Source organism: Photorhabdus temperata, assembly GCF_025384845.1.
Lineage (GTDB): Bacteria > Pseudomonadota > Gammaproteobacteria > Enterobacterales > Enterobacteriaceae > Photorhabdus > Photorhabdus temperata.
In genome coordinates this window covers 1-105,573 of sequence record NZ_JAJAFX010000011.1, presented here as the reverse complement: position 1 = coordinate 105,573, position 105,573 = coordinate 1, and the positions used below count along the sequence as shown (strand labels likewise).

The following is a 105,573-nucleotide window of genomic DNA, read 5'->3' as shown; positions in this document are numbered from 1 at the left end:
GATTAAGCTCGCTAAACTCCCTGAGGAAAAATAATCGAAAGCAACAATTTTATCCATAATTAATGGCGGATTACTATCTACTTGGATTGAAATTCGCTTAACCTTATTATTATCCTCTGTTTACCGAAATTTTACGTTATGCTTTCGTCTGCCAGTCAATACCCTCCACTATCTGATTTGTCAAAAATTGATTTATTTTTTTCACGAAGCGCTAAAAAGCATGGGAATATTATCTGATCAGAAAAACAAACCCATTCTTATTTAAAGGAAAAGTTAATATGGGAAACTCCAGATTTGAATGTTTCACCAAAGAGGAAATAAAACTGGCATATGAATTTGATATGCTAAATAAATCAATGGTCATGGCGGGACAGAATGTACATGCACTGCAAAAGCAATTGTATCGTCTTAGCTCACCGCAAAAGCTGTTGAATAAAATGGGGCGAAATGCACTAGTGGAAATTAAAGACACGATGATACGTTCAGTTCCCGCCTCAATATGTGCAGGGTTAGCTGGCGCTGCTGCGGCTCCTGGCGGCCCTGCTATCTCTTTTCTCGCCAGTGCGGCAGCGGGAAGTATTGGTGGTGAGTTGGCAAAGCCCATTACGTCAAGAACAGGTGTTCATACCCAGTTATATCCGACTTGTGCCACCAATACGACTAAAGATATTGAACGTGAGGTAATGGAGAAGTTACAGGATAAATTGAGCGGCTACCCCAGGCTACATGAGCTATATCGTACCTATGTGAACAAAGAATATGCGCAGGATTTTGTGCTGGATACTGCACTGGCAAACACGCCTGATGTGATGACCAGTTCTATAACCGAAGGCGTTAGTAACTGGACAGCCGGTACTTTCAGCTCCATGCTGCAATATGGCTCAATATCCGTTAGCTCAAAATTAGCTTTGAGTTTGACTGCGGCGGCGGGACTGGATCCCCGTGGTATTTATAACAAAGGAAAAGATACATTTCGAGCAATGGCTAACATGAAACCAGGCCCACATGCGGGTGGTCGTCTGAAAACAAAAAAATTAGAAAAACTGCTGCATACTTATCAAGAATATTTACCCTATCTGGAGCAAAATTTACTACGGGCGAGAGATTGCTTGTCCCAGTTGATAGCCTCGTTAAACAACAATCCGAATAGAAAGTTAAATGTCAGCGCATTCATGAATAAGTTCCCTAATCTTGCCTTATCACATCGCAAAGCCCGCGAAACATCTAAAGATATTATCAGTATGCTTGAATTGCTGATTATGCTGGAAAAAGAGAGGGAGAATGAGGTAGTTAAGGAAACCAGTTTATAAAGCGAATCCTCTTTTGGGGGTGTTGACTCAGGTCAGCCACCCGAGAGAGGGTTTCAATATAGTATGAAACTAATTAATAATAATTTTAAAATCCGTAGGAATTAAATTTGCCAAAAAATTTGAAGTGACTTTATTTTTCACCCGAAGAACAAGGTTTGGGAAAGCGGAATTCTTATCACTATAACTCAATTCACCATTCTTTATAAGGTAAAAACAGGGATCAATGAAATTTACACTGTATTCTCCACTGCCTGTATCACAGGAATATATGCCGAAATTATCAAAACCATTCTCAATATATGCCCCATTATTGAAAAACCAATCTTGAATTGGCTGCGCCCTTGACATTTCTGCTGTAGAGCTTAGTGGAGTGAGAAACTGTGCTTTAAACGTGAATGCAAGATAAAGATTTGTAATACCTGGATAACGAAATAAGTTGTGAAATTCTGAAATTTTTTGACAATCCAACCATATAAATCCCGGGGTCCAAATGCGAAAATCCAAACTCTCTGCATTCCATTTCTCTATTTTTTTATCAGATGCCAATGGGAGTTTCGCAACGATACTATTTGGAGCATATTTGTTTATATAAATATTAGTCATAATTGCGCCTCATCTCTTAATTAATTTACTTGGCTAAATAGCCCCACCTTGTTTATTATCTCTTTTTTACAGTATACAACCATAATTGGATTGCCGCTAATTATTTGCCCAAATTGCTTCATGTTTGCCACATTTCTAAAAAATAACTGGAAAATTCTGGAATCCAATTAAGACAAGCGCAAAATATTCACCTGCCGAAAAATTATTGTAAGCATCGATATCAATATTAAAATAATATACGGTAAGATTATCCCCATGTGCGAATAAAAAAGTGTTGCATGTAACGTTTTTTTGGTTATATTGTGAACATGGTTACATGTCACGAGGATGAAAGATGAATAAGGTTGCAGATCGTGTAAAAAAACACAGACAACAGCTTAGAAAGTCAGGATTAAGGCCCGTTCAAATATGGGTACCTGATACACGCCTTCCTCATTTTAAAGAAGAGTGCCGGCGTCAAAGCCATCTGGCTACAGCAATGCGAGACAAGGAAACGGATGCACTATTAGAAGGTGCGATGAATGAATTGGCTGATTCAGGAGACTGGGAGTGAAGCGAGGAGACTTAATAACTGTTGCTCTACAAGGGGCTTATGGTAAGCCCCGTCCGGCACTGGTTATCCAATCTGACAACTTTGATGAACATCCCAGTATTACTGTTTTGCCCGTGACCTCAACATTGATTGATGCACCACTCTTTCGGGTGACAATTAAACCTTTCCCTGAAACAAATCTTGAAAAACTGTCACAGGTCATGATTGATAAGGCAATGACTCTCCCGAAAGAAAAAGCCGGAGCAGTATTTGGTAAACTGGATTACGCGACGATGCAGCAGGTAGATCGCTGTCTGGCCTTGTTTTTAGGCATCGCAAAATAAGAAAAATATGCTCACTTCTAATCGCCTCACACAATGAGTAGCACAATCTAACTTTATCCGTATCAAAACATATACCCCGCTCCCTTATTTGTAATATACTGCCACAACTGGATGAATATCCAGCATTGTGCGTCTTTGCAGTAAAGTTAATGTAATAAGACCGGAGACAACATATGGCAGAAACAGGTAAGAATAAAGGAGTGTTCAATGGTAACAAAATCAGAGGAGAACCCCGATTCGGTGACAAAGAAGCAGATCGACACACTTACTATCGATAAAATCATGCAGAGTATCATCCTCATTTCAGTCGGCACGGTTTTTTACCGACTACAAGAGGGTGAATATGGCGGCAATGGTGTATTCTTTAACCTCTACGGAGCTCACACCCGGTACGGGCTAACGAACGGCACAGATGGCAACCTGTATCTGGCCAACTCGCCGAGAACATCAATGAAAGAGGTGTTCCAACGTCTGCCAGCCATTACAGACCGGGAATTGGACGGGTACCATATGGCTACATTGGTGACAGAGAAAGATCTGCATATTGTGGACATTACCCGGCTTGCACCGAAAATGCATATAACCGCCCACCAGCTGACCGGCTCAGATTACCGGCTCACGCAGCAACTCGCGGCAAAGCTGTCACCACATGCAAATGGGCTGGCTTACGTGTCTAACGTCACACTTGAGCCCTGCATAGTGCTTTGGCATAACGACCCATCAGGCAAAGGCGTGATACGTACCGTGGAACTCAAAGTGCTCAGAGAGTTTGAGTACGAAGGAGAAAGTGCTGAAGACATACTGGTGAACGATCTGGATATTCCAGTAATATGACAGATGGGGGAACCGGCAGAATACGTGTTCCCCCACTTTTTACTATGCAGCATCCTGGGTACCAAACACCCTCGCCAAACGAATTATTTCCTGAAGCTTATTATCCGAAACGCCATTTCTCAGTATATCAATAACAGTGAACTCCTGGCCTTCTGGCAAACGGTGTTCCAGTACATTACGTTTCTGCGCGAAAAATCCGTACTGCATCACACCACTGAAATGGCTGAGATGAGGTAAAATCTCAGCCACACCCTTCAGTACACCTTTTTCACCTTTACTTTCATCATCGGTGAACTGAAAAACCGGGTAGATAAACTCACCATCGTGTTCAAGAGCCAGTAATTTACCTGTATCTTTTTTCTTTTTAACCGTTACCTTACTGACACCCAATAACTTCGCCACCTCAGCAGAACTTAGCACACCACCATTTTCGCGCACGTTGTCAAAAAAACGCGCGCGGCTACGCACACGATTAAGCAACCTTTTCTTTTCCGGCGTCAATTCGGCAAGTGCTCGTGCCGGCATAGCCAGAAATAACATATTCATCAGAAACTGATTGTCCGGCAATGCCAGTTGACGCTTGATGCCTGCCTTACCCTTGCTGCGAATACGATCTGCCAGCTCCTTAATAATATTCTCAAGGCGATCAGCCGCTGCATCAGCATCGTCGTACTCATGATGAGGTGCCGCCATGTTGTTATCGAGTCTGGTTTTCCTATGTAAAGTTTGCATAATACACCTCAAGTTAACGATTGATAGCATAAAGAATATACATACAATCATTAACCAATGCAAATATAACCGACATTGGATCCCGAAACCCCATGCCCTGATGCTCAGAACGAAACCATCTCTGCCGGATTAAGCGTGCTCATCACTCCCAGAACGCCCTTAGCCAACGGAATGGCTACCGGAGAGAGATAGGAGCCCAGTGGGATACTCGCGTGGTCAATGCGGGTAAGCATGGTAAAGTCGTCGTTGCGTCCGGTAAAATCATCGCTGATCGCTTTGCCAATGCGCACCGTCTGCGCCACTCCATGACCGCTCCAGCCATGTACCATATACACGGGTACGCTGTCGCCGCTCTTGCGGGCATCGATGGCACCGTTCAGGGTCAGATCACTGATCCCGCCCCAGGAATATTCCAGTTCGTTTTTTTCCAGCTGCGGGAACACGGTTCTGATACGCTCAAGCAGATAGTTGTTCACATCACGCGGTAACCAGGAGTTGCCAGTACCCTGACCACCGAACAGAAGGCGATTGTTGCGCACCGCACGATAGTAGTCGACCTGTAACTGTGTATCGTAGACCGGCAGCTCTGACGGGATCAGCTCTTTGACATCTACTGGCAACGGTGGTGTTACCGCCACGTAGGTGAAAAAAGGCATCGTAGTGGAAGGGCCAGAGATAAACTCACCCGTTGAGACATGTACACCCAGCACCACGGCTTTGCTCGCCCTGATAGCCCCCCGCTCAGTTTCTACGACTGTGCCACCAGCATCCTGCCTTATGCCCTTCACTTTGGTACTGTCATAGATTCGCCCACCCAGTCTGGCGAAACCATAAACCAGGCCACGCAATAGTGCCAGAGGCTGGACTTGCCCGCCGATACTGTCGATATTTGCTCCATGGTAGATGCCCGAACGCACATACTCTTCCTGCAATTCGTGCGGTCCGATAACCTTCATCGCCGTATCTCCCATATGGCGCCGGGCATCGGCATTAGCCACCAGCGGCCCCATGTGGCCTGCGTGCACCGCAACAGTGATATGACCATATTTGCGGTCACATTCGAAACTGTAACGCTCACGGAGTTCATCCACGAGATTCATTGCTTCAACCGATGCAAAATGCCACAAGCGTTTAGCCTCATCGGATGAAAGTTTTTCCAGCATAGTTTCAGCTTCCCAGCGTGCGAGCCCGGGGGTCATCTGTCCCCCGTTGCGGCCAGAAGCGCCTGAACCAATGTTATCCTTTTCAACCAGAATCACGTCCACGCCCGCTTCAGCAAGATGCAATGCCGTGGAAGCACCCAGCAACCCACCGCCGATGACCACAACCTCGCAGTTCTGGTCTCCAGGCAGGCTTCCAAAAGCTGACCAGTCAGCCAGAGAAGCTTCATAATAGTTGGCTGGCATGGCGTCAACAGCAGCCTCTTTATGCCAGTTCCAGATACGCGGATCCAGCCCCAACCGGCTGGCTCTGTGCTGCGCATCCTCCAACAGTATCGGCCGGAGCTTATCAACGTTGGCGGCAGGCGCATCGGCCGCGGTTAAAGTCCGGGCGAGCAGGGATAAGTTGGGAAGTACGGATGAAAGCACTCCCACCCCCGCGAGCGTCGCGGCGGTAGAGATAAAGTCTCTTCTATTCATTGTCATTTCAGCACTCCTGTCATGATCTTGAAATCACCCGCTGGCCTGATCTGGAGCGTTTCCCTGTGAGTGAATCCGGCTCTCTGAGCTGTATTTATTGCTGCCAGAGCTCCCTTTCAGACCGGCGAGAATCAGCAGGATAACAGTGCCGATAAACGGTATGAGATGCAGCAGTAACCACCAAGCGCTGCAATTGATGTCATGCAGGCGACGGGCATTCACTGCTAGCGCGGGCAGAAATGTGAGCAGCAGATAGACAGCGCTGAACCAGCCCATATAAATTTCAGGATTGGCAACGGCAAAGTAGCTTTCAAGGAAAGAGATAATAAATACAGCCAGGATCTGGAACAGAGCAAAGTACCAGAACTCCTTACGTTTGGCTCGTCCCCTGAAGCAGGCATAGTTTTTTAATACATTTAAATACCAGTGCATTGTTGTCCCCTCTTGTGAGGCAGCAGGTTCTACCTACTGTTCAGTCAGCTCGAGCAGCACAGACTCCAGAATATTGAGCGCTTCGTCAAAAACGTGATTCTGTATGGTCAGCGGCGGAAGGAAACGGATCACGTTGCTGTGTACACCGCACATCAGCAGGATCAGACCACGCTCCAGCGCTTTCTGACGCACCGCATTAGTAAAGCTGGCATCGGGTTCCTGACTGTCCGCACGGGTAAACTCCACCGCAATCATCAGTCCAAGTCCACGCACATCGGCGATCTGCGGGACACGCGGTCGCAGTTCATGCAGACGCTGTTTTAGCTGGTCTCCCAACTGCGTCGCCCGCGCATTCAGCTTCTCTTCTTCGATCACATCCAGCACCGCATGGGCGGCTGCAATCGCCACCGGGTTACCACCATAGGTTCCCCCCAGACCACCAACCACGACAGCGTCCATCAACTCTGCACGTCCCGTTACAGCCGCCAGCCAGACCTTTCGCCATAGTGGTCAGATCGGCAACAACCTCATAATGCTCCATGGCAAACAGTTTGCCCGTACGCGCGAAACCGGTCTGGATCTCATCAGCGATAAGTACAATGCCATGACAATCGGCGATCTCACGCAGGGCTTTGAGCAGCTCAGGAGGCGCAGGATAGAAACCACCTTCGCCCTGTACCGGTTCGATGATGATGGCAGCGACTCGCGTGGGTTCAATGTCGGTTTTAAAGAGATTTTCCAGCGCATTCAGCGTCTGTTCCACGCTAATGCCATGCAGCCCGATCGGAAACGGAACACGGTAAACGTCGCTAACCAGCGGGCCGAACCCTATTTTGTACGGTGCAACTTTGCCGGTTAATGACATACCGAGGAAGGTACGGCCATGGAAAGCGCCGCTGAAAGCTACCACGCCACTGCGCCGGGTAGCGGCCCGCGCGATCTTCACGGCATTTTCCACCGCCTCAGCCCCAGTAGTGACAAAGACGGTCTTCTTAGCAAAATTACCAGGCACCAGATGGTTCAGACGTTCGGCCAGCGCCACATAATTTTCGTAGGGTACTACCTGATGACAGGTATGGGTAAACTGTTCCAGTTGTTCTCTGGCTGCCGCGATGACGCGCGGATGGCGGTGGCCGGTATTCACTACGGCGATACCGGCAGCAAAATCGATATAGCGTTGCCCTTGAATGCCCCAAATTTCAGCGTTTTCCGCACGCTCCACATAAACTTGTGTGGTCACGCCCACGCCTTTTGCAATAGCCGCGCTGCGTCTTTTAGCTAACATAGATTCAGTCATAAATGAAAACTCCTCAGCAATCTGAAATAAGCGGGCTTCAGCAGGCAGATGCCCGATGTGATTCGGTGTGTTGTCGCACCGAAGGTGCGACAAGAGAAGCGTTTAAAGCCGATGTCCAACGTTAAACGACGCTAGGTTGCTTTCCCTGTCCGCATTCGACGAGGGTTTACAGCGGTTTTTGCTAAAAAATACCGTGGCGATGCAGCGCTTTCGCATCCTCCGGTATCGGGGTGATAGCATCCCAAAGTTCAGCCACTTTGCCGTTATCAATGCGCCATAGCTCGAAGTAGCTGTGACGCGCTCCGGCGATACTCCCCTCCGAATGGGTCAGAACAAACTGCCCATCGGCTACCGTACGGTGAATTTTAGCGTAATGCAGACCCTGCCCTTCATCCCTGAGTTGCTTAAGAAACGAGATAACCGCCGCCGTACCATCGGGAATATCGGGGCTGTGCTGGCGAAACAATTCACCATTGGTGTAGTTCCCAAACTCTTCGTAGTAACCCTCGATCAGGGTACGTGTAAAAAAGTTAACCACCAGCTCGCGATTCTTCTCCCGGTCATGACCATGACCTGTTTCAGTCGGGCCGTCTAACTGAGTCCGGCCACTGGCGTTGGGTGCGGCCTGTGGCACCAGGCCGTCCCAGTGCTCTACGATTAAGCCGTCGGCAACCCGGTACAGATCGAAACCGACCAGCGGGTGGTCGTCTAACCCCGTAAAACGACCGTGAATGGCGACCAGATCACCATCTTGCAATACACGATACGTTTCGTGGTGCAGTTCAGGATGTGTCCGGACCCGCTCACTCAATCCGGCAAGACCATCTTTGACCAACGGGGAATGTTCGATGAAATGCGGCGCAAAACAACGCTCAAGCACTCCTACATCACGATCAGTAAACAACTCGTAGTGCGCACGCGACACCAAGTCGCGCGGAGATCTATTCTGAATCATTACGGATGTCCTGTGTCAGTCGTTGGAACTCATCACATGTTTGATACGCGTATATTCATCAAAGCCATAAACCGACAGATCTTTACCATATCCGGAGCTCTTGAAACCGCCATGCGGGGCCTCTGCCGTAAGAGGAATATGGGTGTTAATCCAGACGGTACCGAAATCGAGTTCACGTGACAGGCGCAACGCGCGGCCATGGTCACGGGTCCAGACACTGGAGGCCAATCCGTATTTCACGTCGTTAGCTTTCTCTATAGCATCCTGTTCATCGCAGAACTTCTGCACCGTGATGACCGGGCCGAAAATCTCGGTCTGGACTGCTTCGTCGTGCTGTTCCAGACCGGTAATTACCGTAGGTTCAAAGTAATAACCCGAACGTTCGGCCTGACAGCCTCCTGTTTCGATACAGGCATAAGCGGGCAGACGCGCAATGAACCCTTTGACCTGCTCCAGCTGACGAGCATTATTGAGCGGCCCATACAGCGCCTCTTCATCTTCCGGATAGCCAAAGCGGGTGGCTTTAGCTGCCGCCACCAGTTTAGCGACGAAGGTATCGTAAACAGATTCATGCACCAGCACCCGCGAGGCTGCCGTACAATCCTGACCCGCGTTGAAGTACCCCGCGGTCGCAATGGTCTCCACCGCTTTGTCCATATCTGCATCGGCGAAAACAACCACCGGCGCTTTGCCGCCTAGCTCCAAATGCGCTCTGGTGAGATTAGCCGCCGCCGAAGAGGCAACCTGCAAACCTGCACGCACGGAACCAGTGATGGAAACCATAGCGGGTGTTTTGTGTGAAACGACCAGGGCGCCCGCGCTGGCATTACCCAACACCACGTTGAATGTACCTGCCGGGAAGAACGGAGCAGCCAGTTCAGCCAGCAACAGAGTACTTTCCGGCGTAGTATCGCTCGGTTTGAGTACCACAGTATTGCCCGCTGCCAGCGCAGGCGCTATCTTCCATACTGCCATCATCAGCGGGTAGTTCCACGGCGTAACTTGCCCTACCACACCCAATGGTTCGCGCCGGATGCTGGTCGTCATATCAGGAAGATATTCAGCAGTAGCTTTGCCTTCCAGAAAACGGGCGGCGCCGGCGAAGAAACGGATATGATCCACTGACGTCGCAATTTCCTCGGAAGCAATCAGATGTTTGAGCTGCCCCGTATTGCGGCTTTGCGCTTCGATCAGACATTCAGCGTTTTTTTCCACTGCATCGGCTAATGCCAGCAACGCCTGCTGACGTGCTGACGGTGTGCTGCGCCCCCAGATCTTGAACGCCTCTTTAGCCGCGGCATAAGCTTCATCAACATCCTCCGCAGTCGCGTTAGGAGAACGCGTATAGACTTCACCAGTGACCGGGCTTACCAAATCAAAATATTCAGAACCTTTAGATTCAACATACTGACCATTAATGAAATTCCTGAGCATGGAAAATCCCATGGTTACCTCCTGATGGATTGGACAACATAAAATATAACTTATGATTTAATATATTCAATGGTTACATCACTGATAATTTTGTAATAAAAAAATAAAAATAAAAGAGTAATTAGATACATAGATATAACTTTCTATACTCCTGTTCAGGGAAATATGCCGATCTGTGAGCAAGATCGAGGATTTCAGATTTTACCGACTGGGTAATATAAGCAAACCAACGGATTTAATCTGGTCTGCCTTTTCCGACTCTGGAAGAAAAGATTCAGCTGGCTATTCCCCGGCAGGGTTATTTACAATGGAGCTAATATCAGATATTGCTCAATTTGCAACATCAATATTAAAAAACGAAGTCTTATTGGAGAAACCACGATGAAAAAGACAATAAAGAATATATCTTTATTCACAGGAATTATATTTGGAAGCTTAACATTATCTCATGCGGCAATTATTCCACCTGGTACACAATTGGCGATTAATCAGGATATTGTTCTTCATAATGGTTCAGAGCCTGCGTCTCTTGATGTCCATAAAGTTGAAAGTGATGTTGAATTTGATATTATTCACGATTTCTTTAGTGGATTAATTGACACAGGCATTGATGGTAAGTTAAATCCCGACTTAGCCGTCAGTTGGGAGACCAAAGATAATAAAGTCTGGTTATTTCATTTAAGAGAAGGAATAAAGTGGTCTGATGGTTCTCCTATTACTGCCCATGATGTGGTTTTTAGTTGGCGACGTTTAATTGATCCTCAAATGGCATCTCCATATGGCAGCTATATTGAAAACATGTATATAACCAATGCCAAAGATATTCTTGCCGGAAAGAAAAAAGCCGATGCATTAGGCGTCAAAGCACTGGATGATATGACGGTAGAAGTGACATTAGAGCAGCCGCTATCCTATTTCTTACAGATGGTAGCACATCCGGTTATGGTGCCTATCAGTCAAAAAGCGGTTGAAAAATATGGTGAAAAATGGACTCAACCGAATGTGTTTGTCGGTAGTGGCCCGTTTAAACTGGCTGAATGGATCGTCAATGAGAAAGTCATTGGTATCAGAAATCCACAATATTGGGATAATGCACATACCGTTATTAATAAAGTCACCTATCTTGCCATCACATCAGATACAGCGGTGGTGAACCGTTATTTAGCAGGGGAAATAGATATAACAAAAAGTATCCCATCAGTTTCATTTAACTCCTTAAAAACTAAGTTAGGTAGCCAGGTTCACATTTCACCTAAATTAGGTGTTTATTATTACGAATTTAATACCCAAAAAGCACCTTTTAATGATATCAGAGTCAGACAGGCATTAAATTTGGCTTTAGATAAAACCATCATCTCAGATAAGGTGTTAGGTCAAGGTCAAAAAGCCGCTTATAATAATACCCCACCGAATACCGGAGGAATGAATTTAAAACAACCAGATTATGCATCATTGCCGCTGGCAAAAAGGATTGAAAAAGCCAGACAGTTATTGAAGGAAGCCGGTTATAACAGAAATAATCCATTGAAATTCAATCTCCTTTACAATACATCCGAAGATCATAAAAGAATTGCTATCGCAGTTTCCTCAATGTGGAAGAAAAATCTGGGCGTGGATGCTGTCTTACAAAATCAAGAATGGAAAACAATGTTAGATACAATGCATCAAAGTAATTTTGATTTGGTGAGACATGCGTGGATAGCTGATTACGATCATCCAGCCTCGTTTTTAAATAATTTTGTGACCAACAGTTCTAATAATACATCATTATATAGTAATGATATTTATGATGATCTGATGCAAAAAGCCAAAACAACAAACGATATGAAATATTTCCAGCAAGCACAAGACATTATTACAAGAGATGTGCCGTCAATTCCTATTTATTACTATGTCAGTGCCAGACTGGTAAAACCTTATATTGGTGGATATTATATCAGCCCGCTCGGTTTTGTATCATCGAAAGATCTTTATATTATCAATCACTAATGTAATATTATTTTTACATTTAAACAAACATTACGGTTTAAAACAATATGATTCGTTTTAAACCGTAATGATTTACTCTATAGCTTTAATTAACAAACCAATTTAATAGCCTGATCACAATACGAAGTTAAAATCCGGCAAAAATTAACATATGAATTGTTAACTTTATATTAGTACTATGGCCGTATAAACCCAAAATCCGTGTTTTTTCTGATATTCATGACGCAAAGAAATCGCATGATTTGATTCCTATGAACGCTTCTTCTGTTGAAAAAAGGAAGTACGGCTGTAGTACTAATCTACCACTGAATTATAATAGTAAAAATCTCATAAAAACTATCAAAAATACCAGATGTGATAATGTTTTTTTTATATATAATACAATATTGAAAATGCACATTATCTACGCATCAAATATAATTAAATTTCATAAATATATAATTTTGGAGGTTATTATGAAAGTTAAAAATAATTCGAAAAATCAGATTAAGGTTTCAGTTAGTGCTTGGAATTCTGATGGTAACGACAAATATTGGCCATTAGACCCTGGAAAAGATGATCAGTGGACCCGCAGTGATCAACGCGGTTATATAGCGGTATTAGAAAAAGACTTAATAATAGAATCATATTTTGTTTTGTATAACAGCGATATTGTTGTTAATGAAATATCTATTACAGATCATGGTCGCCTCATCTTACCCCTTCACTCCAACCCCGTTAATTTGACATAGATTATTGGTGATCCTCTAGAGGATCACCAATAGCAAGAATAAAACTGCTTATTATCAATAAAATACCGTCATTGCTTATTCCTATAAAACTAACTATTCAAATATTACACCGAATCAGTCATTGAATTAGCAAGTAATTTCCGTAAATTCCGCATTTCCCTTCCCTGATTAATCGCGACTGCACCCACTAAGATTTCATTTTCTGTACCCAGCAAAATGGCTTTATCTGATTGCAAATCACCTTGGATATGCCACTCCTCAGCCTGCATTTTGCCAACCATCTGGATATTAATGCCCCATTGATCTGTCCAGAACCACGGAGCTCCCGGCTGTGGGGGCTGTAGTCCCATCATTGCATGTGCAGCGATAGTTGCCTGGCGGTTAGCATTTTCCCAGGTTTCACGACGCTGGAGATCCCCCGTTAAAGGCTCTCTCTGAAGGCAAACATCCCCAGCAGCAAAAATATCCGGTTCAGACGTCTGGCAACGGCTGTCAATGACGATACCACCATTAGTAACCAAACCGGCATCAGCAGCGAGCCTGTCCCTGAATTCCGCACCGATACCATAAATAATAATATCTCCGATCACCTTTTCTCCGGTGTTCAGCATAAGAACTAATTCATGCTCTCGCCTTTGTGCGGAAACAATATTGGTATCAAGGAAAAATTGCACCCCTTTTTCCTGATGGCGATTTAAAAGATAATCCTGCAACAACGGAGGTGCGCAACGCCCCATGATGTTATCCGCCTGTTCGATAACCGTCACATTCGCGCCCATTTCACAGGAGGTTGCAGCCAGTTCCAGACCAATAACACCCCCGCCGACAATCAAAACCCGTTTACCTTTTTTCACCGCCTGGCGTAAACGTTGCGCATCATCCAATGTTCTCAGGGTATAAACATTTTCACCCAGTTGATCGAGCAGCGGAAAACGTCTGGCTCTTGCGCCCATGGTGAGCAGGAGTTTGTCATACCTGAACTTATCGCCATTTTCCAAAACGACACAATGTTCTGCGGGAATAATACGACTGACCGGCTGACCCATGCGTAAATCTATCCGGTTTTTCAGATAGAAATCTTCGGAGAACAAATACTTCGGTTCTTCTTCCGGGTTCATTAAATACTCTTTTGATAAAATAGGCCGCTCATAAGGTGCATGATATTCTTTACCAATTAAAATAATATCGCCATTAAACTGTTGCTGCCTTAAGGTTGCGGCGGCCATCGCCCCCGCTTGTCCTGCTCCGACAATAATAAAAGTCTGATTCCGCATATTACGCTCCTGTCTGATTCACAGGTTGAGCACTGACCATTGCCATTCCAGCCAGCCATTCCTTAATAGGTTGGTAATAGTGTCGTTGAGCTTTATATTCGCCATAAACAGAAAGCGCCGCAAAAGCGGCAATCCAACAGCGAATTTCCTGTCCCCCCTTACCACCCTGGATAGCAATCCCGCCATTCGTTAATGAAGCAAGGCGCTGTATATCGCCACTGCAAAAAATATTCAACAGTTCTTCATCCCACTGAGGGTTCAACGGAGCAACGACATTTTCACCACGTGCCAACGATTCTCCAACCGCAATCACCCGGCTTTGCCGTCTTTGACGTGCTTCTTTCGTCGGGTTTCTCCCGGCAATCAGGCCCTCTTCAACTTCCGGCGGAACCTGTCCAATCTGCGATATCGGTGGATCATGTGATAAACCACCAGAACCCAACAATAATACTCGCTGATCTGTTTTAAATAAGAATTGTCCAATCGCACGACCAAGCGCAACGGTACGGCGGCATGTCGGTAATGGACTGGCTGCACAGTTAATAAATACTGGGATAGTTGGATAGCGCTGTAAATCCTGGCAAAGCAACATCAATGGTTGAACAAAACCATGATCAGCCTGCATACGCCAGGATTGGGCTACATCAATACCGGTGTCGTATAAAGCAGAAATGAGATCCTTTGCAGCGTTTTCAGGAACATTGAGTGGACCGTTGCCAATATCCCAATCCCCCACTGCATTCGCTCTGACCCCAACACAAAATGCCGGCATCAAGTCATAAAAAAAACCATTAAAATGGTCAGGGGCAAAAATCACTATCAATTCTGGATCATATTCTTTCACTTGTTCAGCCAGTTGTTGAAAAACCTGCCGAACGTGCTTTTCTGTCGTTCCAGGTGGAGAACAAAAATCCATCAAAGGTGTGTGTGAAGTACAGATCAATTTAATGGTCATCTGAATTCCCCTTTTTATTCGGTGACATGATTCCCGCAGTGATCCGGCGAACTCCACGAATACTTAATCCGGCGTCAGCCGTTATCATGACACCGGTTAAGGTACGGTTGTTTGCACGGGAAGCGAGCATGACATATGGGCCGGTGAAATCTTCCGGCTGAGGCGTAAATTGCAAAGGTAAAGCTGCGCCAATACTTTCCAGAGGCAGACTGTCTGTGATGCATTTATCCTGCTGGGATAATGTGGCCGGGCCACGGAGATCACTCGGCATACCACACGGCGCGACACCATTCACTCTGATAACCGGCGCCAGTTCATACGCCAACTGGCGTATCATCCCAACGACGCCATGCTTGCTGGCGGTATACAACACACCACCGCCACCAGAAAACCATGATGAACTCGACAACGTAAAAATCATGCTGCCTTCTGATGCTGTTAGCGCAGGTAATGCCGCTTTGGCCCCCAGAATGTACCCTTTCAGGTTAACACCCATCAGTTCATCAAATCCTTTGTCAATCTGTTCTGCTGACGCGTCAAGCAGGCTGGTTTTATGATCCCAAAGCCCAGCATTACCGACAAAGCAATCCAATCTACCAAAATACCGGACAGTTTCAGCAACTGCCCGCTCATTATCTGCAAAAGAGGTGACATCCCCCTGAATAACACAGAGATCTTTGCCAAAACAATGCGCCAGAGCTGTCGCTTTTTCCGCAGATAACTCCAATACGCCAACTTTGGCGCCTTCCGCAATAAAACGTTCTACTAAAGCCAAACCTAAACCGGAGCCACCACCTGTTAATAAAATGACTTGATCTTTAATCCAACTCATTATTGCTCCTCCGAAACAGTGATATAAATTTTTCCATCTTCAACAACAACAGGATAGGTCTTCAATGGATCTGTCGCAGGAAGACAAAGCGCCTTCCCGGTTCTAAGACAAAAACTGGCCGTATGCAGTGGACACTCAACTGTTGCATTGTCTTCCAGATACCCTTCGGATATAGAAGCATTACCGTGACTGCACCGGTCATCAACAGCAAAGAATTCGCCGTTATAGTGAAACAGCGCAATATCCGGTGTGTATTCCACCTTACGCGCTTCTCCATCAGGCAATTCTTCAACAGTACATGCAAATAACTGGCTCATCAGAATAAGACACTCAAGTTATGGAAAGTTAAGATGGCCTGATCCAAAGTAATTTCACGTCTGCAAACCAGCCAGCTACCTGTATTCAGATTGCGGCGAACACAATCCAGCCGCTTACCGACATAAAAAGCTTCATCTTTCTCTTTTTGTGAGCGGTACAGCAGATAATTGGACTGAACATGAAACTGGTCTGGCAAATCTGTTTCAGTAATCACCAAGTTTGTCAGTAGATGACGAGTGCGGGATGGCGGTTCTTCTGCCCAGGCCATACCGGTTTCTAACCGGGCAATCCGGCGTTCAAGCTGAAATTTATTATCATTGAATAACCAAGTGGTTGGAGGCTGGATACTTTTGCGGCGGTCGCGGGTTTGGGCGTTAACAATGGTGCGCATGGTATAACTAAGATCTTCTGATAACAGCTCAAGCCAGTCACGAAATTTCCAGTCATCCAGTAACGCTACTTCATAATATAAAAACTGACTTATTTCGTAATACAGCTCTAGCGATACTCGCTTTTCTTGATTGACGATTAGTTCTTTCATTTGACCAACTCCTGCTGATAAGCCCGGCTTTTTTCCTCTATCTCATCCCAGGTTTCACTGGTCAGTAAGTCAGCCCAGCGTTGATACATGCCACGGGCAACGGTTTCGGAAAAAACATAGTTGGTCACGCCTGGAATACCATCGTCCCTCACTCTTTCTTGTCCCAGCCTCATTTCCATACACAACGGGCTGTTACGGGCTTTGTAGCCTCTGAGTACCTTCTGGATTTCCACCCAATTTTCTGAATCATCCTGTTCGAGAAAACCTGCCGGACCAAATGCACGGGTTGCACTATTTTCAAAAGCCTCTTTTACCTCTGGAGAAGCCGCTTTGTCTGCAATGCAAAATGCCCATACCTCCACCTGGTCTGGTCCACGCGGATGCCATACCCGCATTGTCGCGGTACCGTTAAGCCAGGAGAGTGTTGGGAAAATATTGTTGTGGCCCGCAAGACGCAGTGCCCTGACTTTCCCCAGGCGTTGCTCTGCTTCAGCGTAGGTTTCACGGTAGTAACGGGCGACGGCACCATCAACCCAGACATTAGCATCAGGTTTTTCAGTCAGGAAAAATCCACTACCGTGACCATTTTGAGCAAATTGCACTGCATCTTTTGCCGTTTCCCAGACCGGCCGGGAAGTCTGACCGGCGCCTAACGCTTTTTTATCGTCGCCCTCCTTTACAGCTAAAACCTGTACAGCAGAAGCATGACTAAATAAAGCGTGGTATTGATCACCGGCAAACTGTTCAGCAGGTAATTTCCAGTTACAGTTAATGACCCACTTTTGCACACCGCCGATAACTTCTGTTCCTCCCTCGCGACGGTCAAGCACGCCATCAAGATACCAGGCCATATCACCAAGATAATCAATCAAGGAGGGTGCTGTCGTATCCCAGTTACCGAAAATCAAACCCTTATAACTCTCCACACACGGAACTTCCTGAAGTCCCCATTTCTCTTTGCAAAGCCCGTGTGGATAGGCGCACGATTCCAGTGGAACGTCAACTAATCGCCCATCAACACCGTATGACCAACCGTGATAAGGACAAGTAAACGCACGGGTATTACCACTATCCGCGTAACAAACCCGCATTGAGCGGTGACGACATTGATTTAGAAAGGCTTTAACGGAACCATCTTTCTGCCGGACAACAACAACACTGTCCTCTCCCATATAAGTATTAAAAAAATCTCCCGGACGCGGGATTTGACTGTGATGAGCCAAAAAGAGCCAACAACGGCCAAATATTCTTTCGAGCTCTAATTGATAAAGCCCAGGGTCAATATAAATCTGAGGAGTTACACGACCGGCTCGGGCATCAATCAGGCGGTAAATCTCTGAGTTTTTGCTCAATGTCATATTATTGATCCTCATGTAAATGAAAAGTTGACTTTTTGCCAACATGCAAAATGAATGCTATTAATAGATTAATAATTTGTGAAATACATTGTTTGTTTAAATTGAGACTTTTTTTCGATATGTAGAGGAAACGGCAATGGAATTAAGACACTTACGATACTTTATTGCAGTAGCAGAAGAATTAAACTTTACTAGAGCCGCAAAAAAATTGCATACCGCACAACCTTCATTAAGCCAGCAAATAAAAGATTTAGAAGACTATATTGGATCTACATTATTAGAAAGAAATAAACGCAGAGTCTCTTTAACCAAAGCCGGGGAAGTTTTTCTCCAACAGGCCAGGATTATTCTTGACAATGCAGAGAAAGCAAAAAAAATGGCACGCAGAGCAGCACAAGAACAAATTGTGCTTACCATTGGATTTGTCCCATCAGCAGAAGTTAAGGTATTACCTGAAGTTATTCCAGTGTTTCGTCTTTCTCATCCTGAAGCAAAAATAGAACTTATTAGTTTATTTAATCCAAGACAAGAAGAGAAATTACTGCAAGGTGACATTGATGTCGCTTTTATGCGTCCGCCAATAAAGAGTGATTCTATTGATTTTAAAGTTATTCTTAATGAACCACTGGTAGTACTGATGCCGGCTAATCATAGGCTAAGATACTGTGAGAAAATTTCAGTCGATGACTTACATGGTGAGAACTTTATTATTCCTGATCCAACACAATCCGGTATATTACAACAGATTATAGAAAATTATTTTGCTGAACATAATGTCTCACCGAATATTATTCAAACAGCTAACAATATGTTATTAATTTTAAACATGGTCAGCCTGAATTTAGGATGTGCAATAGTACCATTCTATATTACCAGTATCATGACCGACGCTGTTGTTTGCCGGCCATTATCTGGATATTCACCAACAATAGAGTTAATAATGGCATGGCGAAAAGACAACACATCAGAATTATTATCACATTTAATAGATATTGTTGAAAATAAATATCTATAGAAATTAAGTATAATCGTTTTTACATTTCAGATTAGACATATTAAGTATTAGTTAATATTGCTTGATGTCGTTATATTAACATTAAATTAACCTGAAAAAAATAAGGGAAATATTGTTATGTCAACGACAAACCGTCAACATAAACCTGTACAACCTGAGTTACGATCGCTTTGGTCAGCCATTGCTGGTGGTGAAGTTCATTTGCACCATATTAATGTAAAAGGGATAAAAACCCGCGTACTTGAAGCTGGCAGCGGCCCTGAAACCCTGATTTTCTTGCACGGTATTGGTGGTCATCTGGAAGCCTATATGCGTAATGTTCTGCCTCATGCTGCACATTTTCGCGTACTGGCAATTGATATGTTAGGACATGGTTTCACTGATAAACCTATCCGCTCTTATGAAATTATCGATTATGTAGAACACTTGCGGGATTTTGTCGAAACATTAAATCTGAAAAAAATTCACCTTTCCGGTGAATCTTTAGGTGGATGGGTCGCCGCCCGCTTTGCGGCAAAATATCCACGATATATTCGCCGTCTGGTGCTGAATACCGCAGGAGGTATGATTGCCGATCCAAATGTGATGGAACGCTTGCGCACTCTGAGCCTGAATGCAGTGAAAAACCCAGATCGGGAAACCACCCGCAAGCGTCTTGAATTCCTGATGGAAGATCCTGCTATGGTGACAGAAGACCTGGTTGAATCCCGTTTTGCGATTTATCGTCAGCCGGATATGTTATCTGCAATGGAAAACATTATGTGCCTGCAAGACATGGATACCCGCCTGCGTAATCTTCTGACCGAAGATGAGCTGGCAAAAATTCAGGCCGAAACGCTGGTGCTATGGACAACTCACGATCCAACTGCCGCGGTTTCCGTGGGCCAGAAACTTGCCGGACTTATCAAAAACAGCCGTTTTGTCGTGATGGAAAAATGTGGTCACTGGCCTCAATATGAGGATCCAGACACGTTCAATCGAATTCATATCGATTTTCTGCTAAACGGCAACAAATAATGTCGCTTACAGACGAGTGATATTCCTCCTGGAATATCACTTTTGTCGCCTGATCAGGAGCAACAACCAATGAATAACGTGATAAACTATCTTGGCGAAAAATTGTTTCAATCATGGCGGAATAATCAGGCCATCACCCCGATTTCTGATGAATATCCAAAACTGACATTACACGATGCTTATCTCATCCAACAAAGAGTCATTTCCCACCGTCTAGAAACAACTAATGAACGAATTGTCGGTAAGAAAATTGGTATCACTAGCCAGGCAGTGATGGATATATTGGACGTAGATCAGCCAGACTTTGGCATTCTCACCTCAGATATGTATTACGAAAATAATGCCACTGTGCCCATTGAACAGTTAATTGCGCCGAAGGCTGAAGGTGAAATTGGCTTTATCCTGAAACGCAATTTGCGTGGTCCAGGTATTACCGCGGAAGATGTACTGCAAGCAACAGCTTATGTTGTACCCTGTATCGAAATCGTCGATTCCCGTATCCGTGATTGGAAAATAAAAATCACGGATACGGTTGCTGATAATGCCTCATCAGGTTTATTTGTTATTGGTAACGGCACCCGTCTGCCATCAGAAATTGATTTGGCTGCCATTACTATGACACTGAAAAAGAACGGCAAACTGATTGATACCGGCATAGGTGCAGCCGCATTTGGGCACCCTGCCAACGCCGTTGCTTGGTTGGCGAATATGCTGGGAACGCTGGATACGACGCTACGCCAGGGAGAAATTATTCTTTCCGGTTCCCTTGCCACAATGGTACCAGTTAATGCCGGTGATCAATTGAAAATCAACTTATTGGGCCTAGGATCTGCCAGAATAAATTTCGCCTGAAAATTTATGAATGGCGTGGGCCACCGCCAACTTTCCAGCAACATTTGCTGTATTAACTAATACAGCCATATTAGCTTTCGCCGAGATCCCATTGGTTTCTCGGTCAATCATTCTCATCAGATACTTTGTCAACGAATTACCAACAATATTATTCCTCTTAGCCTCTAATACCGCACCTTGTATAATCATATCAATCTTTTGACTATCTATCGCATCCTCTGGCTTGGTTGGTGTCGTAATTAATATCCCTTTCCCTCCCGGCAACATCCAATTTATTTCAATCGCTTTGGCAATTACGGCGGGATCATCAAGACGTTGTGGACTTTTGAATCCGCTGGAACGACAGTAGAATGCAGGAAAATCATCCGACTGATAGGATATGATTGGCACATTCCATGTCTCCAGAAATTCCAATGTTAATCCAATATCGAGGATATTTTTTGCGCCAGCACAGACCACAGCAACACGGGAACGCGTTAACTGAGTCAAGTCTGCTGATATATCCATACTCGTCTCTGCACCTCGATGTACTCCACCAATCCCCGCAGAACAGAAGAATTTAATACCCGCTATTTCTGCTGCAAGTATTGACGATGCCACTGTTGTCGCCCCCATCCCACCACTCGCTAACACGACCGGAATATCCCGACTTGTGACCTTTGGAACATGAGATGCGGTAGCAAATTTCTCAATTTGTTTATCTAACATCCCAATCAGAAATTCACCATTATCTATTCCTATCGTTGCGGGAACTGCCCCACTTTCACGAACAGCCTGCTCAACATTCTTAGCTGTTGTGACATTATCAGGGTAATCCAAACCATGTGTAATCACATTGGATTCCAGAGCAACAACAGGTTTTCCTGATTCAAGTGCTTCTTTTACTTCACCGCTGAATTTAAGTGGAACGCTATGACTGATATTCATGTTATATACCTTTTCATTCTCTTGATATTATCTACTAAATATAACATTAGAGATAATATATCTATTAATATATACTTAATTGAATCTTACGGGTTGTATTTATTACTGGTAATTTAAAAGCTAGATTATTTTCTCAATCTCAGTCACACCTTCATTTTCCAACAGTTGATAGTGATCCGATATCAATTCAATTATTTTAGGTAGTGTTGATGAAAACACACCAGATTTTTCAATAAATGAATCATTATCTTTATTCGCCTTGAGAATAGTTATAGGTGCCTTTAGATATCTGTGATCAAGCTCATCAAAACTGTACTTGAAATCATAAGTCAAAGTCACAATCCTAACGATACGTTTTACTAATGATGGCTCCAAGTTTTTAAAGCGGCTACATATAAAGTTAATAAATGTCGCTTCACTATTCACCTGCTCTAAGCAAGTTTTAACCATTGGACTACTGATTGAACGAGCAAATACAGAAAAAAGTATTTGAACAAAAGCCGGATTAGTAAATTCAGCTCCTTCATCATGATATTTTTCTTGTTCCATGTGAAGATGAGGCGATCCCGGCGCCAGCAAGTTCAACGCCTTAATTTCTTCTCCAGCTTGTTCAAGCTGGTACGCAGCCTCAAATGCTACCCGGGCACCAAATGAATACCCCCATAATGTATAGGGCCCTTCTGGCTGTATTTTCTTTATCTCTTTAATATCTTCCTCTGCCATTTTCTGGATAGAAGAAAACGGTATTTCACTCTCGTTTATCCCATATGCCTGTATTCCATAAAATGCCCTGTCGGGAACCACTTTATTAGCCAGCAATCTCAAACTCATAGGATATCCGCCTAAACCCGGCCAACAGTAAATTGGGTCCTTGCTTGCCTGATTCAATAAAAGTAATCTTGATATTGTTTTAGCATCGGCTTGCTCAATCCATTTAGCCAATTCTTCTATATTGGGAGATTGAAAAAGTATTTGTAGCGGAAAACGAATATTAAAGGCCTCATTGATCTTATTAACCATAGCAACGGCCATCAAAGAATTACCTCCACTCTCGAAAAAATCATCGTGTGCAGATACTGAATCCCATTTCATCACTTCCATCCAAATTTTTCCAAGCCTCAATTCAGTATCTGTCCGTAATGGCACTAATGGTCTCTGTGTTGAAATATCCTCCACTGATTTAGATTTTGACAAAGACTGGTAATCCACTTTTCCATTAGCTGCCAAAGGTAATTTATCGAAAACTAATACCTTATTTGGAATCATATATTGAGGGAGTTGCTGATGAAGATCATCTTTAATGATCTCAACTGGCCCTTTCATATGAACAACATCTTCTTTCATACCTTCACAAGTATATTGCTCTTGGCTAATACTCCCACCTATACAGAAATAAAATGCCGCCATAGGTCTATCAAGCGCATTAAGAATAGATCGCATCCTTTTCGCCGAAGGTAAATCGTTATTGCTCTCTGAGCTGTAACCAGATGACATTAATCCAATACACAATTGATTACTTTGCAACGCATGTAATCGACGACCCAGTGTAATATAATAATGCCATTCAGGGACACCACGTGGAATAATTGACACCCCAAAACTGGAACGATCATAAACTTGCTGATTAATCGCGATAACATCCTTTTTCCGAACAATATCATCACTTACTCGCACAAATTCCCCGTTAGAAAAGTGATATAAACCACATGGCATCTCAGGTATTTTATTGACATGTGTTTGCAAATAAAGATCGGTATCAAATGGTGGTAATCTATTTTCATAGTTACAGATTTCAAATGCACCAAGGTAATAATCCTGAATATTACCATCATACCAATCAGGACATTCAGCTTGATATTCACTTTCACCAAGACCCAAACCGATTTCCGGTAATATGTCGTCAAAGAGCCCCATCATATGACCCACTTCCATTTTCAGAACTTCTTGTATGTTGTTCTTATAAACGGGCTCAATGGCTTCATGCTTTCCAATAAAATGTACTTTTATCGTTGGTTTTTCCCGACGACTCAATGTTGAAATTTTTATTAACTTATGAGTCACGGGATGATAATAGTAAATCCCCGCATCCAAACCGAGAACATGATGCAATTCAAAATACATTTGAGTCGCATAGAGAGCACCCGGTGAAGCATAGGCATATTTTGGCAATAAACGTTGATGACTGGTAAATTGACCAAAATAACGCAATACATAGCCAAAATCCTTAAGTGTTAAATTACTCAGTGGCAAAGAGAAAATTTCACTCGGCTGAGGAGTTGTCAGCAATGCTTTTAGTTGCTCTACCGTTATTTCTGTCCCTTCAAAATAGCGATATGTCTTGCGCCCAAATGCATATTCTCTTTGTTTTATCTCTCCTTCTTTATAAGGCAGTAAGATTACAGGACGATTCTCACATAATTCTTCATTTCGACAACCAGAATTAGAAAGTTGAGCTTTCACCTGTAGTTTATTGGCTTTTGATTTGTGATGTGAGCTACTATTACCTTGATCCATCAGCGCGGCTTCTTTATCATCCAATTCCACACATGCTATGAGATTTTGGAAACCCGTTCTGGCATCTTTCTTAATTAACATTGCCGCCGTCTTTATCCAGCTATGTTCTTCAATCGCATGACGTATTTCATCAAGCTCAATACGATAACCTCGTAACTTGACCTGGCTATCAACCCGACCAACAAAATAAGTATTACCATCGGCCCCTCTGGTCACGAGATCTCCCGTTCGATATAACCACGGGTATTTAGTTTCAAATGCAAGGTGATTATAAATAAATTTATCTTTTGTCATTTCTGGCTTATGCAAATAGCCACGTGCTAACTGAATACCCGAAATATAAAGCTCGCCAATTTCTCCCACCGCCACAGGTAATCTATTCTTATCAAGAACGTAGTATTCTGTATTATCTACAGGTATACCAATTGAAATAGATGTTTGATAATTTGGCAAAGTTTCATTTGTCACCCGGAAATAGGATGAATTAATCGTACATTCTGTTGGACCATATAAATTGATTAATTCACAGTGAGTAAAGCTATTCAAAAATTGAGCGGCTAATTTGGTTGTCAGCGCCTCTCCTCCACTGAATACTTGAGTCAGTGATAAGCAATCCAAAAAATTAGGATTATCTAGTAACGCTTGCAGTAAAGTAGGAACACATTGCAAAGTCGTCACTTGATGTTGAAGAATTGTTTTAATAATCGCATCCGGATCGCGATAGCATCCTACAGGGCCAATAATCACTTGGACACCTATTGCAGGCGCTAAAATTTCCCATTGAGCAGCATCAAAACTCATCGGCGTTTTCTGCAAAATTCGAGAGTGCTTCCCTAAGCTGAACGCTTTTGCAAGAAATCTCATTTGATTCACAATACTGTGATGCTCAATCATAACTCCCTTTGGTTTACCCGTACTACCCGAAGTATAAATAATATAAGCCAGGCTGGTTGGGTTGGGAACTCGATCCGTATTTAGAATATCTTCTATTGTTCGTGTTTTTATCGTCAGAGCGACATCTTCCGGTGTTATAATTAATACTGATTTTGGTGCAATGTCCTGTAACTGTTCTTTTAAATGCGATTGGGTAAAAATCACATCAATGCCAGAATCCTCTATCATATATTTGAGGCGCTCAGCTGGATAGTCAGGCGATAAAGGCAAATAGGCTTTATTCGCTGATAAAATACCCCACGCACCACAAATTAAATCTATAGAAGGGTCACAAAAAAGCCCAATACCCACTGAATTTTTTGAGCTCATTTCTGATAGACAATATCCAATCTCTTTCACTTTAAAATAGAAATCAGCGTAATTAAGCGATTGTTCTTTATCAATAACAACATATCCATCTGCCTGGTGCTTTAGTTGACTTTCAAGCATATCCATCAATGTTATTGCGTCTTCTTTAAGGCAAACATCAGTGATTAAATCACATTGTTTAATATTATTTTCTAACATTTTCAGTTACTTTATATAATAATGAAGTAAATATCGCCGTAGTTAAAAATGACATTTTATCTACGAAATTATAAGTGTCTTTTTGATCATGATTGATGACTTATATTTTATTAAAATCATTCAATTAATTAAATTCAACAAAGACACACTCTTCGAGGCAAATTAATATCCTTGCCAATTACTATAAGTAATCTGGCATTCGTATAAGACAATACCTTAAAGATTATCTAAAAAATTAATTTATTAGATGAAGAAATCAAAAAATTTAAATTATGATTATTCAATACTCTCCGTAAATAAAACGATTATTATTCTCCCCGGTAATTCTGAATCATTTATTTGTAATTTCGTGATAAGATTCATCTATCAAAATGCACCTCATCACGATATAGCATTATCAATCAATTAATTCATTGTTCTTTAAATATTCCAATATTAATTGAGAGACAAGAGAACACCTTTCCTTATCGTCATAGTTCATCCATGCTATTTTCTCAATCTCCGATGACGCTCGTATCTCTCCTTTAAATTCAAATACAAATCCAAGCTAATTTATCTATTATATAACTCATCATTATCTCCATTAAATAATATTTTAATAAAACAATAGAGCCAGTTTATTATTCAATCGGTGCTTCTTCGAAAGAAGGAGGAAGCAAAGGGGTACTTGTAAACTGATTTGCGGCTGCCCTATAAATGGTTAAACCATATTCTTTCCACAATTGATTCATGACATAAACCAGTTTTGGATTATGTTCTTCTTCTTCCTCTAATGCCCTGGCAATAATATGCGTCCATTCCTGCTCCCAAAGAGGATAGGTTATTTCATCCTGCCTGAAAGAATAAGTCTGATTAAGCGCAGAAAATTTAGCAGGTTTCGATAAATCAGTCGTTGAAAACAAAATGCATAACATGCCAACCCAATAACATTTAATAATATTTTTACTTTCTTCCGCCGGTAAACGTGCAGAGATCTTTCTCATTGCAAACAACGAGGTAATCAAATGAAGAAGCAAAAAATCACCCGGCTTAGCGAGATAAATCAATGTTATGACATAGAACAACTGAGCCCAACTTTCTTCTGCATTTTGGGTCTCAATCCAAACCGGCAAACGATATATTTCTGGGTGGCCTTGCATCAAGAGACGAGCAATACGATATTGCAGGCCTGATCTTCTTAATTCAGGATGTATTAAATCGGTATCGGCCAAATTTTCATTATCAACCAATGAATTTACCCAATCGGTTAATTCTACTTTCCTTTCCTCCCACAGCATTGAAATTCTCAATATAGAATCAAAAGCATTCTTGTCGTTTAAAGAACTATCAATAAATGCTCTCTCTGAATGACAAGGAACATAGGAGAATGCCATATAAGCAAGCCCTTCAATAATCATCCAAGGATGATCGATATCCAATGCCCAACCTAAATGAATTGTACCGTGAGTTAATGCACCAGCCCACCCAGACAAAAGAGTCGGCATATATTCTTGCAATACCTGTTCAATCCCTTTATTTTTAATTTCCTCTTCAAAATAATCACAGTAAGAAGAATAACTTGTTCTCTTGCCTAAGAAATATTTCCAATTCGTACTGTCTATCACATGCTTTAATGTTTTAGGTGGTTCAAGCCCCATACCATAGGGCGTCAATTTTGCATAATTATCATAATAGTCTTTAATTCTGCCAGCACTGATGCCCAAGCCATGCAGCGCTATAACAGCATGCTTAACGTGATTAGTAAGATGACCGTTAAATTCAATATGATATGAACGATCATTAAGTAGTTTGTTAATCATTTTTTTACCTTATCGTTGATTCTATTCTTATTTTGACTCAGTTGTTTTTCTAGTTAGATAAATTCCTACTAACACAAACAATACTCCAACAATCTTTACTAACCCAGGAGTAATCCCCTGATATAACCAATCAAGCAGTACCGCTGATAACATTTGCCCGGCAATAACAAGGATGGCGGCATTCATCGCACCTAGTTTAGGGAAAATATAGCTACTGACAGCCACAAACAGAGCACCAAAAACCCCACCCATATAAGCCGCTGCTGGAATAGAGTCAAAATCCCATTCATTCCATTGCCAACTCGATAAAAGCGTTAATATCACTGTTAAGAGAAAAAAACCACCAATATGATTCCAAAGTGAAGCACCAAAAGAACCCACCGAGACACTTAATTGCCCATTAATCGTCCTTGTCGCCGCTATAAATATGCCATTTAAAAAAGCAATAAAAATCAAACTCAACATTAGTTGCTTCCCCCAAACAGAATTAACATACTGCCAAATAGAACAAAGAAAATAACATATAAATCTTGTATCACTATCTTTCTTTTTCTTGTTCTTAAAAGTCCGAAATGATCAGCAACCAAACCAAAAATTATTTGCCCAACTAACCCTAATGAAATTGTACTAGATAATGGCAGCCCACCATTAATAGCAACAGCAGCTAGCACAACGGTAAGCGCACCAGGAATACCACCAAGATAAAACCATATAGGAATATTCGATTTCCTATGTTTATTTTCGTCCATTTCTTTTTTAGAAAAGAACTTGGCTACAATAATGAATAATATTAAAGCAACAATCGCGCCAATACCATGGGCTACCCATGATGCAAAAAAGGGTGTTGTACTTTTCGACAATATGCTATTAGTGTAAATCATCAATGTCAGTAAACTGCCACCAATAATTGCCAGTAAGATATTTCTTATCTTATTAATCACTTAAGTATATTCTCCTCAATAATATGGAGTACGTTATAAAAACAATTAGCAATCCAAGTTGGTTGGGCTTCTTCCAACATACAGACACTATGTATACCATATGTCACTGCTATTGATCGCATGCCAACTGCATTTGCCATATAAATATCGTGAGTTGTATCACCAACCATAACAGCCATCTCTGGCATAGCATTGTAATATTCTAAAATTTTCCTTCCTGATTCCGGATCTGGTTTAGGTTTTGAAACTTGATCTGCACCAATTACCCTATCAAACACAGCGTCTATACCCGCAGCCTGAAGTAATGCTGTCGCACTTGCTGTAAATTTACTGGTCGCTACCGATAGTTTTACATCTTTTTTGTTTAAAGCGATTAATCCATCTTCAACACCAGGAAATAACAATTCCTTTGCTTTTGGCAGAATACATCGACGATACTGCAATTGATATTGTTCAACAGCTTTAGAGATTAACGGCTCTTCAACAAATATATTTAAGAGCGTTGCAAATGCTTTCTCTAAAGGCAGGCCAATTGTAGCGCGAATGTTTTCATCTCCTGCTAATGGAATCTTTAGTACCTTAAAAACAGCATTGAACGTTTCTACTATTGCTCGAGAAGTATCAAACAATGTACCGTCTAAATCAAAAATGAGTATTTTATTCATTAAAAATATCTTTAAAAGATCCTCAGTTATAAAAATAACTTAATAATTTGGCAATTTAATCAACAAGGTTTCTTTGAGTTTAATTTCAGGAAAATAAACCTCTTCATTCCATTTTTCTTTTTCGATCGGCTCTAATGAAATGGAAATAACCTCTTCTCTACAACCAAACATCTTTGTTACCACCTTTGTCAATTCTAAAGATAAGATATCTTTATCTTCTTGTGAGAGATGGGCAGGAAAATGTTTTATACTAATATGTGGCATATGTAACCCTTTTAATTCTAAAAGATAATTATTCTACTCTTGTTATATAGTATTCATGATGGTCTATAAGTTCCAAAATATCGATCACCAAAATCACCAATGCCTGGATTCATAAAAGCATCTTCATTAAGCCCACTTTCAATTGAAGAAGTAACAAGTTGAATTTTAGGATATGATGTCATGATTCTGTGAAGACCAACAGGAGAAGAAAGAAAATTAACAACGATAATATTATCTTCAGGTACGCTTTTTTCTTTTAATAAATCGATAGCCTTAGCTAATGATCCGCCCGTCGCCAACATAGGCTCAAAAAGTAAAATAGTTCTCGTCGCAATATCATCAGGTAAATTCGAATAATAGTAATGAGGCAATTTTGTCAATTTATCTCTTTGAATAAGAATTTTTCCCGTTGGGAAATCAGGATACATTTTTCTATATTCGCCTTCTATGCTTTCTCCGGCGCGTATTATCGAAACACCACAAAGCTTAGTATTTAAAACAGTCCCATTATAAATATCCCCAATTGGGGTTTGAATATGATGAGAGGTATAGGGTAGCAATTCAGATGCTGCCTCTAATAATAATCGAATAATACGATCAGAGTAAAACACAAACTCCGATTGTTCGGCGTTACGATTACGCGCTTTTGTATGCAAAGAAGTCAAATACTGACTTTTCGGTAAAACATGTATGTTCTTATGATTATCCATTATAATTCCAACTAATTTTTATAGATAAATGTTATTCAACTATATCCGATATCAAATAAATTCGTGACAATTAGAGCGTCTTTTGTGGTTGAAAGCGAATTTCTTAAAGAATACTCGTTGTGCTCTCCATATCCTCTGATAAATAAATTATCGAAAGTTGCGAGATTGCGCTAACGAGATAGGGACAAAAATAGCGTATTACGCACTTTTACCTCTTATTATACTACTATACATTTAAGCATCACACATCGCCTGAAATATAAACTCTCATATCTATTTTCTTAACGCAATAGCCTAAATCTACAGCACCATGCTGTAGATTATTTTTTTATCGTTTAAATAGTTGTATTTACCAATAAAATCAAAAATTGGCTATTAAATTCAAACCCTATTTTCAGATTTGTCTTATCTATCTATAAACCTTTATATAGAATAATAATCTGACTTGTCAGAAAAATAAAAAAACAGATAGATTTAAATGGAGAATGGAAAAACAGCGGTTGGGGTTAGCATAGGCTGCTTTTTCCGCACTGGGTGAAGGAGTGTAGCGTGTGATTGTTTTTTGGTTGATTTTCCAAATCACGCCTATTCTCGCTGGTTCCAGCCTATATCGTGGGAGGCGTAAAGATGCAACATTATTAATCGCATATTGTCGATAATATCACAAATATTAATGAACGAATTGCAACGCCTTGCCCAATATCGCAATGCCTTGCTTTTCCTCAGCACCAAGAATATTTTTCACTCTACTTTCCCAAACAAGAAATCCTCGGTTAAATACAAGTCGCTGATATTGAATATAGTCTTGCTATGAAAATCACTAAACATCAGCTTTATGCAATGTAATAATTTCTTAATAATCGGGATACAGGTAATACTCTTTCCCGAATAAATTGCAGAAAGCTATTATAGTTCTTACCAGAATCATCAAGAAATGCTAAAGTTGCGTTATATCAATATTTCAATGAGCATACCATATGATCCAGGAAAAACGTGTTATTCGTCGAATCCAGTCTGGTGGTTGTGCGATCCACTGCCAGGATTGCAGCATTAGCCAGCTGTGCATCCCTTTCACCCTGAATGAGCACGAGCTTGACCAGCTCGATAATATCATTGAGCGTAAGAAACCTATCCAGAAAGGGCAAACTTTATTTAAAGCAGGAGATGAGTTGAAATCTCTTTATGCTATCCGTTCTGGAACTATTAAAAGCTACACCATCACTGAAGAAGGTGATGAACAGATCACAGGTTTCCATCTTGCAGGGGATTTAGTGGGTTTTGACGCCATCCTTAATACTCAGCATCCAAGTTTTGCTCAAGCCCTGGAAACATCAATGGTTTGTGAAATTCCGTTTGAAACACTGGATGACCTGTCCGGTAAAATGCCTAATCTTCGCCAGCAAATGATGCGTCTGATGAGCGGGGAAATTAAAGGCGACCAAGAAATGATATTGTTGTTATCTAAGAAAAACGCGGAAGAACGATTAGCCGCATTTATTTATAATCTCTCCCGTCGTTTCGCTCAACGTGGCTTCTCACCAAGAGAATTCCGTTTAACCATGACCCGCAGTGATATTGGTAATTACCTTGGTCTGACGGTTGAAACCATTAGCCGTCTGCTTGGACGCTTCCAGAAAAACAATACTCTCGGTGTAAAAGGTAAATACATCACTATTGAAGATATGGATAAACTGGCCGACTTAGTCGGGAAAAAATCTGTTTCAGTTACCTGATGTTAAAACCAGATCACTTTAATTTTCTGATCTGGTTCTCCTCTGACCTGTCCGGTTTGCCTATATTGGTTTATCTTTAGTATTGAAGCGTATTTTGTCTAGCCTCTGTAAGGGTACTATTATGGCAAACTATCAAAACCTTTTAGTTGCAATTGATCCAAGTCAGGACGATCAGCCGGCATTAAGACGTGCAGTTTATATAGTGCAACGTAGCAGTGGCCGGATTAAAGCTTTTTTACCTATTTATGATCTCTCCTATGAGATGACAACCTTACTCTCCCCTGAAGAAGCCAGTGCTATGCGTAAAGGTGTTACCAGCCAGCGCACTGCCTGGCTTAAACAACAAGCGCACTACTATCTGAAAGCCGGTATTGATATTGAAATAAAAGTGGTATGGCACAATCGGCCTTATGAAGCCATTATTCAGGAGGTCATTACGGGTGAACACGATCTGCTCCTGAAGATGACACATAGGCATGACAAGCTGGGGTCCTTAATTTTCACCCCGCTTGACTGGCAGTTACTACGCAAATGCCCATGTCCCGTGTGGATGGTAAAAGATCAGATATGGCCGGATCAGGGCTCTGTTCTGGTTGCGGTTAATTTATCTAATGAAGAATCGTACCATCATGAACTGAACCTAAAACTGGTGAGGGAAACCCAGGAACTGGCACGCCAGATAATGCCGGACCCCGAAATTCATTTGGTCAGCGCTTATCCTGTCGCACCGCTGAATATTGCTATTGAACTACCGGATTTCGACCCAAGCGTTTATAACCATGCGCTGCGAGGTCAACATCTTATCTCAATGAAAGAGCTTCGCCAGAAATTCTGCATTGATGAGAAATACACTCATATCCATGAAGGGTTACCAGAGAATGTTATTCCTGAAATGTGTGATGAGATGAATGCGGGCATTGTCGTTTTTGGTATCCTGGGCAGAACAGGGCTGTCTGCTGCTTTTCTGGGAAACACCGCAGAACATGTGATCGACCATCTAAAATGTGACCTTCTGGCTATCAAACCTGATGGTTTTGCATGTCCAGTCAAAGCTGACAAAGAGTAACAGTAACAAAATGATAAGTATTCATTTGGTACTAAAACCCGGAGCAGATTTTATGTCCCGGGTTTTATTGATAAGCGTTTTAACGCCAGATAAACGGTTCAGGCAGTGTAACACCAAGGATCTCCTCGCGTGCTATGCGCCAGAAAAGACGAATACCCGCTTTAACTTGATGAGTTTCTTTTCCCAACACTTTGAAGATTAGGCCGCATTGATTAGGTAAACGACTGGCACCACTGGCTATGCCGGTTTCAGCATCGTATTGAGGTGTGATGCGCGCCAGAATACGATCATGGTGAACCAGAGGTGTGAGTAAGATCACGTTACCAAACGCATGAAATGGCCCCATCACCCCGACACTGTTCAACGGTTGTTTTTTAGGCTCCAATACATAACGTTCAGCAAATAATATTTTGTCTTCGAAATCCGTTGCCGTAATCCGTGATGAGTAAACGTCAAATTTAAACCCCTGATCAGCTGGATGGTGTTTGCGACCAGACATGATTATCTCGGAATAAATTAACGTGGCAGTTGGATGAATGGTTATCTGGGTATCAGTAATAAACCGCGAGCCACTATGAGGTATAACCGGATCGGGCATCATTTCCAAATAGCCGCCCTGCTCTATCTGAATAGTTTGCGCCTGCGCCGCATAGTTATTCACCATTGAATGAATCTTCGTAGCCGATTGGGTGGTGACATGACCAAATGCATCTTGTGCAACATGAATATCGAGCGCCAACCTGTCCCCCTGCAATATACATCCTGACGTGGAGATCATAAATACACACGGCATCTGCGGCAGTGCCTCATCCCAATACAGCGCCCGTTGCACCAAATAAGGAACCCGGCGTTCCATGCGAGCCAGAATACTGCGGTCGCCACGCCGGGCAAACCCTAATCTCAGATAGCCGCTTTTACCTATATCACCGCTTGCCATCTGGGGCGGTTCATCCTGAAACAGGGCAAGTTCCGGCGCGTTGAAACCAAGCTCGCTAACCCGTTTATGTGCTTCATCAATGATTCTCTGCGAGCAGGTCGAGGTCATTGTGTCGCCTGTAACGAATGAGTAAATAAGAAATCACGCATGATCATATCTACCAGCGTTTCAACGCCTTCTCCCGTCTTGCAGTTAGTGAGGATATAAGGGCGCTGACCACGCACGACTTGGGTGTCACTCTCCATCACCGCCAGACTGGCGCCGACATAAGGTGCCAAATCGATTTTATTGATCACCAGAATATCCGCCTGTACCAGTCCAGGCCCGTTCTTACGCGGAATTTTTTCCCCGTCAGCCACATCAATCACATAAATATAAAAGTCCGCCAATGCCGGGCTAAACGTGAGTGTCAGGTTATCCCCACCACTTTCAATTAACACGACATCCGTGTCAGGAAAACGAGCTTCCATTTCCTCGACCGCGGAAATATTCATACTGGGATCTTCACGCACTGCGGTGTGTGGACAAGCGCCGGTTTCCACCCCGAGTATTTTCTCCTCATCCAAAATGCCTTTCAGTGTCCGTTTGACCTGCTTAGCATCTTCAGTGGTAACAATGTCATTGGTGATAATCAGGGGTTTTATTCCGCGCTGAATCAAAATAGGCGTGATCACTTCAATAACAGCTGTTTTGCCTGAACCCACCGGACCGCCAATACCAATTCGGGTAATTTTTTTCACAGAAATTTCCTCACTCGATTAAGACGTGGTTGTTAATTACTGAACAACCGGGTAAATGCACCGACGTGCAGTGCAGCCAATACATCGGTCACGGGTGCATAAGATGCCATCTGCTCAATTCCGCCCTTTTCCGCCTCATCACAAAACAGTTCAATATCCTGATTCAGTGAGAACAAGATACGCTGAATGTCAATATGGGTAACGCGCATCAGACGTATGGCTGCACTGAGTATCGTCATTGCAACACCATATTGATGCATAACAATGACTTCACGCGGAGCAGCCCCTAATGCACTCATGACGACTGCCAGGGTAATCGGATAAGTACCTGCGGCAATATCACTCTTTATTTGAGCCAGCCACCATGCAATCAACGGCTCACCGGTTACCTCAACCGCCATTTCCGCTAACTTTTTCCCCATCCGCGTCACCATAGTGCGACTTTCTTCATTTAATTTGCGGTTAAATACTGCCCAATCATGGGAGATGGCGGCGTCACGCTGTCCACTATTCAATGCCTGACAAGCCGCAACCACTGCCCGGCCATCACCGCTAACCGCCTGTAACAACGCCGTCTGGGTAAAATCGCTTAACGTTGCCACGTCATGCACAATTTTACTCTGAATAGCTGATTCCAGACCGTTTGAAAAAGAAAACGCACCAACAGGCAACACGGAATCAGCAAACTGCATGATTCTGATTAAGCGGAGCGCATTCATTTTAATTTGATCACATGCTGGTTCAGAAATGTGTTATCAACATGAACATGTGTCGCGGAATCCTCCGCACCACCAAATAATAAGCGTGCCTCGGAGTTGTTAAGGTAAGGTAAGATCTCTTCGCCTTTGACAAAGGAATAAGGCAACGCATGAAAACCATGTGTTTTCATTACCGAATCCATCACCTTAGTTGATACTGTCAGCGGAATATAAATCTGATTATTTTTAATCACTGACTTCCAATGCTGGTTACCTAAAGCATGACCAAGTTCAAAACTGGTTTTCATTACTGTCTCTGAATCTAACGACAATAATGATTTCAAATGAATAACCATCACATCACGCAGGCTCATCTGGACAATAACGGCCAGCCCTTTAGCTTCATCCCACAACAAAATATCGCCGTCCGACAATACCTGATTGCGATCAAGAGAAATCCCCAAATCCAACCCGTTAAGCGTGGATTTGCGGCAACGGCTTTTTTGCGCTTCCCATTGCGAAAGTACTAAGATATCCGGCGAGATGCCTTGCAAGCGATCTCGCCAGGAAGCCTCTTTTTTGGCATTACCAAGAATCTGTTCAATAACAATCATAAAATAAATCCTCTGAACGCATGGATCGGTTAATCCGGCCAGAAAAATATTCTCTGACCGGACAGCAAAAAATATATCAACTAAAGAAATAGCGCTGATTGAGCGCTACTGTCCTGACAGGTTTTACCGTGGCATATTCACCATTCACCTTAACGGCAAAGGTTTCGGCATCCACTTCAATGGCTGGTGTTTCAGCATTACGAACCATATCTTTCTTGGAGATAGCCCGGCAATTGCGCACCGCCATAACCTGGCGCTCCAAACCCAGTTTCTCTTTTACCCCTTGTTCCATCGCCGCCTGGGAGACAAAAGTCACACAGGTTTCCTGAAGGGTTTTGCCCAATGCGCCAAACATCGGACGATAAAATGTCGGCTGTGGTGTCGGCAATGAGGCATTCGGATCACCCATCACCGCCCAGTTAATCATACCGCCTTTGATGACCAGCTTAGGTTTTGCGCCAAAGAAACGTGGTTCCCACAACACAAGATCGGCCATTTTTCCCACTTCAACCGAGCCCAGAACGTGGCTTATCCCCTGCGCAATCGCCGGGTTAATCGTAATTTTGGCGACATAACGTAAGACACGGAAATTATCGTTATGCGCCGCATCTTCCGGCAACTTGCCCCGCGCCGCTTTCATAGCATGAGCCGTCTGCATCACCCGCAGCCAATTTTCGCCTACCCGCCCCATGGCCTGGGAGTCACTGGAAAACATCGACAACACCCCCATATCGTGTAAAACATTTTCCGCGGCAATGGTCTCCGGGCGTACACGGCTTTCCGAAAATGCAACATCAGCCGGTACCTTGGGATTAAGGTTATGGCAAACCATAATCATATCAAACAATTCCGCCTGGCTATTGATACCGTAAGGCAACGTGGGATTGGTTGAGCTGGGTAACACGTTCATCTGGCTGGCAACTTTGATGATATCCGGCGCATGTCCGCCACCCGCGCCTTCGGTATGGAAAGTATGAATGGTACGGCCTTCGAAAGCGTCGATGGTATCTTCGACATAACCACCTTCATTTAAACTGTCGGTATGGACCGCTACCTGGATATCCATTTCATCCGCTACACGTAAGGCATGACGCAATGCAGAATTGGTTGCCCCCCAGTCTTCATGCACTTTCAGCCCGGCAACACCCGCTTTGATCTGTTCTACCAGCGGCATAGCCACCGCAGCATGGCCTTTTCCCAAAATACCGACGTTAACCGGTAAACCTTCAAAAGCATGCAACATACGATGGATATGCCAAGGACCGGCGGTAACAGTCGTGCCGTTAGTTCCGTCAGTGGGACCAACACCACCACCAAAGAAAGTTGTCACACCATTGGATAAAGCATGTTCAGCCTGTTGGGGAGAGATAAAATGAATATGGGTATCAATGCCGGCAGCCGTGAGGATAAGGTGTTCACCGGATATCGCATCAGTACTGACACCAACCACCATGCCAGGTGTAACGCCATTCATCATACTGGGGTTACCGCTTTTACCTATCCCGACGATGCGCCCCTCTTTTATGCCGACATCGGCTTTAATGACGCCTTGACGTGCATCCAAAATAGTGACGTTGGTGATCACCAAATCCAATACATTTTCACTGGTCATGCGGTTATCGGCACCCATGCCATCACGCAGCGATTTACCTCCGCCATAAACCGATTCATCACCATAACCGCGCAGATCTTTCTCAATTTCAATAAACAGATTGGTATCAGCCAGGCGAATCTTATCACCGATAGTCGGACCAAAAAGACCGACATATTCCTGCCGGGAAATGGTTGGCATAGTTTATTCCTTTGTTCGAAAAGTTTTCCGACGTTCGTCAACTCTACCTTGAATTTATTTGATGGTTTTATAACCCCAGTTTTATTACCCGGCGTGCAACCAGGTCTTTTCTACATACTCTTCAGCGGCAACCGGAATTTTACCCGCCCAACCATCAACTAAATTATTAAATCCATAAACGTTTTGTTTCCCACCAACAGGGATTAATGACACCTCAATTTCATCACCGGGTTCAAAACGGATTGCGGTTGTTGAAGTGATATTGAGTCGTTTGCCAAACGCAGCCGCCCGATCAAATTGCAGGGCTTTGTTCACCTCAAAAAAATGGAAATGAGATCCCACCTGGATTGGGCGATCACCTGAATTACGAACCCTTAATTGAATAGCCGGACAATCTTCATTAAAAGATACCGGGCCTTCAGCAAGAATATATCCCCCCAACGGAGTAATATCCTCTTTATTATTTTCTTTCATCGGAAAATCTCCACGTCAATACGTGAGCCAAGACTATAAATTAATATTTTGTCCAGATAACTTTTCCTGCTATTTATAATTTGTTTCAGCAATTATTGGATGGGATCATGCACCGTCACCAAACGACTGCCATCCGTAAATATTGCTTCAACCTGCACATGTGGAATGAGATCAGCGACACCATCCATCACATCTTCTTTAGTCAGAACGTGCCTTGAATCATCCATGACTTCTTCCAGCGTTTTCCCCTCTCTGGCCCCTTCCAGAGCAGCCGCGGTAATAATAGCGACGGCTTCAGGGTAATTGAGTTTTAAGCCGCGGGACTTACGCTTTAATGCAACATCAGCCAGTGTATATACCATGAGTTTCTCAATTTCCCTTGGCGTTAATTGCATAAAACCTCCTAATAATTGGTTATTAAATATTAGAAAATATATCCTTTGATAAAAAAGTTTTGACACCAGAATTATAATATGTCAATTAAGTTACTCCCCTTACAACAGGTTAGTCCTCTTACCTTTTATTTAAGTTTATCTAAGTTAATATTACAAGTTAATTAGTATTATGATTTAGCAAAATACCGTACATTATTGCGTACAGGGGATGCTTACCGTTTTTGTTTTTTCAGAAATCATCCGTAAACAAGTTTAACATTGACAGGTTTCTCATATGAATAAAAAACACGCACTTTCGCTTCTTGTTGTTCTGATTGCTGCCAACGTACTTGCCTGGATTTGGGCATTTATCGCTTTCCGCCATCATGCAGTCATGATGGGGGCAGCTCTGTTGGCTTACGGTTATGGGCTACGCCATGCGGTCGATGCCGATCATATCGCGGCAATTGATAACGTCACCCGTAAACTGATGCAACAGGGTAAATCACCTATTGCCGTCGGCGCTTTCTTTTCTCTGGGACACTCTACCATTGTCATTCTGGCCTGCCTCGCTATTGTCCTGACTTCAATGGCTTTTAAAGATCAGATGGGCTGGGTTCATGACTATGGCGGCATTATTGGCACACTCGTTTCTGCCTGCTTTCTATTGGCGATAGCGCTGATTAATTTGCTGATATTGAAAAGCGTTTATCAGAAGTTTCAGGAGATCAAACGTGGAAGAGAGCTGGCGAACAGTGATTTAACTGTGCTGGAAACAACACCGGGAGGAGTAATGACCCGCTTGTTTCACTCGGTCTTCCGACTGGTAAGCAAAAGCTGGCATATGTATCTGGTTGGTTTCCTGTTTGGACTAGGTTTCGACACCGCGACCGAAGTTGGGCTGTTGAGTATATCTGCCGCCGGCTCTCTCAGTGGACTGCCTTTATGGTCGCTGATGGTATTCCCGGCGCTATTTGCCAGCGGCATGGCGCTAATCGATTCACTGGATAATTTTGTTATGGTAGGTGCCTATGGCTGGGCCTTTTCCCAACCAACACGCAAACTCTACTACAACATGACCATTACCGCGGCTTCCGTCGCCGTGGCGCTGTTCATCGGTGGGCTGGAAGCGCTCGGCCTTATTGCTGATCAGTGGGATCTGCATGGCGCTTTCTGGAGCACCATCGGGGCTTTAAACGACAATATGGGCAATGTCGGTTTTTGGGTTGTCGGGATTTTTATTCTGTTCTGGACATTATCAGTAATGAATTATCGCTGGCAGGGGTACCACACATTAGAAATTAAGTAGTAAAAACAGCCTGCTTAGATAAGAGAGAAAATCTAATTACTCAGGTTTATGATTACTAACGAACCATCTTTGCACTTTTCATAAATACGCTATATCATCTATATAATGAATATACGCAAAATACGAGTTCAAGCAGATACAATACGGAGGCTGCATGATTACTAAATCACAAGACAAATCGAAGAATGTCAGCTTTAGCTTTCTTTCAATGGATACCACTGAGCTATCAAACAACAATAATGATATCGACAAACATATCAATTTGTCTGAGATTCCTTCTGATGAGGCAGATCAATATGTTGTCGTGAAATTGCCAAGAGCAATTGATTACTATGATATTAAGCTGGCAATAGCTAGTGCAGTAACTGCTGTCACTACATTCAATAAGCACAAACAGCTGTCTTTTGTGACTAAACCGTCAGAAATTGAATTTACTTCCCATAATGAAGCACGTCTTGAAAAATTAAAAAATCAGATTCTTACTGACTCAAAGTGGCTGACTGCAAGTGAACTCAGCAAATTAGCCGGGTCTAAATCGGTGAATTCCAGCGCTGCGGCAAATCGGCTGAAAAAGTCAAAAAAAATATTTGCATTGCCAATTAATGGCAAAGACCTATTCCCGCTGTATGCTCTAGACGAAGGCGGCCAGCCATTGCCAGTGATAAAAAAAATCATTGAGCTGTTTGGGAACAAAAAGACGCCTTGGTCAATAGCCATTTGGTTCGGTACACCAAATGGCTGGCTTAGTAATAAAAAGCCAAAAGACCTTTTATTAACCCAACTTAATGATGTTTATATGGCAGCTAGAGAAGAAATTGAAGGACCGCGTCATGGCTGATGATAAAAAAGGACTTCAAGAAAATATACCGCTTCCTCCAGAAAATACCGTAGCTAAAACCAAAAAATGGAAAGCGGGTACACCTATTGAACGTATTCATAGAACTAAGTTCAAAGGAGCTGAATTTAATCCTGGTGTTGGCAATGCTCGCTTTAGTCCGTTCAAAAATAATGGAATTTTTGTTCCAACAATCTATGGAGGTGAAAACATAGGAGTAGCTATTATGGAGACGATTTTACACGATACTCCATTAAACTGCTCCGGTATACCTGTTGATCTGGGTAAACTAGATGATTTAGCGCACAGCCAAATTACTCCACAAAAAGATATCAAGTATGTGGATATCAACCCACGAATACTGAAGAAGTGGGGAATTATTCAGGGCCAACTAGTAGAATCAGAAGCATCGGATTATCATATTACTCAAAGATGGGCAGCTAAAATTTATCATGACAATCCTGATGCTCAAGCAATTCAATGGCCCTCTAAGCAGCACGGCGGCAAGGCAATAGTAATTTTTGGAGATCGAGTAGAAGAAAGAGATTTGCGCGTGTCTATTGAATCTGAACCAGCCGCTACCTCTAAAAAGGTTAACGACAAACTTAAAGAGCTTGCAGATGAAATGGAATTAATTCTGGTGCCAAAAAATATTACATAAACACCCCCGATGATGGAATATGAGTTAATTATCCCTTTTGGTGGCACAGGCTGTGTATTCAGTGGAAATCCGACACTAGGCGAACGTGTTTACAAGATTAAAAACTACCCGTTTGTTCTGTCTCTTAATCAGGATATAACTAAGAGACAGTCACCCAATCAGGATTTGTAAGTTATAGCGATAAGGAATTACAGTGCACGAAGGATTGCCTCGACACTCGCTTTCGCATCACCAAACAACATCTGACTATTGTCTTTAAAGAACAGCGGGTTTTGTACACCAGCGTAACCTGTGTTCATGGAGCGTTTAAACACAATAACACTTTGTGATTTCCACACTTCCAGCACTGGCATCCCCGCAATCGGGCTGTTTGGATCTTCCTGTGCCGCAGGGTTAACGGTGTCGTTGGCTCCAATAACCAGTACGGTATCTGTATCAGAGAAATCATCATTGATTTCATCCATTTCCAGAACAACGTCATAAGGGACTTTGGCTTCCGCCAACAGCACGTTCATATGCCCAGGCAGACGACCCGCAACCGGATGGATGCCAAAGCGAACCTTAATCCCCTTTTCACGCAGTTTGGCTGTAATGTCATGTACCGGATACTGCGCCTGGGCAACAGCCATACCGTATCCCGGCGTAATGATGACAGACGTTGAGTTTTTCAGCAGTTCAGCAACCTCTTCCGCTGTTGTTTCGCGATATTCGCCCATATCCTGATCATCACCGGTCGAGGAACCATCAGTCCCAAACCCGCCAGCAATCACACTGATAAAAGAACGGTTCATTGCCTTACACATGATATAAGACAGAATGGCCCCCGAAGAACCGACCAGCGCTCCTGTGACAATCAGCAAGTCATTACTCAGCATAAATCCAGCGGCCGCAGCAGCCCAACCCGAATAGGAGTTCAGCATCGAAACCACCACCGGCATATCCGCGCCACCGATAGAAGCAACCAAATGCCAGCCAAATACCAATGCGATTGCCGTCATGATCAACAGTGTGGAAACTTGCAGGCCAGTACTTTCCGTTTTCACAAAGGTAATTAACAGGACAAAGGAGATAACCAGCGCTGCAAGGTTTAATTTATGCCGATTCGGCAACATCAGCGGTTTGGAAGAAATCTTTCCGCATAATTTACCAAATGCCACAACAGAACCGGTGAAGGTGACTGCGCCGATGAAAACACCCAAGAATACTTCTGTCAGATGGATATTCTCCATCACAGGTTCCGCGAAACTATCGTGAGCAATAAAGCTGTTAAAACCGACCAGCACCGCAGCCAAACCGACGAAACTGTGCAATATGGCGACTAATTCCGGCATTTCAGTCATTTCAACTTTGTTTGCCAGACGAATACCAATAACCGCACCGATCACCATCGCCAGAATAACCCAAACAACATTTCCAGTATCAGGCCCGAAGATAGTCGCAATCAATGCGATTGCCATCCCGGTGACACCCAAAATATTCCCGCGTTTGGCGCTTTCGTGACGAGACAAACCCGCAAGGCTGAAAATAAATAAGATGGCAGCAACAATATATGCCGCTATAACGACTCCACTCGACATTCAATTACCCCTTAGTCCTTACGAAACATTTTCAGCATACGTTGAGTGACAGTAAAGCCACCGAAGATATTAATGCTGGCAATTAAGATAGCGATAAATGAGAAGAAGCTTACCCATCCACCATCACCAATTTGCAATAACGCCCCAACAACGATAATGCCCGAAATAGCGTTAGTTACTGACATTAGCGGTGTATGTAAAGCATGGCTGACATTCCAGACCACGTAGTAACCCACCACACAAGCCAATGCAAAAACAGTAAAGTGAGATAAAAACTCTTTTGGCGCGACATTGGCTAACCCGCCGAACAAAATAACAGCCAGTGCCAGCAAGCCATATTTCAACCAAGGTGAAGCAGGTTTAGTCTCTGGCTTTTCTGCTTTGATTGGTGCCGGTTTTGCTGTCTGTTGAGCAGAAACTTGAATTGGCGGCGCCGGCCAGGTCACTTCCCCCTCTTTTACGACGGTCACGCCACGAATAACAACATCATCAAAATCAACATCGATCTCGCCATTTTTCTCTTTGCACAATAGTTTGAGCAGATTAACCAAATTAGTCCCGTACAGTTGTGAAGATTGCGTTGGTAAACGGCTTGGTAAATCGGTGTAACCGATAATCTTCACGCCATTTTCTGTCACAACTAATTTGTCTGCCTGCGTTAATTCACAGTTCCCCCCCGTCTGAGCTGCCAAGTCAACAATCACACTGCCCGGCTTCATTGATTCAACCATCTCTTTGGTGATAAGACGCGGTGCTGGTTTCCCCGGAATAAGCGCTGTTGTCACAATAATGTCAACTTCTTTCGCCTGTGCCGCAAAAAGCGCCATCTCAGCCTTAATAAAGGCTTCAGACATGACTTTTGCATATCCGTCACCACTACCGGCTTCTTCTTCAAAATCCAGTTCGAGAAACTCCGCCCCCATGCTCTGAACCTGCTCTTTAACTTCAGGCCGGGTATCAAACGCACGGACAATAGCGCCTAAACTGCCCGCTGCACCCACAGCAGCCAGGCCAGCAACACCGGCGCCAATAATCATCACTTTGGCTGGTGGAACCTTACCTGCGGCTGTAATTTGACCAGTAAAGAAACGACCAAATTCATGAGCAGCCTCTACTATCGCTCGGTAACCTGCGATATTCGCCATAGAGCTCAGTGCATCCAGCGACTGTGCACGGGAAATACGTGGTACTGAATCCATAGCCAACACAGTGACTTTACGATCCGATAATTTCTGCATTAACTCAGGGTTTTGTGCCGGCCAGACAAAACTAACCAACGTACTCCCTTTCTTCATTAACGCAATCTCATCATCCTCAGGAGCATTAACCTTCAGAATGATATCTGAACCCCAAATATCATTACGATCGGTAATTTCAGCTCCAACCTGTTGGTAAGCACTATCCCCAAAGCTGGCTAAATGCCCTGCTCCACTTTCAACAACGACATCGAATCCCAATTTCAACAGTTGTTCCACAGTACTCGGCGTGGCTGCAACACGTGCTTCATTGGCAAGTCGCTCTCTCGGTACACCAATACGCATAATGTTCCCTTCCTAAAGCTTAAGATTAATGATGATTATTACTTGCTGAGGCCAGTTTAGCGATTAAATTAACTTTATTACTGCTATCAGCAAAATCTATCAACGAATATTTTGATAACCAGACGAAAATATTATTGGTGATCCATCACTAATGAGTAAGAAAAATAGCTAAGTAGTATTACCGGCCCGCACTTTTCAGTGCCAGTTACTATGATGTTGATGAAAACACGATGTTGATGAAAACTTATGACGCCATTTCTATGAACTTATATTCATTCATACTGATAGCATAAATTCGTGGGACATTAGCTATTATTACATGTAATAATTGTCGGCTATGTGATACACAACTATGTTCAGCAAGTTATAAGTAATTAATGCGCAAGGCGAAAGGATTTTTTATGAAGCTGAAAACAACGATCATCGCAGCCGCGGTGCTCTCATTAACTGGTATTACCGCTGCTCAGGCAGCTCAGGAATTATCCCCGGAAAAAGCAGCGGAACTGAAACCATTTAAACGTATTACGGTTACAGGTCCTTTTAATGCTATTTATGAAGCTGCCGACGCTGTTTCCCGTCGGGCAGATAAAATGGGCGCAGATGGATTTTATATCCAAAGCCTTGATGATCTGAATAATAGTGGCAACCTGCGCGTCGTAGCTGATCTGTATCACAAAGATGCAGAGAAAATTGACAGTTCAATTAAATATCGTATGTTCCGCGGTATCAAAGAATTACCCAAAACAGAAGCTGTAACACTGGAACCATTCGATACGGTAACTGTCAGTGGTTTTTACACCAATGAGCCAGATTTAAATGAGACCATAGCAAAAGAAGCCAAGAAAAAAGGTGCAGCTGCTTTTTTTATTGTCCGTCAGGTTTCAACCAACGATGGCGGTAATCAAACTGTTACTGCTTATGTTTACAAAGATGATGCGCCAAAACGCCAAATTCAGGCTAACGAAGCAGTAATCCCAGCTGATTCGGACGCAGGACGCGCTGCATTAGCTGCTGGTGGCGCAGCAGCTAAGAAAGTAGAAATTCCTGGTTTAGCCTCTTCAACTTCAACCAATAGTTCTATTGGCCGCTTCTTTGAAACACAATATTCTAAAGGTGAGCGTTACACTGTCACACTTCCTGATGGTACGAAAATACAAGAATTAAATAAAATCAGTGCTGCCCAGATGGTACCTTTTGATTCCATCACCTTTTCAGGTTACTACAACAGCATGCCTGATGTTGCCTATGAAGTCGCTAAACGCGCAGCGGCTAAAGGCGCTAAGTATTACCATATCACCCGTGAATGGCAATCCAGTGGCGGCTCCTCTACGATCAGTGCAGACCTGTTCAAATAACCTGTTTAATTTAAGAAAAAGGCACATATGATACCCGTATGTGCCTTTTTTACTGCAAGGATAATAAAATTCTTCAAATCAGTCGGCTGATTCTAACTTCAAACGGATACAATCAATGGCGTTTTGTACCGTCACCATTTTTTCCGCCTCTGTATCGTCAATAGTTATCTCGAAACGTTCTTCCAGAGCCATAATCAACTCGACACTATCTAACGAATCGGCCCCCAATTCCTCGAATGTTTGTGTAGTAAGAATCTGGGCTTCGGGTATTCCAAGTTGTTCTGCAACAACATTTTTAACATGATTCTCTAAATTTTCCACGCTATTATCTTCCTAATGTACTTATATTTGGGGAAACCAGCCGTTTCCCCTTTTTTCATTAATTAAGGTTAAATATTTACACAACCGTCAAATGCATGAATGCCCCTGTGAATCTGGCACTTTCAGGGATAAAACATAACAGACGCTGATCTTTCTTCAATTTATCCGACTTCATCAGCTCATCCAACATGATATAAATAGAAGCCGATCCGGTATTTCCTTTCACTGTTAAGTTAGTAAACCAACGCTCTTGTTCAATACCAAAATTAATATCTTCGAGACCCTCGGAAAATTTCATGCGGAAATATTCAGATGAATAATGAGGCAAGAACCAATCAATAGATTCTGCCGATAAGTTACGATCAGCAACGATTCGTCTCAATGGTTCGGTAAGTGTGAATTTAACGACCCTCTCATTTAAATATCTGACATCTTGCTTGATACAGAAAACAGAATATGCCAGCCAATCCGCCTGACTCATTTGTGTCCAGCTTTTCAAACTGCCATCTGCTAACTTCTCTCCACCCGAGTACATGCATGTCTCTTGCTCATTAGCAAAAGAGTAAATATCTATCCAATCAATTCGTAATGAAACGCCATCAGGTCGAGGTTTATTTTCAAGTAAAGCAGCACCGGCACCATCAGAAAGCATCCAACGCAAAAAATCTTTTTCAAAAGCGATTTCAGGACGTCTTTCCAATTCTGCAACCCGGGCTTCATTTTCACTCTGGAAGTTGCGGGCATGCAGTACTGTTGAAGGTGTTTCCGAGGTAGTTGAAACCGCATTACTTGTCGTTCCTGAGAGAACAGACAAATAAGCATATTTCATCGCTGTCATACCCGCAGCACAAGCACCGGAAGTTGAGATAACTTCACAAGGTTTATTCTTGAGCTCGCCATGAACCATGACACCATGACCCGGTATAATTTGGTCAGGAATACCACTGCTTGCTGCTAAGCTTTGCATATCATCTAAAGAAAAGTGTTCATCAACCAAGCCTTTTACTGCTTCAGCCGCCAATTGAGCACATGAATAAGTTGTCTCTCCCGTTTCCGGATCCAACGCGTAATGGCGATATTTAATACCATTATTACGGAGCACGATATGACGAGATCTTGATGGACGATCACCAACAAAACCAAGAACAGATTCCATTGTCTCATTATCTATTGGGTTTCCCGGCATAAAGGCGGAAACTTTAGTGATATAAACGTTGTTACTCATTTACTTATTTATCTCCTTTATCATCATAACGGGCAGAACCAGATGGTTGTTCATAGTATTTTTGTAACTCATTAAGACGTTCTTTCAGTAATACGGTCAGCAAACGGCGAATAACCACTGAAATAGGTACGACAACCAGTGCCATTAATATCAAATAGATCACAAACATGGTTAATAGAGAACGCCTTACCCATTTCCCCCGTTTACCTACACGATAAATAAATCCAGACCACAATCTAAATCCCCGATGTATAGCTTGTTCACCGAAAATAAAAGATTGATCGACAAATACGGCTCCTAGCCCTTTCAACATCGGGGCATCAACTTTCTCTTTATCCGCTTTAAGCGCTGTCACTAACGCATCCCCGAAACGTTTAGCTCCCTCAACATCTTCCTGCGATACCCCAGCAGGCGGTAAACTGGCAATTGGCTGTTTTTTTCCTGTCATTAACCACAACGGGGTTGTAAACAATGTTGCAAAAAAGTTTGCTTTATCAATAAAAACCACGTTATCGCGCAGGTACGCCCCACTTTCATGTAAAAGCTTTTTGACGGTTTCCTGGGCCATCAACCACATATTTCGACAAGCAATAACCGTTACCACGGGTAGACCATTGAGTAATCGTTTTCCTTCTTTACTCTTGAGAAATGCAGTTATCGGAGGAGATGGTGACAAATACCAAACTTGATAGCCTAATATGACCAGGTCAAAAGGTGCTTCATCCTCCAGATGCAAAGGAGCTAATTCAGGTGGATGTAACTGCACCGTTTCAGGAAAAACATCAACAAATTTAGAAAATGACCAGGGAAATGGATACTCTGTAATCGGTTTCAGAACCACTTCACGAATGTATATCTCGTCAGATTCATGCAAAGGTGAAATTAAACTTTTTACCACCTCGATCAATTGGCCGCTTTGGGAATACGATATCACCAGAACACGCTTCATATGTTCTAACCTTTATGAATATTTAATACTAAGCCATTCGTCGGCGCCTAAAAAATAATAATTCGAATAACAATTATCTCCTAACTATCCAAAATTTTTTGGCATATGTACATATAATCATTCCTGAAAACTAAAAGCATATACAAGAAAATGAGTTAATAGATAACAGGTTAATATTTTCACAAACAATATAAATCAAAGTGGTCGTTGTCAACATGATTTTTTTGTTTTTATATAAGAACAGTATTGTGTCACATTAACGAAAATTAATTTGTCACTGGTGAAAACAGTTGATGAAAAATATATTAACTCCGATCTAAAATTAACAAAAACAATTAAAAAATACAGAATAATATAATTAAATCAATTAATTATAAAATAACAATGGAGATTTTAATTTAACAAAACATTCATGAGACTATAAGTCTGCATACTAAAAATATTAACTTGACGACCTGATATGGAAACAAATGATTATTGTCACTTGGTAATAATATTACATAGGGAAATAAAGATTAAAGAAAAATATTTACTTTTCACAATTATTTTCACTAAATTTCGAGATTGATTGAATAAATTAAAATGAAAATTACTTAATTAGGTAATAGCATCACGGTGCTTTATATTCATCATTTATTTCTCTTAGCATAATAAGCCGCATTATAAAAATATCCTATATAAATTTATAAAAATAAATTGCATGGCATGATGTCTTAACCATCACTCTAACAATGCATAAATTTTATAGTTATCTGCATAGAAAACCATTGCATCCAGCCCATACCCTCCGTAGAATTCCCCTCTATTTCTAGGTTTAACCAGTCTGTTTTTCCGTTCTATACAGCTTGGAAGCGACAAAAACCCAATGCCCAATTCATTTTTGTGATCGGGGTAATGAACTGGCTAACAATGCAGTTTGTGTCATATTAGGAACATATCTTTGGAAAAAAAACTAGGTCTTACAGCTCTTACTGCTCTGGTACTCAGCTCTATGGTCGGCGCAGGTGTTTTCAGCTTACCGCAAAATATGGCTGAGATTGCCAGCCCGGCAGCATTAATGATCGGTTGGGGGATAACAGGTGTCGGTATCTTGTTTCTGGCTACCGCCCTGTTATTTCTCTCTCGTCTTCGCCCGGATCTTGATGGAGGCATTTTCACTTATGCCAAAGAAGGCTTTGGTGAACTAATAGGCTTCTGTTCTGCCTGGGGATATTGGTTATGTGCGGTAGTTGCCAATGTTTCTTATCTGGTTATCGTTTTTGCCGCCCTGAGTTTCTTTACTGATAAAGAAGGTATCACCATCTTTGGTGACGGCAATACCTGGCAGTCCCTATTGGGAGAATCTGTTTTACTCTGGTTAGTACACTGGTTGGTACTCCGTGGCGTTCAAACCGCAGCGGGAATCAACAAACTGGCAACAATGGCAAAATTGCTGCCTTTAGGCGCTTTCATTATTCTTGCTGCAATCGCGTTTAAAATGGATATCTTTGATCTTGACTTTACAGGTATCGAATTGGGTGTTCCTGTCTGGCAACAAGTAAAAGACACAATGCTGATCACCCTTTGGGTGTTCATTGGTATCGAAGGCGCTGTTGTAGTTTCAGCCAGGGCAAAAAAACGTAAAGACGTTGGTATTGCGACTATGCTGGCCGTCGTCGCCGCATTAGGAATATACATATTAGTTACTCTGCTCTCCCTTGGGTTAGTACCACGGCCTGAGTTAGCTGAAATACGCAATCCATCAATGGCAAACCTGATGGTAGGACTTATTGGTTCGGCAGGTGAAATCATTATTGCTACCGGATTAATTATCTCCGTTTGCGGTGCTTATCTAAGCTGGACGATCATGGCGGCGGAAGTTCCATTTATCGCTTCCCAACATGGCTCTTTCCCGAAAATTTTTGGCCTGCAAAACGGCAATAACGCGCCATCATCCTCATTGTGGTTGACTAATGGCGCAGTACAACTTTCTCTCGTTCTGATTTGGTTGAGCGGGAGCAACTACAATTCATTACTGGCAATTGCATCAGAGATGATTTTACTGCCCTATTTCCTTGTTGGCGCATTTCTGTTGAAGGTCGCTTTTGATCGTAGCAACAAGGGATTATTACTGATTGCTGTTGGGGCTTGTATTTATGGCCTATGGCTGCTTTATGCATCCGGTTTAATGAATTTGTTATTATCCGTCGTTCTCTATGCACCAGGTGTTATTGTTTTCCTGTATGCCCGCCGTCAGAATCCACAGAAACACAATCTTTATCCGGCTGAAAAATTAGCTATTGCCGCGTTACTAATAACCACAATCCCTGCAACCTGGCTATTAATCAAGTAATCTCATCGGATTCAGGCTATTACTCTCTGTAGTAGCCATTCGTGTTTTCATATAGCAATTTGTTTTATTTTTGTACTGGTTCTGGCATATTTTTTGAGTGTTGTTTTACAAAGTATGTTGTAACTAATTATATTAATAGCAATATGAAACAATAACCTCAAGATAATAAAATAGAAAATAAAGAATAAATTTTTCAGTGCGATATATTAATTGTGATTTATATCACAATTAATTTTATAACTAATTATTAATTAATAAATATTCTTATCCACTAGCATAATATCTTATTCCATATGATAAATTACAATAGACTTTAAAAAAAATCCTGTCTAGTCATTAATTATAGATAAAAATCTCAAATGCAGCATATTACCGAGTCATTCTTTGGATTCTTCCGAATTAATCGCTATTATCACCCACACTTTATCTTAAATAAGAAACGCCAAACAAAACACCATTTGACCTATGGTTCTGATTATCGGATAAGAGCTTTAGATACTTACATGCTGTATTGACATTTATACAGTCTCGGTTCAATCAATGTTTCTGTTTCCCTGCCGTAATACTCGCCAGGATTAGGATCTATTTACAATGAACACTAAACTGATTATTTCATCCTTACTTGCATCTTCTGTATTTATCTCTGTAGCAAATGCAGCAGATGGAAAGATCAATTTTACAGGTAACATCATCGCTAATGCTTGTAAAATCGATACCGATTCTGCAAATCAAAACGTTAACATGGGGACAATTAGCTCAAATGCATTTAGTGGTGTAGATAGTACTGCTGCTGCAACACCTTTTAGCATTAAGATGAGCGATTGCCCACCAGAATATAATCATGCACAAGTTAAATTTGATGGGCAAATAGATAGTAAAAACAGCAACCTTCTGGCTTTATCCAATGATAAAGACCAAGCAGTCGCCGATGGTATTGCTATTGGTATCTATGAAGAAGATAATTCAACTCTGATTCCTTTGGCAAAAGCATCCAAACTTCAGGCTTTTACTGATCAAAAAACCGCAGAATTGAAATTTATTGCAAAATATATTGCTACAGCTCAAGCAATCAGCCCAGGATCTGGGGATGCAGTCGCTAACTTTACTATTGTTTATAACTAAAACAGGACAAACTTTAGAACAAAACTTCCTGCACGTTTTGTTTCTAATAAAGCAGTATGAGGCATGGATGCCCATAAATCCCACAGGATAGCGTATAAAAATACGATAAAATGGAGAGAGCACCGTGCAATTCCAACGCCTATTAACTATGATATTTGTATATATTATCAGCATAAATTTTGCTATCGCAGGTGTCGTCATTGGCGGAACCCGTGTTATTTACATGAGTGATAAAAAGGAAGCGTCCATTTCTATAAATAACCCGGAAAAAGATGCACCTTATCTGATTCAGTCTTGGATCCAAGATGAAAACGAGAATATGAAAACCCCGTTTATCGTTACTCCCCCAATATTTAAACTCGCAGCAGGCCAAGAAAATATTCTGCGGATTGTAAAAGCAGAGAGTCATCTACCGGAAGATCGGGAATCACTTTTTTGGTTGAATGTAAAGTCTATTCCGACCTCGGTGAAGTCAGATCAAAATCAATTACAAATTACAGTTAAGTCAATATTTAAATTGTTTTACCGCCCTGCACATTTGGCAGAAAAATCAAGTACTGCATACAAAGAACTCAAATTCAGAACGGAAAATAATTTGTTGATTGCAGAAAATCCTACCCCTTACTTTATCTCATTCTCTCGCCTTAAAATAGATCAACATGAAATAAAACCTGCGGGAATGATTAAACCATTTAGTCAATTAAGCTGGACTCTACCTGTAAAGAATATAAAGCAAGTAACTTGGAAAGTTATTAATGATTTTGGGGGCGTAACTGCCGAAGAAAAAGTAACCATTTAACAAAATAGTCACATAAATTTATTCTATGCTAGAAAGTTAATTATGGAAAAGTACTCACAGCATAAAACTAATAAGAAATCATATGATATTGAACATTCATGGCTCTTATTACCATTATTTGTGACAGTTGGAGTACTTTTTTACTCTACTAAAACCTATTCTGAAGATTATTTCAACATCCATGCGTTAGAAACTGGGACTGATTTTGGTTCGCCTGAAGATATTGATCTCTCTATTTTCACACAAGATGACCAACCTCCTGGTATTTATTGGGTAGATATTTATCTCAATAAAGATAAGATAGATACCAGAAACGTAAACTTTATTATGGTAAATAATAAATTGCTTCCTAAACTAACTATTCAGCAATTACAGGATATGGGGGTAAAAATTAATACATTCTCAGAATTAATCAGTTTACTACCAGAAACAGAGCTGTCTGATTTAGGTCAATATATTCCATCAGCAAGTACTGCCTTTAATTTTGGTCAACAAAGGTTAGATATCAGTATTCCACAAGCAGCATTAAACAATCAGGCAAGAGGTTATGTTTCACCTGAATTATGGCAACAAGGATTAACTTCATTATTGATTAATTATAATTATAGTGGTTCAAACACCTGGCAAGATAATCCGTCTGGCTCTACACAAACCAACTATCTGAATCTTCGAACAGGCGCTAATTGGCAAGCATGGCGTCTGCGCAATTATTCCACTTATACCAGCCGCGATAAGAGTTGGAAAAGTATTAATACCTATTTACAACGAGACATTCACCCACTAAAAGGACAATTAACGCTGGGTGACAGCTTTACATCTTCCTATATTTTTGATGGAGTCCAATTTCGTGGCTTACAATTAGCTTCTGACGATAATATGTTACCAGACAGCTTAAAAGGTTTTGCCCCGACTATCCGAGGAATTGCTCAAAGTAATGCACAGGTCACAATTAAACAAAGCGGCTATATCATTTATCAAACTTATGTTTCACCAGGTCCATTTATCATTAATGACCTTTTCCCAACGACAACAAGTGGAAACCTGGAAGTTATTATTAAAGAAGCCGATGGTCAGGAACACCGCTCTATCCAATCTTTTTCCACAATACCTATTATGTTACGGGAAGGAGGTATTCAATATTCAATCACTTTGGGCCAATACCAGTCATCAAATAATCGTGGGCGAGAGCCTAACTTTTCCCAAGGGGCACTAATCTACGGCCTTTCCAATAATATCACTACCTATGGAGGAGCTATTTTTTCAAAAAATTATCAATCGGTTGCTTTAGGATCAGGTTATAATTTTGGTATATTGGGTTCTCTCTCTTTTGACATAACACATGCGAATACCGATTTGCCATCAAATATAAGTACCAAAGGGCAATCTTACCGCTTTCAATATGCAAAAGATCTTTTATTAACAGGAACTAATTTTACTCTGGGCGGTTATCGCTATTCGACACGCGGCTTTTATGATTTTAAAGAAGCCAATGATATAGATAATCTCAATAAAAATGACTGGCATTATCGCACCAATAAAAGAAGCAAATTGCAATTACATATTAATCAATCTCTTGGAGATTTTGGTAGTTTATATCTATCCGCTTTTCAGCAAAATTACTGGCAGCAACACGGCTATGAACGTAATATCAACGCAGGCTATAGCATAAATTATAAAAATATCAATTACAGTTTAAATTATACCTACAACCAGCTCCCCGATACGAATAAAAATGAACAGCTTTTCTCATTCAGCATACAGGTTCCATTAGATCGCTGGCTAAAAAATAGCTGGGCCAGTTATAATTTGAATACCAATAAAAACAAGGATATTTCTCACCAAGTGGGTTTAAGTGGTACGACACTGGAAGATAATAATTTAATTTATAGTTTACAACAGAGTTATACTAATCACGGTACTGGAGCTGGCGGCCATATACACACAGAATATAAAGGATCTTATGGTCAATTTAGTGCCGGCTATAGCTATGATAATCATTCCCGCCAGCTGAATTATGGCCTTCAAGGGGGAATTGTTGCTCATCCATATGGCATTACTCTTTCACAACATTTAGGAGATACACTGGCATTAGTCCGAGCTGATGGCGCTCAAGGAATAAAGATCCAGAATAATGTAGGTATTACCACTGACCGCAATGGTTATGCCGTTATTCCTTATGTCAGCAGCTATCGGAAAAACCGAATTGCGCTGGATACCCACTCATTAGCCGATAATATCGATATTGACACGAATGCCCAAACAGTCATTCCCACTCAAGGGGCATTGGTCCTGGCTAATTTCAAAACCCGAATAGGCCACAGGGCGCTGATAAATCTTTATTATCAAGAAAATCCGATTCCTTTTGGTGCTATTATCAGGTTAGAAAAACAAGATGAGATTGATGAAGCAAACAGTGCCATGGTCAGCCATGAAGGGCAAGTTTATCTCACTGGTTTACCCAATAGCGGACAGTTACTGGTTAAATGGGGTTATAAGGATATTCAGGAATGTGTAGCTCATTACACACTGCCAGAAAAAAAACCTTTATCTGGCATTTATACAATAGAAGCACACTGCAAATAACGATTTTCAGGAAAACACTATGCTCAGTACTTACAATAGGTTTAAATATTTGTTAATTATCGTCATCTTATTTTCTGGTCTGGCAATTATCCCTTATAGTTTTGCCGCTAATTGCCAATTTGATAAAGGATTTAAACCAGAAATCACTAATTTATCTTTTGGAACCTTGTATGTTCCAAGGGATAAGCCTATTGGCACAACCATTTACGAATATCGTGCAGATGAGTTAGCCAATAAAGGCAATGTTTTCTATTGCGATACTAGAATAAATACATCATGGGGATATACAGCCTATAAAAATGCAGATTACAACAAAGATGCTATTTACGAATCTGGTGTTCCCGGTGTGGGTATCAGAATAAATACCTGGGGTCCTGGCTATGGTCTGGACTGGTTACCCCGTATTACCAATGACCCTGTTAGTTGTGACCATGCAGGCCATTGGTATTGCGGTAATACATGGGGTTATTTGACTATTCAGTTGATAAAAATAGCGCCGACAACAGGTTCCGGTTTTGTCAAAAGTGATCAATTAATTCAGGCACGGGTAAATGATCGCATCGTTCATACCTACCGTTTAGGTAATACCCGGATTATTACCAAAAGCTGTTCACTAAAAGATACCAATATTACTGTTTCTATGGGCGATATCAAAAAAAGCGATTTTTCCGGTATTAATAGTACAGCAGGAGGAAAAGATTTCGAGATTATTTTAGATTGTGATGATAATGTTCAAATTCAATTAATGCTCGATGGCAAGAAAGCAAAGAATAGATTAAATCATGTATGGGCACTTGATCAGAATTATAATCGCACAACGGCCTCCGGTGTTGGTATGCAAATCCTTTATAACAACCAACCGGTAATTATTCACTCACAAATAAATATCGGTAACAGCTATTCAGGCGGGAAGTACTCTATTCCTTTACGCGCCCGCTATTTCCAGACAGACCGCAATATTACTCCCGGTCAAGCAAATGCAACCGCAACAATGACATTAACTTATCAGTGATAAATTAATCTGCATCACCCAATAGATTTCAAGTTGCAGCGCGGCGGCAAGTGAACGCATCCCCAGGAACATAGATAACGATATGACTGGGGTAAGTGAACGCAGCCAACAAAGCAGCAACTTGAAAGATGAAGGGTATAGAAATTTTATTTCTTAGCTGATGTGTTGTTGTTTAATTATTTTATTTCTACCTTGAGAATTCTTAAGACCATTGAGAGTAAGTATTGATTAACGTAAATTTCAACAAATTACGCTCACTAACTAACACACTATGCGTTAGTAATAATTATACCTCCTATGCTCAAAGTTATGCACATAATCGTAATCCAATGAATCAAAAATAAGCAAGAAGCTTTTAGTGTAGGATTTTATTTTTTCTCAAAACTAATCTTAAGTTTTACGAGTTTTATTAGCATGATTTTTTCTTCAACCATACCAAACATCTTTGACAATTATTTATCTTCAAACTTTATAAGATCATTTTAAAACACTATCTATTCTTAATTTATTGACTCCATAAATTAATTTACAAAAAATTTCTTTTTTTTACAATATTATGCTTTTAAAAATTTTTATTAAGTTTAAAGTTAAATTCCTTAATATTTACTGAATGAAAAATGGAAATAAGTATGACGTGGAAATATTCACAAAGCACTGGTGTACTAACACATAATGGCTCTTTTATTGCCAAAGGTTATAGCGGTCATGGAACCGGAATAAACAATCCGTCTATGGAGCAGGTTGAAGGTAAAGGACCAATTCCCCGTGGTTATTACAGAATCCACGGTTACTCTAATTCAATAACCAAGGTTACCGTGATATTAGATCCTATAATGGGAACTAATACGTTTGGGCGCTCTCTTTTCAGAATACACGGTGATAAACGGGATGGCACATACCGACAAGCATCACATGGCTGCATCATTATAAATGGCCCCAATCTCAGAAAAGAGATAGCCAATTCTAGCGATACAATTCTGGTGGTCGAATGAAAAAACTGCTTTTGCTTTTAATATTGGTATCATTCAGCTCACTGGCCGTAGATCGCCATATTATAGCTAAGAACCCATATCCGAATCTAACACCAGAGCAATTGACCCAACAAATAAAAAGACAGGGAGCAAAAATGGTAATTGCAAATATGCCCGAAGGAGATAACGGAGAGTGGGATTATATAACAAACCATATTGCAAGTGGAGATATGGCATGGCTAAAAATAGCACCTTTACTTGCAAAAGGCAGCGATGCATATTCAGCAGAAACTCTCTCGACAGCATTAGCTACCGCATTACCGAAAAACGCAAGTGGAGTATTATCTGTCCTTAATGACTCCAACGTTTCAATTAGTACTGAATCTGTGTGTTCACTACCCTTTTATCAGGGAACAGAAGCGGAGCTGAATCAATATGTCATTGATAGCATTCGTGCTTTGTATAAAAACAAAGGTGGTGAAAAATGCCTGCAAAAGCTTATTGAGACAACCGGAAATTCAAAATCATTTTCTGAAGGAGATTAACAATGGCTATTCCTCTGTATATGTACATAAAAGATGACGGCGGATCTGATATTAAAGGATCAGTTGATGTTTATGGTAGAGAAGGCAGTATTGAGATCTTGGGTCTTCATCATAGTGTAAGTATCGCTAATGATGATAATACAGGAAAGTTGACTGGAACGAGGAGACATCTTCCATTTATGATTGAAAAAGAAGTAGATTCATCCTCACCCTATCTTTATAAGGCATTAACCACAGGGCAAACATTAAAGTCAACAGAGCTTAAATGGTATAAAATAGATGCTCATGGTCAAGAAAAGGAATATTTCAATACCTTAATGGAAAATGTAAAAGTGGTTAGCATTATTCCTGTCATGCTCGATATCAAGGATGTATCGAAAGAGAAATTCAATCATATGGAAATTGTTGAACTTCGCTACGAAAAAATCATTTGGAAGCACAATGATGGGAATATAATTCACTCCGATAGCTGGAATGAAAGAACTTAAATCCCGTAGAAGAAGGCCAAAAAACATGGCCTTTCCTTTCATTTTCTTAATTAGGAAGCAATCTGTTCCATATTCTGCAAAATACGTTTATCAGAGACCGGATATGGCGTACCCAGTTGTTGGGCAAACAAGCTGATCCTTAATTCTTCTATCATCCAACGAATCTCTTGTACCTCAGGTAACCGCTTCTGTTGCAGTGATAATTTCGCCAACCATTGCTGCCACTGCTGCTGAACATTCTCGACACGCCCCATTTGCGTCCGATCCCTGTGTGGATCAATCGCCAATTTTTCAAGGCGGCGGTCAATACCGTGCAAATAACGTAGAACATCCGGCAAACGTTTCCAGCCATTAGCGGTGACAAATCCTTTGAAAACCAAACCAGAAAGCTGCGCTTTGATATCAGATAACGCCAGAGCCAGCGAAATATCAACCCGACCCTTAAGACGTTTATTAATCGCAAAAACAGTAGTGAGTATCTGTTCCACCTGCCTGGCTATTTCCACAACGGTATCATTCAACTCAGCCCGAACCTTATTCTGTAGTTGAATAAAAGTCTGTTCATTCCAAGCCAGCCCACCATTCCCCGCGATCAATTTATCAACACCACAAGAAATACAATCGTCAATTAAATCCAATACCTTGCCATAAGGATTAAAATAAAGTCCCAATTTGGATTTGTTCGGCAATTTCTCATGTAAATATTTAATGGGTGAAGGAATATTTAGCAATAACAGACGACGAGTGCCTTCCCACATGGCCGTCTGTTGTTCCAATTCAGTTTCAAACAATCTGATACCGATGCTCTCTTTTTCATCCACCAGCGCTGGATAGGCTTTAACGGAGTAACCTCCACATTTTTGCTCATATCGTTCCGGTAATTCACCGAAGCTCCAAATATGCAGCCCACTCTGTTCAATACCGTCATCAGCAACAGCTGAAAGCGTCTCCTGCACTTTCTCTTTCAATCGTACTTTCAACGCAGCTAAATCTTTGCCTTCAGCGATAGTCCGGTTCTTCTCTCCTGCCACCCGGAATGTCATTTTGAGGTGATCAGGCACCTGTTCTAACTGCCAATCATCACGTGACACTGTCACACCAGTCATACGCCGTAATTCTCTCTCAAGACTATCCAACAAGGTAGATTGGGGTTGAGGTACCCGCTCCATAAATGCCTGAGCATAGTTTGGCGCCGGCACAAAATTACGACGCACCGGTTTCGGCAATGATTTAATCAGAGCGACGATAAGATCATAGCGAATACCTGGGATCTGCCAATCAAATCCTTCATTTTTAACCTGATTCAGTACCGGCAACGGAATATGAACCGTCACACCATCGGCTTCTGTGCCCGGCTCAAACTGATAACTAAGCCGTAATTTCAGTGCATCTTGATGCCAATAATTAGGATAATCCAACGCGCTGATTTTATCCGCATCACCTTTGATCAACATATTTTTTTCAAAGTTGAGCAGGTCCGGTTGCGCTCTATTCGTCTTCAACCACCAGCGATCGAAATGACCCGTAGAAACCACACTCTGAGGTATACGTTGATCATAAAAACTGAACAGAATTTCATCATCCACCAGAATGTCACGACGGCGGGATTTATGCTCCAGCGCCTCAATTTCCTCACGTAATTTCAGATTTGCCCGAAAAAACGCATGCCGGGTTTGCCAGTCACCTTCCACCAGCGCATGACGGATAAACAATTCACGGCAAAGCATTGGGTCAATTTTACTGTAATTAATCAAACGACTCGCCACAATTGGCAATCCATATAAAGTGACTTTCTCCTTAGCCATTGTCGCACCCTGCGATTTTTGCCAATGCGGTTCGCTATAATGGTGCTTCACCAGATGTGTGGCTAACGGTTCAATCCACTCAGGTTCTATCCGCGCAGCAATACGCCCCCACAAACGATTGGTTTCAACCAGTTCCGCCACCATTGCCCATTTAGGTGGCTTCTTGAATAAGCCGGAGCCAGGAAAAATAGAAAAACGAGCATTGCGCGCACCAGTATATTCCTGTTTATCTGTATCTTTTTGGCCGATATGCGATAACAGCCCAGAGAGTAACGAAACATGAATACTGCGATAATCTGCATCCTGACTATTTACCGGCAGACCCACTTCTTTTACAACTTGTCGTAACTGGGTATATACGTCCTGCCATTCTCTGACTCTCAGATAGTTAAGATAATCCTGACGGCAAAGCTTGCGGAATTGCGAAGAAGAAAGTTCCTTTTGCTGCTCTTTCAGGAAATCCCATAATTTCAGGAATGCGATAAAATCAGAATCTTTGTCGGCAAACCGACGATGTTTCTCATCAGAAGCCTGTTGTTTCTCCAGTGGCCTCTCTCTTGGATCCTGAATAGACAGCGCAGAAGTAATTACCATCACTTCACGCACACAACCGTGATGACGGGCTTCCAGCACCATACGCGCCAATCGGGGATCAACCGGAAGTTGAGCAAGTTGCCGCCCTATTAATGTCAGGCGGTAATTACTCTTCACCGTTGCGTTCTGGTCAATCGCCCCAAGCTCTTCCAAAAGCCGGACACCATCCTGAATATTACGTTTATCAGGTGGTTGCACAAATGGAAATGCACCAATATCCCCAAGACCAATTGATGTCATTTGCAGAATGACCGATGCCAGGTTAGTCCGCAGAATTTCCGGATCAGTAAACTCTGGCCGTGAAAGGAAATCATCTTCCGAATACAGGCGAATACAAATCCCGTCAGATACACGTCCGCAGCGTCCTTTCCGCTGATTAGCCGATGCCTGGGATATTGGTTCAATCGGCAATCGCTGGACTTTCGTCCGATAACTGTAACGACTGATACGTGCATATCCGGTATCAATCACATATTTAATTCCCGGTACAGTCAAAGACGTTTCTGCCACGTTAGTTGCCAGCACAATTCTGCGGCCGGCATGTGACTGGAAAATCCGGTTCTGATCACTGTTAGAAAGACGCGCAAACAGCGGCAATACTTCGGTATGACGCAAATTCAATTTATTCAAAGCATCGGCTGTATCACGAATTTCCCGCTCACCACTCATAAAGACCAGAATATCCCCAGGCCCTTCATGGCCCAGTTCATCAACAGCATCAATAATTGCTTCAAGCTGATCCCGCTCTCCATCACTGTCTTCGGCTATTACAGGCCGATAACGCACCTCTACCGGATAAGTTCGGCCTGAAACTTCAATAATGGGTGCATGATGAAAATGACGGGAAAAACGTTCAGGATCGATAGTCGCTGAAGTGATGATGACTTTCAGATCAGGGCGTTTTGGCAATAGCTGACGCAAATAGCCCAGAATAAAATCAATATTCAGACTACGTTCATGCGCCTCATCAATAATGAGCGTGTCATACTGTTTAAGCAGTCTGTCATTTTGCAGTTCCGCCAGCAAAATACCATCTGTCATCAACTTAACCAGCGTGTTATCACTTATATGATCACTGAAACGGACTTTATAACCTACAGCTGAACCCACTGAGGTTTCCAATTCTTCCGCCAGGCGATTAGCAACCGCGCGAGCAGCCAGCCGCCGGGGTTGAGTATGACCAATCAATCCTTTTATTCCCCTGCCCAATTCGAGGCAAATTTTGGGGATCTGCGTTGTTTTACCCGAGCCGGTTTCGCCAGCAATAATGACAACCTGATGATCACGAATAGCTTTGTAGATCTCATCTTTCTTCTGGCTGACAGGCAAGTTTTCTGGATATTTGATTGTTGGACAAACGGCCTGACGATTAATGATTTTCTGAGACTCTTTCACCTTATCTTAGTCCTTAGTGACTTATTACTTTGCTGATTAGCCCGTTTTTGCTGATGACATAGTAGCATATCCTCTTTATTGGCAATAATTTCAGCGAGTATTCCTGCTGCTGTAATCAGCACGGATAAATGTTATTCAATAAATTTGAACGCTAATCTCTAAATATTGATCTATTACCAGAAGATAATAACTCATAGAATAACTGTATTGCGATTAACAAGTGAACGAACAAAAGTTAATTTAAGGAATAAAAATGAGTAAAGTTCTGGTTCTGAAATCCAGCATTATGGCGCAGCATTCACACACTAACCAAATGGCAGATTTCTTTATTGAAAAATGGCAAGCCAACCATGCTGACGATAGCATCACAATACGTGATCTGGCTGCACAACCTATTCCTGTTCTGGACAACGAACTGGTTCATGCATTACGTCCAAAAGATAATGAAATGACGGCCCGTCAGAAAGAGGTATTAGCGTTATCTGATGAACTTATTGCGGAATTGCAGGATCATGACATCATTGTTATGACTGCACCTATGTACAATTTTCATATTCCAACCCAACTGAAAAACTATTTTGACTTAATAGCCCGTGCCGGCGTCACTTTCCGTTATACCGAGAACGGTCCTGAAGGTCTGATAAAAAGCAAACGTGCAATTATTCTGACTAGCCGTGGGGGAATTCATAAAGATGGACCCAGTGATCTATTAGTACCTTATTTGCGCCTGTTCCTCGGCTTTATTGGTCTTACTGATGTGGAATTTGTGTTTGTTGAAGGTGTAGGATTAAGCCCTGATGCTGCAAATCAAGCGCAACAAACTGCCCGTGAAGTTCTGGAAAAAATGACTGCCTGATAATTACACTCTATTCATACATTACCTATATATTATATTGCTGCATTTTGCGCACCTCCCGGTGCGCTTTTTTGCCTCTCCTTATTAAACCTTAGATCGGTTACTTCTATTGTTATTCCATAATTTAGTAGATACATCTCAAACTAAGACATTGATTATTAAGATAATTTTATTGAAGATATAGGAAAGCAACAAGCAATACCCTTATAGCGTTACTTAATTTATCGGTTTATTTAAACCTTTACGTCAGCAATAATTTAAGTCCTAAACAATTTATTAGCTACTTAAATTATGACGGAGATAATTCCATGAAATTAGTCGTTTACAGTACCAAACAGTATGACCATAAACATCTGGAACTGGTTAATCAAAAGCTCGGGTTTGATTATGATTTTGAGTTTTTCGATTTTCCTCTTAGCTCAAAAACCGCTAAAAATGCTATCGGTGCAGATGCTGTTTGTATTTTCGTTAACGATAATGCTGATCGTGAAGTGCTTGAAGAATTGGCTGGAATGAATATAAAAATCCTCGCACTACGTTGTGCAGGTTTTAATAATGTCGATTTGGACGCAGCTAAAGAATTAGGCATTCAGGTTGTGCGGGTTCCAGCTTACTCTCCAGAAGCTGTTGCTGAACATACTATTGGGTTAATCCTGTGCTTAAACCGCCGTATTCACCGTGCTTATCAACGCACCCGTGACGCCAATTTCTCTCTTGATGGCTTAATTGGTTTCAATATGCACAACCGTACAGCGGGAATTATTGGAACAGGTAAGATTGGTATCGCAACGCTACGTATTCTTAAAGGGTTTGGCATGCGCCTATTAGCCTGTGATCCATACCCTAATCAAGCTGTTTTGGATCTCGGGGCTGAATATGTCGATCTGGATACACTGTATGCGCAATCTGATGTGATATCCCTTCATTGCCCGCTGACATCAGAAAACTATCATCTGCTGAATGAACGTGCTTTCAGCAAAATGAAAAACGGCGTCATGATCGTCAATACCAGTCGTGGCGCTCTGATTGATTCCGCAGCCGCTATTAACGCATTAAAGCAGCAAAAAATTGGCGCTCTGGGTATGGACGTTTATGAAAATGAACGCGACCTCTTCTTTGAAGACAAATCTAATGACGTGATTCAGGATGATATTTTTCGTCGCTTGTCTTCATGTCATAACGTGCTGTTTACCGGTCATCAGGCATTTCTGACAGAAGAAGCCTTGACCAGTATCAGTGAAACTACGCTGAGAAATATCCAGCAATTAATCAACGGGAAAAATTGCCCGAATATTGTTAGTAAGTACCCTTAAAATAATATATTAGGAGATAAATATGAAAAAAATACTACCTTTGGCAACAGCAACTTTATTGCTAGCCACATTTCAAGCCTCAGCGACAGAAAACGTGTCAGTCGATGATTTACTACATCACCGATTCGTTCTGGTGAGTGTTAATGGCGAAAGCGCGAAAAATCAAGAGGGTCGCGTACCCTCCATTGAATTCGGTGAAAAACTGCATATCTCCGGTTCCATGTGTAATAACTTTATGGGTCAAGGTAAGCTGAAACATGGTGTACTGACAGTTAAAAACCTGGCCAGCACTCAGATGCTTTGCTCTGATGATAAGTTGAACAAATGGGATTACCTGATTGGTAAAGTATTAGCGGATGGAGTCAAAGTCACACTGAAAGATCAAAAGCTGATCCTGTCCAATCATGACAATAAACTGGTTTATAAACTGAAGGATTATGCCCAGTAATCAGAAAGTAAGTTAGTTTCAGGTGCCGGAAAGCGCTTTCCGGCACCTCCAGAACAAGAAAAAGCCGCAACTAAGCGGCGTGTGTGGCAAAACCCATAAGAAGTTAGAATTGTTTTCTATTAATTCACTATTTATTAGGAAGCCTAATCTTGGAAATAATGGCTAACCTATCCATATAATATTCTGCATCACCCCACAACCAACTCTGCTCTTTACCAACATCATCCTCAGTTAAGATATTTCTCAGTTCACAAGTCATAACATCATAACCGTAAACATAAAGCCCAAACTGTAATGCTTCATACATTCGAGCTTGCCAAAAAGAGATATCGTCTATTATTTGATTGACGTTCGAGGCAGCAACATCATGGGTTCTAATCAGATAGTGAAAAAAGATTTTAGCTGCTAAATCACTTAAACCCGCTTTATGTTTTGGTTTCTTCGTTCTCCACACAAGAGTTTGCGACGCAGGACGACAGTTAAGCACCAAATCATTCATCACAATAACTTTGTTGTAATAAACAACTTCCTTAGCGTCGTCGCTGAGTAGCGCCAATTCAAAATGAGGCTCATCTATATCCAAATCTAACCGGCTATCAACTCTAACCAATCGGTAGCCTGGCGGAAGAATGAGTTCATCCACGTCATTCACAATATCAGTACCAGAAGAATCAAAAACATCATACAGGGTACGGTTGAGCTCTGGCTCATTCAGGTGACTGAAATCATTGGTAATTTTTTCTATGTTTTCCGAATGTCTTGGCATATTTTATGCTCCCTCTAATAAACCACAGGTTTAATTACCTTTAGGTAATAGTATAGATGCAATTATATACAATCAACCTTTAGTTTATTCTCGGTGGATACATGTACTGGATAACTTAGTTTTAGGGCCAAATCCCATTTGGATGAAGACACTCCTCGCAATATAAGAATAATAGAAAAATAATTTATTAAATTACAGTCAGTTAAATCATTATTCAGGTTTATTGATGATATGGTCTTCCCATTCCACAACATCAATTTCCCGTACAGCGATATGCCTGACAGAGATTCTTTCTCTATGCATTGCTGATTTAGACCCTCTAATTAGTGGATGCCAAGGTAACAATGTCTTCCCCTCTGCAAGCAAACGATATGCACAAGTCATTGGCAACCATTCAAATGTTGGCAAATTGTAGCGAGTCAGTTTGATACAGTCCGGCTCATATCTAAAACGGTCTTCGTAATTTTTGCATTGACAGGTTTTTATATTGAGTTGATTACAGGCAACGTTAGTAAAATAAATTTCATCGGTATCATCATCCATTAATTTATGCAGACAGCATTGTCCACAGCCATCACATAACGATTCCCATTCTTTGTCCGTCATCTGATCCAGGGTTTTTACCTGCCAGAAAGGTTGAGACATAACTTCTGCTATTCCTTATATTCAAATCACCCTTGTAGTGAGTACATTATCATTCAAAGTAATCTTTAATACATCACCGGATTCCAGTGCTCCGACGCCTTCAGGTGTCCCGGTAAGAATCACATCTCCCGGCCGCAAAGTGAAAAAGTGAGACATATGACTGATCAGAGGAATGATGGGGGTCAACATGTCATTGGTATTACCGTTCTGCCGTAATTCATCATTGACCGTCAATGAGAGCCGGGCATTTTGTGGATCGCCAAAACTGCTCATCCGAATGAACCCGGATATCGGACAAGAACCATCAAACGCCTTACTTTTTTCCCACGGCTGACCAGCTTTCTTGAATTTGGACTGCAAATCACGCAAGGTAAGATCCAATGCGACAGCAAAACCGGCGATCGCGATGCCAACACGCTCTTGATTGGCTTGTTTCAGCTGTGTACCAATCAATACAGCCAGTTCAACTTCATGATGAACAGCACCAAAATCTTTTGGAATCGCAATCGGTTGATGTATATCACACAGTGCAGTTTCCGGTTTAATAAAAATGAGCGGCTCTTCCGCTGGCTGAAAACCCATTTCTTTAACATGTTTAGCGTAATTACTGCCAACGCAAACAACTTTATTAACTGGAAGATCCAGTAATGCGCCCTGCCAGTCTCTGTGCTGATACATACTCATTCCTCACTCTGGTTTATCAGGCATACCTCTGATTATAGCATTTATGCGCCACCCTATCAGCCATAACTCAACATAAATGGGAAAAAACACCACACCCGTTAATATTGCAGTGGTTAATAAAACTGCAATAACGGTTAATTTCACTCACCAAATCTTCGGATTTTTCTTATTTTTTCATCTGTTCCAGATGTGCATTCATTAAATTTTCGGCCGGGGGTGGGATTTGCAGGTAAAAACCCTGTTCAATTAACGATATTTTTACTTTTTCTATATCAGCACCCGCCAGTTTCTTTCTGTCTGCCAGGGAAATCATCATTGCGTATTGAGGCTGACCAAAACTTCTTAGTAACTCTTCAGGAACACGAGAAAAATTATCTCTTTTTTCAACATAAAGATATGTTTGCTCCCGTTTAGGACTTCTGTAGATCACACAAATCATTATAATAAACTCTTTTAAATTAAGACCACGACTTGCTTGAATAATTTAGTAATTATAACATGCTTATTGTATTTCGAAATATCGTATCCCAGATGTTGTTCTGGGGGATCTCAAATTTGCTGAATCTGAGTCAGGATAGATGTCACAGTCGCCAATTGAGCTAAAAGGCAGTAATTTTACGCTTTCAGTTGTTCATTTACACAATGACCAACCGAAAATTATTCTACAGGCCCTACAGGAAAAAGTGGAACAAGCACCGGATTTCCTGAAAAATGCGCCTGTTGTCATTAATATCTCCGCTCTGCCGGCAGGCGCTGATCTGAAAGCGCTGCATCACGCTATTGATTCAGCAGGATTCCGAGTTGTCGGAATTAGCGGTTGCCGTGATGAGCAGCAACGCAGAGCGGTAATAAAAGCCGCCTTACCATTGCTGAATGAAGGAAAAAAACAAAAAGCTTCGGCACAGGAAAATAAACCAACAGAATCTACTGTTAAAAAAACCCGCATAATTAATTTACCTGTTCGCTCAGGACAAAGAATTTATGCGCAAGGCAGTGATCTTATTGTCACCAGTAATGTCAGTGCCGGTGCCGAATTGATTGCAGACGGCAATATTCATATCTATGGCATGATGCGTGGCCGGGCATTAGCCGGCGCATCTGGTGATCAGGAATGTTTGGTTTTTTGCACCCATTTAAACGCTGAACTCATCTCTATAGCCGGGCAATATTGGCTCGGCGATAAAATCCCGACGGAATTAGCAGGAAAAGCCGCAAAACTTAGCCTGGTAAATAATGAATTAACTATTGAACCTTTAATCTAGCCCTTTTCATAAGGAATCGCTTCATGGCACGCATTATTGTTGTTACATCAGGTAAAGGTGGCGTTGGCAAAACCACTTCAAGCGCGGCCATTGCTACCGGCCTTGCCCAAAGAGGTAAAAAAACCGTTGTTATCGATTTTGATATCGGTCTGCGTAACCTCGATCTGATTATGGGATGTGAACGCCGCGTAGTTTATGACTTCGTGAACGTTATTCAAGGTGACGTCTCGCTTAATCAGGCACTAATCAAAGATAAACGTACCGAGAATCTTTACATCTTGCCGGCATCACAAACCCGCGATAAAGACGCGCTCACTTCTGAAGGTGTTGAGAAAGTTTTGATCGATCTGGATAAACAAGGTTTTGATTTTATTATCTGTGATTCCCCGGCAGGGATTGAAAGTGGTGCGTTGATAGCACTCTACTTTGCTGATGAAGCGATTATCACAACGAACCCTGAAGTCTCTTCTGTACGTGATTCAGATCGTATTCTGGGTATTCTGGCTTCTAAATCGCGACGTGCTGAACGCGGTGAAGATCCCATTAAAGAGCATCTGCTACTCACTCGCTATAACCCAGGCCGGGTAAGCCGTGGTGATATGCTCAGTATGGAAGATGTTCTGGAAATATTATGCATTCCTTTACTTGGTGTTATTCCTGAAGATCAATCTGTATTGCGTTCATCCAACCAAGGGGAACCCGTCATTCTGGATACGGAATCCGATGCAGGAAAAGCGTATACAGATACTGTTGAGCGTTTATTGGGGGAAGAACGTCCTTTCCGTTTTATTGAAGAAGAGAAGAAGGGCTTCTTAAAACGCCTATTTGGGGGATAAAACATGGCTTTGCTAGATTTCTTTCTGTCGAGAAAAAAAACGACAGCAAATATCGCTAAAGAACGTCTGCAAATCATCGTGGCAGAGCGTCGCCGTGGTGATTCTGAACCGGCTTACCTGCCTGACATGAAACGGGATATCTTGGCGGTAATCTGTAAGTATATACAGGTAGATCCTGAGATGCTCTCGGTACAATTTGAGCAGAAAGGTGATGATATTTCTGTGCTGGAGCTTAATATAACGCTACCTGAGACAGAAGAAGCTCAAAAGTAACGTGGGTAAACCGTGCTGTTTTATCATTAATCACCATCAAAGTAACCAAGCTCATTATGTGACTGTCTGAGATGGGGTAACCCTAAACGGGGCCCCCGCTCTTTCACGCTTTAGTCTGACATCAGAGTGACTGTTCTTCGCCCTGTCAAGGGTTTACAGCGGTTTTTGCTAAAGCAGTCGCTCTCATCTAATATTTAGTTAATCAGGATAGTTCGCCAGAATCTCTGCAACTGGCCCAGCCAGCAACTCTCCCCGCCATCCACTAAGCAGTTCAGGTTTGCCATTTAATTGCTTCAATTTCCAGTGAACACTGAGTAATTGATTAATCTGACGACGAGATGCCAGTAATTCAGAATTAAACCGATGCTGTTCACTTACCTGATTAATCAGCGCCTTAATATCCTTAAACGCTTTACGATAACCAGGTTGATCAATCAGATTTGTCACCAGTGGAGGGCATTCGCTTTCTGGGATATTTCCGCTTTCGGCAACCATTGCCAACAGGCGGCGTCCATGACAGCGAATCTCCTGCCCACTTAACCCCAGCACATCCAATTCTGCCAAAGAGGTTGGCATATAACGCGCCACCTGCCATAAGTTTTCTTCACGAATAACAAAGTTCACCGCTAAATCACGCTCTCTGGCCTGATTCAAACGCCATGCAGCCATTTTTTTTAAACACGCAAGCTGTTGAGGACGTAATTGACAGATATTGCCTATCTGTTTATAAGCGCATTCCGGTGTCAATATCTCTTTGCGACGTCGGCTGATAAGCTCACACTCACCCATTGCAGCCTTCATATACCCAGCCTGCTCCGTCGCAGTCATCAGAATATCAGCCAAAGGCAGCAGATAATAAACATCCGCCGCTGCATATTCACACTGCTTTTCACTTAACGGGCGGGCAAGCCAGTCGGTGCGAGATTCGCTTTTGTCCAACTCGACCTGGAGATATTCAGCCACCAGCGCGGCAAAACCACATGACAGAGGGTGTCCGATAAACGCAGCCAAAACCTGAGTATCAATCATGGGTTCCGGCAAACATTGAAAAGCATTCAGAAAAACTTCCAAATCCTCACTGCCAGCATGTAACAGCTTCAATATCTGAGGATGAGTAATTAATTCACGAAAAGGTTGCCAGTTGGTGATATTAAGTGGATCTATCAGAGAAAGCTGTTCGCCATCATACAGTTGTATCAAACCTAATTGTGGGTAATACGTCCGCGTGCGTACAAATTCAGTATCTAATGCTACTTTTGAGTATTCTTTTGCTCTTTCGCAGACTTGTTGCAACTGAGCATCTGTGGTGATCAACTGATAATTCAAAACATAGTTCTCTTAGCCATTTCATGGAATAAGCACGACAACGCCGGCTGAAACCGGCGTTGTCGTGCTTATAAGTATTATGAAAAGGATCAGGCTATAGCTGCATTCCTAACCTTTTCTTCTTCATCGCGCAGTTCTCTGCGAAGAATTTTACCTACATTAGATTTAGGTAATTCATCCCGGAACTCAATGATCTTAGGTACTTTATACCCTGTCAGATAACGCCGGCAATGCGTTTTAAGTTCATCCTCGGTCAAACTAGGATCTCTTCGAACCACAAACACTTTGACAGTTTCACCGGAACTTTCACTTGATACGCCAATTGCTGCTGACTCTAGCACTTTCGGGTGAGCTGATACAACATCTTCAACTTCATTAGGATACACATTAAAACCAGAAACCAAAATCATATCTTTTTTGCGGTCTACGATATGAATAAAACCTTGTTCATTAACATTAGCAATATCACCTGTCGCTACCCAGCCATCTTTCAACACTTCTTCTGTCGCATCATGGCGATTCCAGTAACCAACCATAACCTGTGGGCCACGGACCCACAATTCCCCTTGCTGACCTATCGGCACTTCATTACCGTCATCATCTACGAGTTTAATTTCAGTTGAAGATACTGGAAAACCAATACTGCCAGTGTAATGTTTCACGTTATAAGGATTACAGGAAACCAATGGTGAACATTCTGTCAGGCCATAGCCTTCAAGCAGGGGCCTTCCTGTTACTTCTACCCATCTTTCAGCAACCGCCTTCTGTACTGGCATACCACCACCAACAACGAGACGTAACGAAGAAAAATCAAGCTTCCTAAATTCTTCATTATTCAACCAGGCGTTAAACAACGTATTCACCCCAGTTACAGAAGTGAACGGGTAGCGGCTCAACTCTTTGGCTGTACCGACAATATCACGCGGGTTAGTGATCAGAAGATTGCATCCCCCCAAGTAAATAAGCAGCAAACAGTTTACCAATAATGCAAATATGTGATAGAGAGGCAACGCAGTGACTATCAGTTCCTGACCAGAATGCAGTAACGGTGAATAAACCGCTTTTGACTGTTCAAGATTTGCCAGAATATTACGGTGCGTCAACATAGCACCCTTAGCTACGCCAGTCGTGCCGCCAGTATATTGCAGAAAGGCCAAATCAGCGCCGTTAATATCCGGTTTTACATATTGCATGCGATAGCCTTTGTGTATCGCACTACGGAATGAGATGGCATCAGGCAGATTATACTTCGGTACCAGTCGTTTGATATATTTCACAGCAAAATCAACCAACGTACCTTTAGGACGGGATAGCTGATCGCCCAAACGCGTCAAAATAACATGCTTAACTTCGGTATTAAAAACGATCTTTTCTAGTGTATGAGCAAAGTTGGACACAATCACAATAGCTGAAGTGCCGCTGTCATTAAGCTGATGTTCAAGTTCGCGTGGCGTATACATCGGGTTTACATTTACGACAACCATACCTGCACGCAGAACGCCAAACAGTGCAACAGGATATTGCAACAAGTTTGGCATCATCAGTGCAACACGATCCCCTTTGCTTAATCCCAAACCATTTTGCAAATAAGCAGCAAATGCCCGACTACGCTCTTCCAGCTTACGGAAGGTCATAACCTCACCCATGTTGATGTACGCAGGTTGATCTGCATAGTGCGCTACAGCATTTTCAAACATCTCAACCAATGATGCATAACGATCCGGGTCAATTTCCGCAGGAACATCCGCCGGATAATGTTTTAGCCAGACTTTCTCCAAGGTAATACTCCTGAAATTTCAATTGCTATGTTATCACTCGCCTAATAAATAACGCACGCTTTGTTTTAACAAATTATTAACTCAACGTACCAGTGTAAAAAAAGAAACATTGTTCAGGTTGGGATACACATCACTAATTTCATGTTAATCCTTACATACAAAAAACAAAGAGAACTGTGTCGTCTGTAAATTATTTTTTATAATCAGTATATTATTGCCATAGTTAACATTTAACTTCGTTGCTACTGATTATACATTGACCTATCTATTTTTCGTTTAAGATAGCATTTTTGGAATAGCATTTATTGCTTTCATCTATTCCAATACATTATTAAAAAACTCAGGATAATAAAATATGACTATAAACAACATAACGGTTAGAATGGGAAACCATGAAGATAGTACTGTTATTAACAATATAGAACTGCAAACTGCTTCTCTTTTTCCAGATGAATTACTGAAAATTCTGGCCGAGGAAGTTACTGCGGGTTTAGGTGCAAGGGTTGCGATGAAACTCACGATAAAACCAAAGAAATAGTTACATGGATCACCGCCACATAAGAGCGGCGGCTCCGACTAAGAAATAAAGTTACAACGTCACAAGTCACACATTAATAAAACAACAGCTCTCGGTATTGAAATGACCTTACTCAATCAAAATAGTCTCAACAGGCACTGGGCCGGAATAATACCCATCCCATCCCCAACCTGAATAATAGGGATAACCGTAATAGTTCCACGGCCCTGGACCGGAAGGCATCAATACCCGTTGAGCAATCCTCCAACGCTGATAACCCGTGACATTAATCACAACATAAGCGTAATCCGCCTTGCCAATTTTCCCCTTCTCTACGCCGATGACCGGGCCAACGACAGTGACATAATTTCCTTTAAAGTCATTGGGATCAAGGAAATTATTAACATAAGCATAAATACGGCCGACGGAAGGCTCATGCAATCTCGGACTGGCATCGGATGCTAAGGGTAATGACGATATTTCCAGGCGGGTACGGTTATTTTCATTGACCACATCAAGCACCTTACCACCAAATCTCCCTTCCTGGCCGATGAACAGATCAGGTGTATTCTTAACAGAAAGTAGATCCTGAACTGGCGTTGGTGATGTTCCCTTGACCGAATCAGGAATAGTGACACAACCAGTAAGCATGACAGCACCTAACAAAATTGCCGCTTTAAAACCAGTCCGGCAGTTTATTACTCTTAACATAACTACCTTCTCCTGAAAATTGGCCCAACAACGATGTTTGAAATAACCATATGTTTAAAATAATTATGTCTATTTGATACTTTCTTTTACTACAAGTTTCATCAACCGATACTTAACGACCCGGTAATTTTTTCCAAGTCACTTCATTACGCAAATAGATCGGTTCAGCATGTTCTACGGCTGTCATCTCACCGTTCTGCCACATCTGTACAGCCAGAGGTAACATATCTTCAGCGTGAGGTAATGTGATACCGCTGTCAGTCAGCGTTAAGTGACTTGCCATCAACTGAGGATAAGCCTGCCAACCGGTTCCGGCAATGGCCCATTCGCCATGTAATGAAGCCATGATTGTTTGTGCCTGTTCTGGTTTCAGCACAGCTTCCGTTTCACTCCCTTGCCATTCATCTTTCTGATCTCGGGTATATTGGCCCCAGTAAACTTCCCCCATTCGAGCATCAATAGCAGCTAATACCTGAGTTGCCCCTGTCAGACGAAAAACACCTTGAGCCATTGTATTAAGCGTTGAAACCCCAATAACCGGCAATTCAGCCCCCAGGGCTAAACCCTGAGCAATACCAACACCAATACGTACACCGGTAAAACTACCTGGCCCACGGCCAAAAGCCAAAGCATCAAGTTGCTGTAAACTAATACCCGATTCAGCCAGAACAGACTGAACCATAGGTAAAATACGTTGTGTGTGTTCACGTGGAGAAATTTCAAACTGCGCCAGAACGATGCCATCATTCCAAAGAGCAACAGAACAGGCTTCCGTCGCAGTATCAATAGCCAGAATTCGTGTGGACATGCCTTAACCTCGGCAAGAAATATGATTCGAAATAAGGCGCTATATTATCATAGCCTGGCCTGTTTTACCCAGTTGGCAACCAATAAGAAGGCTATTACTCCTTACCACATGTACACACAGGGTAGCTGTGTCTTTATGAATTATCAGATAGAAGAGAAGTAAATTTGCCTGTGCTCCATCGCTTCCTAACGTGATTCTACTGTCTCAATATGGAACATACTTAATTATGTCACGCAATGGCCTGAATACCATTCTTCTTAACTATCGTAAGCAACCTTAGAGCTGGACCTCCAGGTTTTTTTGCTCCACGCTCCCAGTCTGATATAAGATTTTTACTCACATTTAAATATCGAGCAAAAACAGGCTGTGACAAATGCTCACGCTCGCGAAGAGAGCGTATTTCCTCTGGAGATAGTGATTCTATGGGGGTCAAACAAGCGGAATCAAACTCACGCATGGTTTGCTTATTGACAACCCCTATTTCGCTCAGTGCCTCCATCGTTTCGTGAATTGCAGCAAACGCATCACTACGATACTTTTTAACCATATTCAATCACCTCCGAAAAATGACCTTTTTCAATTAGCCTGGCTAATTGTTCATCAGATAACCCTAGAACGTGGGATGCCATCTTCTTAAACTGCATCTCTTCATCATATTCAATGTTAGATCTATCACTTTTAGCAAACCCATAAACAAAAAAAGCATGCTCTGCGGTCTGATACAAAATCATTGTGCGAAACCCACCAGACTTTCCTTGCCCCTTACGCGCCACCCGCTGCTTATATAGTTTCATAATTATTCTCTCAATCAGCAGATATAATTAATCTTTCCTACCAGAGCGCTTCAAAGATTGCCGGGCTTGCAGAAAGGTAACGGCTTTTGTCAAATCACGGGTTCGTGGTGAAGGCGGCAAACTGTTAAGAAACACTTCACCATAAGGACGTATCACCAAGCGGTTATCACAAATCACGACCACACCATAATCATCGACATCACGAATAAGCCGCCCGACACCCTGTTTCAGGCTGATAACCGCATCTGGCAACTGAACTTCATTAAATGCATCACCACCTTTAAGCTGGCAATCTTCAATACGGGCCTTTAACAGCGGATCATCCGGCGCTGTAAAAGGCAGCTTATCGATAATGACACAGGAAAGCGCATCCCCCCGCACATCCACACCTTCCCAAAAACTGCTGGTTGCCACCAATAACGCATTCCCGGCAGAAATAAACTGAGAAAGTAACCGACCTTTACTGGTTTCGCCCTGAACCAAAACCGGTAACGTCATGCTGGCCCGGAACTCTTCTGCCAAACTGCGCATCATCTGGTGTGACGTACATAAAAAGAAACAGCGGCCCTTATTAGTTTCAATCAGCGGTTTAAGCATTCTCGCCAGCCATTTTGCGCCACCAGGCTGATTCGGTGACGGTAGATGACGAGGAACACAAAGCAGCGTCTGACTTTGATAATCAAATGGGCTTGGCAACAGTAAAGTTTTCGCTTCTTTTAGCCCAAGCCGTTCGGTGAAGTGTGAAAGCTGTTCGTTGACAGATAATGTAGCTGACGTGAAAACCCAACAACCTGATTGCTCATTAATCATTTCGCTGAATTTGTCAGAGACAGACAGAGGTGTTAACGCCAGAAGAAAATGGCGACCATAACTTTCAAACCAATAACTGTAACCGGGGATAGTCACATCTTTCAAGCGCTTAAGACGGTTACGGTAAATTGTCGCCCGTTCAAAAGCCGCATCCAGCATAACTGAACGCCCCAGCGACAATTTCATCACGTCATAACAAAGCTCGAGTGCGTCATCAAGCAATACCAACGCCCGTTGCACCTGCGGATTTTGCAACAGCTCCCGCAAATTCCCCCGATAACCATTCTCCCCCAATGCCAGCCGGAAATCCTGCGTACTTTGACTCAGACGATCCGCACTCTTCTGTAACTGAGCTTGATCCCGCACTTCCGTGCGGTACGCCATAATAATGTCTCGGGAGAGATCCATCAGCTGGCGGCTACTTAACTGCTGACCAAAATACTGACTGGCAATATCGGGAATCTGGTGCGCTTCATCAAATATCTTCACTTCCACTTGTGGGATCAACTCACCAAATCCGGTCTCTTTCACGACCATATCCGCCATAAACAGATGATGGTTGACGACAATAACATCCGCATCCATTGCCCGGCGACGCGCTTTCAAAACAAAGCACTCCTGATAGCGCGGACAATCACTGCCAAGGCAATTATCATTAGTACTGGTGACCAACGGCCAAACCTGGCTGTCTTCCGCTATCTGATGACAGGTGCTGATATCACCCTCTTCAGTTTGTGAAGACCAGCTTCTCAACCGGACGATATCTGACAGAATGTCTGCTTCCAGCTGCCCACCGCCAAACGACTGCTGTTCCAGCCGTTCCAGGCAAAGATAATTCGAACGACCCTTTAGCAGCGCCAGTTTACCGGTGAAATTAATTGCTTCAGCGACAGTCGGCAAATCACGATTATAAAGCTGATCCTGCAATGCCTTAGAACCTGTAGAAATAATCACTTTTTGCCCAGAACGCAATGCAGGCGCCAGATAAGCAAATGTCTTACCTGTTCCTGTGCCTGCTTCTACAACCAATTGTTGATGGTTTTTAATCGCACATTCAATAGCAGTTGCCATTTCTCTTTGAGCATCGCGGGGTTTGAAACCTTTTATTGCTTTGGCAAGGGAACCATTTTTCGCAAAATCGTCTGACACAAACTGTCTCTTTCAATAGAATGGATGGAGATTATGCCAATACTGTGTTCTGATCACCACCCAAAATCAGGCACATGGCAGTTAACTTAGGAGTATCCATGACAATTGAGCGTATTGATCCACAGGATCGCTGGTCCGAAGCTGTGGTTTACAATAAGACAATTTATTACACCAGCGTACCGGAGAATCTGGATGGTGATATTACTGAGCAGACGGCAGATACACTGGCCGCGATTGACATCATGCTACAACGCCTCGGTTCTGATAAAAGCAAAATTATCGATGCCACTATTTTTCTGGCTGATGGAGACGAATTTGCCGGCATGAACGCCGCCTGGGATGCATGGGTTGCAGCAGGAAGTGCGCCTGTACGCTGCACAGTTGCAGCTAAATTAATGAATCCAAAATACAAAGTCGAGATAAAAATTATCGCGGGTATTTAACATTCATTCCGGGATATTCTTCTGCTTTTTATAAGTTGATCACATAGAGACCATTAAGAATATCCATTGAATTCTCCTCCCATAATCTTGCACTTTGAATGACCATGATAATGGTCATTCAATATTGACATCCTCATTTTGACAAAGCATCTTAATGACCACTATACTATTCATTAAAATCATTAAAGACCAGAATAAAAGTCAAAAGGAGGGAGTATGTCAAAACATAGAGCTTATTCTAAATTCTCCCAAGAAGCAGCCATACTACTCGGAGAGCAAATCAAGCTAGGCAGAAAACAACGTCGGTGGTCAGAAAAAAATTTGGCGGAGCGTGCAGGTATATCCAGAACTACACTGCAAAAAATTGAAAAAGGAGATATGGGCTGTTCTATAGGACTAGCATTTGAGCTAGCTAACCTTGTAGGCATCAACTTGTTTGAAAGGGATAAATTTCCTATCTCAGCACGTATAGAACAAACAAGAGATAAGCTGGCTTTGCTACCACAACGCATTCAAGAAGAAAAGAGAGTGGTATACGATGACTTCTAACAACAAAGAAGTTTATGTTTGGATATGGTTACCAGAGCAAACTGAGCCAGTAGTGGCTGGCCGCCTAGAAGAATTTAATGGCCGCATTTTATTTAACTATGGTAAAAGTTACCTTGAAAGATTAAATAGCCAACCGCTACCTATCTCAATTTATGAACCGGAATTACCATTAAAATCAGGTATCATAGCCCCATTGAGTGATCTAACAATGCCTGGCTGTATCCGCGACGCATCTCCTGATGCATGGGGTCGTAGAGTTATCATAAACAAAATATTAGGGTTAAAAAGAGCGGATACAGAAACTGCTACATTAAATGAAATAACGTACCTTCTTGAATCTGGATCTGACCGTATAGGCGCTTTAGATTTTCAATTGTCCCCATCCGAATATATTCCCCGATCTATAAAGAATGCCAGTCTGGAAGAACTTATTCAATCAGCAGAACGAGTTGAAAATGGTCTACTACTAACACCAGAATTAGACCAAGCACTTTTTCATGGCAGTTCAATTGGTGGAGCACGTCCCAAAGCACTCATTGAGGATAAAGACAGCAAATATGTTGCTAAATTTTCCTCAAGCAATGATCTTTACAGTGTGGTTAAAACAGAGTTTATTGCTATGAGACTCGCTGAACTATCCGGCATTAATGTTGCCTCAGTAAAATTAACAACATCTGCAAATAAAGATGTACTACTCATTAAACGATTTGACCGAGAACATACTCAAAACGGTTGGTTACGAAAATCAATGGTCTCTGCTCTAACTCTATTTGGCTTAGATGATATGATGGCTAGATATGCTAGTTATGAAAAATTAGCCGAAATTATACGATATAACTTCACTAATCCCCAAAAGACATTAGAGGAGCTATTTTCACGATTAGTTTTTAATATATTATGTGGTAATACGGATGATCACGCTCGGAATCATTCCGCATTTTGGGATGGCAAAAGTTTAAGTTTAACCCCTGCTTATGACATATGTCCTCAGGGTAGAGCTGGTAATGAAGCATCTCAAGCGATGCTAATAATTGATAATAAAAATCTAAGTCAATTACGAACTTGTTTAGAAACTGCACATAATTTTAATATATCAGAGGAAAAGGCAAAAGAAATCTTCAATAGACAAATATCAATAATCCAAGATAATTGGGATAATATCTGTGAAGAAGCCGAATTAAGTGAAATAGATAAAAAATTGCTCTGGCATAGACAGTTTTTAAATCCATTTTCTATAGAGTTTTGAGAGCATTCAAAGAGTTACTAAGATACTAAAAAGCTTCAGTTAACCCGAAAGAATCAAATGTTACCTGAAGCTATCATTTTATTATAATTAACCACTTAAAATCTAAGCCATCTTAATCATCACCATCCCGAGCAACAGCAAAACAATACCGCCCCAACCTTTATAATTCAGACGTTGATTAAACATAACCCAGCCGGCAGCAATCGTTGCGATAATACCGAAAGCGCCCCACAAAGCATAAGCGATGGAAAGTTCAATTCCTTCCACTGCCTGGGCAAGCGCACTAAACGCCCCAAGGACAGCAACCAGTGAGAAAACCCCCATCCAACGGCGCCTGAAACCATCGGACAGTTTCAATAAAATATTCGCTAAAATTTCCAACACGACAGCAAGAAACAGGAACGCAGCATGCCACCATTCAAATTGTTGCAACATGTTATGCCTCCTTAATTTTACTGTTTTTAGTTACAGCGGCATCGACAGCTTTGTCTGCCATCTTTTTCACTGCCTCAGCCGATTTTTTGACTACCGCTTTTTTAGTCCCGGATTTAATCAGCATAATCCCTGTCACCAGCAGAGCCAGACCGCCCACTTTCATCAACGACAGTGATTCATCAAACCACATCACACTAAAAACAGTAATAAACAGGATACCAATCCCTTCCCACAACGCATACGCAACACCCAACGCAACTTTTTTCACAGCCATTGCCAGCAAAATATAGGATGTAGCGATCATGATGTACATCACTGCCATGCCCCCCATCCCACCTGAAACGCTGGCATGTTTCATCGATAAGGTACCGATAACTTCAGTGACGATTGCCATTGCAAGGAATAACCAGTAAATCATTTTCTTTCTCCTGAACACGCAAATACGCACGTCAAGACGCAAGCCAGTAAAAACACCGAACTCATCAGCAAATGAGATGAGAAATAAATAACCTGACGTTTTGACTAAATAGAAATGCCGGTTGAAAACCGGTTAACAGGAGTAAGACGCTATAACGCACCGCACCAGTAGTGCTCACTGGATAAAATGGCAGAAAGGAAAAGCATGTGGGTAGATCTTTGAAACCGGACGCTTTTGGCGCTGTTCATGATATCTCATCCTTTCATCGCGCTGATATTCCGCGCAATATACTAAGAATCCTCATAGTTATAGTGTTAGTTGGCCTATTACTTCTACCATATGGAATAATAGAAAGCAACTGCTCAATTTTATTCTTTTCTTGACTGAAAGCACAAATAAGCGAAAAAATTGGGGTATCCTGTATCTTGATGACACCAACCCAAGCCGCTCACAACGCAGCTTGGGCCTCAATATAAGGATTTACAATCCCTCGCTCATTACCCGTTATTCAAACTCATTCCACGAGCGGCCATCACGGGTGATCATGGCAACAGAAGCAACCGGCCCCCATGTTCCCGCTTGATAAGGCTTAGGCGCGTCATTATCCGCAGCCCATGCATTCATAATAGAATCAACCCACTTCCAGGCTTCTTCTACCTCATCACGACGGACAAACAGCGCCTGAATACCGCGCATGGCTTCCAGCAACAATCTCTCATAAGCATCCGCCAGCGGAATATGGTTGAACGTTTCAGAGAAACTCAGATCCAGCTTGGTTGTTTGCAAACGATGTTTATGCTCAAGCCCCGGCGCTTTGTTCAGCACTTCAATATCAATACCTTCATCCGGTTGCAGGCGAATCGTCAGTTTGTTCTGCGGCAGTTGCTGATAGGATTCAGAGAACAGGTTCAACGCTGGTTTTTTGAAATAAACCACCACTTCAGAACATTTGGTTGGCAAACGTTTGCCGGTTCTCAGATAGAAAGGAACCCCAGCCCAACGCCAATCATCAATATCGACCCGGATAGAGACAAAAGTTTCTGTCTTGCTGGATTGGTTAGCCCCCTCTTCCTCCAGATAACCCGGCACCTTATTCCCCTGAACAAAACCGGCAGTATATTGACCACGTACCGTTTTCTCCCGCACATTGGTGTGATCAATACGGCGCAAAGAACGCAATACTTTCACTTTTTCATCACGGATATGGTCCGTTGTCAGATCTGCTGGAGGAGACATGGCAATCATCGTCAGGATTTGCAACAGATGATTCTGAATCATATCGCGCATCTGCCCGGCTTGGTCAAAATAACCCCAACGGCCTTCAATACCAACTTCTTCCGCTACCGTAATTTGCACATGATCAATAGTCCGGTTATCCCAGTTATTGACAAACAATGAATTGGCAAAACGCAGCGCCAGCAAATTCAATACGGTTTCTTTACCCAGATAATGGTCAATACGATAGACCTGACACTCATTAAAATACTTGGCAACTTCATCATTGATGGCCCTGGATGATTCAAGATCGGTACCTAAAGGCTTTTCCATGACAACCCGGTTTGGCTCTTTATTCAGCCCCGCCAGTCCCAATCCGTGGCAGACAGAACCAAAAGTACTCGGCGGCATGGCAAAATAATGGATTGCAGGCCGGTTATCTTGCTTAAGAATTTTTTTCAGTCTGGTGAAATCTTCCTTTTGGTTAACATCCAGATTGCAGAAATTCAGACGCGCGCTCAATGCCTTCCATAATTCTGGATCCAGTTTTTCCGGCAAGAATGTATTCAGAGCTTCTTCAACAACCTGGGTATAAGCTTTTTTATCCCAATCCGCCCGGCCAACACCGATAATCCGGGTTTCTGGGTGGATATAACCCGCTTTTTCAAGCTGATAAAGGGAAGGTAATAATTTCCGGCGAGCCAAATCCCCTTTAGCGCCAAAAATAACTAAATCACAAGCCTGAGCCGTAGAAGTAACCGCCATATGTATCTCCTCATTGCGGGATATTGTAATTTTGTTACAGCCTTAACCGATAATGTACCCTTTTGGCTATATCGCGTAAACAGCTATAACAAATAACCCTCGCCTTCATGTCAGCGACATGTACTACCGCTGCTAAGATAGTGATAGTTTTATGTAATTCTCCAACTTCCATGAAATATAATTACCAATATGAAAGTTAGACACTTGTCATACTTTTATGAAAAATATTGGATTATTGTGACTTCCCGCTGCCAGCTTCAATTTATTACTAGTAGTATATTTTCATAAAACTTACATAGATTTCTCCTCTGAATGAAATCGCTAAAACCACAGGTCACTGCGTTTTATGAATACACTGGAACGAGTTCAAAACAGTATTGAATACTTGAGTAAGTCAGAAAAAAAAGTGGCGCGGATAATCCTGGCTTCACCACAAACTGCCATTCATTCCAGTATCGCAACACTAGCAAAAATGGCGGAAGTCAGTGAACCCACCGTTAACCGTTTTTGCCGTCGTCTGGATACCAAAGGTTTTCCTGACTTCAAACTCCATCTGGCCCAAAGCCTTGCCAATGGCACGCCTTATGTAAACCGTAATGTTGAAGAGAGCGATACCGTCAGTGCCTATACCAATAAGATCTTTGAATCGGTCATGGCGACGCTGGATACGGTAAAAAACAATTTGGATATCGCAGCCGTTAACCGGGCTGTCGATTTATTGACTCAGGCGCGGAAAATTTCATTTTTTGGTTTAGGGGCTTCTGCCGCCGTTGCTCATGACGCGATGAATAAATTCTTCCGGTTCAACATTCCGGTTATCTATTTTGACGATATCGTGATGCAGCGAATGAGCTGTATTAACAGTGCTGAAGGGGATGTGGTCGTGCTGATATCCCACACCGGCAGAACCAAAAGTCTGGTTGAGGCGGCACAGCTTGCACGTGAAAATGATGCGACAGTCATCGCCATTACCTCTCACGATTCCCCTCTCGCCCGCGAAGCAACCCTGGCGATACTTCTGGATGTACCGGAAGATACGGATATTTACATGCCAATGGTATCAAGAATTGCTCAATTAACCGTCATAGATGTTCTGGCTACCGGATTTACCCTGCGCCGTGGCGCAAAGTTCAGAGATAACTTGAAAAGAGTGAAAGAGGCCCTGCGAAATTCACGTTTTGATAAAATTGACTTTCCCCCAATCTGAAAGCCCTATCGCTGTTGGGTTGACTCTCAACACATTCAGTTTTCGATTGCGTAGCCAGTAGCCACTTATTGCTCATTGAGTGCTGTAAATAAGTCGTTGCCCTGCTGGCTTATCCAACTTTGTCGTTCATTTCGGAGCATAATTCAGCCTTTTTGGTGATTTGCTTTGATTTGACGATTAAACCAATCGCAAAAATTAAGCTAAATTCACTTTAAGTGATCCGCTATTTTAAAATATTATTTAATACAATCACCTAAAAGATAAATTATGGAAGAAGAATTTATATTACTGAGTTAATTTAATAAAATAATAGCAATTCAACAAATAAGAATCAACCCCATGTAATTAACCATGAAAATGAGAACCAATTGGTATTTTTACATCATTTACTTTAATTAATAAAATAATAATCACCCTAAAAAAATCACCAAAATGAATAGTAAGAGAAATAATCTTCATATATTTAACACAAATAGTTTAGATATTTATTCAATCATACACATTCAGGGCTTTCATTTACCAAAATTGTATAAAAAAAGTTAATCTTCTAAGTGATAAGGATATTTTATAATATTTTTCCCGAACTAAACTACCATTGACATAAGTCGCAAAAAATTATCTTAAAAATAATTTAACCAATTGATTATAAAATAATATTATTTAATTTCAGGAGAGCATTTGAGTCCGAAAAATGATTTTAAAGCTTTTTCCATTAGTGATAATGCTAATGTAATTAACCAAGAAAAATATGAAGAAAATCAAAATCTAAAGACTGGATTTCCAACAGAAAACATTACTACCCAATTGCTAAACAAGGTATTACGTCAATCATCAACAATATCATCTGTTATAGCTGATTTTATCGCGACACAATCTGGTAATGATGTACTGGATGATGGTGATATCGCTAAACTCACGACCCAATTAGATGGCGCATTAAAACAAAAAATCACAGCAGAAGTTCCGAACGCCTCATTAACACAAAAAGGTGTTATTCAACTCACAGAAAAAACAGGCGATAGTAATACACTGGCAGCCACTCAGAAGCTTGTTTCTGATGTAAATGATAATGCTAATAACCGGCTAGAGAAAAACCAAAATGGCGCAGACATTCCTGATAAAAATGCATTTTTGAAAAATCTCGGCTTAATAGAAACCATTATTAATACACAATATCCTATAGGAATTGTGATTTGGTTTGCCCAAAATAAAAACCCAAATGTGCTGTTTCCGGGCACTGCATGGGAATATATCGGTGAAAATAAAACAGTTCGATTAGCGAGAGCCGATGGCGCCGATATTTTATCAACCGGTGGTAGTGATTCGGTAAATCTAACGGCGGCACAAATGCCAGCGCATAATCATACTTTTTCTGGGACAACGAGCACATTTGATTATGGCACCAAAACCACCAGTATCGCCGGAGAGCACTATCATGATAGCGGTTGGGGTGAAGCTTACGGTGGGCGTTATGGCTATTATGACAACTCCAGAAACAATCAAGGGTCAAGCTCTACAGATTCGGATAATTACAAATTCAACACCAGCACTAATGGCGCCCATTCTCATACGGTATCAATAGGAGCACATAACCATACAATTTCAGGTAATACCGGAGACACAGGCGCCAATGCAGCGATTTCAATTACGAACTCATATGTCAAATTGATGGCATGGTATCGAAAAGAATAAGGCCCCGGCATCCCCCTGACCGTTGACAAGCCTCGCGTAAACAGCTGTCTCTTGATCGCAGATCTAACTTAAGAGACAGCTTACGCTCACATAGTGGAATTTATCCTTCATCATTGAAAATACCGCCTGCCGCTTTTCAATACCAAAACCCGCCAAGACCATTAGATTATTGATAAACCGGGAACAAATCATGATAGGATAGAAACGCGGCAATAAATATCCGTCATAAAAGAGTTAGCTAATTCGCCAGGGCATAGTGATTGTGCCAAACGTTCTCCCTGTGGTTCCCCTACAGAGACAACTGTCAGCACAGGCACTACAGCGAAAAGTATCGGTATAAGCTGATACAGGTCACAACAAGCCCTACGATAGTCGCTTGCGACTTTGCGGTGGGCATACTAACAGGTCAACGGAGTAATGCATGTCTAGACGGCTCAGAAGAACTAAGATTGTTACTACACTTGGTCCGGCTACCGATCGCGATAATAACCTTGAAAAGATTATTACTGCGGGTGCAAACGTAGTCCGCCTCAACTTTTCCCACGGCACCGCAGAAGATCACATCCAGCGTGCCAATAAAGTCCGTGAGATCGCCGCCCGCCTGGGGTGCCATGTCGCTATCCTTGGCGATCTTCAGGGACCTAAAATTCGCGTATCAACATTTAAAGAAGGCAAAATTTTCCTGAATATCGGAGATAAATTTCTGCTTGATGCCAACCTTAGCAAAGGCGAAGGCGATAAGGAGAAAGTCGGTATTGATTACAAAGGCTTACCCGCTGATGTTGTCCCGGGCGATATTCTGCTGCTGGATGATGGCCGTGTTCAACTGAAAGTATTAGAAGTTCAGGGAATGAAAGTATTCACCGAAGTGACAGTGGGCGGCCCGCTATCCAACAATAAGGGTATCAACAAACTGGGCGGGGGCTTATCTGCTGAAGCCCTAACCGAAAAAGATAAAGAAGACATTATCACTGCCGCCAGAATCGGTGTTGATTACCTGGCTGTCTCTTTTCCCCGCACCGGTGAAGATCTCAATTATGCCCGCCGTCTGGCGCGGGATGCCGGTTGCGAAACCCAAATCGTGGCAAAAGTTGAACGTGCAGAAGCCGTTAGCAGTGATGAAATCATTGATGAAATCATTCTAGCTTCCGATGTCGTGATGGTTGCCCGCGGTGACCTCGGCGTAGAAATCGGTGATCCGGAACTGGTTGGTGTGCAGAAAAAACTGATCCGCCGCGCCCGCCAGCTGAATCGTGTAGTGATTACCGCGACACAAATGATGGAATCCATGATCACCAACCCAATGCCTACCCGTGCAGAAGTTATGGATGTGGCAAATGCGGTTCTTGACGGTACTGACGCGGTGATGCTCTCCGCTGAAACCGCAGCGGGCCAATACCCTGCCGAAACCGTTGCCGCGATGGCGCGGGTCTGTCTGGGAGCGGAAAAAATGCCAGGGCTCAGTGTATCCAAACATCGGCTAGACACGACTTTCGACAGTACCGAAGAGGCGATTGCCATGTCCACCATGTACGCGGCAAACCATCTGAACGGTGTTAAAGCGATTATCGCAATGACCGAATCAGGCCGCACTACACGAATAATGTCCCGCATCAGTTCTGGTCTGCCCATTTTCTCTATGTCCCGCCATGAGAAAACCCTGAACCAGACAGCCCTTTACCGTGGCGTTACACCGGTTTATTGCAGCAGTCATACTGACGGCATCACAGCAGCCAATGAAGCCGTTAACCGCCTGCGAGACAAAGGTTATCTGGTTTCCGGCGACCTTGTTCTGGTGACTCAGGGCGACCAGATGGGAACCATTGGCAGTACCAACACCTGCCGTATTCTTGAAGTGGAATAAAAACTCACTACATTTTAGCGTCGGGCTTTCGGGGAGGAGACAGGTTAAATCGGGAAGACTGGCGCGCTTCACTTATCCAACACAACCGACGGTAAAAAAGTTTTTACCGTCTCAGATTGTTGACAAGGTGCTGTTTTTATCCGTATCAAATGTACCCTCTGATAGATATCAATATTCCCCAGGAACTGAATTAACGATTTCTATATTAATGAGGCTGATAAATATTTCATATGACTCTGATTATTTATATTGACGAGTCCTTTACTTCAAAAAGAGAATTTCAATCTTTTATAATGTCTTATTATGTAAATATTTCAGTCATATATCATAAATAATACAATATTAAACTTAGGGGAAATATCTTGATCTTAAACAATATATACCCAATAGATTTCAAGATGCATCAAGACGGCAAGGGAGTGAATCCCCGGGAGCATAGCGAACTATGTAACCGGGGTGAGCGAGTGCAGCCAACAAAGAGGCAACTTGAAAGATAACGGGTATATATTAGAATCAAAGATCTTCTCTATTATACGGCTCAATATCCCCTTCTTTGCGGGTCTTAAGCAATTTAAGGATCCAAGTGTATTGCTCAGGATTTGGCCGCACTAATTGTTCCAACTCTTCATTCATCCGGCGGGCAATAAAAGCATCATCTTTGCCTTCAATATCATCCATTGGAGGGCGAATATAAATATCAAGCTGATGAGTACGGTAATTATAAACCGGAAACAACGGCACAATCGCCGCACGGCAAATCTTCATCAACCTCCCAATGGCCGGTAATGTCGCTTTATACGTCGCGAAGAAATCGACAAACTCACTGTGTTCCTCGCCATGATCTTGATCAGGAAGGTAATATCCCCAGTAACCCTGGCGAACGGTAGCAATAAAAGGTTTAATGCCAGCATCACGGGAATGCAAGCGACCACCAAAACGGCCCCGGACTTTATTCCACAGATAATCTGCTACAGGGTTTTTCTGATGATGAAACATCGCCGCTGCTTTCTGTCCATTAGCTGTCAATAATATCGCCGGAATATCCACAGCCCAGCCATGAGGAACCATGAAAATAATGTTTTTCCCCTGCGCTTTCAGTTGGCGGGTAATCTCTTCACCATGCCAATGCGTCCGGCTTAATGCTGATTTTGTACCACGCAAACAAATCTCAGCCAGCATAACAAAAGGTTGAGGCGCAGTAGAAAACATCTCATCAATCAACGCCTCACGCTGCTGCTCTGTCAGTTCCGGCATACAGTAGCACAGATTGATCCTCGCTCTGCGACGCGCCCCTTTCGCAAGCCTGCCGGCCAGCCACCCTATTTTAGCCAACAAAGGATCACGCATTTTAACCGGGAAGTAAGTCAGCCCAGCCAATACACCCACCCCCAGCCATAATCCCCAGTAGCGAGGATGCAGGTAAGATTTATGAAATGTCGGCACATAACCCACTTTACTGTCTGTATCTGTCTCTTTATGCATGAGCTAACTCTTTAGAACAAAACGATGATCTGCCATTTTAGGATATCAACCCATCTTTTTCTGGCATAGACAAAATGACAGCGGATGATATCAATCATCCACTTTAAAGTCTGTCATTAATGTTCAATTAAGCTAATCCAGCAAAAGCTGAGGTGTTACCTCTTTTACCGTTGCCAGGAATTCTGTGCGATCTTTACCACTCAGACCACCAGAACGCGGTAATTTCGCCGTTAATGGGTTTACCACCTGCTGATTGATCCAGAATTCATAGTGCAAATGAGGCCCCGTAGAACGGCCGGTACTGCCGGACAACCCGATACGATCACCACGTTTTACCTTCTGCCCTGGTTTCACCAACAGTTTTCTCAGGTGCATATAACGGGTGGTATATTGGCGGCCATGACGAACAGCGATAAAGTTCCCCGCCGCCCCATTATATTTGGAGACAATAACCTCACCGTCACCTACCGCCAAAACCGGGGTTCCCACCGGCATGGCAAAATCCACCCCTTTGTGCGGTGCGACACGCCCTGTCACCGGGTTCACTCGCCGGGGATTAAAATGAGAAGATACACGGAATTGTTTCGTTGTTGGAAAACGCAAAAAGCCGCGTTCAAGACCAGAACCTTCACGATCATAAAAACGCCCATCTTCCGCACGGATGGCATAATAATCTTTACCGCCACTGTTCAGGCGAACACCCAGTAATTGGCTCTGTTCACTTTGACCCTCCAGCATTTCACGGGAAAGTAATACAGAGAAACGATCACCTTTATGTAATTTGCGCAAATCAATTTGCCATTGCAGTGCCTTGGTGACTTCACGCGCCTCACTGCTGGTTAAACCCGCATTTAAAGCACTGCTGGTAAAGTTACTATCAACCACACCTGTAATCGCGCTATTTTTCCACTCACCTTTCTGAAATGATTTCGTTTCTTTAAAGACATTACCTTCACGGGTATAAATACGGCTTTCACGGCGGGAAACACCCCAGGTCAGACTTTGCAGATCACCCGCTTCATTTACCGTCCATGATAATGGCTGGCCAATGTTCAGCCCCCGTAACACTTTGTACTGACTCGCCAGTAATGCCACGTCGGAAGCATCAATACCAAATTGCGTCAAAATGCTACTGAGGGTATCACCGTCAGAGACAATATATTCATGCGGAGTTTGAGCCGTCGTTTCCGAATTCGTCTCTTCATCGGGAATGCCCTCATCCGGTAATTGTTCACTGCTATCCGCAATAATCTCATCAGTATTTGCCGGGGCATTGATAGCAATACTGCCGGTGCTTATTTCTTCCTGTTCATGATGATAAGCAATTGGCTGCCACATCGTGACAACCAATGTCGCCAAAGTCAGCGAACCCAGCATAATCTTATGCGGCCGCGGTAACTCCCTATACACCAGAACGATAGTTTTAACTATCTGCTGCACTAATCGAATTCCTTATTACTTTAATTCAGGCAACTCGCGTATTGTTCCGACAACTGAGTTATAAATTTCATATAGCTGTCCTTCTCCAATACGATGCGGCTTCCTAACGGGTCTAAAGTGCCCATACGCACCCCCGTATTCTTCGCTACCGCATTAATAACGGTCGGCCTGAATTGCGGCTCAGCAAAAATGCAGGTTGCCTTCTGCTCAACCAACTGTGTTCGTATATGATGTAACTTTTGCGCGCCGGGCTGTATTTCAGGGTTAATCGTAAAATGCCCTAACGGAGTCAAGCCATAATGCTGTTCAAAATAGCCATAGGCGTCGTGAAAAACAAAATACCCTTTACCGCGCGCCAGCTTAAGAATATTAGCAATATTTTTGTCAGTTTGCGCAAGATGAACGTTGAATTTACGTAGGTTTACGTCCAGTGCCGCTTTTTTCTGCGGATAACGCGCTAATAATTGGTCATGGATCCCCTGAGCAGCCTGTTTCGCTATTTCTGGCGACAGCCAAATGTGCATATTATATTCACCATGAGAATGATGTTCCTGCTCCTCTTCATGGTTATGATGATTTGATTCCTGTAAATCTTCATCATTCTTTAGCAATAGTGATTTAATCGCCGGCAATTGCGCTAATACCAGCTGTTTATCTTGTGGCACTTTGGTTAACGGTTTAGACAAAAAGATTTCCATATCAGGACCAACCCACACAAATAAATCTGCCTGATTAATCTTCTTAAGATCAGACGGTTTCAATGCATAATCATGTGGTGAAGCACCATCAGGCAACAATACCTGCGTATCCATAACACCCTCAGTTATTGCCGCCGCAATAAAACCCAACGGACGAATTGATGTCACAACATCAGCATTAGCCGATTGTATTGTTCCTGACATGAAAACAGTGGCAATTGCGGCTTTGCAGAAAAATTTCTGCGCCAGTTTATATGATTTGTGCAACATAATGTAAATATCTCGTGAATAGAAGCAATAATTGTTATATTATAACATCTCAATGTTCACGCAAGATATATTTAGCATGTCAACACTCATCACTTTAAAAAATGTTGCAGTTACCTTCGGCAACCGTCAGGTATTAAACAATATTTCTCTTAGCTTGCAACAAGGGAATATCCTAACGTTGCTCGGTCCCAATGGTGCGGGTAAGTCAACATTAGTCCGTGTTGTTTTGGGGCTTATTGAACCGTCATCTGGCACGATTGAGCATACCGATGGACTGAGAATCGGCTATGTTCCACAGAAGTTGCATCTTGATCCTACCCTGCCATTGACAGTCAAACGCTTTATGATGCTGAAACCCGGTGTAAAATCCGCCGATATATTACCGACGCTTGAACGAGTTAATGCGGCTCACCTCTTGCAGCAACCGATGCAAAAATTATCCGGCGGAGAAAACCAACGGGTTTTATTAGCCAGAGCGCTATTAAATCAACCCCAATTGTTGGTGCTTGATGAACCGACACAAGGCGTTGATGTTAATGGTCAGTTAGCGCTCTATGATTTAATTAATCAAATCAGAACCGAATTGCATTGTGCTGTACTGATGGTCTCCCACGATTTGCATCTGGTGATGGCGAAAACAGACGAAGTTTTATGTCTTAATCAACATATTTGCTGTTCCGGTACACCGGAAGTTGTTTCAACTCACCCTGAATTTATCGCGATGTTTGGTCATCATGGTGCAGAACAATTGGCAGTATATCGGCATCAGCATAATCACCATCATGATCTGAAAGGGAAAATTATCTTGAAAAATAACAGGGAATGCCATTGATGATTGAATTATTACTCCCCGGTTGGTTGGCCGGCATATTATTGGCGATTGCTGCCGGGCCATTAGGATCATTTGTTGTCTGGCGCAGAATGTCCTATTTTGGCGATACTCTGGCTCATGCGTCATTATTGGGCGTTGCTTTCGGATTATTACTCAATATCAGCCCTTTTTACGCGGTTATCGCGGTCACTTTAATATTGGCAATCATGCTGGTCTGGCTGGAGAAACGTCCGCAACTAGCCATTGATACTTTATTGGGGATTATGGCTCACAGCGCATTATCATTAGGCTTGGTGGTTGTTAGTTTAATGTCCAATGTGCGGGTTGATTTAATGGCTTATCTGTTTGGTGACTTACTGTCAGTTACTTATGAAGATATCTGGTTGATTGCAACCGGTGTCGCTATTGTCACCACACTGCTGTTCTGGCAATGGAATGCCCTGCTTTCTATGACAGTCAGCCAGGAAATGGCTTTTGTGGATGGCATTAAAACACAGCGGTTGAGAGTGCTGTTAATGCTGGTCACAGCCTTGACAATTGGCCTGGCAATGAAGTTTGTCGGCGCTCTGATTATCACTTCCCTGCTGATTATTCCCGCCGCCACCGCTCGCCATTTCGCCCGCACACCAGAGCAAATGGCCGCTATTGCTATTGTGGTTGGTATGCTCGCTGTCACCGGCGGATTGGCCTTTTCCGCCTTTTACGACACGCCAGCCGGGCCTTCTGTTGTTCTGTGCGCTGCGGTGCTATTTATTATCAGCCTGCTCAGTAAGGCAAGAAACTGATCCTCTCAGTTGCTCCGCTCAATTACCAAGAGAAAAGCACGGGATAGGGTTCCCTTGAAGGAGTCCCATCCCGATTAGCTCAGACTGTAAACTGATTACGCCTAATCCCTGACCATACCAAAATGGCGATAAGCATGATCGGTGGCGATTCGTCCACGGGAAGTTCGTTGAATAAAACCTTGCTGGATCAGGAATGGCTCCAGCACATCCTCAATCGTTTCCCTCTCCTCACCAATGGCAGCGGCAAGGTTATCTACCCCCACAGGCCCGCCCATAAATTTATCAATGATGGCAATCAATAATTTACGATCCAGATAATCAAAACCGGCAGAATCCACACTCAGCATATCCAGCGCCCTGGTAGCAATATCACTATCAATCGCGCCATTCCCTTTCACCTGAGCAAAATCACGCACCCGGCGCAGTAAACGGTTGGTAATACGCGGCGTTCCACGGGAACGCATGGCAATCTGCCGTGCGCCATCATCAGTAATATCCACGCCCATATAACGGGCACTGCGGGATACGATACTTTGCAAATCATCCACGTTATAAAATTCAAGGCGCTGTACAATACCGAAACGATCACGCAACGGAGAAGTCAGGGAACCTGCACGCGTGGTAGCGCCAATCAGGGTAAAAGGCGGCAAATCAATCTTGATCGAACGGGCTGCCGGCCCCTCGCCAATCATAATATCCAGCTGATAATCTTCCATTGCCGGATAGAGAATCTCTTCCACCACCGGAGATAAACGGTGAATTTCGTCGATAAACAAGACATCGTGCGGTTCAAGATTTGTCAGCATTGCCGCTAAATCCCCCGCCTTTTCCAAGACCGGGCCAGACGTTGTGCGAAGATTTACCCCCATTTCATTGGCAACAATATTCGCCAGGGTTGTTTTCCCCAACCCGGGCGGGCCAAAAATCAACAGATGGTCAAGGGCATCACCACGCTGTCTGGCAGCCAGAATAAAAATCTCCATCTGCTCACAAACTTGCGGCTGTCCGACATATTCAGACAGCAATTTTGGTCTGATTGCACGGTCAATAGCTTCATCATCTTGCAAAACTTCCGCGGAAACCAGACGGTCAGCTTCAATCATGGTATACCCCTGTGATTAAAGAGCGGCGCGAAGGGCTTCGCGGATAAGTGTTTCACAATCAGCCCCCGGTTTAGCGACTTTACTGACCATTCGACTGGCCTCCTGCGGCTTATAACCCAGAGAGACTAACGCAGCAGCGGCTTCCGCTTCGATATCCGCATCAGAAGTTGTCTGTTTGGCGGTTGCCGGCAGATTAATATCACTGCTCTGATTGAACAGATCGCCATTAAGCCCTTTAAAGCGATCTTTCATTTCAACCACCAGCCGTTCGGCGGTTTTTTTACCCACACCGGGTAATTTAACCAGAGAAGCAATCGCCTCTTTCTCAATCGCAGAAACAAATTGTTGCGCAGACATACCCGAAAGAATAGCCAGCGCCAGTTTAGGGCCGACGCCATTCACTTTAATCAGTTCACGAAACAGCGCCCGCTCCTGCTTATCATTAAAACCATAAAGTAATTGCGCATCTTCACGCACCACAAAGTGAGTAAACAGAACAGTTTCCTGTCCGGTATCAGGCAATTCATAAAAACAGGTCATTGGCATATGAACTTCATAACCCACGCCATTCGTTTCCAGCAAAACCAATGGTGGTTGTTTTTCCAGCACAATTCCTCTGAGACGCCCTATCACTTGTTTACCCCCTGCAAATAAAACTGATGTTCTAGATAAAACTGATTATTCTGCTAATGCTTATAACATAAAAAAAGCTGGATGCATATCCAGCCGTTATTTTAAACGTCCACGCGCCAGAATTAATCTGGGATCACCAACACGCAAAAGATTCTGATTAAAGTGGCAATGAGTTATCGCAATTGCCAACGCATCTGCTGCATCGGCTTGCGGATTAGCAGACAATTTCAGCATAGAACGCACCATATGCTGAACCTGACTTTTTTCAGCCGCCCCAGTGCCGACAACTGTCTGTTTAACCTGCCGGGCGGCATATTCAAAAACCGGCACAGATTGATTTACCGCAGCCAGAATAGCAACACCACGCGCTTGCCCTAATTTCAGCGCTGAATCCGGGTTTTTCGCCATAAATACCTGCTCAATAGCAAAGGCATCCGGTTGGAATTGCGTAATAATTTCAAGGATACCGGCATAAATGCGCTGTAACCGGTTAGGCAGATCATCAACTTTTGTCCGGATGCAACCACTGCCAAGATAGATCAAATGGCGCCCTTGCTGGCGGATCACACCATAACCGGTGACACGGGAACCTGGGTCGATACCTAAGATAATCGCCATATCTGTTTATTCGCCTTTACGATCATCTTTAATAAGGGGGATAAAAACGTTAGAGAAAGTGCCCTGAACCCCCAGTGCACTTTCTCTACGCTGTACAACCCAATTGAAATTACAGCAAAGCGGCAACTTCATCAGAGATTTCACCGTTATGGTAAACCTCTTGTACGTCGTCTGAATCTTCCAGCATATCGATCAGACGGAGTAACTTAGGTGCGGTTTCCGCATCCAATTCAGCTTTAGTGGAAGGGAGCATCGAAACTTCTGCTGATTCGGCAACAAAACCGGCGGCATCCAACGCGTCTTTCACGTCACCAAACGTTTCTGGTGAGGTGTAAACATCGATAGCGCCATCATCATAGGTTTCCACATCATCAGCCCCTGCTTCCAACGCCGCTTCCATAACCGCATCTTCATCCAATCCCGGTGCATAAGAGATCACGCCTTTCTTAGTGAACAAATAAGCAACAGAGCCATCCGTCCCCAGATTGCCGCCGGTTTTCGTGAAAGCATGGCGAACATCAGAAACCGTACGGTTACGGTTATCACTCAGACACTCAACCATCACCGCGGTCCCCCCCGGACCATAACCTTCATAAATGATGGTTTCCATGTTGTCAGCGTCATCGTTGCCGACACCACGGGCGATAGCCCGGTTCAAAGTATCGCGGGTCATGTTGTTGGACAGCGCTTTATCAACCGCCGCCCGCAGACGTGGGTTAGCTGCCGGATCACCACCACCCAGACGGGCTGACGTTACCAGTTCCCGAATAATTTTGGTGAAAATTTTACCGCGTTTCGCATCCTGTGCGGCTTTGCGGTGCTTGGTATTGGCCCATTTGCTATGACCTGCCATAAGGTTCTCCGATAAAACATCTAATAAACTTAATTAATCACAAATTCTTCAATCGCCTGCTGATTGCTCCATGACTTGGTGAGCTTTGCCGCTTCATCCGCATCCAGCCACCGGTAAGCCTGGTGTTCAGTCAACAGGAATTCTCGCTCTTCAGGCAATGCCAGACAGAACCAGTACTCTTTATTACGGGTTACTCCCGGAGCATAACGATGACGCAAGTGGGTAAAAATCTCATAATAAAGCGAGCGCCGGCAATCTATCAGTTCAAGATTTTCACCGATGATATCAATACCGACTTCTTCTTGCACTTCACGCAATGCTGTCTCACGCGGCGTTTCGTCCCCGTCAAGGCTACCCGTCACAGATTGCCAGAAATCAGGATCGTCCCGCCGCTGTAGCATCAGCACCCGTCTGCTGGAAAACGCATAAATAACAACCAGAACAGATTCAGGGCGCTTATAAGCCATTATTCACTCTCTTTCCGGGCCACAACCGAGATTGACAGATCTTCAAGCGCGGCCAGATTCGCATAACTTGGCGCTTCGGTCATCAAACAAGCGGCAGCGGTGGTTTTAGGGAACGCGATAACATCACGGATGTTGTCAGTCCCTGTCAGCAACATCACCAGACGGTCAAGACCGAATGCCAGGCCTGCATGGGGCGGAGTCCCAAACTTCAGCGCATCCAGCAGGAAACCAAATTTTTCCTGCTGTTCCTGCTCATTAATTCCCAAAATGCGGAACACCGTTTGTTGCATGTCGTTACGGTGAATACGCACTGAACCACCGCCTACTTCATAACCATTAATCACCATATCGTAAGCATTGGCAATGGCCGAAAGCGGATTTTGCGCCAACGCTTCCGCTGACATATCACGCGGTGAAGTAAACGGATGGTGCATTGCACTCAGGCCGCCTTCACCGTCATCTTCGAACATTGGGAAATCGATAACCCACAACGGTTGCCAGCTATCCAGTTGCGTCAAGTTCAAATCGCGGCCTAACTTCAGACGAAGTGCTCCCAAGGCATCAGTGACCACTTTTGTACTGCCGGCGCCGAAGAATAGAATATCGCCATCCTGTGCACCGGTACGGGAAAGCAGACCATCAATCACTTCTGCATTCAGGAACTTAGCCACCGGGCTTTGTACCCCTTCCAGACCAGCGCCACAATTATTGACTTTTATCCACGCTAACCCTTTGGCACCATAAATCCCAACAAATTTGCCATATTCATCAATTTGTTTACGGCTCAGTTCAGCCCCACCTGGAACACGGATAACGGCCACACGGCCTTTACTGTCATTCGCCGGTTCAGCAAAAACGCTGAACTCCACATTTTTGACCAGATCAGCGACATCGACCAATTCCAGTGGGTTACGCAAATCAGGTTTATCAGAACCGAAACGACGCATAGCCTCAGCAAAAGTCATGACCGGGAAATGCCCGAGATCAACACCTTTAATTTCAAGCCACAATTCGCGGATCATTTGTTCCATCATTTCCCTGACCTGCTCGGCAGTCATAAAGGAAGTTTCCACGTCGATCTGAGTAAATTCCGGCTGGCGATCTGCCCGCAAATCTTCATCACGGAAGCATTTAACAATCTGATAATAACGATCAAAACCGGACATCATCAGCAATTGCTTAAATAACTGCGGGGACTGAGGCAACGCATAAAATTTGCCTTTATGAACACGGCTCGGCACTAAATAATCACGAGCGCCTTCTGGTGTCGCTTTAGTCAGCATCGGTGTTTCAATATCCAGGAAATCCTGACTATCCATGAAACGGCGGACAAAACTGGTAATTTTTGCGCGTGTTTTCAGGCGATTTGCCATTTCAGGACGGCGCAGATCAATATAGCGATATTTCAGACGCTGCTCTTCACTGTTCGTCTGGTTGCTATCCAAAGGCAGAGGCTCGGAACGATTGATAATATTCAGGCTTTCCGCAAAAACCTCGATTTCACCGGTAGCCATATCTTTATTGATTTGACTGTCAGGACGCGCGCGTACAGTACCGGTGATTTGAATACAGAATTCATTACGCAGCTCAGAAGCCAGAGAAAACGCTGCTTGCTGATCCGGGTCGAAAAATACCTGAACGATACCTTCACGATCACGCATATCAATAAAAATCAGGCCACCCAGATCACGGCGGCGGTTTACCCAACCACAAAGAGTCACTTTCTGGCCTTCATGGGTCAGATTCAACTGCCCACAATAATCAGTACGCATACAATATCCTTTTACTCGGCTGTTGTGCTTTTGCTGCGGAAATTTTGGCATCGTTTTTGAACTTTATTGAACATGAAAAAGTTCAAAAAAGTTCAGAACTGTCAAAAAAGGCCGCCATTATAATAGAAATTCTGCTCAGAGATAAGGGCGAGCAAATATCCTTGATTATACAATTGCCTTGATGTCTGATAATCAGACAATTTATTTTCAATTCCTGTTTTTTATAGCGACAGTTTTATTTTTGAGGTTTATCATAACCTAATTGGCCAATTTCGGTTAGGCAATGGAGTTAAAAATGGTTAGCTCGCTTTATGTTGTGTTGGGCGCACTATTATTGATTAAGCTGTCTTTTGATGTGGTTAGATTAAGAACACAATATCGTGTTTCATATGGAGATGACGGTTTTTACGAATTACAAACCGCTATCCGTATTCACGGCAATGCTGTGGAATATATTCCCATCTCAATGTTATTACTAGTGATGATGGAGATGAACGGCTCAAATGTCTGGATGATACATGTCTGTGGTTTGATCCTGCTCACCGGCAGGTTGTTACATTATTATGGCCTGCACCACCGAGAGTTCCGCTGGCGGCGCTCCGGCATGGCAGCAACCTATCTCTCCATGATATTGATGGTGATTGCCAATATTTACTATCTGCCTTGGGAACAGATATTTTCTCTTTATGTCTGATATTGCCGCCACTGAAATAAACAGGCAGCAAGTTCTGCTGCCTGAAATGATTTATGCTGATTACCATTGCGGTCTTTCTCCGAATTTCTGTTAGAATACCGCCTTCTATTTTTTCTATTAATCAATGCTGTTATGTCAAATCAAGATCCTCACAATCAAAGGGATAGCCTGTTTGCCGCCCCCATTGCCAATTTGGGTGACTGGCGTTTCGATGAACGGGTTGCAGAAGTTTTCCCTGATATGATCCAACGCTCTGTGCCAGGTTATTCAAATATCGTTTCCATGATTGGTATGCTGGCCAGTCGTTTCGTGACATCAAACAGTCAGATTTATGACCTGGGTTGTTCCCTTGGCGCATCAACCCTGGCAATGCGCCGCAATATTACGGCGGAAAATTGCAAGATCATCGCGGTTGATAATTCTCCGGCGATGGTAGAACGCTGTCGTCGCCATATTGATGCTTTCCGGGCGCACACCCCCGTTGACGTAATTGAAGCGGATATTCTCGATATTGATATCCAGAATGCCTCAATGGTTGTGCTGAATTTCACCTTACAATTTCTCGACCCGCAAGATCGGCAAGGTTTGCTTAACCGGATTTATCAGGGATTACGTCCGGGCGGTGTGTTAGTTTTATCAGAGAAATTCAGCTTTGAAGATCAACAGATTGGTGAGTTGCTGTTTAATATGCACCACGATTTTAAGCGTGCTAACGGCTACAGCGAATTGGAGATCAGCCAGAAACGCAGTATGCTTGAAAATGTGATGCTGACTGATTCCGTCGAAACACATAAATCCCGCCTTCATCAGTCTGGTTTTGAACATGTTGAAGTCTGGTTTCAGTGTTTCAATTTCGGCTCATTACTGGCGATAAAAGGAGTCGATAAATGATCGATTTCGGTAATTTTTATCAACTTATCGCCAAGAACAACCTCCAACACTGGCTTCATTGTCTTCCGGCCCAACTGGATGAATGGCAAAAAGCGGCCCTGCATAGCAGTCTTAAATCGTGGGTCAAAACCCTGGAAAACCTGCCCGAAATTTCGCCGACTAAATTAGATCTAAAAAATGGCGTGATCGCAGAACGTGATCCCCCTCTATCCGCCGGTGAAAAAGTCTGTATTACCAATATATTGAGAGTATTTATGCCGTGGCGCAAAGGGCCATTTTCTCTTTATGGTGTGAATATCGACACTGAATGGCGTTCAGATTGGAAATGGGATCGAGTACTGCCCCATATTTCGCCCTTAGCGGGCCGGACCATTCTTGATGTTGGCTGTGGCAGCGGCTATCACCTGTGGCGGATGGTCGGTGAAGGGGCTGAACTTGCGATTGGTATCGATCCAACTCAACTTTTTCTCTGCCAGTTTGAAGCCGTTAGAAAGTTGCTTGGCAGCGATCAACGTGCTCATCTTTTACCTCTGGGAATCGAACAATTACCGGCACTGGCCGCTTTTGATACCGTTTTTTCAATGGGCGTCCTCTATCACCGCCGTTCCCCACTCGACCATCTTTGGCAGTTAAAAAACCAACTGGTGTCCGATGGCGAATTGGTGCTGGAAAGTTTGGTTGTTGAAGGTGATGAATACACCTGTCTAATCCCTGGCGAACGCTATGCCCAGATGCGTAATGTTTATTTCATCCCATCAGCGAAAATGCTGAAAGTCTGGCTGGAAAAATGCGGTTTTGTTGATGTGAGGATTGTCGATCACGCGGTAACTACCACGGAAGAACAACGTCGTACCGACTGGATGAAAACAGAATCGTTATCTGACTTTCTCGATCCTGGAGATAACGGTAAAACCATTGAGGGCTATCCAGCCCCGCTGCGTGCGGTACTGATTGCCAGTAAACCCTGAGTTTGTGCTGGCCCAACAGGGCCAGTTCGAAATTTACTTAACAGCAGGATTTATTCAAACAAGGTCAGATTCAGCATCCCTTTCATGACCTCTACCGCACCACCATCAACGCAGTAATGTGAAAACTCATCCACTTCATTGTCAGAACTCATTGTCACCCCCGCTTTGCGGTAGGTCATGGTGGAAAGCATCACGCGGCTGGCAGAGCTGTGAACTTCCGTTAGCCCTATATCGATAAATTTATGAATATTACTCAGGCGAACACCCGCGCCCGCCATAATAATGGGTCCCTGACTGGCCTGATGAAGCTCTTTTAATAAGGGTAATCCCAATTCAGCATTCTGTTGCTGGCCGGAAGTCAATATTCGCTTAACACCAAGCTGAGTCAGTTGATCCAATGCCACGTTAGGATTAAAACACATATCAAACGCACGGTGAAAAGTGACAGCCATATCGCCGGACAACGCCATCAATTGTTGCATCCGTGGCAAATCAATATGACCTTCTTCATCCAACACACCAAAAACGACGCCCATAAATCCCATATCACGGATCTGGGCGACATCATTTTTCATCACCTCAAAATCTGAATGGCTGTAGCAAAAATCACCGCCTCTTGGACGTACAATTGGATGTACAGGAATAGTTAATTGCTCAATAGCCTGCTTCAATGTACCAAAACTCGGTGTTAATCCCCCTTCCGTCGGACTGGCACACAACTCTATCCGGTCAGCCCCAGCCTGTTGTGCGATTAATCCGCAACCTACGCTAAAACAACAAATTTCTAACTTTGTCATCAGAAATTCCTTGAACACCCAGTCAATAACGAGCAACTAATGAACCTAAACGATTCAGTAACTCAACTCACTAACTATGACATTTAATTATTCCCAATGATTTGTAGGAAATCACAAGGTCAGAATTTTTATCTGGATCACAGGGATGGAAAAGTTAATTTTGCTGACTAGTGCTCACTTTTAACGATGTCACGCAATGTAAATGGATGAAATTTGACTGTGAGCTCACCATCAGTGATTGCTAAGGTAGGATTAGGCAACCGCTCCCGCTCTCCTTTGGGTTGACTTTCTTTAACAGAAAAACCGTTCGGCAAAGGCTGCGGTAATAATGCCCTTGCTTCTACCGACAACATTTCCGGCGCCACGGGCAGCACCAGCTCCACATGCTCCCATCCCTGATGTGCATAGGCTTTCTTGCCGGGGTATGGCAATTCAACACAATCAATCTGCCAGTTAAGCACCGTTATTGGCTGTGCCAAATCAAACAAACAGATTGGACGCCCATTAATAATACTTTCCGACATCAGACTTCCACACTGCAAAAAACCTTTACGCCAGCGTTCCGCTACGGCGATATCATTACAGCGTAAAGAGATATGATCGGCCTGATATTTATCAAAATCCAGGTTAAGCCGCTGCCTGAATTGGGATAGTTTTTGTGTAAACATTACCAGATCAACAACTAAATCCTGTAATTCAGCGATATTCTGTAATTCAACAACAGAAGAAAAATGTGTCATATCATCCCGGTTAACATGCAATAAATTAGTATCTCCTCCAGACCTGAATGCCGAGGAGCCTCCGCCGTTTCAAGCCTCAGATAATACTCCCGGTTTGTAATAATTGAAATCAGGTGCTGTGCTTTGAGGATATTGTACACACATATGTACAAACAGAAATAGCACCCGATATGGAGTGTAGCAATTGATTTTACACTATTAGGTGGGAAGAATAGGGATCAGCTCAGAAATGAGAAACAGGTTGCAAGACCACAAAAAACCAGCGCTTTGTCAATAAACTGAACCCACTTAGACAGATTTTGCTTATCAAATATATAACTTGTCTCTGCTTATGATGCTAACAATATGGTGGCAGCAATCATGGGATATCGAATTCGGTTCCCATCGAGAAAGCTCACTCATAGAAAGATGTGTGGCGCTCCAAGGTTTAACACCCTTAATCCCAATTCCGCCTTCTTTTAGCATATCAAGATCTATTAGGTACTGGATGATTTCACCTTCGCTGTAGCCGGAATTAAGCATCTCAAAAGACTGAAACTTATAATAATCTTCAGTGAAACATCCTAATCGGATGATCCCTATGTAGTAATGATATTCGCTACCGCTTAAGAGATATTCAGTTACCTCTAAGAAATCACCATCTTTTGATAAGTGATAAAACTTTTCTACAATCTCTTCTTTTATACAGTCAGGTTTTCTACTCAAATCTTTAGTGTATGAATCGTTCAGGTCAGGGGCCATCTTTATCTCAACTACACATTAGCAACAGGACTATACTTCTGAATAAAATCACAGACAGTTTTTTCAATACTGGTATTTATTGAAGGCAAGCTATCTTCCAAGTCAGGATATTGATGTGTCGGATTTACAAGATATCTTACCTTATCTTTACACACGGTAAGTTCAGCATATGGGATCACCTGGAACTTGCTTGGATTGTCTGCATTTTCAATAGTAACGATGAACAATTGACGCTTAACATCAACTCTACAGCTTAAGCGTCTAACAGAGAACATCTTCTGTGATGGTTCATCAAAAAAAGAATTGATAATTTCTGTTGAGTGGCTAATAGTCTGTATAGATCTGGTGTGTTCAGTTCTCATATAGCCCCCTAACATTATGAAACTCAAGTAAATAGATGATTAGCAGTTATCAAATTGATAAGTATTACTTGAGGTAATAGTAGTCAGATTGACCCTCTAGTTCAACAAATTTAACAACCAGAGCTGTGTTTTTATTATTCCAGAACGTTTTAGATTTCAGTCATCCTTGCATCAAGAATTCGCAAGATGCTAGCCATCATGCGATTCAGTGGTCGGATATTGCTCATTGAGCATCTGCAAATAATCCGCACTGGTCAGGTTGCTGATGTTATCGCCGTTTTCTAAACGCGCTTTCAACCAATTGATAATCCGTTCCACTAACCGCCCCTCTGACTCATTCAGTTTTTCAGCTAATTCACCGTGGTTTTCCCATAAATGACTACTGATCACAAATGCCTTCCCTTTCAGGGCATAATAGGAATGATGCCAGGCATACGATAAATGGCTATCCAGGACGAAAGGCCGTTCATTCCCACCTTGACCGCAATTCTCAGGGCGGGAATAAATCTGGGGCTCAGGGGTATCGATCATTAACTCACTCACCGGTGTCAAAAATGCTGACCAATCGCTGATTATCATTGCCGGTAATAACTGGCTGAGAATTCGGGGATCCATACTGCGCAAAATCACCGACCTTTCACGCAATATCACCTGCTGGCGTGAACGCCAGTGATTAAGCTGTTGGGTCCATAAATCCTCACTGCGGTAAGCCCAGCCCCAACTGTTGTCGCTCAGGGTTTTGCTATCAAGCAAATGACCGATTACTGACAGATAGCCTGACCTGGGCTGAACCAGCCAGGGGCTTTGTGCCAGCAGGTGATCCATCGGTGTACCACTGTATAGCGGAAAAGCCTGTTCTACCCAGTCGTTTTTGTAAAAGCGACCTATTGGGTTAGGTTCTGCCAATGAATTGAGCATAAAGAAAACAGGCGGCTTATCAGGCGTGGTCAACCACTGTTGCCAATTGATAGAAATGTTCATGCATCCTCCTGGTTATCGATAATCCAGTTAGCTTCTTGTTGAGCCTGCACAGCACAAATTGGTTTGACTGGAGATTTTGGAGATTTTACACCAGGCAGCGGTTCTACCCCCTCTGGCAGTTGCAGAGACAAACCACGCCCGGCACCGGCAGAACCTTGCCCGACAGATAAATTCGGGGAAGTCAGAATACCGCCGGGAGTTAACCGGATAAAATGGCCGCCGATTTTTAAGGTAATTTCTGACGCCGCTTCCAGCACGATTTTACCGCCACTTTTCAGATGCGTTTCCTGACCACTTTCAGTGACTAACGCTTCCCCGGCCTGTAAATGCTGACTGCCGGTGATACGGTGCGACACATCCCCATCGGTACTGTATTTACCGGAGCCGGCGATTTTCCGGTGGTCATCAGCGCGGATTTCACTGTAACGGTTATTGTCGATCCGCTGTTTATGGTCGTGTTTAATATGCCAGTAGGTATCATGCTGAATATGGGCAGTCAGATCTCTCTGCCCGTGCAGGTAAATCTCTTCCTGGTCTTTGGCATCCTCAAACCGCAATTCATTAAAACCGTCACCTTTGTGGGTCCGGGTTTTAAACGTGGTGCGGGTTTTCTCGGCGGGTAAATCCAGCGGTGGCCGGTTTAAGCCGTTGTAGGTGCAGCCGGTGACAATCGGCCGATCGATATCGCCGTTCAGATAGGACACAATCACTTCCTGACCGATACGGGGAACCGCCATAAAACCGTAACCGCTGCCATTCCAGCCTTGGGCGAACCGTACCCAACAAGAGGCGTTTTCATCGGCCTTATCATAACGATCCCAGTGAAAATGGATGCGGATACAACCGTCTTCATTGACATAAATCTCTTCCCCTGCCGGGCCCACCACGGTTGCCACTTCATCACCATCCGCCAGTGGTTTGTAACGATATAGCGCTCGCCAGTCCTTATAGCCGGAAATAAAACTGAATTCGTTATGCAGATAACTTCCTGATCCGCCACGGGTTTCTTCCAGTGCCTGCGGGCACTTACCGTAATGATGAATGGTCACGATTTGCCAGCGGGTGTTCATGGCGTCAACCGGATGTTCACTGAGGTCAAAGATTTTACCGGGCATCAGTTTAAAACAGTTGCTTTGCCCGCTGCCTTCCTGACGTTGATTCTGAACGGCCTGCTGACGGCGCTGGACAAACGGTTTCGCCTCCGCGTCTTTCTGAAAACGGCCGTAGCTTTCAAAGATCGAAAACAGGGTTTCTTGCCCCTCTACACGGGGATCGGTATTGGCCCGGTGTGTCAGGCGGTAAGCGGGGTTTTGAGGATTCCGGTCCTTATAGATCACCCGTTGCGGGGTCATGGAGACACCCAGATGCACTTGGTTGATCACATTCATTTCAGTGGCGACTTGTACCTGAGGATTGTAAACCAGCGGTAAATTGGCCGTCATGCCTAAGTGGCTGTCACTGAAAAACAGTTTGTCGTCTTCAAACCAGAAATTCAGCCCTTCTTCGGCGACTA

102 protein-coding genes and 3 pseudogenes are annotated in these 105,573 nt (G+C 42.8%); 42 read left to right on the top strand and 63 right to left on the bottom strand.

Annotated features, from left to right (window positions below; translation table 11 throughout):
• The first annotated feature begins 278 nt into the window (after window positions 1–278).
• A complete protein-coding gene (locus LGZ99_RS06630) occupies window positions 279–1,310 on the top strand; it encodes a hypothetical protein (RefSeq protein WP_021323644.1) in 1,032 nt (343 codons plus the stop codon).
• Between the two features lie 69 nt (window positions 1,311–1,379).
• Here LGZ99_RS06630 and LGZ99_RS06625 read toward each other — a convergent pair whose 3' ends face one another.
• The gene (locus tag LGZ99_RS06625) at window positions 1,380–1,913 is read right to left on the bottom strand and encodes a hypothetical protein (protein ID WP_036837413.1); all 534 of its coding nucleotides are present in this window, start codon (window positions 1,911–1,913) and stop codon (window positions 1,380–1,382) included.
• A gap of 334 nt (window positions 1,914–2,247) precedes the next feature.
• Here LGZ99_RS06625 and LGZ99_RS06620 point away from each other — a divergent pair, with 334 nt between their 5' ends.
• The 3 genes from LGZ99_RS06620 (at window position 2,248) to LGZ99_RS06610 (ending at window position 3,623) form a co-directional block, all read left to right on the top strand.
• A complete protein-coding gene (locus LGZ99_RS06620; RefSeq protein ID WP_036837412.1) occupies window positions 2,248–2,466 on the top strand; it encodes an antitoxin MazE family protein in 219 nt (72 codons plus the stop codon).
• Complete coding sequence (locus tag LGZ99_RS06615) at window positions 2,463–2,789, top strand: type II toxin-antitoxin system PemK/MazF family toxin (protein WP_036837411.1); 327 nt, start codon at window positions 2,463–2,465, stop codon at window positions 2,787–2,789. The genes LGZ99_RS06620 and LGZ99_RS06615 overlap by 4 nt, the downstream gene beginning before the upstream one ends.
• Before the next feature lie 207 nt (window positions 2,790–2,996).
• The gene (locus LGZ99_RS06610; protein WP_036837409.1) at window positions 2,997–3,623 is read left to right on the top strand and encodes an RES family NAD+ phosphorylase; all 627 of its coding nucleotides are present in this window, start codon (window positions 2,997–2,999) and stop codon (window positions 3,621–3,623) included.
• A gap of 42 nt (window positions 3,624–3,665) precedes the next feature.
• On the opposite strand, the gene LGZ99_RS06605 is transcribed toward LGZ99_RS06610, so the two are convergent.
• The 4 genes and pseudogenes from LGZ99_RS06605 to LGZ99_RS06590 form a co-directional block, all read right to left on the bottom strand.
• Window positions 3,666–4,355, bottom strand: a complete 690-nt coding sequence (locus tag LGZ99_RS06605; RefSeq protein WP_036837407.1) for a hypothetical protein — start codon at window positions 4,353–4,355, stop codon at window positions 3,666–3,668.
• Window positions 4,356–4,459: 104 nt separating this feature from the next.
• Window positions 4,460–6,001, bottom strand: coding sequence for an NAD(P)/FAD-dependent oxidoreductase (locus tag LGZ99_RS06600; protein WP_021323637.1), 1,542 nt, complete (start codon window positions 5,999–6,001; stop codon window positions 4,460–4,462).
• A gap of 27 nt (window positions 6,002–6,028) precedes the next feature.
• Window positions 6,029–6,427: a DUF805 domain-containing protein gene (locus tag LGZ99_RS06595; protein ID WP_021323636.1), complete on the bottom strand. Its 399-nt coding sequence runs from the start codon at window positions 6,425–6,427 to the stop codon at window positions 6,029–6,031.
• 33 nt (window positions 6,428–6,460) lie between these two features.
• Window positions 6,461–7,724 (bottom strand): annotated as a pseudogene (locus LGZ99_RS06590) (4-aminobutyrate--2-oxoglutarate transaminase).
• 2 nt (window positions 7,725–7,726) lie between these two features.
• Between LGZ99_RS06590 and LGZ99_RS06585 the strand changes: the two are divergent.
• Window positions 7,727–7,849 carry a hypothetical protein gene (locus LGZ99_RS06585; protein ID WP_262978968.1) on the top strand — a complete coding sequence of 41 codons (123 nt, stop codon included), beginning with the start codon at window positions 7,727–7,729 and terminating at the stop codon, window positions 7,847–7,849.
• Window positions 7,850–7,905: 56 nt separating this feature from the next.
• Here the strand turns inward: LGZ99_RS06585 and LGZ99_RS06580 are convergent, their stop codons facing one another.
• On the bottom strand, window positions 7,906–8,649 hold the full coding sequence (locus tag LGZ99_RS06580; protein ID WP_235184663.1) for a nuclear transport factor 2 family protein: 744 nt from the start codon (window positions 8,647–8,649) through the stop codon (window positions 7,906–7,908).
• Between the two features lie 45 nt (window positions 8,650–8,694).
• Window positions 8,695–10,125, bottom strand: a complete 1,431-nt coding sequence (locus LGZ99_RS06575; RefSeq protein ID WP_036837396.1) for a gamma-aminobutyraldehyde dehydrogenase — start codon at window positions 10,123–10,125, stop codon at window positions 8,695–8,697.
• A gap of 369 nt (window positions 10,126–10,494) precedes the next feature.
• Here LGZ99_RS06575 and LGZ99_RS06570 point away from each other — a divergent pair, with 369 nt between their 5' ends.
• Together LGZ99_RS06570 and LGZ99_RS06565 are read left to right on the top strand one after the other, a co-directional pair.
• Window positions 10,495–12,102, top strand: coding sequence for an ABC transporter substrate-binding protein (locus LGZ99_RS06570; RefSeq protein ID WP_036837394.1), 1,608 nt, complete (start codon window positions 10,495–10,497; stop codon window positions 12,100–12,102).
• 455 nt (window positions 12,103–12,557) lie between these two features.
• Window positions 12,558–12,833 (top strand): hypothetical protein, encoded by a 276-nt coding sequence (locus tag LGZ99_RS06565; protein WP_036837392.1) that lies wholly within the window; start codon window positions 12,558–12,560, stop codon window positions 12,831–12,833.
• 104 nt (window positions 12,834–12,937) lie between these two features.
• Here the strand turns inward: LGZ99_RS06565 and hcaD are convergent, their stop codons facing one another.
• From hcaD to hcaE, 6 genes are read right to left on the bottom strand one after another with little or no spacing between them, the layout of a single operon-like run.
• Window positions 12,938–14,107, bottom strand: a complete 1,170-nt coding sequence (gene hcaD / locus LGZ99_RS06560) for a phenylpropionate dioxygenase ferredoxin reductase subunit (RefSeq protein ID WP_036837391.1) — start codon at window positions 14,105–14,107, stop codon at window positions 12,938–12,940.
• Window position 14,108: 1 nt separating this feature from the next.
• Window positions 14,109–15,062, bottom strand: a complete 954-nt coding sequence (locus LGZ99_RS06555; protein WP_036837389.1) for a 3-carboxyethylcatechol 2,3-dioxygenase — start codon at window positions 15,060–15,062, stop codon at window positions 14,109–14,111.
• On the bottom strand, window positions 15,052–15,894 hold the full coding sequence (gene hcaB / locus LGZ99_RS06550; protein ID WP_036837387.1) for a 3-phenylpropionate-dihydrodiol/cinnamic acid-dihydrodiol dehydrogenase: 843 nt from the start codon (window positions 15,892–15,894) through the stop codon (window positions 15,052–15,054). Before hcaB ends, LGZ99_RS06555 begins: the two co-directional genes overlap by 11 nt.
• Complete coding sequence (hcaC, locus tag LGZ99_RS06545; RefSeq protein WP_036837385.1) at window positions 15,894–16,211, bottom strand: 3-phenylpropionate/cinnamic acid dioxygenase ferredoxin subunit; 318 nt, start codon at window positions 16,209–16,211, stop codon at window positions 15,894–15,896. The genes hcaB and hcaC overlap by 1 nt, the downstream gene beginning before the upstream one ends.
• Entirely contained in the window at window positions 16,211–16,753 is a 543-nt protein-coding gene (gene hcaF / locus LGZ99_RS06540; RefSeq protein ID WP_036837384.1) for a 3-phenylpropionate/cinnamic acid dioxygenase subunit beta, read from the bottom strand. The genes hcaC and hcaF overlap by 1 nt, the downstream gene beginning before the upstream one ends.
• Window positions 16,750–18,111 carry a 3-phenylpropionate/cinnamic acid dioxygenase subunit alpha gene (gene hcaE / locus LGZ99_RS06535; RefSeq protein WP_036837383.1) on the bottom strand — a complete coding sequence of 454 codons (1,362 nt, stop codon included), beginning with the start codon at window positions 18,109–18,111 and terminating at the stop codon, window positions 16,750–16,752. The genes hcaF and hcaE overlap by 4 nt, the downstream gene beginning before the upstream one ends.
• Before the next feature lie 136 nt (window positions 18,112–18,247).
• Here hcaE and hcaR point away from each other — a divergent pair, with 136 nt between their 5' ends.
• The 3 genes from hcaR to LGZ99_RS06520 all read left to right on the top strand — a co-directional run bounded on the left by hcaR (window position 18,248) and on the right by LGZ99_RS06520 (window position 20,995).
• On the top strand, window positions 18,248–19,126 hold the full coding sequence (hcaR, locus tag LGZ99_RS06530) for a DNA-binding transcriptional regulator HcaR (protein WP_036837382.1): 879 nt from the start codon (window positions 18,248–18,250) through the stop codon (window positions 19,124–19,126).
• A 117-nt stretch (window positions 19,127–19,243) separates the two neighbouring features.
• Window positions 19,244–20,143, top strand: coding sequence for an alpha/beta fold hydrolase (locus LGZ99_RS06525; RefSeq protein WP_036837381.1), 900 nt, complete (start codon window positions 19,244–19,246; stop codon window positions 20,141–20,143).
• Window positions 20,144–20,212: 69 nt separating this feature from the next.
• Window positions 20,213–20,995 carry a fumarylacetoacetate hydrolase family protein gene (locus tag LGZ99_RS06520; protein WP_036837379.1) on the top strand — a complete coding sequence of 261 codons (783 nt, stop codon included), beginning with the start codon at window positions 20,213–20,215 and terminating at the stop codon, window positions 20,993–20,995.
• On the opposite strand, the gene LGZ99_RS06515 is transcribed toward LGZ99_RS06520, so the two are convergent.
• From LGZ99_RS06515 to upp, 8 genes are all read right to left on the bottom strand, one after another.
• On the bottom strand, window positions 20,966–21,922 hold the full coding sequence (locus LGZ99_RS06515; RefSeq protein ID WP_036837378.1) for a pseudouridine-5'-phosphate glycosidase: 957 nt from the start codon (window positions 21,920–21,922) through the stop codon (window positions 20,966–20,968). The two genes, LGZ99_RS06520 and LGZ99_RS06515, sit on opposite strands and share 30 nt — an antisense overlap.
• Before the next feature lie 120 nt (window positions 21,923–22,042).
• The gene (locus tag LGZ99_RS06510; RefSeq protein WP_036837377.1) at window positions 22,043–25,897 is read right to left on the bottom strand and encodes an amino acid adenylation domain-containing protein; all 3,855 of its coding nucleotides are present in this window, start codon (window positions 25,895–25,897) and stop codon (window positions 22,043–22,045) included.
• A 620-nt stretch (window positions 25,898–26,517) separates the two neighbouring features.
• Entirely contained in the window at window positions 26,518–27,696 is a 1,179-nt protein-coding gene (locus LGZ99_RS06505) for a questin oxidase family protein (RefSeq protein WP_021325772.1), read from the bottom strand.
• A gap of 27 nt (window positions 27,697–27,723) precedes the next feature.
• The gene (locus LGZ99_RS06500) at window positions 27,724–28,161 is read right to left on the bottom strand and encodes a DMT family transporter (RefSeq protein WP_021325773.1); all 438 of its coding nucleotides are present in this window, start codon (window positions 28,159–28,161) and stop codon (window positions 27,724–27,726) included.
• Complete coding sequence (locus LGZ99_RS06495; RefSeq protein ID WP_023045403.1) at window positions 28,161–28,637, bottom strand: DMT family transporter; 477 nt, start codon at window positions 28,635–28,637, stop codon at window positions 28,161–28,163. The genes LGZ99_RS06500 and LGZ99_RS06495 overlap by 1 nt, the downstream gene beginning before the upstream one ends.
• A complete protein-coding gene (locus LGZ99_RS06490) occupies window positions 28,634–29,302 on the bottom strand; it encodes an HAD family hydrolase (RefSeq protein WP_036837375.1) in 669 nt (222 codons plus the stop codon). Before LGZ99_RS06490 ends, LGZ99_RS06495 begins: the two co-directional genes overlap by 4 nt.
• A gap of 39 nt (window positions 29,303–29,341) precedes the next feature.
• On the bottom strand, window positions 29,342–29,566 hold the full coding sequence (gene pptA / locus LGZ99_RS06485) for a tautomerase PptA (protein WP_036837374.1): 225 nt from the start codon (window positions 29,564–29,566) through the stop codon (window positions 29,342–29,344).
• Window positions 29,567–29,619: 53 nt separating this feature from the next.
• The gene (gene upp, locus LGZ99_RS06480) at window positions 29,620–30,276 is read right to left on the bottom strand and encodes a uracil phosphoribosyltransferase (protein ID WP_036837373.1); all 657 of its coding nucleotides are present in this window, start codon (window positions 30,274–30,276) and stop codon (window positions 29,620–29,622) included.
• A 977-nt stretch (window positions 30,277–31,253) separates the two neighbouring features.
• Between upp and LGZ99_RS06475 the strand changes: the two genes are divergently transcribed.
• Window positions 31,254–32,009 (top strand): fumarate/nitrate reduction transcriptional regulator Fnr, encoded by a 756-nt coding sequence (locus tag LGZ99_RS06475; RefSeq protein ID WP_021325777.1) that lies wholly within the window; start codon window positions 31,254–31,256, stop codon window positions 32,007–32,009.
• Between the two features lie 121 nt (window positions 32,010–32,130).
• Window positions 32,131–33,075 carry a universal stress protein UspE gene (gene uspE, locus LGZ99_RS06470; protein ID WP_036837372.1) on the top strand — a complete coding sequence of 315 codons (945 nt, stop codon included), beginning with the start codon at window positions 32,131–32,133 and terminating at the stop codon, window positions 33,073–33,075.
• 79 nt (window positions 33,076–33,154) lie between these two features.
• Here uspE and LGZ99_RS06465 read toward each other — a convergent pair whose 3' ends face one another.
• The 7 genes from LGZ99_RS06465 to LGZ99_RS06435 form a co-directional block, all read right to left on the bottom strand.
• Window positions 33,155–34,120 carry an urease accessory protein UreD gene (locus LGZ99_RS06465; protein ID WP_036837371.1) on the bottom strand — a complete coding sequence of 322 codons (966 nt, stop codon included), beginning with the start codon at window positions 34,118–34,120 and terminating at the stop codon, window positions 33,155–33,157.
• On the bottom strand, window positions 34,117–34,752 hold the full coding sequence (gene ureG / locus LGZ99_RS06460) for an urease accessory protein UreG (protein WP_021325780.1): 636 nt from the start codon (window positions 34,750–34,752) through the stop codon (window positions 34,117–34,119). Before ureG ends, LGZ99_RS06465 begins: the two co-directional genes overlap by 4 nt.
• 32 nt (window positions 34,753–34,784) lie before the next feature.
• Window positions 34,785–35,471 carry an urease accessory protein UreF gene (locus tag LGZ99_RS06455; protein WP_036837369.1) on the bottom strand — a complete coding sequence of 229 codons (687 nt, stop codon included), beginning with the start codon at window positions 35,469–35,471 and terminating at the stop codon, window positions 34,785–34,787.
• Complete coding sequence (gene ureE / locus LGZ99_RS06450) at window positions 35,468–36,064, bottom strand: urease accessory protein UreE (RefSeq protein ID WP_021325782.1); 597 nt, start codon at window positions 36,062–36,064, stop codon at window positions 35,468–35,470. The genes LGZ99_RS06455 and ureE overlap by 4 nt, the downstream gene beginning before the upstream one ends.
• A gap of 76 nt (window positions 36,065–36,140) precedes the next feature.
• Window positions 36,141–37,856, bottom strand: coding sequence for an urease subunit alpha (locus tag LGZ99_RS06445; protein WP_262978967.1), 1,716 nt, complete (start codon window positions 37,854–37,856; stop codon window positions 36,141–36,143).
• 84 nt (window positions 37,857–37,940) lie between these two features.
• Window positions 37,941–38,330, bottom strand: a complete 390-nt coding sequence (locus LGZ99_RS06440) for an urease subunit beta (RefSeq protein ID WP_023045395.1) — start codon at window positions 38,328–38,330, stop codon at window positions 37,941–37,943.
• A 92-nt stretch (window positions 38,331–38,422) separates the two neighbouring features.
• A complete protein-coding gene (locus LGZ99_RS06435) occupies window positions 38,423–38,725 on the bottom strand; it encodes an urease subunit gamma (RefSeq protein ID WP_011146425.1) in 303 nt (100 codons plus the stop codon).
• A gap of 274 nt (window positions 38,726–38,999) precedes the next feature.
• Between LGZ99_RS06435 and LGZ99_RS06430 the strand changes: the two genes are divergently transcribed.
• The 3 genes from LGZ99_RS06430 to LGZ99_RS06420 all read left to right on the top strand — a co-directional run bounded on the left by LGZ99_RS06430 (window position 39,000) and on the right by LGZ99_RS06420 (window position 41,509).
• Window positions 39,000–40,013, top strand: a complete 1,014-nt coding sequence (locus LGZ99_RS06430) for a HoxN/HupN/NixA family nickel/cobalt transporter (RefSeq protein ID WP_262978966.1) — start codon at window positions 39,000–39,002, stop codon at window positions 40,011–40,013.
• Between the two features lie 154 nt (window positions 40,014–40,167).
• Complete coding sequence (locus LGZ99_RS06425; protein ID WP_051769195.1) at window positions 40,168–40,851, top strand: hypothetical protein; 684 nt, start codon at window positions 40,168–40,170, stop codon at window positions 40,849–40,851.
• Window positions 40,844–41,509 (top strand): RES family NAD+ phosphorylase, encoded by a 666-nt coding sequence (locus LGZ99_RS06420; protein WP_021325786.1) that lies wholly within the window; start codon window positions 40,844–40,846, stop codon window positions 41,507–41,509. The genes LGZ99_RS06425 and LGZ99_RS06420 overlap by 8 nt, the downstream gene beginning before the upstream one ends.
• 188 nt (window positions 41,510–41,697) lie before the next feature.
• Here the strand turns inward: LGZ99_RS06420 and pntB are convergent, their stop codons facing one another.
• Complete coding sequence (gene pntB / locus LGZ99_RS06415; RefSeq protein WP_036837367.1) at window positions 41,698–43,086, bottom strand: Re/Si-specific NAD(P)(+) transhydrogenase subunit beta; 1,389 nt, start codon at window positions 43,084–43,086, stop codon at window positions 41,698–41,700.
• Window positions 43,087–43,097: 11 nt separating this feature from the next.
• Window positions 43,098–44,627 (bottom strand): Re/Si-specific NAD(P)(+) transhydrogenase subunit alpha, encoded by a 1,530-nt coding sequence (gene pntA / locus LGZ99_RS06410; protein WP_036837365.1) that lies wholly within the window; start codon window positions 44,625–44,627, stop codon window positions 43,098–43,100.
• Window positions 44,628–45,028: 401 nt separating this feature from the next.
• On the opposite strand from pntA, the gene ydgH reads away from it, so the two are divergent.
• Window positions 45,029–45,982 carry a DUF1471 family protein YdgH gene (ydgH, locus tag LGZ99_RS06405; RefSeq protein WP_262978965.1) on the top strand — a complete coding sequence of 318 codons (954 nt, stop codon included), beginning with the start codon at window positions 45,029–45,031 and terminating at the stop codon, window positions 45,980–45,982.
• Between the two features lie 78 nt (window positions 45,983–46,060).
• Here the strand turns inward: ydgH and stlE are convergent, their stop codons facing one another.
• The 3 genes and pseudogenes from stlE to stlC form a co-directional block, all read right to left on the bottom strand.
• Complete coding sequence (gene stlE / locus LGZ99_RS06400; protein ID WP_046976300.1) at window positions 46,061–46,303, bottom strand: stilbene biosynthesis acyl carrier protein StlE; 243 nt, start codon at window positions 46,301–46,303, stop codon at window positions 46,061–46,063.
• A 76-nt stretch (window positions 46,304–46,379) separates the two neighbouring features.
• A complete protein-coding gene (stlD, locus tag LGZ99_RS06395; protein ID WP_262978964.1) occupies window positions 46,380–47,528 on the bottom strand; it encodes a beta-ketosynthase StlD in 1,149 nt (382 codons plus the stop codon).
• Window positions 47,529–48,477 (bottom strand): annotated as a pseudogene (gene stlC / locus LGZ99_RS06390) (stilbene biosynthesis aromatase StlC).
• A 940-nt stretch (window positions 48,478–49,417) separates the two neighbouring features.
• Between stlC and LGZ99_RS06385 the strand changes: the two are divergent.
• The 8 genes from LGZ99_RS06385 to tssD all read left to right on the top strand — a co-directional run bounded on the left by LGZ99_RS06385 (window position 49,418) and on the right by tssD (window position 58,329).
• The gene (locus tag LGZ99_RS06385) at window positions 49,418–50,809 is read left to right on the top strand and encodes an amino acid permease (protein WP_036837361.1); all 1,392 of its coding nucleotides are present in this window, start codon (window positions 49,418–49,420) and stop codon (window positions 50,807–50,809) included.
• A 591-nt stretch (window positions 50,810–51,400) separates the two neighbouring features.
• Window positions 51,401–51,931: a fimbrial protein gene (locus tag LGZ99_RS06380; protein WP_021325794.1), complete on the top strand. Its 531-nt coding sequence runs from the start codon at window positions 51,401–51,403 to the stop codon at window positions 51,929–51,931.
• A gap of 124 nt (window positions 51,932–52,055) precedes the next feature.
• Window positions 52,056–52,730 (top strand): fimbrial biogenesis chaperone, encoded by a 675-nt coding sequence (locus LGZ99_RS06375; protein ID WP_051769192.1) that lies wholly within the window; start codon window positions 52,056–52,058, stop codon window positions 52,728–52,730.
• 42 nt (window positions 52,731–52,772) lie between these two features.
• The gene (locus LGZ99_RS06370) at window positions 52,773–55,313 is read left to right on the top strand and encodes a fimbria/pilus outer membrane usher protein (RefSeq protein ID WP_036837358.1); all 2,541 of its coding nucleotides are present in this window, start codon (window positions 52,773–52,775) and stop codon (window positions 55,311–55,313) included.
• Window positions 55,314–55,332: 19 nt separating this feature from the next.
• Entirely contained in the window at window positions 55,333–56,325 is a 993-nt protein-coding gene (locus tag LGZ99_RS06365) for a fimbrial protein (RefSeq protein WP_023045603.1), read from the top strand.
• A 629-nt stretch (window positions 56,326–56,954) separates the two neighbouring features.
• Window positions 56,955–57,317, top strand: a complete 363-nt coding sequence (locus tag LGZ99_RS06360) for a tlde1 domain-containing protein (protein ID WP_021325797.1) — start codon at window positions 56,955–56,957, stop codon at window positions 57,315–57,317.
• A complete protein-coding gene (locus LGZ99_RS06355) occupies window positions 57,314–57,841 on the top strand; it encodes a hypothetical protein (protein ID WP_036837357.1) in 528 nt (175 codons plus the stop codon). The genes LGZ99_RS06360 and LGZ99_RS06355 overlap by 4 nt, the downstream gene beginning before the upstream one ends.
• 2 nt (window positions 57,842–57,843) lie before the next feature.
• The gene (gene tssD / locus LGZ99_RS06350; protein WP_262978963.1) at window positions 57,844–58,329 is read left to right on the top strand and encodes a type VI secretion system tube protein TssD; all 486 of its coding nucleotides are present in this window, start codon (window positions 57,844–57,846) and stop codon (window positions 58,327–58,329) included.
• A gap of 50 nt (window positions 58,330–58,379) precedes the next feature.
• Here the strand turns inward: tssD and hrpA are convergent.
• A pseudogene (hrpA, locus tag LGZ99_RS06345) lies at window positions 58,380–62,111 on the bottom strand (ATP-dependent RNA helicase HrpA); the annotation flags it as partial.
• 265 nt (window positions 62,112–62,376) lie between these two features.
• Between hrpA and LGZ99_RS06340 the strand changes: the two are divergent.
• The 3 genes from LGZ99_RS06340 (at window position 62,377) to hslJ (ending at window position 64,740) form a co-directional block, all read left to right on the top strand.
• Window positions 62,377–62,979, top strand: coding sequence for an FMN-dependent NADH-azoreductase (locus LGZ99_RS06340; RefSeq protein WP_262978962.1), 603 nt, complete (start codon window positions 62,377–62,379; stop codon window positions 62,977–62,979).
• 308 nt (window positions 62,980–63,287) lie between these two features.
• Window positions 63,288–64,292: a 2-hydroxyacid dehydrogenase gene (locus LGZ99_RS06335; RefSeq protein ID WP_023045609.1), complete on the top strand. Its 1,005-nt coding sequence runs from the start codon at window positions 63,288–63,290 to the stop codon at window positions 64,290–64,292.
• 22 nt (window positions 64,293–64,314) lie between these two features.
• A complete protein-coding gene (gene hslJ / locus LGZ99_RS06330; RefSeq protein WP_021325804.1) occupies window positions 64,315–64,740 on the top strand; it encodes a heat shock protein HslJ in 426 nt (141 codons plus the stop codon).
• A gap of 127 nt (window positions 64,741–64,867) precedes the next feature.
• On the opposite strand, the gene LGZ99_RS06325 is transcribed toward hslJ, so the two are convergent.
• The 4 genes from LGZ99_RS06325 to LGZ99_RS06310 form a co-directional block, all read right to left on the bottom strand.
• Complete coding sequence (locus LGZ99_RS06325) at window positions 64,868–65,506, bottom strand: hypothetical protein (RefSeq protein ID WP_023045610.1); 639 nt, start codon at window positions 65,504–65,506, stop codon at window positions 64,868–64,870.
• 210 nt (window positions 65,507–65,716) lie between these two features.
• Entirely contained in the window at window positions 65,717–66,151 is a 435-nt protein-coding gene (locus tag LGZ99_RS06320; RefSeq protein WP_021325806.1) for a cysteine cluster protein YcgN, read from the bottom strand.
• 21 nt (window positions 66,152–66,172) lie between these two features.
• Window positions 66,173–66,829 (bottom strand): fumarylacetoacetate hydrolase family protein, encoded by a 657-nt coding sequence (locus LGZ99_RS06315; protein WP_021325807.1) that lies wholly within the window; start codon window positions 66,827–66,829, stop codon window positions 66,173–66,175.
• A 172-nt stretch (window positions 66,830–67,001) separates the two neighbouring features.
• Entirely contained in the window at window positions 67,002–67,274 is a 273-nt protein-coding gene (locus LGZ99_RS06310; RefSeq protein ID WP_021325808.1) for a YcgL domain-containing protein, read from the bottom strand.
• Window positions 67,275–67,413: 139 nt separating this feature from the next.
• Between LGZ99_RS06310 and minC the strand changes: the two genes are divergently transcribed.
• Genes minC through minE form a run of 3 tightly spaced genes read left to right on the top strand, consistent with a single transcriptional unit; the run spans window position 67,414 to window position 69,206 of the window.
• Window positions 67,414–68,097 (top strand): septum site-determining protein MinC, encoded by a 684-nt coding sequence (minC, locus tag LGZ99_RS06305; RefSeq protein WP_036837353.1) that lies wholly within the window; start codon window positions 67,414–67,416, stop codon window positions 68,095–68,097.
• Window positions 68,098–68,120: 23 nt separating this feature from the next.
• Window positions 68,121–68,933, top strand: a complete 813-nt coding sequence (gene minD, locus LGZ99_RS06300) for a septum site-determining protein MinD (RefSeq protein WP_036837351.1) — start codon at window positions 68,121–68,123, stop codon at window positions 68,931–68,933.
• Between the two features lie 3 nt (window positions 68,934–68,936).
• On the top strand, window positions 68,937–69,206 hold the full coding sequence (gene minE, locus LGZ99_RS06295) for a cell division topological specificity factor MinE (RefSeq protein WP_023045613.1): 270 nt from the start codon (window positions 68,937–68,939) through the stop codon (window positions 69,204–69,206).
• 198 nt (window positions 69,207–69,404) lie between these two features.
• Here minE and rnd read toward each other — a convergent pair whose 3' ends face one another.
• Together rnd and fadD are read right to left on the bottom strand one after the other, a co-directional pair.
• Entirely contained in the window at window positions 69,405–70,532 is a 1,128-nt protein-coding gene (gene rnd / locus LGZ99_RS06290) for a ribonuclease D (RefSeq protein WP_262978961.1), read from the bottom strand.
• Between the two features lie 89 nt (window positions 70,533–70,621).
• Complete coding sequence (fadD, locus tag LGZ99_RS06285; RefSeq protein WP_046976317.1) at window positions 70,622–72,310, bottom strand: long-chain-fatty-acid--CoA ligase FadD; 1,689 nt, start codon at window positions 72,308–72,310, stop codon at window positions 70,622–70,624.
• Between the two features lie 355 nt (window positions 72,311–72,665).
• Here fadD and LGZ99_RS06280 point away from each other — a divergent pair, with 355 nt between their 5' ends.
• The gene (locus tag LGZ99_RS06280; protein WP_262978960.1) at window positions 72,666–72,848 is read left to right on the top strand and encodes a hypothetical protein; all 183 of its coding nucleotides are present in this window, start codon (window positions 72,666–72,668) and stop codon (window positions 72,846–72,848) included.
• Between the two features lie 108 nt (window positions 72,849–72,956).
• On the opposite strand, the gene LGZ99_RS06275 is transcribed toward LGZ99_RS06280, so the two are convergent.
• The 5 genes from LGZ99_RS06275 to LGZ99_RS06255 form a co-directional block, all read right to left on the bottom strand.
• A complete protein-coding gene (locus LGZ99_RS06275; RefSeq protein ID WP_021325812.1) occupies window positions 72,957–73,538 on the bottom strand; it encodes a Slp family lipoprotein in 582 nt (193 codons plus the stop codon).
• A gap of 112 nt (window positions 73,539–73,650) precedes the next feature.
• On the bottom strand, window positions 73,651–74,346 hold the full coding sequence (tsaB, locus tag LGZ99_RS06270) for a tRNA (adenosine(37)-N6)-threonylcarbamoyltransferase complex dimerization subunit type 1 TsaB (protein ID WP_021325813.1): 696 nt from the start codon (window positions 74,344–74,346) through the stop codon (window positions 73,651–73,653).
• A gap of 229 nt (window positions 74,347–74,575) precedes the next feature.
• Entirely contained in the window at window positions 74,576–74,893 is a 318-nt protein-coding gene (locus LGZ99_RS06265; RefSeq protein WP_021325814.1) for a helix-turn-helix domain-containing protein, read from the bottom strand.
• Window positions 74,886–75,140, bottom strand: coding sequence for a type II toxin-antitoxin system RelE/ParE family toxin (locus LGZ99_RS06260; protein ID WP_235184662.1), 255 nt, complete (start codon window positions 75,138–75,140; stop codon window positions 74,886–74,888). Before LGZ99_RS06260 ends, LGZ99_RS06265 begins: the two co-directional genes overlap by 8 nt.
• A gap of 27 nt (window positions 75,141–75,167) precedes the next feature.
• Complete coding sequence (locus LGZ99_RS06255; RefSeq protein WP_036837347.1) at window positions 75,168–77,099, bottom strand: DNA repair helicase YoaA; 1,932 nt, start codon at window positions 77,097–77,099, stop codon at window positions 75,168–75,170.
• 98 nt (window positions 77,100–77,197) lie between these two features.
• Here LGZ99_RS06255 and LGZ99_RS06250 point away from each other — a divergent pair, with 98 nt between their 5' ends.
• From LGZ99_RS06250 to LGZ99_RS06240, 3 genes are all read left to right on the top strand, one after another.
• Entirely contained in the window at window positions 77,198–77,542 is a 345-nt protein-coding gene (locus LGZ99_RS06250) for a RidA family protein (RefSeq protein ID WP_021325816.1), read from the top strand.
• A 216-nt stretch (window positions 77,543–77,758) separates the two neighbouring features.
• The gene (locus LGZ99_RS06245; protein ID WP_021325817.1) at window positions 77,759–78,091 is read left to right on the top strand and encodes a helix-turn-helix transcriptional regulator; all 333 of its coding nucleotides are present in this window, start codon (window positions 77,759–77,761) and stop codon (window positions 78,089–78,091) included.
• Window positions 78,081–79,337, top strand: coding sequence for a type II toxin-antitoxin system HipA family toxin (locus LGZ99_RS06240; RefSeq protein ID WP_023045620.1), 1,257 nt, complete (start codon window positions 78,081–78,083; stop codon window positions 79,335–79,337). Before LGZ99_RS06245 ends, LGZ99_RS06240 begins: the two co-directional genes overlap by 11 nt.
• 102 nt (window positions 79,338–79,439) lie before the next feature.
• Here the strand turns inward: LGZ99_RS06240 and mdtI are convergent, their stop codons facing one another.
• From mdtI to zwf, 3 genes are all read right to left on the bottom strand, one after another.
• Window positions 79,440–79,772, bottom strand: a complete 333-nt coding sequence (gene mdtI, locus LGZ99_RS06235; RefSeq protein ID WP_023045621.1) for a multidrug/spermidine efflux SMR transporter subunit MdtI — start codon at window positions 79,770–79,772, stop codon at window positions 79,440–79,442.
• Window position 79,773: 1 nt separating this feature from the next.
• Complete coding sequence (gene mdtJ / locus LGZ99_RS06230; protein ID WP_021325820.1) at window positions 79,774–80,190, bottom strand: multidrug/spermidine efflux SMR transporter subunit MdtJ; 417 nt, start codon at window positions 80,188–80,190, stop codon at window positions 79,774–79,776.
• A gap of 504 nt (window positions 80,191–80,694) precedes the next feature.
• Window positions 80,695–82,170: a glucose-6-phosphate dehydrogenase gene (gene zwf / locus LGZ99_RS06225; protein WP_036837346.1), complete on the bottom strand. Its 1,476-nt coding sequence runs from the start codon at window positions 82,168–82,170 to the stop codon at window positions 80,695–80,697.
• 346 nt (window positions 82,171–82,516) lie between these two features.
• Between zwf and LGZ99_RS06220 the strand changes: the two genes are divergently transcribed.
• The 3 genes from LGZ99_RS06220 to pyk all read left to right on the top strand — a co-directional run bounded on the left by LGZ99_RS06220 (window position 82,517) and on the right by pyk (window position 86,933).
• Entirely contained in the window at window positions 82,517–83,377 is an 861-nt protein-coding gene (locus tag LGZ99_RS06220; protein ID WP_036837345.1) for a MurR/RpiR family transcriptional regulator, read from the top strand.
• A 678-nt stretch (window positions 83,378–84,055) separates the two neighbouring features.
• A complete protein-coding gene (locus tag LGZ99_RS06215) occupies window positions 84,056–85,069 on the top strand; it encodes a tail fiber protein (RefSeq protein WP_021326566.1) in 1,014 nt (337 codons plus the stop codon).
• Between the two features lie 421 nt (window positions 85,070–85,490).
• Window positions 85,491–86,933 carry a pyruvate kinase gene (gene pyk / locus LGZ99_RS06210; RefSeq protein WP_262978959.1) on the top strand — a complete coding sequence of 481 codons (1,443 nt, stop codon included), beginning with the start codon at window positions 85,491–85,493 and terminating at the stop codon, window positions 86,931–86,933.
• Window positions 86,934–87,446: 513 nt separating this feature from the next.
• Here the strand turns inward: pyk and lpxM are convergent.
• The 3 genes from lpxM to znuA all read right to left on the bottom strand — a co-directional run bounded on the left by lpxM (window position 87,447) and on the right by znuA (window position 90,823).
• Entirely contained in the window at window positions 87,447–88,415 is a 969-nt protein-coding gene (gene lpxM / locus LGZ99_RS06205) for a lauroyl-Kdo(2)-lipid IV(A) myristoyltransferase (protein WP_021326564.1), read from the bottom strand.
• A 132-nt stretch (window positions 88,416–88,547) separates the two neighbouring features.
• A complete protein-coding gene (gene mepM, locus LGZ99_RS06200; RefSeq protein ID WP_021326563.1) occupies window positions 88,548–89,855 on the bottom strand; it encodes a murein DD-endopeptidase MepM in 1,308 nt (435 codons plus the stop codon).
• A gap of 20 nt (window positions 89,856–89,875) precedes the next feature.
• Complete coding sequence (znuA, locus tag LGZ99_RS06195) at window positions 89,876–90,823, bottom strand: zinc ABC transporter substrate-binding protein ZnuA (protein ID WP_021326562.1); 948 nt, start codon at window positions 90,821–90,823, stop codon at window positions 89,876–89,878.
• A 76-nt stretch (window positions 90,824–90,899) separates the two neighbouring features.
• Between znuA and znuC the strand changes: the two genes are divergently transcribed.
• Both znuC and znuB read left to right on the top strand, forming a co-directional pair.
• Window positions 90,900–91,655: a zinc ABC transporter ATP-binding protein ZnuC gene (znuC, locus tag LGZ99_RS06190; protein WP_021326561.1), complete on the top strand. Its 756-nt coding sequence runs from the start codon at window positions 90,900–90,902 to the stop codon at window positions 91,653–91,655.
• Window positions 91,655–92,440: a zinc ABC transporter permease subunit ZnuB gene (znuB, locus tag LGZ99_RS06185; RefSeq protein ID WP_023045624.1), complete on the top strand. Its 786-nt coding sequence runs from the start codon at window positions 91,655–91,657 to the stop codon at window positions 92,438–92,440. The genes znuC and znuB overlap by 1 nt, the downstream gene beginning before the upstream one ends.
• A 101-nt stretch (window positions 92,441–92,541) precedes the next feature.
• Here znuB and ruvB read toward each other — a convergent pair whose 3' ends face one another.
• The 6 genes from ruvB to aspS all read right to left on the bottom strand — a co-directional run bounded on the left by ruvB (window position 92,542) and on the right by aspS (window position 97,886).
• The gene (gene ruvB, locus LGZ99_RS06180) at window positions 92,542–93,543 is read right to left on the bottom strand and encodes a Holliday junction branch migration DNA helicase RuvB (RefSeq protein WP_036837318.1); all 1,002 of its coding nucleotides are present in this window, start codon (window positions 93,541–93,543) and stop codon (window positions 92,542–92,544) included.
• 15 nt (window positions 93,544–93,558) lie between these two features.
• Window positions 93,559–94,176, bottom strand: a complete 618-nt coding sequence (gene ruvA, locus LGZ99_RS06175; RefSeq protein WP_021326558.1) for a Holliday junction branch migration protein RuvA — start codon at window positions 94,174–94,176, stop codon at window positions 93,559–93,561.
• 96 nt (window positions 94,177–94,272) lie between these two features.
• A complete protein-coding gene (gene ruvC / locus LGZ99_RS06170) occupies window positions 94,273–94,794 on the bottom strand; it encodes a crossover junction endodeoxyribonuclease RuvC (protein WP_021326557.1) in 522 nt (173 codons plus the stop codon).
• A 109-nt stretch (window positions 94,795–94,903) separates the two neighbouring features.
• A complete protein-coding gene (locus LGZ99_RS06165) occupies window positions 94,904–95,647 on the bottom strand; it encodes a YebC/PmpR family DNA-binding transcriptional regulator (protein ID WP_036837316.1) in 744 nt (247 codons plus the stop codon).
• 29 nt (window positions 95,648–95,676) lie between these two features.
• Entirely contained in the window at window positions 95,677–96,114 is a 438-nt protein-coding gene (nudB, locus tag LGZ99_RS06160; protein WP_021326555.1) for a dihydroneopterin triphosphate diphosphatase, read from the bottom strand.
• On the bottom strand, window positions 96,114–97,886 hold the full coding sequence (aspS, locus tag LGZ99_RS06155; RefSeq protein WP_021326554.1) for an aspartate--tRNA ligase: 1,773 nt from the start codon (window positions 97,884–97,886) through the stop codon (window positions 96,114–96,116). The genes nudB and aspS overlap by 1 nt, the downstream gene beginning before the upstream one ends.
• Before the next feature lie 295 nt (window positions 97,887–98,181).
• Between aspS and LGZ99_RS06150 the strand changes: the two genes are divergently transcribed.
• The 3 genes from LGZ99_RS06150 to cmoB all read left to right on the top strand — a co-directional run bounded on the left by LGZ99_RS06150 (window position 98,182) and on the right by cmoB (window position 100,439).
• The gene (locus LGZ99_RS06150) at window positions 98,182–98,580 is read left to right on the top strand and encodes an MAPEG family protein (RefSeq protein WP_021326553.1); all 399 of its coding nucleotides are present in this window, start codon (window positions 98,182–98,184) and stop codon (window positions 98,578–98,580) included.
• Window positions 98,581–98,712: 132 nt separating this feature from the next.
• Complete coding sequence (cmoA, locus tag LGZ99_RS06145; RefSeq protein WP_021326552.1) at window positions 98,713–99,471, top strand: carboxy-S-adenosyl-L-methionine synthase CmoA; 759 nt, start codon at window positions 98,713–98,715, stop codon at window positions 99,469–99,471.
• Window positions 99,468–100,439 carry a tRNA 5-methoxyuridine(34)/uridine 5-oxyacetic acid(34) synthase CmoB gene (gene cmoB, locus LGZ99_RS06140; RefSeq protein ID WP_036837315.1) on the top strand — a complete coding sequence of 324 codons (972 nt, stop codon included), beginning with the start codon at window positions 99,468–99,470 and terminating at the stop codon, window positions 100,437–100,439. Before cmoA ends, cmoB begins: the two co-directional genes overlap by 4 nt.
• Before the next feature lie 50 nt (window positions 100,440–100,489).
• Here cmoB and cutC read toward each other — a convergent pair whose 3' ends face one another.
• From cutC to tssI, 6 genes are all read right to left on the bottom strand, one after another.
• A complete protein-coding gene (cutC, locus tag LGZ99_RS06135) occupies window positions 100,490–101,236 on the bottom strand; it encodes a copper homeostasis protein CutC (protein WP_036837313.1) in 747 nt (248 codons plus the stop codon).
• A gap of 167 nt (window positions 101,237–101,403) precedes the next feature.
• Window positions 101,404–101,976, bottom strand: a complete 573-nt coding sequence (locus LGZ99_RS06130) for a VOC family protein (protein WP_036837342.1) — start codon at window positions 101,974–101,976, stop codon at window positions 101,404–101,406.
• Between the two features lie 306 nt (window positions 101,977–102,282).
• A complete protein-coding gene (locus LGZ99_RS06125) occupies window positions 102,283–102,717 on the bottom strand; it encodes a hypothetical protein (protein ID WP_036837312.1) in 435 nt (144 codons plus the stop codon).
• An 11-nt stretch (window positions 102,718–102,728) separates the two neighbouring features.
• Window positions 102,729–103,079: a hypothetical protein gene (locus LGZ99_RS06120; RefSeq protein ID WP_036837311.1), complete on the bottom strand. Its 351-nt coding sequence runs from the start codon at window positions 103,077–103,079 to the stop codon at window positions 102,729–102,731.
• Window positions 103,080–103,268: 189 nt separating this feature from the next.
• Complete coding sequence (locus tag LGZ99_RS06115) at window positions 103,269–104,060, bottom strand: DUF4123 domain-containing protein (RefSeq protein ID WP_262978958.1); 792 nt, start codon at window positions 104,058–104,060, stop codon at window positions 103,269–103,271.
• A partial coding sequence (gene tssI, locus LGZ99_RS06110) for a type VI secretion system tip protein TssI/VgrG (protein WP_262978957.1) occupies window positions 104,057–105,573 on the bottom strand: 1,517 nt, incomplete at its 5' end. The genes LGZ99_RS06115 and tssI, both read right to left, overlap by 4 nt.

What these genes read in the sequence shown, in the direction of transcription:
- LGZ99_RS06630 (WP_021323644.1), top strand. Translation starts at nt 279, where the DNA reads ATGGGAAACTCCAGATTTGAATGTTTCACCAAAGAGGAAATAAAACTG.
- LGZ99_RS06625 (WP_036837413.1), bottom strand. Translation starts at nt 1,913, where the DNA reads ATGACTAATATTTATATAAACAAATATGCTCCAAATAGTATCGTTGCG.
- LGZ99_RS06620 (WP_036837412.1), top strand. Translation starts at nt 2,248, where the DNA reads ATGAATAAGGTTGCAGATCGTGTAAAAAAACACAGACAACAGCTTAGA.
- LGZ99_RS06610 (WP_036837409.1), top strand. Translation starts at nt 2,997, where the DNA reads ATGGTAACAAAATCAGAGGAGAACCCCGATTCGGTGACAAAGAAGCAG.
- LGZ99_RS06605 (WP_036837407.1), bottom strand. Translation starts at nt 4,355, where the DNA reads ATGCAAACTTTACATAGGAAAACCAGACTCGATAACAACATGGCGGCA.
- LGZ99_RS06600 (WP_021323637.1), bottom strand. Translation starts at nt 6,001, where the DNA reads ATGACAATGAATAGAAGAGACTTTATCTCTACCGCCGCGACGCTCGCG.
- LGZ99_RS06595 (WP_021323636.1), bottom strand. Translation starts at nt 6,427, where the DNA reads ATGCACTGGTATTTAAATGTATTAAAAAACTATGCCTGCTTCAGGGGA.
- LGZ99_RS06585 (WP_262978968.1), top strand. Translation starts at nt 7,727, where the DNA reads ATGAAAACTCCTCAGCAATCTGAAATAAGCGGGCTTCAGCAGGCAGAT.
- LGZ99_RS06575 (WP_036837396.1), bottom strand. Translation starts at nt 10,125, where the DNA reads ATGGGATTTTCCATGCTCAGGAATTTCATTAATGGTCAGTATGTTGAA.
- LGZ99_RS06570 (WP_036837394.1), top strand. Translation starts at nt 10,495, where the DNA reads ATGAAAAAGACAATAAAGAATATATCTTTATTCACAGGAATTATATTT.
- LGZ99_RS06565 (WP_036837392.1), top strand. Translation starts at nt 12,558, where the DNA reads ATGAAAGTTAAAAATAATTCGAAAAATCAGATTAAGGTTTCAGTTAGT.
- hcaD (WP_036837391.1), bottom strand. Translation starts at nt 14,107, where the DNA reads ATGCGGAATCAGACTTTTATTATTGTCGGAGCAGGACAAGCGGGGGCG.
- LGZ99_RS06555 (WP_036837389.1), bottom strand. Translation starts at nt 15,062, where the DNA reads ATGACCATTAAATTGATCTGTACTTCACACACACCTTTGATGGATTTT.
- hcaB (WP_036837387.1), bottom strand. Translation starts at nt 15,894, where the DNA reads ATGAGTTGGATTAAAGATCAAGTCATTTTATTAACAGGTGGTGGCTCC.
- hcaC (WP_036837385.1), bottom strand. Translation starts at nt 16,211, where the DNA reads ATGAGCCAGTTATTTGCATGTACTGTTGAAGAATTGCCTGATGGAGAA.
- hcaF (WP_036837384.1), bottom strand. Translation starts at nt 16,753, where the DNA reads ATGAAAGAACTAATCGTCAATCAAGAAAAGCGAGTATCGCTAGAGCTG.
- hcaE (WP_036837383.1), bottom strand. Translation starts at nt 18,111, where the DNA reads ATGACATTGAGCAAAAACTCAGAGATTTACCGCCTGATTGATGCCCGA.
- hcaR (WP_036837382.1), top strand. Translation starts at nt 18,248, where the DNA reads ATGGAATTAAGACACTTACGATACTTTATTGCAGTAGCAGAAGAATTA.
- LGZ99_RS06525 (WP_036837381.1), top strand. Translation starts at nt 19,244, where the DNA reads ATGTCAACGACAAACCGTCAACATAAACCTGTACAACCTGAGTTACGA.
- LGZ99_RS06520 (WP_036837379.1), top strand. Translation starts at nt 20,213, where the DNA reads ATGAATAACGTGATAAACTATCTTGGCGAAAAATTGTTTCAATCATGG.
- LGZ99_RS06515 (WP_036837378.1), bottom strand. Translation starts at nt 21,922, where the DNA reads ATGAATATCAGTCATAGCGTTCCACTTAAATTCAGCGGTGAAGTAAAA.
- LGZ99_RS06510 (WP_036837377.1), bottom strand. Translation starts at nt 25,897, where the DNA reads ATGTTAGAAAATAATATTAAACAATGTGATTTAATCACTGATGTTTGC.
- LGZ99_RS06505 (WP_021325772.1), bottom strand. Translation starts at nt 27,696, where the DNA reads ATGATTAACAAACTACTTAATGATCGTTCATATCATATTGAATTTAAC.
- LGZ99_RS06500 (WP_021325773.1), bottom strand. Translation starts at nt 28,161, where the DNA reads ATGTTGAGTTTGATTTTTATTGCTTTTTTAAATGGCATATTTATAGCG.
- LGZ99_RS06490 (WP_036837375.1), bottom strand. Translation starts at nt 29,302, where the DNA reads ATGAATAAAATACTCATTTTTGATTTAGACGGTACATTGTTTGATACT.
- pptA (WP_036837374.1), bottom strand. Translation starts at nt 29,566, where the DNA reads ATGCCACATATTAGTATAAAACATTTTCCTGCCCATCTCTCACAAGAA.
- upp (WP_036837373.1), bottom strand. Translation starts at nt 30,276, where the DNA reads ATGGATAATCATAAGAACATACATGTTTTACCGAAAAGTCAGTATTTG.
- LGZ99_RS06475 (WP_021325777.1), top strand. Translation starts at nt 31,254, where the DNA reads ATGATCCAGGAAAAACGTGTTATTCGTCGAATCCAGTCTGGTGGTTGT.
- uspE (WP_036837372.1), top strand. Translation starts at nt 32,131, where the DNA reads ATGGCAAACTATCAAAACCTTTTAGTTGCAATTGATCCAAGTCAGGAC.
- LGZ99_RS06465 (WP_036837371.1), bottom strand. Translation starts at nt 34,120, where the DNA reads ATGACCTCGACCTGCTCGCAGAGAATCATTGATGAAGCACATAAACGG.
- LGZ99_RS06455 (WP_036837369.1), bottom strand. Translation starts at nt 35,471, where the DNA reads ATGAATGCGCTCCGCTTAATCAGAATCATGCAGTTTGCTGATTCCGTG.
- ureE (WP_021325782.1), bottom strand. Translation starts at nt 36,064, where the DNA reads ATGATTGTTATTGAACAGATTCTTGGTAATGCCAAAAAAGAGGCTTCC.
- LGZ99_RS06445 (WP_262978967.1), bottom strand. Translation starts at nt 37,856, where the DNA reads ATGCCAACCATTTCCCGGCAGGAATATGTCGGTCTTTTTGGTCCGACT.
- LGZ99_RS06440 (WP_023045395.1), bottom strand. Translation starts at nt 38,330, where the DNA reads ATGAAAGAAAATAATAAAGAGGATATTACTCCGTTGGGGGGATATATT.
- LGZ99_RS06435 (WP_011146425.1), bottom strand. Translation starts at nt 38,725, where the DNA reads ATGCAATTAACGCCAAGGGAAATTGAGAAACTCATGGTATATACACTG.
- LGZ99_RS06430 (WP_262978966.1), top strand. Translation starts at nt 39,000, where the DNA reads ATGAATAAAAAACACGCACTTTCGCTTCTTGTTGTTCTGATTGCTGCC.
- LGZ99_RS06425 (WP_051769195.1), top strand. Translation starts at nt 40,168, where the DNA reads ATGATTACTAAATCACAAGACAAATCGAAGAATGTCAGCTTTAGCTTT.
- LGZ99_RS06420 (WP_021325786.1), top strand. Translation starts at nt 40,844, where the DNA reads ATGGCTGATGATAAAAAAGGACTTCAAGAAAATATACCGCTTCCTCCA.
- pntB (WP_036837367.1), bottom strand. Translation starts at nt 43,086, where the DNA reads ATGTCGAGTGGAGTCGTTATAGCGGCATATATTGTTGCTGCCATCTTA.
- pntA (WP_036837365.1), bottom strand. Translation starts at nt 44,627, where the DNA reads ATGCGTATTGGTGTACCGAGAGAGCGACTTGCCAATGAAGCACGTGTT.
- ydgH (WP_262978965.1), top strand. Translation starts at nt 45,029, where the DNA reads ATGAAGCTGAAAACAACGATCATCGCAGCCGCGGTGCTCTCATTAACT.
- stlD (WP_262978964.1), bottom strand. Translation starts at nt 47,528, where the DNA reads ATGAGTAACAACGTTTATATCACTAAAGTTTCCGCCTTTATGCCGGGA.
- LGZ99_RS06380 (WP_021325794.1), top strand. Translation starts at nt 51,401, where the DNA reads ATGAACACTAAACTGATTATTTCATCCTTACTTGCATCTTCTGTATTT.
- LGZ99_RS06370 (WP_036837358.1), top strand. Translation starts at nt 52,773, where the DNA reads ATGGAAAAGTACTCACAGCATAAAACTAATAAGAAATCATATGATATT.
- LGZ99_RS06365 (WP_023045603.1), top strand. Translation starts at nt 55,333, where the DNA reads ATGCTCAGTACTTACAATAGGTTTAAATATTTGTTAATTATCGTCATC.
- LGZ99_RS06360 (WP_021325797.1), top strand. Translation starts at nt 56,955, where the DNA reads ATGACGTGGAAATATTCACAAAGCACTGGTGTACTAACACATAATGGC.
- LGZ99_RS06355 (WP_036837357.1), top strand. Translation starts at nt 57,314, where the DNA reads ATGAAAAAACTGCTTTTGCTTTTAATATTGGTATCATTCAGCTCACTG.
- tssD (WP_262978963.1), top strand. Translation starts at nt 57,844, where the DNA reads ATGGCTATTCCTCTGTATATGTACATAAAAGATGACGGCGGATCTGAT.
- LGZ99_RS06340 (WP_262978962.1), top strand. Translation starts at nt 62,377, where the DNA reads ATGAGTAAAGTTCTGGTTCTGAAATCCAGCATTATGGCGCAGCATTCA.
- LGZ99_RS06335 (WP_023045609.1), top strand. Translation starts at nt 63,288, where the DNA reads ATGAAATTAGTCGTTTACAGTACCAAACAGTATGACCATAAACATCTG.
- hslJ (WP_021325804.1), top strand. Translation starts at nt 64,315, where the DNA reads ATGAAAAAAATACTACCTTTGGCAACAGCAACTTTATTGCTAGCCACA.
- LGZ99_RS06325 (WP_023045610.1), bottom strand. Translation starts at nt 65,506, where the DNA reads ATGCCAAGACATTCGGAAAACATAGAAAAAATTACCAATGATTTCAGT.
- LGZ99_RS06320 (WP_021325806.1), bottom strand. Translation starts at nt 66,151, where the DNA reads ATGTCTCAACCTTTCTGGCAGGTAAAAACCCTGGATCAGATGACGGAC.
- LGZ99_RS06315 (WP_021325807.1), bottom strand. Translation starts at nt 66,829, where the DNA reads ATGTATCAGCACAGAGACTGGCAGGGCGCATTACTGGATCTTCCAGTT.
- LGZ99_RS06310 (WP_021325808.1), bottom strand. Translation starts at nt 67,274, where the DNA reads ATGATTTGTGTGATCTACAGAAGTCCTAAACGGGAGCAAACATATCTT.
- minC (WP_036837353.1), top strand. Translation starts at nt 67,414, where the DNA reads ATGTCACAGTCGCCAATTGAGCTAAAAGGCAGTAATTTTACGCTTTCA.
- minD (WP_036837351.1), top strand. Translation starts at nt 68,121, where the DNA reads ATGGCACGCATTATTGTTGTTACATCAGGTAAAGGTGGCGTTGGCAAA.
- minE (WP_023045613.1), top strand. Translation starts at nt 68,937, where the DNA reads ATGGCTTTGCTAGATTTCTTTCTGTCGAGAAAAAAAACGACAGCAAAT.
- LGZ99_RS06280 (WP_262978960.1), top strand. Translation starts at nt 72,666, where the DNA reads ATGACTATAAACAACATAACGGTTAGAATGGGAAACCATGAAGATAGT.
- LGZ99_RS06275 (WP_021325812.1), bottom strand. Translation starts at nt 73,538, where the DNA reads ATGTTAAGAGTAATAAACTGCCGGACTGGTTTTAAAGCGGCAATTTTG.
- tsaB (WP_021325813.1), bottom strand. Translation starts at nt 74,346, where the DNA reads ATGTCCACACGAATTCTGGCTATTGATACTGCGACGGAAGCCTGTTCT.
- LGZ99_RS06265 (WP_021325814.1), bottom strand. Translation starts at nt 74,893, where the DNA reads ATGGTTAAAAAGTATCGTAGTGATGCGTTTGCTGCAATTCACGAAACG.
- LGZ99_RS06260 (WP_235184662.1), bottom strand. Translation starts at nt 75,140, where the DNA reads ATGAAACTATATAAGCAGCGGGTGGCGCGTAAGGGGCAAGGAAAGTCT.
- LGZ99_RS06250 (WP_021325816.1), top strand. Translation starts at nt 77,198, where the DNA reads ATGACAATTGAGCGTATTGATCCACAGGATCGCTGGTCCGAAGCTGTG.
- LGZ99_RS06245 (WP_021325817.1), top strand. Translation starts at nt 77,759, where the DNA reads ATGTCAAAACATAGAGCTTATTCTAAATTCTCCCAAGAAGCAGCCATA.
- LGZ99_RS06240 (WP_023045620.1), top strand. Translation starts at nt 78,081, where the DNA reads ATGACTTCTAACAACAAAGAAGTTTATGTTTGGATATGGTTACCAGAG.
- mdtI (WP_023045621.1), bottom strand. Translation starts at nt 79,772, where the DNA reads ATGTTGCAACAATTTGAATGGTGGCATGCTGCGTTCCTGTTTCTTGCT.
- mdtJ (WP_021325820.1), bottom strand. Translation starts at nt 80,190, where the DNA reads ATGATTTACTGGTTATTCCTTGCAATGGCAATCGTCACTGAAGTTATC.
- zwf (WP_036837346.1), bottom strand. Translation starts at nt 82,170, where the DNA reads ATGGCGGTTACTTCTACGGCTCAGGCTTGTGATTTAGTTATTTTTGGC.
- LGZ99_RS06220 (WP_036837345.1), top strand. Translation starts at nt 82,517, where the DNA reads ATGAATACACTGGAACGAGTTCAAAACAGTATTGAATACTTGAGTAAG.
- pyk (WP_262978959.1), top strand. Translation starts at nt 85,491, where the DNA reads ATGTCTAGACGGCTCAGAAGAACTAAGATTGTTACTACACTTGGTCCG.
- lpxM (WP_021326564.1), bottom strand. Translation starts at nt 88,415, where the DNA reads ATGCATAAAGAGACAGATACAGACAGTAAAGTGGGTTATGTGCCGACA.
- znuA (WP_021326562.1), bottom strand. Translation starts at nt 90,823, where the DNA reads ATGTTGCACAAATCATATAAACTGGCGCAGAAATTTTTCTGCAAAGCC.
- znuC (WP_021326561.1), top strand. Translation starts at nt 90,900, where the DNA reads ATGTCAACACTCATCACTTTAAAAAATGTTGCAGTTACCTTCGGCAAC.
- znuB (WP_023045624.1), top strand. Translation starts at nt 91,655, where the DNA reads ATGATTGAATTATTACTCCCCGGTTGGTTGGCCGGCATATTATTGGCG.
- ruvB (WP_036837318.1), bottom strand. Translation starts at nt 93,543, where the DNA reads ATGATTGAAGCTGACCGTCTGGTTTCCGCGGAAGTTTTGCAAGATGAT.
- ruvC (WP_021326557.1), bottom strand. Translation starts at nt 94,794, where the DNA reads ATGGCGATTATCTTAGGTATCGACCCAGGTTCCCGTGTCACCGGTTAT.
- LGZ99_RS06165 (WP_036837316.1), bottom strand. Translation starts at nt 95,647, where the DNA reads ATGGCAGGTCATAGCAAATGGGCCAATACCAAGCACCGCAAAGCCGCA.
- nudB (WP_021326555.1), bottom strand. Translation starts at nt 96,114, where the DNA reads ATGGCTTATAAGCGCCCTGAATCTGTTCTGGTTGTTATTTATGCGTTT.
- aspS (WP_021326554.1), bottom strand. Translation starts at nt 97,886, where the DNA reads ATGCGTACTGATTATTGTGGGCAGTTGAATCTGACCCATGAAGGCCAG.
- LGZ99_RS06150 (WP_021326553.1), top strand. Translation starts at nt 98,182, where the DNA reads ATGGTTAGCTCGCTTTATGTTGTGTTGGGCGCACTATTATTGATTAAG.
- cmoA (WP_021326552.1), top strand. Translation starts at nt 98,713, where the DNA reads ATGTCAAATCAAGATCCTCACAATCAAAGGGATAGCCTGTTTGCCGCC.
- cmoB (WP_036837315.1), top strand. Translation starts at nt 99,468, where the DNA reads ATGATCGATTTCGGTAATTTTTATCAACTTATCGCCAAGAACAACCTC.
- cutC (WP_036837313.1), bottom strand. Translation starts at nt 101,236, where the DNA reads ATGACAAAGTTAGAAATTTGTTGTTTTAGCGTAGGTTGCGGATTAATC.
- LGZ99_RS06130 (WP_036837342.1), bottom strand. Translation starts at nt 101,976, where the DNA reads ATGACACATTTTTCTTCTGTTGTTGAATTACAGAATATCGCTGAATTA.
- LGZ99_RS06125 (WP_036837312.1), bottom strand. Translation starts at nt 102,717, where the DNA reads ATGGCCCCTGACCTGAACGATTCATACACTAAAGATTTGAGTAGAAAA.
- LGZ99_RS06120 (WP_036837311.1), bottom strand. Translation starts at nt 103,079, where the DNA reads ATGAGAACTGAACACACCAGATCTATACAGACTATTAGCCACTCAACA.
- LGZ99_RS06115 (WP_262978958.1), bottom strand. Translation starts at nt 104,060, where the DNA reads ATGAACATTTCTATCAATTGGCAACAGTGGTTGACCACGCCTGATAAG.